The sequence below is a fragment of the Sphingomonas sp. Leaf30 genome, assembly GCF_001422525.1.
GTDB lineage: Bacteria > Pseudomonadota > Alphaproteobacteria > Sphingomonadales > Sphingomonadaceae > Sphingomonas > Sphingomonas aerolata.
The window spans coordinates 5299-99968 of record NZ_LMKZ01000001.1 but is presented as its reverse complement, the minus strand read 5'-3'; the positions used below and the strand labels follow the sequence as shown (position 1 = coordinate 99968).

Below are 94670 nucleotides of genomic sequence, written 5' to 3'. Positions count from 1 at the left end.
GGATCATGGGATGCATGACCGCGCTGATGGTGACGATGAAGGGGCTGCCGCTCGCCTATTCGAAGGACATGCAGGACGACAAGCCACCGGTGTTCGAGGCGCATGATCTGCTCGCGCTGTCGATCGCGGCGATGACCGGGATGGTCGAGAGCGCGACGTTCCGGACCGAGCGAATGCGCGCGGTGGCCGAGGCGGGCTTTGCGACCGCGACCGATCTGGCCGACTGGCTGGTGCGCGAGGCGGGGCTGCCGTTCCGTGAGGCGCATCATGTGACCGGGCGTGCGGTGAAACGCGCGGAGGATCTGGGCATCGCGCTCGACGCTTTGTCGATCGAGGATCTGCAGGCGATCGATGCGCGGATTGATGACCGGGTCTACGGCGTATTGTCGGTCGATGCGTCGGTCGCCAGCCGGACCAGCTTCGGTGGCACCGCACCCGGCAATGTACGCGCCGCGATCCGCGCCGCACGGGAGACGAGCGAATGACACGCCTGATCCTTCTTGCCGGGCTGACCCTGTCGGGCCTGTCGCTGACCGCCTGCGGGGCGGCCGACGGGCTCGAACCCGCGCCCGGCAAATCGCTGCCGGTCGCGCCTTACGGTGCGAAGACGACACCGACGCCGACCGCGCTGCTGACACCGACGCCGCAGCAGCGCCCCGAACGCAGTGATGAATTGCTCACCAGCTCGCGCGAGCGGCGGAGCGACGAATTCAACCTGCCGCCTTCCAACTGATCACAGGCCAGCATGGACCATTTCCACTATCGCGACGGCGTCCTCCATGTCGAGGACGTTGCGCTTCCCGCGATCGCCGAGGCGGTCGGGACGCCCGTCTATGTCTATTCGACCGCGACGTTCCGCCGTCACGCGCAGGTGTTCCGCGACGCGCTGAAAGGTGCGGGGCGCGTGCATCTGGCCTATGCGATCAAGGCCAATCCGAACGTCGCGGTGCTGCGCGTCCTGGCCGATGAGGGCTACGGTGCGGACGTGGTGTCGGCGGGCGAGATGGCGCGCGCGCTGGCGGCGGGCATCCCCGCGTCGGACATCGTGTTTTCGGGCGTCGGCAAGACCCGCGACGAACTGGCGCGCGCGCTCGATGCCGGGATCGGCCAGTTCAACCTCGAGCTCGAGGAAGAGGGCGAGGTGCTCGCTGCACTCGCGCGGGATCGCGGTATCCGCGCGCCGGCGGTGCTGCGCGTGAACCCCGATGTCGATGCCGGCACGCACGCGAAAATCTCGACCGGGCGCAAGGAGAACAAGTTCGGCGTGCCGATCGACCAGGCGCCGGCGATGTTCGACCGGTTGTCGAAGCATGAGGGGCTCAATCTGCGCGGGGTGGCGATCCATATCGGCAGCCAGCTCGCCGATCTCGCCCCGCTCGAGGCGGCCTATGCGCGGATCGGCGAGCTCGTCGCCGAACTGCGTGCGGCGGGGCACGTCATTAGCCGGGTCGATCTGGGCGGTGGCCTCGGCGTGCCCTACAAGCCCGACGACGTGCTGCCGAGCCCGGCCGACTATGGCGCGATGGTCGCGCGCGCGACCGCGGGCTGGGACGTCGAACTGATGTTCGAGCCCGGGCGCGTGATCGCAGGCAACGCCGGCGTGCTGTTGACCAAGGTCATCTGGGTGAAGCCGGGGGTCACCAACCCCTATGTGATCGTCGATGCGGCGATGAACGACCTCGCGCGCGTCGCGATGTACGATGCCTATCATGACTTCGTCGCGGTGGAGCCGGGCGGCGAGCGGATGACCGCGAACATCGCCGGGCCGGTGTGCGAGACCGGCGACACTTTCGCGATGGGGCGTGACATCGACGTCGTGAAGTCGGGCGATCTGGGCGTGTTCCGCACCGCGGGCGCGTATGGCGCGACGATGGCGTCGACCTATAACAGCCGCGCGCTGGTGCCCGAGGTGCTGGTCGACGGCGATCGGTTCGCGGTGGTCGCCGATCGGATCGAGCCCGAGACGATCCTGGCCGCCGAGCGCGTCCCCGAATGGCTCAAGCGGTGAGCCTGCACAGCCTGCCGCTATTCGTGCGGCTGGCGGGTCGCCCGGTCATCCTGCTGGGCGAGGGCGAGGCGGCAGACGCGAAACGCCGGCTGCTCGACCGCGCCGGCGCTCACGTCGTCACCGATGAGGCCGCCATGGCCGCGCTGGCGATCGTCGCGATCGACGACGAGGCGGAGGCGCTCGCGGCGGTCGCGCGGCTCAAGGCGCGCGGTGTGCTCGTCAACGCGGTCGACCGGTCCGAGCATTGCGACTTCACGCTGCCCGCGATCGTCGACCGCGAGCCCGTCCTGATCGCGATCGGCACGGGGGGCGCGTCGGCCGGGCTGGCGGCGGCATTGCGGCAGCGGCTCGAGGCGCTGGTGCCGGCGGATCTGGGCGGGCTGGCAAACGCCCTGCAGCGCGCACGCGGGGCGATGCGCACGCGCTTCCCCGATGGCGGTGCCAGACGGCGTGCGCTGGCCGATGCGCTCGCGCCGGGGGGCGTGCTCGATCCGCTCGGACCGTCGCGCGACGTGGCCGGCTGGCTCGACGGGGGATTGGTGCAGGACGGGGCGATCGTGCGGATGACGCTCGCATCGCGTGATCCCGATGATCTGACATTGCGACAGGCGCGGGCGCTCGCCAGCGCGGACCGGGTCTATCACCGCAGCGACGTGCCGCCGGCGATCCTCGATCGCGCGCGCGCGGATGCGGCGCGGATCCCGTGCGATGCGCCGCCCGATGCGCAGGGATCGGGGCTGGTCGTCGATGTGGCGATGCGCGCGTGAGCGGGTTCGGGTTCAAGGTCGCTGACGGAGTCGCGTCGCGGCTCGCGGTCGAGGCGGCGCCGGCCGCGAGCGGCGATCTGGTCTGGGTCCATCTGTCAACCACCGAGGACGAGGCGCAGGCCTGGCTTCGCGACGAGGCCGGGCTCGAATCCTATGTGATCGACGCACTGACCGCGACCGAGACGCGGCCGCGCTGCGAGGCGGTCGGCGAGGGGGCGTTCCTCAACCTGCGCGGGCGGACGAACGAGGAGATGGATTCGTCCGACCTGCTCGCGTCGCTGCGCATCTGGGTGGTCAAGGGACGCGTCTATTCGCTGACACGCAAGCCGCTGGTCGCGATCCCGCTGGTTGAAAAAGAGGTCGAGGCGGGGCGGGTGCGCGATCCCGGCGATCTGATCACCGCGTTCGCGACCGCCATCACCACCGATCTCGACCCCGAGGTGGCGGCGCTCGGCGACGAGCTCGACGATTGCGAGGAGCGGCTCGACGCCAAGCATATCTTCGCCCTGCGCCGCACCGTCAGCGAGGTCCGCGTGGCGGCGATCAGCTATCGCCGGTTTCTCAATCCGCAGCGTGCCGCGCTCGAGAAATTGGCTGCGTTGCCCGGGGACTGGCTGCGCGACGACGACCGGCTGCACCTGGCGGCGGCGGCGGACCGCGCGGCGCGGATGGCCGAGGAGCTCGAATCGATCCGCGAGCGATCCGCGCTGACGCACGAGGCGCTGACCGACCTGCGCGCAGAGCAGATCGACAATCGCTCGCTGATCATCTCGGTCGCGGCGATGGTGTTCCTGCCGCTGACGTTCCTGACCGGGCTGTACGGGATGAACGTGAAGGGGCTGCCCTTTGCCGAGGAGCCCTGGGCGTTCGATGCGATCGCGGGCGGTTGCCTGGTGATCGCGCTGGGTATCGTGATCTACTTCGTCCAGCGGCACTGGTTCGAACGGTAGCGGCTCAGGCCGCGCTGGCGGTGCGCCAGGCCTGCGCGATCTCGTCGAGCGTGTCCGCGGTGGTGCGGAAGACCGAGCCGTCCTGGCCGACCGAGGCGTCGACGATCGTCCGGCGCGCGCCTGCATAGAGCCGCGCGAGCGTTTCCGACACCGCGCCGCCGCGGTCGAAATCGAGCCCCGCCTCGAGCGCGAACAGGATCGCGGTCGCGCGTGTCACGCGGTCGCTCTTGGTCGCATATTGGCGGTTGTCGGAGGCCCAGGCGGCGGCACGCAGCGCCGCGACGAGTTCCTTGTAGAGCAGCTGGACGAGGCCCGGGCCATCGGTCGTGGTGCGGCCGACCGCGTCGATCTGGCGATAGGTGGCAAACGGGTCGCGCGTGAGGGTGGTTGCGTACATCACGAGTCGCTCTTGTTCCAGGCGGCGATCTGGTTGGTGAGGAAGCTCTGGATCGACTTGTACGACGACACGCGCGAATTCATGCTCGAGAATTGCTGCGTCAGGCGGGTGGTCATCGCCGCGGACTGATCCGCGATCTTGGCCTCGGCATCGGCGATCGCGGATTGCGCGGCGGTGTAGCGCGTCTGCGAGGCGCCGAGCCCGATCGTCGTGTTGGTCGCGCTGGTCGTGATCGCGTTCAGCACCGCGCCAAGCCCGGCCTTGCCGTCCGCCGAGCCGTTCAGCATCGTCTCGATCGCAGTCGAATTGGTCAACATCGCGTTCGACAGCGCGGCGGCATCGACGCGCAACGTGCCGTCACGATTGGTCGCGACGCCGATCTGCGCGAGCGTCGTCGGGCTGCCGCCACCGGTGTCGCCCGACAGCGGCGCCAGCGTCAGCGCCTTGAGCGACGACAACAGTGTCTTCGCCGCCGGGTCCGCGCGCAGCACGCCGGTCACCGGGTCGGTCTGCTCGGTGAGCGTCGCCATGACCTGGTTATAGGTCTCGACGACGTCGGATACCGCCTGCGACAGCGCGCTGGTCGGCGTCGTGCTGCCCAGCGTGACCGGGCCGGTCGACACGGCGTTGAGCTGCAGTTTGACGCCCGTTACCAGGTTATTGATCGTGTTGCTCGCGCGCTCGACCGCGATCCCGTCGACGGTCAGCTTGGCATTCTGTGCAGCCGCCGTGACGCTGGTGTTGGTGGCGCCGGGCCCGACATTATAGGCGGCCAGCTTGCCGCTCGTGTCCGTCGTCGCGTTCAGCGTGAACGCCTGCGACGCGCCGGTCGCGCCCTTCATCGACAGATAGGCGCTGCCGTTCGAATCGGTCACGACCGAGGCGGTGATGCCTGCGCCCTTCGCGTTGATCGCCGCGGCGATCCCGTCGAGGCTGGCGTCGGTAACGTCGATCGTCACCGCGGTGCCACCGCCTGCGGTGAAGCCGGTCATCGTCGTCCCCGCCGCGTCATAGGTGGCGGTGCCGAAGTTGAGCGTGAAGCTGCCCGAGCCGATCACCGCGGTGCGATCGGCGACCGCGGCGGTGGTGCGGATGGTCTGCGCGGCGGCGAGCTGGTTGACCGAGATGGTCGACGACAGCCCCGAGGCCTTCGCGCCCGCCAGCGCGCTGACGCCGAGCGCGGCGGTATTGGAGCTGGTCGGCTGGCTGGTCAGCGTGCCGCCCTTCACCAGCGCGGCATAGGCGGTCGAGAAGCCCGAGATCGCGCTCTTGAGCGTTGCCAGCCCCGAGATCTGCGTGGTGATCGTCTTCGACTTGGCGGTCAGCTGCGCGGTCTTGGCCGCAAACTGCGCCTCGACCAGCGAGGGCACCAGGCTTGCGGTGTCGATCCCCGAGCCGGCATTGAGCGAGGTCAGCAGCGACTGCGCCGCGTTCTTCGTCACGCTCGCCGCGGTCGGCGTCGGCGTTGCCGCCGGGGTCGGCGTCGCGGTGCTGCTCGTCGTTGAAATTGCCATGCCGGAATCCTTGCGCGCTCGAATGGAATAACGACCGCGGCCGCCGGATCTTTAGGGAAGTTTCACGCCGTTTTCGTCGAACCGCGCATCGACCGGCACGGTGATCGCGGGCTGCGGCATCGGCGTGCCGCCTGCGGTTGCATTCAGCCCGAACACGAAGGCGAGGACGGTCGCGATCGCCATGTACAGGTCATCGCGAACCTCCTGATTTTCCTTGCTGGTGTAATAGACGGCGCGCGCGAGCAGCGGATATTCGAGCACGGGTACGCGGGTCTCCGCGGCGAGTTCGCGGATCGCCAGCGCGGTCGCGCCACGGCCCTTGGCGACGACGACGGGCACCTGGTCTTTGCCGCGATCATAGCGCAGCGCGACCGCGAAATGCGTCGGGTTGGTCAGGATGACGTGCGCCTCGCCGACCGCCTTGCGCATGTTGCCGCTGGCCATCGCGCGCATCTTGGCACGCTGCTGACCCTTGGCCTCGGCATTGCCCTCATTGTCCTTGTGCTCGTCCTTCACCTCCTGTTTCGACATGCGCATCTTGCCGAGGCGGCGGATGATCTGGATCGGCACGTCGATCCCGGCGATCGCGACGAGCCCGAACGCCATCGCGATCAGGATCGACGAGAAGGTCCCGCCGAGCGTCGTCAGCGCTTGGTTGAGATCGGCGGACGAGGCGAGCCCCATCGTCGTATGCGATGCCTGCCACAGCATCCAGCCGCCGATGGTGCCGAGCAGCGCGACCTTCAGCAGCGACTTGCCGAGCTCGATCCAGCCGGTCGGGCCGAAGATCCGCTTGAGCCCCGAGGCGGGGTTGATGCGCGTGAACTTGGGCGCGAGCAGCTTGCCGTTGAAGCCGAGCGAGCCGAGCCCCGCCTGGCTGAGCACCGCAGCGACCAGGCTGACCACGAACAGCGTGACGAGCGAGGGCGCAAGCTTCCACCCCGCCTCCTGGAGCGGGCGCCAGGGCGAGAAATCCTCGACGTCCGCGCGGCCGAACTGGAAGCTCGACGCCATCACCGCCTTGCACGCGGCGATCAGCGAGGGGCCGGCATAGATCAGCCAGGCGACGCCCGCGAGCATGCTGAGCGCGGTCGCGAAGTCGCGCGAGCGGAGGATGTCGCCCTTCTCGACCGCATCCTTCTTGCGCTTGTCGGTCGGGGCTTCTGTCTTTTCGCCGAATTCGTCCGCCATCAGCCGAGCACCAGGCTCTGCGTGGCTTCGAGGCCTTCGCGGATAATCACGACCATATAGTCGCCCATCGCCGGGAAGCCGACCGCGAGCGCGACGACGCCGACCGCGAGGCTCGCGGGCAGGCCGACCGAGAACAGGTTGAGCGCGGGTGCTGCGCGGCTGATCATGCCGACGACGATGTTGAGGCACAGCAGCAGGAAGCCGACCGGTAGCGCGAGCAGCAGCCCGGCGAGAAACGCATAGCCGCCGAAGAACGCGATCCCCCGCAGCCGGTCGACGCCGAGCCATGCAGCGCCGGGCGGCATCACGTCATAGCTTTTGACGAGCATCTCGACGAGCACGAGGTGGCCGTCCATCGACAGGAACAGCAAGGTCAGCATGATCGAGAAGAACTGGCCGAGCGCGGGGCTCGACCGGCCGTTCTGCGGATCGACCGACGAAGCGAAACCGAGCCCCATTGACCCGCCGATGATCTCGGCGGCGATCACCGGCGCGGCGAACGCGATCTGCAGCACGAAGCCGAGCGCGAGCCCGACCAGCGCCTCGGCGGCGACCGCGAGTACGGTCGCCGTCGCGAAGATTTGCGCGGGTGGCTGGACCGGGTGCGCGGCGAGCACGAGGAAGCCGATCGCGCCCGACAGCGTGACGCGGACCGTGACGGGCACCGACACGTTGCCGAACACCGGCGCGGCGATGAACGTCGCGCCGATCCGCACCATAACGAAGATCAGCGCCCAGAGCTGCGGCTCGATCGAGAGGCCGAAGCCGAGCATCCGCCTATTTCACCAGATCGGGGATGCGTTCGAAGATGCTGACGGTGAAATCGCTCAGCAGCCCGAGGATCAGGCTGCCGAAAATCATGATCGATACCGCGACGACGAGCAGCTTCGGCACGAACGACAGCGTCTGTTCGTTGATCGACGTCGCCGCCTGGATCATGCCGAGGATCAGCCCGGCAAGCAGCGCCGGGATCAGGATCGGCGCGCTGGCGAGCGCGAGCACCCACATCGTCTGGTTGGCGATGGTCAGGAAATATTGCGCGTCCATGGCTTATAATGCTTCCGTTCGCCCTGAGCGAAGTCGAAGGGCCTGGGACTCATGTGCTTCGACTGCGCTCAGCACGAACGGGAGTGTGGGTGCATCCACCGGGTCAGGTCGCGAACGAGTTGGCGAGGCTGCCCATCGTCAGCGCCCAGCCGTCGACGAGCACGAACAGCAGCAGCTTGAACGGCATCGAGATGATCGTCGGCGACAGCATCGCCATGCCGAGCGACATCAGCACGGTCGCGACGACGAGATCAATGACGATGAACGGCAGGAAGATCAGGAAGCCGATCTGGAACGCGGTCTTGAGTTCCGAGGTGACGAACGCCGGCAGGAGCACTGAGAAGGGGATGTCGCGCGGCGACGCATAGGGGCCCGACTTCGCCATCTCGGCGAACATCGTGACGTCCTTGATCCGCGTCTGCTTGACCATGAACGCGTGGAGCGGGACGCCCGCGGTGGTGATCATCTGCGTCCCCGCGAGCTGGCCGGCGGCATAGGGCTGGATCGCGGTCGTGTTGATCTGGGTGATCGTCGGCGCCATGATGAAGAAGCTGAGGAACAGCGACAGGCCGAGCAGCACTTGGTTGGGCGGCGTCTGCTGCAGGCCGAGCGCCTGGCGCAGGATTGCCAGCACGATGATGATCCGCGTGAAGCTGGTCATCATCAGCAGGATGCCCGGCAGGACCGTGAGCAGCCCCATGATGATGAGGACCTGCAGCGACAGCGACAGCGAGCCGCTCTGCCCGGTATTGCCCGCCGCCTGGCCGCCGAGCTGGCCGAGCGCGCGGTCGACCGCGTCGCCGACCGCGGGGCTGGCAGGGGCGGGGACGGCCTGCGCGAAGGCCGGCATGGCGAGGAACAGGGCGACCAGCAGCGCGAGGCCGACCCACAGCCACAAAGCGCCACGCGACTGCGTCCTGGCCTGTACAGCGGTAATCAGCGCCGGGCCCGACCCCTTGCGCGTAACGATCAGGCTCATGCGTCGACCTTGTCGATCAGGTGCACGCCACCGCGACCGACCGAGACGAGCAGCCGCCGGCCCTCGAAATCGATCACCGCGAGGCGCAGGCCCGGCGAGATCATCATCGTTTCCTTGACGCCGATCAGCCGCGACGTGGGCTTGCCGGGCATGCGGCTCTCGAACTTGCGCCACAGCAGCAGACAGCCGACCATCAGCCCGCAGACGAGCGGCAGGAGGATGACGAGCTTCAGGATATAGGACCAGAGCATCGGATCAGCCGCGCGCCGCGAGCGACTTGTCGGGGCTGACCAGCTCGGTCATCCGCACCCCGAACCGCTCCCCGACGGTGACGACCTCGCCGCGGCCGATCAGCGTGCCGTTGACGAACACGTCGAGCAGCTCGTTGGCCTGGCGATCGAGCTCGATCACGCTGCTTTCGCTCAGCGCGAGCAGTTCGCGCAGCGTCAGGCTGGTCGAGCCGATCTCGACGGTCAGCTTGACGTCGACGTCCTGCAGCAGCCTGAAATTGGCGGCCACGGCGGCGTCGACCGGAAAAGTACCGGCCATGTCGGTCATGCTGCGAATCCTTCGTCGATACGGGTAATGGAGGTGAGCTGGATGGCGGCGAAGCCGTTGGACGTGCCGACCGTGCCGCAGCCGAGCCGGTCGTTGCCGACCATCACGGGGACGTCGCCCGAGATCGTGATCGGGATCACGTCGCCGGGTTTCAGGTCCATCAGCATCTGCAGCGACACGACGGGTTCGGCGAGCACCGAGCGGATCGGGAAGCGGATGTTCATCGCCGCGCGGGTCAGCTCGTTGCGCCAGGCCGGATCGGGCTCGGCGGTCTTGCCGAGCACCTTGGTGGTGAGCGACGGCGCGTGCGGCTTGAGCGCGGTGACCGGGTAGACGAGGTCGAGAAAGACCGGCTTGCCCGCCCCCGTCGCCAGCCCGAAGCGGGTGACGATCATCGCATCCTCGCCGTCGAGCTCGGCGATCATCGCCGGGTTCACCTCGACACGGGTCGGCTGGAACTCGAACCGCGCCATCGGCTCCCACGCGGTCTTGAGCGGGGTCGCGATCAGCTGGCCGATCCGCGCGATCATCGCCTCGCCCGCGGGCGAGAATTCGGCTGGCAGCACCGGTGGCACCGCGCCCGTCCCGCCGAAGAACAGGTCGAGCAGCTCGAGGATGAACCGCCCGTCCATCACGCACAGCGCCTGCGCGGCACCCGGCGTCATCACCATCGGCAGCCAGGCGATCAGCCCGTCGCCGCGCTCTGCCCGGTAATCGGCAAAGCGCTGGACGACGAGCGGCTCGGCCCAGCTGCGCACTTCCTGGCGCAGCATTGGTTCGAACACGCCGCGCAACGTCCGCGCGAACCGGGCGGACAGATGCTGCAGCGTGTGCAAATCACCGAAGGGATTGAGCTTGGCCGACCCCAGCATGCCCGAATGGGCCGCCTGGGGACGATCGCGCTCGCGCCGCTCGCGCATCGTCGTGTCTGGGGGGGCGTTAACCATGCCTCACTGAACGACGAAACTGGTAAAGTAAACGTTACCGATCCCCCCGAAACCTTCCTTCTGCTTGAGCGTGGCATTGATTGCCTTGGCCAGTTCACCCTGCAATTTGCGCTTGCCCTGCGCGGTGAAGACCTCGTCTTCGGTCGCCTCGCCGAGCGCCATCAGGATCGCGGAGCGGACCGCGATCTCGTTGGTCTTGAGATGGTCGATGACGCTGTTGTCATAGGGCGTCGAGACGGCGACGCCGACCTGGATGAAATGCGCGCTGTCCTGGAGGTTGGCGGTAAATTCCTTCTCCAGCGCATAATAGGTCGACGCATAGCGGTCGCCGCCCTCGCCCGCAGGCGGCGCCATGCCGTGATTCTCGGGTGCGGCATCCTCGCCGCCGCCATGCTCGCCGCCTTCGCCGTCCCCTTCGGCCCCGGCGGACTTCTGCTCGCTTTTCGGAATGAGCTTGGGCTTGCCGTCATCGGCCGCGGCATGGCCGCCGCCGATCAGCCCCGCGCTCGAGGCATAGACACCGGCCCCCACGCCGCCGCCCACCAGGACGAGCAGCGCGACGCCGCCGATGATCATCTTGCCCATCTTCCCCTTCTTCTTGGGCACGGGGGCTTCGCTCTTGTCGCTCATCTACGCAGTCCTTCGGGTCAGGCGAGTCGGGTGTCGGTGGAATCGGTATCGGCGGCGGTCGCGGTTCCGGCGCGGGCGCGCGCAGGCGCCGAAGGCTGGTGCGGCGTCGCAGCGCGCTGCTGCTGCTGCTGCTGCTGGCCGGCGCCGGTATCGACGTTGCTCTGCGTCAGCTTCATCCCGCGGGCATCCGCGAGTTCGGCGAGCCGCGGCTGCGCTTCCTGCAACAGGCTGCGCGTGGCGGCCTGTTCGGCGGCGAACTGCACATGGACGGTATCGCCGTCCCGACGGACCGAGACGTCGATCGTGCCGAGCGCGTCGGGAATCAGGCGGATCCGCGTGTCGGTCGCGTTTGCCGCGTCGCGCAGGATGTCGATCCGCTCGATCATTGCGCTCGGCCAGCGCTCCTGCCGCATGTCGAGCGGCGGCTGTGCCGAGACGCCCGAGGCGGCGGTCATGACCGGGGCAAACGCTCCGAGGGCCGGCGCGCCGCCGGGCTCGTCCGGCTCGTCCCGCCGCCGCGCCGCCGCCTGAATCGCCGCGCCGAATACCTGCGCCGCCGAGGCGATGGTGCCGGGCTGGAGCGGCGGCTGGGCCTGAGGCTGGCCCTGCGGTTGCTGCGGCACGTTGGCCGTTGTGGTCCCGCGCGCGTCCTCGACCGAACGGGCGAGCGCATCCGCGTCGATCATCGTCGGCACGGCGGTCGTGGGGGGCGCGACGGGTGCAGACGTACCGGGCGCAAGAATGGTGCCGATCGACACGGCTGGCGGGGCCGGAGCGGTGTCGGCTCGCAGCGGCGCGGCGTCGGTGATGCGCGGCAGCGCCGCCATCGGTGCGGGTGCGCGCGGGGCGATGGGGATTGCGGGGGGCGTGATCGCAGGATCGTGGGGCCGCGGGGTCTCGGTCAGGCCGGCGGATGGCGCGGGCAAGGGCGGGGGGGCAGCATCTGCGACGGCCGCGGGCACCGGTTCCGGAACAGGCTCCGGTACTGGCATCGCGAGCAGCGGTACAATGATGGCGGTTGGTGCGTTTGGCGTTGCGACGAGTGGCGCCTGCTCGGCGTCGGTGGAAGGCTGCTCGGTATCGGCGGGTTCGGACGCCGGATCCGCACCGTCACGCACGGCCGCACGAAGGCCGGCGCGAAGCGCGTGGTTCGGCAGCGGCGGCGTGCCCTGCTGGAGCGCAAATTCGGACGGCGGCGCCGGCGGCAGATCGGGTCCGAGCGCCGCGGGCGATGCGCCGTCCGGTTGCGGCGGCCATGATGGCGTCGCAACGATCGGGAGGCCGTCAGAGCCAGGCCGCAGGGACATGGCCGGCTCGCCAGCGACCGGCAAGGGATTGCCGTCGGCGGCGAGCGGCTGCCGCGCCCGGTTCGCCGTTACGGGTGCGGCAGGCAGGAGAGGCAGTGCGTCGCGGCGTCCCGCGGCGTCGATCACCCCGGCCAGCGCCGCGCCGAACGCCACCGTCGGCTCCGCACCACGCGTGGCCGGTGCGGCAGGCGCGGCAGGGGACGGGGTAAGCGCAAGCGCGGGCTGGATCATGCAATCTCTCGGATACGAGCGTGTCGCACCGTACTCAGCAAGGATCGTGCCGGATCGTCCTGACCGAGGGAGCCTCTTCGAGCGCGCGAAGTTCCTTCAGCGCGGCATCGGCCTGCGCGCGCGCGATGAGCTTTTCGACCGCGCTCTGGTCGCGCTGTGCGGCGCGGGTCGCGTCGGTGGCGCGCGCGACCTGATATTCCGCCGACCGGACGCGCTCGACCGCGGCGTCGGCGGACTGTTGCAGGCGTTCGCGGTAATGCGCCGACGCTCCCAGCGAGACCGCGACCGCGCTCTGCGGCACGGGGGCGACGGCGGCGGCAAGGCTTGAGATGCGCGTCGACAAGGCCTGTTCGCTCGCGGCCTTGTCGTGCGCGCGGGCTTCGTCGGCGCGGGTCAGGCCGAGCTGCAAGGTCCGGACGCGGTGGATCCGTGCCAGCGTCTTGGCGCGGGCGTCAGCCACCGAAGACACCGACCAGCTCGGCCACCGCATCCGCCAGCGACACCTTCTCGTCCGAATCCTGGCGGATATACTCCATGATCGCGCCGTGGCAGGCGATCGCATTGTCGATCGCCGGGTCGGCACCCGCACGATAGGCGCCCATCAGCACGAGGTCGCGATTCTCCTCATAGGTCGCCAGGTTGCGGCGCAGCATGCGCGCGGCCCGGACATGCGGCGCATCGGCGATGTCGGTCATGACGCGGCTGACCGACGGGCCGATGTCGATCGCCGGATAGACGCCGCGCTCGGCCAGCTGGCGGCTCAGCACGATATGCCCGTCGAGGATCGAGCGCGCCGAATCGACGACCGGGTCGTTGCCGTCATCGCCGTCCGCCAGCACGGTATAGATCGCGGTGATCGACCCGCCGGTATGGACGTCGACGCCCGCGCGCTCGATCAGGTTCGGCAGCATCGCGATGGCGGACGGCGGATAGCCCCGTGCGGAGGCGGGTTCGCCGAGCGCGAGGCCGATCTCGCGGCCGGCATGCGCGACGCGGGTCAGCGAATCCATGATCAGCAGGACCTTCTTGCCCTCGTCGCGAAACCCTTCGGCGATCGCGGTGGCGCGCAGCGCGCCGCGGATGCGGAGCACGGGCGAGTGGTTGGCGGGCACCGCGACCACGACCGAACGTGCGCGGGCGGCGCCGGCGACCTTGGTCTCGAGGAAATCGGCGACCTCGCGGCTGCGTTCGCCGATCAGCCCGATGACGATCACGTCGGCCTGTGCGGCGCGGACGATCATGCCGAGCAGCACCGACTTGCCGACGCCCGACCCCGCCATGATGCCGACGCGTTGACCCTGGCCGATCGTCAGCAGGCCGTTGATCGCGCGCACCCCGACGTCCATCGGCTGAAGCACGCGGCCACGGTCGAGTGGCGACTGGAGCTTGCCCGCGAGCGGCCAGCGGCCAGCCCCGCGGATCGGACCGAGGCCGTCGATCGGCTTGCCCGCGCCGTCGACGACGCGACCGAGCAGGGCGGCGCCGACCTCGGCCTCTCCCGGAGGACCGATCGGCTTGACGGGCGCGCGCGGCAGGAGCGCGGCGGGACCGCCGAGATTCATCATCAGCGTACGCCCGTTGCGGAAGCCGATCACCTCCGCCTCGACGCTCGCGCTGCCCTCACCGACCTTGCACACGGTGCCGACGGGCAGGGTCAGCCCGACCGCCTCCATCAGCAGCCCGTCGAACGAGGCGAGCCGGCCCGACACCCTGGGGGCCGCGACGAAATCAGCGTTGCCGAGCGTTTCGAGATAGTCGGCGGTGAAGCGGTTTAGCACTCAGGCGGCTTTCGCGGGCACCGCGACGCGGTCGATCGCGCTGGCGAGCTGGTCGAGCCACATGGCAGGGCCGTCCTCGACGATCGTCGACGCGCTTTCGAGCACGAAGCTGCCGCGGGCGACATTGGGGTCGCCGGCGGCAAAGATCGACTTGGGCAGCGTGCCCTCGATCAGCGCGACGTCGTCGGGATGCAGGCGCAGCAACGCGGCCTCGGCGGAATCGGCGAGCAGTTCGGTCGCGGATTCGATCCGCCCAGCGAGCAGATCGGGCGAGATGCCGATCTCGCCGACCAGCTTGCCGACCAGCAGCAGGACGGTCTGACGAAGCTGCGTCGCGACCCGGTCGCGGTCGAGCCGGTCGGTGGCGAGCGCGGCGGCGAGCGAGGCGAGCAGCGCCTGGTCGCGCGCGGCATTCCCCTGTGCCACCGCGGCTGCGGCGGCGAGGCCCTCGGCATAGCCCGCGGCATGCGCGGCGGCGAGCGGATCGAGAAAACTCTCGGTCTCGCTGGCGGGGTCGAGCGGATCCCAGCCCTCCGTCGGATTGCTGTCCTTGTCGGCGGGACTGAAATGCTTCGGCCCGGTGGGCGGCGCGGTCGGGGCCGACATGGGCGTGGGCGTGGCACCCTGCGGCGCGAACCCGGTCGCGCGGCGCGGCGCGGCGGCGACACGATCGCGGATATCGGCCGCCGCAAAGCCCATCGGCGGCGCGAAGGCGTGCGCGAGCAGCTGCGCCGCGGTGTCGTGGCGCGCGGCGAAACCCGCGACGAAACCGGATGCCCCGACAAACTTAGACATAATCGTCCTCGCCTCCGCCCATCATGATCGTGCCATCCTTGGCAAGCCCGCGTGCGGTCGCGATCATCGCCTTCTGCGCCTCGAGCACCTCGGCGAGCCGCATCGGTCCGCGCGACTCCATCTCGTCGCGAATGCCGTCGGCGGCGCGCGCCGACATGCAGCCGAGGAAGCGGTTGCGCACCGCCTCGTCGACGCCCTTAAGCGCCTTGGTGAGGATCTCGCCATCGACGTTGCGGATCAGCGTGCCCAGATTCTTGTCGTCGAGCTCAAGCAGGTTGTCGAACACGAACATCGCCTCCTCGATCGCCTTGGCGACGTCGCGGTCGATCTTGAACAATTTGGGCATGACGCGCTGTTCGGTCGCCTTGCGCGCGCCCGACAGGATCTTGGCCGCCTCGCGCGTGCCGCCCAGCGTCACGCCCTGGCCGCTCGACCCGGTGCCGGTGCGGTTGGCGAGCAATGTGCGCAGCGTGTCGACCGCCTCGGGCGTGATCGGCCCGAGCCGCGCAATGCGGTGGAGGATATCGGGCTGGACCGCATCGGGCATCAGTTCGAGCACCTGGCCGCCGACCGACGCGTCGAGATTGGCGATCAGCACCGCGGCGATCTGCGGATGCTCCTTCTCGATCATCGCGGCGATCTCGCTGGCGTCGAGCCAGTCGAGCAGTTCGAGTTCGCACGCCGCCTCAGCCGGGGTGATCCGCGCGAGCACGCTCTCGGCCTTTTCGCGGCCGAGCGCGCGGTTCATCACCGCCTCGATCTTGGGACGGGGGTCGAAGCCGATCGTGGTGCGCTCGCGTGCGCGGTCGACGAAATCGTCGAGCACCGTCTCGACCTCCTGCTCGGAGACATCGGCGACCTTGAACATCGCCGCGCCGAGCTGACGGACCTCTTCCGGGTCGAGCTTCTGAAGGATCGCGGCGGCTTCGTCCTCGCCCACCAGCATCATCAGCACGGCGGCACGCTCCACGCCGGTATAGGTGCGCAAGCCCTCCATCAGCGTGCGTCCGCCTTGATCATGTCGCGCACGGCGAGCGCGGCGCGGGTCGGATTGTCGCGGGTGAAGCCGCGGACCGCGCCGACCCGCTCGTCATAGCCGCGCGAGCTTTCGAGCTGGTCGAGGCTGACCGGGGGGACGACGACCGGACCGGTCAGGGCTTCGGCGCCCTCGCCCTCGGCACCCTCGATCGTCTGGCCGAAGGCGGGCCGCGGCGTCGCGTCCTCGCGCTTCTTCATCAGCGCCTTGGCGATGGGCCGCACGCCGAGCAGGAGGACGAGCAGCGCGATGACGATCGCGGTTCCGTTGCGCGCGAGTACCGGCAGCCACGCATTGTCGTACCAGGCGGGGCCGGTATCGGCGGCGGCATCGGCGCCGGCGAACTTGCGGCTGATCACCGTCACATTGTCGTTGCGCGTCTGGTCGAAGCCGACCGCGCTCTTCACCAGGTCGGTGATCTGGTTGATCTCCATCGCGGTGCGGCGCGTCTTGTCGGGATCGCGCAGCAGCACCGCGACCGACAGGCGCTTGACGCTGCCCGGGGTGGCGCGGGTCACCGACACTTCGCGGCCGAGGTCATAGGCGCGCTGATACTGGTCGGACTGCTTCATCGCGTCGGGGGCGGGGCCACCGGCGACGGGCTGCGGCATGCCGGGATTGCCGGTCGCGGGCTGCGGTGCCTGGAGCGTGCTGGCGGCGGGCGGCGTGTTGCTGAGCGCGCCGGGGATGCCCCCCGGGGTCGCGGCGCCGTCCTTCTGGTTGCCGGTCCAGTTGCCCGTCTCGGCGCGCAGCACGCCCTGCTTGTCATAGCTTTCGCGCGTCGCCTGGGTCTCGTCGAGATTGACGTCGGCCTGGACCTCGGCGGTGAAGTTGCCGGCCCCCACCAGCGGGGTCAGCAGCTGAATCAGCTGGGTGCGGTACTTGTCCTCGACGCGACGCTGGATCTCGATCCGCTTGTCGCCCGCCGCACCGACGCCGTCGACTCCGCCGGGCTTGGTCAGCAGCGCGCCCATCTGGTCGACGATCGTCACCGAATCGGGCTTCATGCCGGGTACCGACGACGCGACGAGATTGATGATCGAGGCGACCTGTGCGTCGCTCAAGGACCGGCCGCCCTGCAGCTTCAGGATCACCGAGGCCGAGGGCGCGGCATTGTCGCGGACGAACACCGAGGCTTCGGGCGTCGCGAGATGCACGCGCGCCTCGGCGACCGCGTCGATCTCCTCGATCGACCGGGCGAGTTCGGATTCGCGCGCCTGGCGCAGGCGTTCGCCTTCCACCGCGCGGCTGACGCCCATCGGCAGCTGGTCGAGGATCGCGTAACCACCGGGTGCCGCCTTGGGCAGGCCCTGGCCGGCGAGCAGCATCCGCGCGCGCGAATAATCCTCCTCGGCAACCGTCAGTGAGCCCGTCGAATCGTCGATCCGGCTCTTGATGTTCGCGGTCGTCAGCGCGGAGGTGACGGCTGCCTTGTCGGCATCGGGCAGGTTGGTGAACAGCGTCTTCTGCGTCGGCGAGGACAGCGTCATCCACGCGAGCGCGGCGGCGGCGATCAGGCCGATCATCAGCACCATCGGCAGCGAGCGGCGTACCGCGGGCTGCGCGAAGGCGGACTTTATCTGTTTGAGCGGGTTAGCGAATTTCTCGGGGAGGCCATTGGCCGACGAAGCGGGGATGAGGGCAGTGCTCATATCATTACACCGGCATGCTCATGATGTCCTTGTAGGCGGACAGAAGTTTGTTGCGGACCTGCAGCGTCGCCTCGAACCCGACCGACGCCTGCTGGCGCGCGAGCATCACTTTGGCGATGTCGACGGTCTCGCCGCGCTCATAGCTTTCGCTGAGCTTGGCGGCCTGGGTCTGGCCCTCGTTCACGCTCTTCAGCGCGGTTTCCATCGTGTCGCCGAAGCTGACGGGTTTCGTCTCGGTCGGCGCGATGGTCGGGGCGGTCTGGCTGGCACGCGCGAGTGCCTGGTTGCGCTCGAGGATCTGCGAGCGCAGCGCCATGACGCGGTCGACGCTCATCGCGCCACCGCCGATTCCGCTGACGCCGCTCATGCCGACATCACCCGGGCGAAGTCCTCACCCTGTTCGCGCGCCTTGGCGAGGCGATAGCGCAGCGTGCGCTCCGAAATGCCGAGCCGGCGCGCGGTCTCGATCCGGCTGCCGCCGCATGCCTTCAGCGTCTCGCGGATCGCGGCGAACTCGCTCATCTGGACGATGGTGCCCAGCGTGTCGGTCTGCGGTTCGGCGGGCGTCGCGGCAACGGGCACGAGCGGTTCGGCGATGGGCGCGACGACCGGCGCGGGGCGCGGGGCGAAGGTCATCGTCACCGGGCGATCGAACAGGATGTGACTCGCCTCGATCGTGTCGCCGCCGCAGAACAGCAGCGCGCGCTGGATCACGTTCTCGAGTTCGCGGACATTGCCCGGCCAGTCGTGCAGCATCAGCGCCTCGATCGCCGCGCGCGACGGCCAGGGAATGACGTTGCGGTTGCCGGCATGACGCAGGATCATCGTCGCGGCGAGCGCGGGGATATCCTGCGGCCGCTCGGCGAGCGACTTGGTGGTGAGCGGGAACACCGCGAGCCGGTAATAGAGATCGGCGCGGAACCGGCCGGCAGCGACCTCGCCCTGCAGGTCGCGGTTGGCGCAGGCGATGACGCGGACGTCGATCGGCTGCGGCACGGTCGCGCCGAGCGGCACGACCTCGCGCTCCTGCAGCACGCGGAGCAGTTTGGCCTGCAGCGTGAGGGGCATCTCGGCGATCTCGTCGAGCAGGATCGTGCCGTCGTTGGCGGCGCGGAAAAAGCCCTCACCGCCCGACGATGCGCCGGTGAACGCGCCCTTCTGGTGGCCGAACAGCATCGCCTCGAGCATCGATTCGGGAAGTGCTGCGCAGTTGATCGCGATGAACGGGCCGGCCTTGCGCGGCGAACCATTGTGGATCGCGCGGGCCAGCACTTCCTTGCCGGTGCCGGTCGGGCCGTTGATCAGCACGGTGATGTCGGCGGCGGCGACGCGCTCGGCCAGTGCAAGCAGCGCGAGCGATTCGGGGTCGGCGGCGGTCGGCATGTCGGGCCCGCCGATCAGCGCACGGGCAAAGCCGTTGCCGACCGCGGTATCCTCGGCGGCAAAGCCGATCCGGGCGGGCGCGCCGCTCCTCGACGGGGTGACGCTGCGGCCTTCGGAGCCGATCACGACGGTACGCGCGGGATAGGCGACGGGCTCGCCCTCGGCGACGAGGAACAGGTCGTTCGCGCCGGGCTGCGCGGTGTCGAGCGATCCTATCCCGAAACCCTGCGCACGCAGGGACGAGACGAGCGCATATTTGCGCGCCGTGACGGCAGCGGATGGAAAGATCGAGCGCATGAAGTCCCCCTGTGACGATTCGGGAATGCGGCCTCGAGGGTAAAGGCGCGGTTAAATCGTGCCGCGTCGCGGCAAACTATTTCCGGGCGCGTTCGCGCGCGCGTGTACGGGAGCGCGCCGCGCCGGTGCGCGAGGGGCGGATTTTTTCCCTAAAGCCCGGAGAAGCGCGGCCGTTACCCATCCTGACGGCTCGGTCCTTCGCCATGGGGGCGGCGGGGTAGCCGCCATGAAGGATTTTAATCATGAGCGTTATCGGGACCAATATCTCATCGCTGCGCGCCGCAAACGCGTCGTCAAATGCCAATTCTGCTCTCGCGACCGCCATGGAGCGCCTGTCGACTGGCAAGCGGATCAATTCGGCCAAGGACGACGCCGCCGGTCTCGCGATCGCAAGCCGCATGGGCAGCCAGGTTAAGTCGATGGCCGTCGCCGTGCGCAACGCCAGCGACGGTATCTCGATGGCGCAGACCGCAGAAGGCGCGCTAGGCGAAGTCACGTCGATGCTCCAGCGCATGAAGGAACTGGCGACCCAGTCGGCCAACGGCACGCTCGGCGCCTCGGAGCGCAAGGCGCTCCAGGCGGAAACCGATCAGCTCACTGCGCAGATCAACGACATTTCGAAGACGACAAACTTCAACGGGCTCAGCCTGCTCGATGGATCGGTCAAGGGGCTTAAGCTCCAGACGGGGGCGAACGCGGGGGATACGGTCTCCATCTCCATGGACGGCGTGTCATCGAAAACGCTCGGCCTGAGCAGCGCGGGTGCGCCAGGTTCTGTAACCGGTGGTCGCGTCAGTTCGACCCAAAATGCGATCGAAACGGGCGATGTGCAGGTTAACGGCAAGGCACTGCTAAGCGGCACGACCACAATTGCAGCGAATGCGACAAACGTCGCCACGACCTTGGCTGCGGACATTAACAAGAATTCGGCGAACAGCGGTGTGATCGCAACGGCCTCAAACTCAGTAACGAGCGTAAAAATGCCGGCCGGTGGTACTGCGACTGGCGACCTTCAAATCAATAATTTCAATATTGCCGGTGCCAAAGATGCTGCGGAACTGGTTGCCAATATCAACCGCGATGCTCCTGGCGTCACCGCATCGTTGAACGACGACGGGACGATCACGCTGGCTAACGATACTGGCGCCGATATCAACATCGCGGGCACTAATGCAGCGAAGGCAGGGTTCGCCGCTGGCTCGAACGGTGGCTACGTCGCGTTGCAGAGCAAGGACGGGTCGCCCGTTTCGGTGTCGCTCGGCAGCACCGGAACCGCCGCGGACCTGACCGCGCTCGGCCTCAATACCGGAAGCGGCGACAAGCTCACGGGCCTCGCCCAGATCGGTACGGCTGCGCTCGCCGCCGGGGACGTGAAGATCAACGGTGTTGCGGTCGGGAAGACGGAAACCGGCGGCATCCAGGCCAAGCTTGATGCCATCAACGCCGTCAGCGACAAGACAGGTGTTACCGCCACCGCCTCGACTACGGCTGTTTTGAAAGGCTTCACCAACACTGCCGGCGGCACGCTTTCAATTAACGGCAAAGACGTAGCTATCGCCGGAAATGCGGACCCCGCGGTAGCAATGCAGAGCGCAGCCGCAGCGATCAACACCGCAGGGATCGGCGTTACGGCGGAAGTGAAGGACGGTGCGATTGTCCTGACCTCGGCCGGTGGCGGTGATATCACCGTTAGCTCCGCCAACGTTACCGCGTCGCTAGCGGATGCTGGGGGTGGCTCTGGAACCCCGCTCAGCGCCACGGCTCAGTCCATCAAGGGATCGATCACGCTGACGTCGAACGATGGCTCCGCCATCCAGGTCGATGGCGGCGGTCTGGCCAAGCTCGGCCTCCAGGCATCGGGCGGCAGCGCCGGTGCGGCGGGCGGTGTGCTCGATATCTCGACCCAGTCGGCGGCATCGGCCGCCATGTCGAAGATCGACGCGGCGATCGACAAGATCTCGGCCACCCGCGGTGATCTTGGCGCAATCCAGAACCGCCTGCAGGTCACGGTCAACAATCTGACTACGACCTCGACCAATCTCTCCGAGGCCAAGAGCCGCATCGAGGACGCCGATTTCTCGGCCGAGACGACCGCGCTCGCCAAGGCGCAGATCCTGAGCCAGGCGTCGACCGCGATGCTCGCCCAGGCGAACCAGAGCCAGCAGGGCGTGCTGAAGCTGCTTCAGTAATCCGATCCCGGCGCCGGCACCGGCCCCCGATCGGGTGCCGGCGCCAGTCGGATCGCCCCCCGGTAAACGGGGCGCAACGAACCCCGGTGGCCTGAAGGCCGCCGGGGTTTTGTGCGTTGGGATGACAGTGGGTTGGCTGAGCGCGCGAGAGTCGACTTGCGCTATCGTCGCAGTGCGGTGGCGATATGACCCGCGGGGACGACGTGTCCGTTCGGTCGTCGGATCGGATTATCGTCCCCCTGGCGGGGGCGGCATGGATTGGCCTGGCTTGCGGTCAGACCTTGCGGGCGAGCGCGCGTTTCAGTTTCGCATGCGCGGACGCCTTGATCTGGCAGACGCGGGCGGCGCCGATGTCGAAGACCGCGCCGATCTCCTCGAGGTTCATTTCCTCGACATAATAGAGCTGGATCACCTGCGCCTCGCGTTCGGGCAGCGCGGTGATCGCGGCGATCAGCGCGTCGCGCAGGTCGCTGTCGGCGAGCTGTTCGAACGCGTCGGGGGTGTCGTCGGCGAACCACGGCATGTCGTCGGCATAGACCTCGTCGATCGAATCGAACCGGATCGCGTCCGCGGTCACATAGTCGCTGCGCAGCTTGTCGATGCTGACGCCGATATGCTGGGCGATCATGGCGTCTCCGGGGGCCTTGCCCGTCTGGGCGGTGAGCGTGGAAATGGCGTCGGCATATTGGCGGCGACGGCGCATCGCACCGCGCGTCGTCGTCGCCTGACGGCGCAGTTCGTCGATCATCGCGCCACGCAGGCGGGTCGCGACATAGGCCTTGAACGGCGTACCACGCTCCTCGAACCCGGCCGCGGCCTCGACCAGCGCGACGAGCCCGACCTGCACCAGATCCTCGACCTCGACGATGCTGCTCATGCTGCCGTGGACATGCCAAGCGATCCGGCGGACCATGGCGAGATGCTGTTTGACGAGCTGGTCGGGGTCGCCGGGGCGTTGCTGAGGACGATAGGTGAGGGGCCCCGTCGGGATTTCGCCGGCGCGCGCGGGGCGGGCCTTGTCGAACGCCGCGGCCATCGGTTCGGCGCTCATGCGGCCAGTGCCTGCTGCGGTGCGCCGATGACCGCGACGACCTCGACCGCCTTGTCCTCAGGCACTTCGAAGAACGACATGACCGGGGTATCAGGCAGGCAGGTCCGGACCAGCTTGCGGATCGCGAGGCGGATCGCGGGCTGGACGACGAGTGCGAACGGCTTGGCCTCGGCGATCAGCGGCTGCGCGGCATTTTGCAGCGCTTCGACGATGCGGCGGCCGAGATCGGGTTCGATGACGTGGCGGCGCGACTGGTCGGCGCGCATCGCCTGGCCGAGCAGCCCTTCGAGATGCCCCTCGAGCGTCATCACGCGGAGCGGCTCGCGCATCCCGCACAGCTTCTGGATGATCAGCGCGCCGAGACGCGGGCGGATCAGTTCGATGATCTCCTCGGCATCCTGGCTGCGCTGGGCTGCGACCGCGATCGCGGCGGCGATGCTGCGGAATTCCTTGAGTGGAATGTTCTCGGCGAGCAGGCCCTTGAGAACCTGGGTCAGCGTGGTGATCGGGATCGGCGCGAGCGCGGTGACGAGTTGCGCCGCGCGCTCCTTCAGCCCGTCGAGCAATGCCTGGACCTCGTCGGGGCCGAGCAGATCGGACGCGGTCTGGCCGAGCAGGTGGTTGAGATGAGTCGCGACCACGGTGCCGGGATCGACGACGAGATAGCCAGCCCCGGTCGCCGCATCGGCGTCCGCGGTCGAGATCCAGGTCGCGTCGAGCCCGAAAGTCGGATCCTTGGTGGTCTTGCCGATCAGCGAGCCGAACGCCTGGCCGGTGTCGAGCGCGAGCATGTCGTCGGGCGACACGGTGTCCTCACCGACGACGACGCCGTTGACGATGATGCGGTAGACATAGGGGGCGAGGTTGATGTCGTCGCGGACGCGGACCTGCGGCACGACGAACCCCAGTTCCTTCGACAGCTGGCGGCGGACGCCGGTGATGCGGCCCATCAGCGGCGACCCGCGGCGGTCGTCGACCAGCGGCACGAGGCCGTAGCCGATGTCGAGATTGACCTGCATGCCGTCGGTAACCTCGTCCCAGCCGATCTTCGACTGGTCGATCGCCTCGACGGGGGCGATGACGACGGGGGCGGGGCGACGCTCGATCTGGCGCAGCTTCCACGCGGCGAACCCGGCGATCGCGGCGGCGGGCAGGATCACCATGTGCGGCATGCCGGGCAGGACGCCGAGCAGCGCGAGGATGACCGCGACCGGCGTCCAGGTGCGCGGGGATCCGAACTGGCCGCCGATCTGGCCGGCGAGATCCTTGTCCGAGGTGACGCGCGTGACGATCGATGCAGCGGCGATCGACAGCATCAGCGAGGGCAGCTGCGCGACGAGCGCGTCGCCGATCGCGAGCAGGATGTAATTGTGCGCGGCATCCGCGATCGACATGCCGTGGCTGACCGGGCCGAGGATCAGGCCGCCGATGATGTTGGCGGCGAGGATCAGCATCGCCGCGACCGCGTCGCCCTTCACGAACTTCGACGAGCCATCCATCGAGCCGTAGAAATCGGCCTCGGTCGACACCTCGATACGGCGCGCCTTCGCCTCGTCGGGGGTGATGAGCCCCGCGTTGAGATCGGCGTCGATCGCCATCTGCTTGCCGGGCAGCGCGTCGAGCGTGAAGCGCGCGCTGACTTCGGAGACGCGGCCGGCGCCCTTGGTGACGACGATCATGTTGATGATCATCAGGATCGCGAAGACGAAGATGCCGACGACATAATCGCCGCCGATCAGGAACGTGCCGAACGCCTCGATGACGTGACCCGCCGCGCTCTCGCCCTCATGGCCGTGGACGAGCACGATGCGCGTCGAGGCGACGTTGAGGCCGAGGCGGAACAGCGTGGCGAACAGCAGCACGGTCGGGAAGGCGGAGAAGTCGAGCGGCTTCTGCGCGTTCAAGGCGACCATCAGCACGGCAAGGCTGATTGCGATGTTCGCGACGAAGAAGATGTCGAGCATGAATGCCGGGATCGGCACGACCATGACGAGCACGAGCATCAGGATCGCGAGCGGCAGGACCGAGGCACGGGCGTTGGAGAGCAGGCGGTTCATGGGTTCAGCCCCCCATCTTTGCGAGCATCAGATAAGCGAGCCGCGCGGTGTCGGGCGTCGGTCGCAGCAGGCTTGCCGAATTCTGGCCTGCATTGAACCCGGCGTTCCGGGTGCCGAACCGGCCCATCGTCGACGTCGCCCAGGCGAGCGCGTCCTCGGCGCTTTCATTGTTGCCGGTGACGACCGTGCTGCCGTCCATGTCGAGCGCCTGCGCGGCGAACTGGACCGAGCCGGTCGTGGCCGAACCGGTCGCGCCGGCAGCAGCGGCGGCGCCGAGCTTCGTCGAGAACCGCTCGTAAATTGCCGACAGCGAGCGCGGCGTACCGTTGGACTCGTAGAAGACGCCGCGATTGGCGCGCGCGGCGGAAGGAAACAGCGCGGCGCCGCTCGCGTCGGGATTGGCCTGCATCGTCGTCAGGAACTTCGACGCGCCGCCGAGCCCCAGGAAATGCGCCATGTACAGATCGGTGCCGGTCGCGGTGCGGCCAAGCTTGCCCTCGAGCGCGTCCTTGTTGTCCGACGCATGTTCGGCCGCCATCATCGAGGCGGCGGCGGGATCGTTGCGCAGCGCGAGAATCGCCTGACGCGTGCCCGCATCCGCAACGCCCAGATGCCCGCCCGACGACTGGCCGATGCTGTCGGCCGCCCAGCCCAGGCCGTGCTCCGCGCCATGCTTCTTGACGACCGCGAGCCAGCTCTGTTCGATGAACTGGTACAGACCCGACGCGCTCGACGTGCCCGCCTTGGCATTGGCGTTAAGCCCGCTTTCGAGCTTCGCCTGGCCGAGCAGATAGTCGAAATCCACGCCCGTCTTGCTGCTCGCAAGCGCGATCGCGGACTGGATCCGGCCGGTAGTGATAGGATTTACGGTCATCCCGCGAGTAATGTCCCTGTTTCAGGACACTACACAGCAAGGGGCGTGCCAGATCTTGCCCGGCCGCGCGGATCAGGCGTAGGCCGCACCCATGCGCGGCCGATAGCCGGCAATGCCGCCCTCGCCGGTCAAGGTTTGCAGGCGGCGGCGGACATTTGCCGCCATCAGGTTGGTATAGATGCGGCAGGTTTCGTTGAGGCGGTTCGCCTCGTCCGCCAGTTCGCGCAGTTCGGGACCGGCGGGACCGGTGCCGAGCGTTGCGACCGCATTGATGCCGTCGAGCTTCTGCGTCGTCGCGCGCTCCAGCCCGGCGACATCGTTGGATTTCAGCGCCGCAATCTCGGCATGCAGCGCGTCGATCACGCGCACCAGGGCGTCACGCCGGGTCATTCGGTGCCCATTCCAGTTTGAAGGCGAGGAGCCGGTCGGCGATCGTCGCGGGCAGGATCGGGAAGGTGCCGTTGGCGACCGCCTTCTTGACCGCGGCCACGCGCGCTTCGTTGATCGGGGCGGCGGCGGCCATCGTCCGCGCGAGCGCGATCGACGAGGTTGCCGAGGGTTCGGCCTCGACCGCACGGTCGGGCGCCTGCGCCAGAGGCTGGGCGGATGGCTGAACAGGCGTCGTCGCGGCGATGCGCGCGACGCTGCGCTCGCCTCCCGTCAACGGCTTCGAGCCGATCGATTCCACCATGTCTGCACCCTCTGGTTCTTGCTGACAGAGGGAGAAACGGCCGGCGCGCGAAAAGCTTTAACAAAATTAATTCGTCCAGCCGGGCAGGGTCGCGCGGCCGCTGGCGACCGCGATCGCCTGGACCGGCGTGCGGGTGTCGTCGACCTTGACCATGAAGCGTGCGCCGGGGGCGGCATCGGCCAGCGCGACGCCCTCGCGACTGATCGAAAAGCCCTCGGTGCCTGCCTCGATCACGATCGGATCGCCGCGGCGGATGACGGGGGCGGCCTTCACGACCGGGGCATAGGCCGCACGGGTCGTGGCGGGCGTCGCGCCGGGGGGCGAGGCCGGGCGGATGACGGGGACGAAGATGCGCCAGGCGGGGCCGGCACAGGCGACGACCACCGCGTCATGCGCCTCGGTCCGCCACGACATCGCGACGGTCGGGCACGTCGCGAGCCGCAACCGCGAATCGACCGTCGTGCGCGCGCCACCCTCGGCACCGATCGGCCGGCCGGTGAATGCCGAGATCGCGCGATCGAGCGCGGCGATATCCTGGAAGCCGGCGGACGGCGCACCGGCAGTGATCATCAACAGGGCGAGCATCATGAGGGGGTCCTTGGCGGTTCGCCGACAAAGGCTTGGGTGACGATGGCGGCGCGGCGGCCGGTGGTCGGCGAGGTCGCGAGCGTCACGCGGCCGGGGGCGACATGGGCGATCGCGGCCGCGACGGCGCGGGCACGGTCCGAGGCGAGGATCGCCGCGCTGCGCGTGACGGAGTCGACATCGCCGGGCGAGCCGTCGACCGATCCGGTGACGGTGATCTGGACGCGTGGGTCCCGCACCGCGTCACGCGCCCAGGCCGCCAGCGTATCGGGTGACGTCGGCAGCACAGCCGAACCGACCGCGAAGTCGAGCATCCCGGCAGAGGCGACGGGCAGGGCCGTGGGTTGGGCAGCAGCAAGTGGACCGCCGGGTAGAGGCAGTTTCGGCCGCGCTGTGTCGACGGTTGGCGTGACCGAGGCGCCGAAACCCTCGCGCAACCCGGCTGCCAGTGCTCGGGGCGCGAGCGGACGGTCGCTGGCGGTCTGCGTCGCCTGCAGGAGCACGAAGAAGCCGACCAGCAGCAGCGCGAGATCGGCGAGCGTGATCAGCCAGAGCGGACGCCCGGGCTGCGGCTCGGGATAATCACCGACCGTCATGCGACGCTCATCAACGGTGCGCGTGGGGCCTCGCGCGCAGCGAGCGCGACCAGTGGCGCCTCGATCCGGGCACGTTCGAAGGCCTCGTTGCGGCCTCGCGCGCGCAGGCGGTTGGCGACCGGCATGAAGACGAGGTTGGCGAGCAGCGCGCCATAGAGCGTCGCGAGCAGCGCGATCGCCATCGCGCCGCCGATCGCGGTCGGATCGCTCATCGTCGCGAACATCCGCGCGAGCCCGATCAGCGTGCCGACCATGCCCATCGCGGGCGCGAGTTCGGCGGCTCCTGCCCAGACGTCGGCGGCGGCGACGTGGCGTTCGATCCGGGCATGGCGGCGATGCCGGACCAGCAGTGCCACGTCGCTGGCGGTCGCGCCGTCGACGATCGCCGCGATACCGGCGGCGATGTCGGGATCGGCGATGACCGTGCGGTCGAGCGCCATCGCGCCGTGGCGCTGGGCGATACGACCGAGCGCGACGATCTGCTGGAGCAGCGCATCGCCGTCGAGCTGGGCGCGGCCGAGCGTCTTCAGCGCCGCGATCGCGCGGACCAGATCGCGCAGCGGTGTCCGCAGGGCGACGCCGAGGATCGTGCCGCCGCCGACGATGGCGAGGGCAGCAGGGTCGAGCAGATGGGCGAGCGTGATCATGTCCCGCAAGTCGTTGCAAGGGCCGGGCCAGTTCGCGATCCCCCGGTGAGCGGGACTCGCGCGGGCCGGTGGTGTGCAGGCTGCGCGACGGGTCGGCACCATGCCTGCCGGCGCGCTTGCCGCCACCTCTGCCGGAGCGGCAAGGCGTTGCCGGCCGGGTTGCCGCGCGCTTGCCGACGGGCGGCAAAGCGGCGTCATCCGGTCAGTGAGCGCCAACTGGCACGGCCATTGCTTTGGAAGGCTTGCGCAATTCGGCGCGGGAGTTCGGTCCAGTGTCAGGTGACTCGCTGTTCGGCGTTCATGGTGCGGCCCTCGAGGTGCGATCGCAGCGCATGGGGGTGCTCGCGTCGAACATCGCCAATGCCTCGACCCCCGGCTTCAAGGCGCGCGACATCGACTTCAAATCGGCGCTCGCGTCGCTCGAGACGGACGGCGCCGGCGGGATCGACGCGGCGACCAAATACCGCGTGCCGACGCAGACCTCGATGGACGGCAACACCGTCGAACTGAACCAGGAACAGACCGCGTTCGCCGAGAATGCGGTGCAGTACCAGACCACGCTGTCGTTCCTGAACGGGCGGATCAGCCAGGTCACCCGCGCGCTGAAGGGGGACTAAGCGATGGCCAATGCGCCGATGACGATTTTCCAGGTCGCGGGCCGCGCGATGTCCGCGCAGCTGTTGCGGATGAACACCACCGCGTCGAACCTCGCCAATGCGGGCGGCGTCGCCGGCTCCGCGGAGGCTGCGTACAAGACGATGAAGCCGGTGTTCCGCACCAGCTTCGACGCCGCCAGCGGCATGTCGACGGTCGATGTCGAGAAGGTCGTCACCGCCGGCGAGGCCCCCGCCAAGCGCTACGATCCGAACAATCCGATGGCCGACAAGGATGGCAACATCTTCGAGGCGGCGGTCGATGAAACGCGCGAGCTGGTCGACATGATGGAGACCGCGCGCAGCTACCAGAACAATGTCGAGGTGATGCAGACTGCGAAGTCGCTGATCATCGATACCCTCAAGCTAGGCCGCTGATCATGGCAAGTTCCTTCGACTCCACGCTTTCGAACCTCGGCATCACGCGCGCGACGACCGCCGCGACGACGACCACGGCATCCAATTCGACGACCCTCAACCAGTCGGATTTCCTGAAGCTGATGACCGCGCAGATGCAGAATCAGGACCCGTTCAACCCGGTCGACAACACCCAGATGGTCGCACAGATGGCGCAGTTCTCGAGCCTCGCCGGCATTTCCGAGATGAGCACGACGATGAAGTCGATCGCCGACAAGCTGAACGTGACCAGCGCGAGCGATGCGATGGCCTATGTCGGCAAGACCGTGCTGACCGCGGGCGACACGGCCTATGGTCGGACCAGCGGCGGGCTGGCCGGCGGGATCGAGCTCGGCGCCGCGGCGAGCAACGTCAACGTCACGATCACCGATGCCAATGGCGGCGTGCTGAAGACCATGTCGCTCGGCAGCGCCGACAAGGGCACCGTGAACTACGACTGGGACGGCAAGACGGCGACCGGCGAGGATGCCGGGACGGGGCCGTTCAAGGTCATCGTCAACGCCCAGAATAATGGCACGACCGTTGCATCACAGAACCTTGTCTGGGCGCCGGTCCAGTCGGTTTCGACGACGACCGGTGCCGCCATCCTCACGCTACCGGGCCTCGGTGAGGTCCCCGTCACCGCGGTTCGCCAGATCGGCTGATCGCCCGCTGCTTGCCAGAATTCCAGGAGTAACCCGATGTCCTTCTATACCTCGCTTTCCGGCCTCCAGGCCTCGCAGACCGAAATGTCGACGATCTCACACAACCTCGCGAACGTCTCGACCAACGGGTTCAAGAAGAGCCGTACCGAATTCGCCGACGTGATCGCGTCGAGCGTTTCGCTGAACCCGGCGCAGCAGATCGGGTCGGGCACCGTGGTGCAGGGCAATCGGCAGCAGTTCAGCCAGGGCAATCTCATCCAGTCGGCCAACGCGCTCGATCTCGCCGTGTCGGGCGACGGCTTCTTCGTGGTCAAGCCGAGCACGACGTCGCTCAACGTCAACTATACGCGCAATGGCGGCTTCCTGGTCGATGCCGATCGCTATGTGGTCGATTCGAACGGCAGCCATTTGCAGGTCTATCCGGTCGATGGTTCGGGCAAGGTCGTCGCATCGGGGCTCGATTCCGCGGTCAGCCTTCAGCTCCCCGCCACCAGCGGCAAGGCGGTTCCGACCGCGAACGTGTCGATGTCGCTGAACCTCAGCGCCAATGCGGCGATCCCGTCGACGACGACGTTCGACCGGTTCGACCCGACCAGCTACAACCAGTCGGCGCAGACGACGATCTATGATGCGAGCGGCAACGCGCAGACGCTGACCAATTATTTCAAGCGCACGACGACGCCCGATGCCGCCAACGGCAATACGAGCAGCTGGGAAGTGTTCAGCTATGTCGGCGACAAGCCGATGACCACCAACGGTGCGGCAAGCGTCAAGCTGGACTTCGACACCACCGGCAAGCTGACCGCGCCGACCACTGCGGTCGCGTTCGACCCGTTCACCACCGCAGGCAGCAGCACGACGCAGCAGTTCGGCTTCACCTTCGGGCTCGACACCACGCAATTGGCATCGGCGTTCAACGTCGCCGCGCGCGCGCAGGACGGCAAGGCGGTCGGCCAGATCCAGGGCGTGACGATCGACGAGTCCGGCATCGTCAAGGCGAGCTTCTCGAACGGCGACACGCAGGCGCTCGGCCAGGTGATGCTGGCCAACTTCTCGAACCCCGAGGGTCTGCGCCAGCTCGGCAGCAGCTACTGGTCGGCGACCGGCATCTCGGGCGAGGCGAAGCTCGGCATCGCCGACGTCAACGGCTTCGGCAAGCTGATGTCGGGGACGATCGAGCGGTCGAACGTCGACATCACCGAAGAGCTCGTCTCGCTGATCGCGGCACAGCGCAACTTCCAGGCGAACTCGAAGGCCTTGGATACCGCAAGCCAGATCTCGCAGACCATCTTCAACATCCGCAGCTGATCCAGGGCGCGGACGGAGAACCCTGAATGGACAAGCTGGTCTACACCGCGGCGACGGGACTGCGCGCGCACATGGCGGCGCAGTCGGCGATCGCCAACAACATGGCGAACGCGTCGACCACCGGATTCCGCGCCGACCGCGTGGTGTTCGACCGGATCGACCTGAAGGGTGGCGGCCAGCAGTTCGAGGCGCGCGCGCCGACGTCGGAAGAGGTGACCGACGCCGACCGTGCGCCGGGGGCGATCCAGACCACGGGCCGGCCACTCGACGTCGCCGTCACCGGCGCGACCGCATGGCTCGCGGTCCAGGCGTCGGACGGCTCCGAAGCCTATACGCGGCGCGGCGACCTGGAGATCGCGCCGTCGGGCGTGCTCCAGACCGGCGACGGTTTTCCAGTGATGGGATCGGGCGGGCCGATCACGATCCCGCCCTATGACACGCTTTCGATCGCCGGCGACGGGACGATCTCGATCGTGCCGCAGGGTGGCGATGCGAATGCGCCGCAGGTGATCGACAAGCTGAAGCTGGCCGACACCAAGGGGTCGGACACGGTCAAGGGGCTCGACAATCTGCTGCGCGTGCGCGGTGGCGGCGTGCTGCCCGAGGATCTCGATGCGAAGGTGCAGGGCGGGGCGATCGAGGGATCGAACGTCAACATGACGCAGGCGCTGGTCGACATGATCGAGAATCAGCGCAGCTACGAGGTCCAGGCCAACATGCTGAAGTCCGCCAAGGACATGGATGAAAGCGGTGCATCACTGATGCGCCTGCCGAGCTAAGGAAGGATTAGGCCATGAGCAGTTCCGCCATGCATATCGCGCGTACCGGGCTCGATGCCCAGGATACGCGCATGCGGGTCATTTCGAACAACCTCGCCAACGTCAACACGACGGGGTTCAAGAAGGATCGCGCCGCGTTCGAGACGCTGGCGTACCAGGTCGTCACCGCGCCGGGCGCGCAGTCGACGTCGGAGACCAAATACGCGACCGGGCTCAACCTCGGCACCGGCGTCCGGATCCAGGGCACGGCGCGGATCGATACGCAGGGGTCGATGCAGACGACGGGCAACAGCCTCGACCTCGCGCTCGACGGCGACGGCTATTTCCAGGTGCAGATGCCCGGCGGCACGCTCGGCTATACCCGCGCGGGCAATTTCTCGCGCAGCCCCGAAGGGCTGATGGTGACCAGCGAGGGTTATCAGGTGATGCCCGGCATCACCGTGCCCGAGGGGACGACCAACATCACGATCGGCCAGGATGGTACCGTCTCGGCGACAATCCCCGGCCAGTCGGAAGCGCAGCAGATCGGCCAGATCCAGGTGGCGAGCTTCGCCAATGGTGCCGGGCTCCAGGCGACGGGCGACAATTACCTGGTCGAGACCGCCGCGTCGGGTGCCGCCAATCTGGGTGTCGCCGGGCAGGATGGCCGCGGTCGCGTGCGGCAGGGGATGCTCGAGGCGTCGAACGTCAACGTCGTCGAGGAGCTGGTCGACATGATCGAGACGCAGCGTGCGTATGAGGTCAATTCGAAGATGATCTCGGCGACCGACGACATGCTGAAATACGTCAACCAGAACATCTGATCGCAGGGCGCATCATGGCATTTCCGATCCCCACGCGCGCGCCGATCGCGCTCCTCGCGATTGTCGCCGGCACGCTCGCGCCGCTGTCGGCGCAGGCCAGGCTGTTCGCCAAAAAGGCGCCGCCCGAGGACTTCACCGTCGCACGGCCGCTGCCCGTGCCGGTGGCGTCGCCCGCGACCGGATCGATCTTCCAGGCGCAGGACGGCTATGCCGCGCTGTACGAGGGCTGGCGGGCGCGGAAAGTCGGCGACCCGCTGACGATCGTGCTGGTCGAGCGCACCGCCGCGTCGAAATCCTCGGGCTCGAAGCTCGACAGCAGCGGCTCCGCGAGCATCACGCCGCCGACGACGGGCGCGCTGAACCTGTTCAACCGCGCCGATGCGACGATCAGCGGCGGGCGCAACTTCAACGGCGCGGGTGCCGCCGACCAGGCGAACTCGCTGTCGGGCGAGGTCAGCGTGACGGTCGCCGAAGTCTATCCCAACGGCACGATGCTCGTGCAGGGGCAGAAGCGCGTGACGCTCAACCGCGGCGACGAGTTCCTGAAGATCAAGGGGCTGGTCCGCACCGCCGATGTCGACCGCGACAACCGCGTGCTGTCGACGCGGGTCGCCGATGCGCAGATCTCGTACACCGGCAAGGGCGATGTCGCCCGCGCTGGCCGCCAGGGGTGGCTCAGCCGCTTCTTCTCCGTCGTCAGCCCTTTCTGAGGCCGTGACCATGCGCTTCCTGCTCGCCCTTCTCGCCGCGCTCCTGATCGCTGCACCCGCGTCTGCCGACCGGATCAAGGATCTGGGCGGGTTCCAGGGGATCCGGTCGAACCAGCTGACCGGCTACGGCATCGTCGTCGGGCTTCCCGGCACGGGCGACGACAATCTGGAATACACCGTCCAGTCGCTTAAAGCCGTCGCGTCGCGCTTCGGGCTGCAGCTGCCGCCCAACGCCAATCCGGGGATGAAGAACGCCGCGGTGGTGATGATCACTGCCGAACTGCCGCCCTTCGCCAAGCCCGGCCAGCGGCTCGACATCACCGTCGCGTCGATGGGCAAGGCCAAGAGCCTGCGCGGCGGCAGCCTGATCATGACGCCGCTGCTCGGCGCGGATAACCAGATCTATGCGATGGCGCAGGGCAATCTCGCGGTCGGCGGGCTCGGCGCGGAGGGCGCGGACGGGTCGAAGATCGTCGTCAACATCCCCTCGACCGGGCGCATCCCCGAGGGCGCAACGGTCGAGCGCGCGGTCGCGACCGGGTTCGACAGCGCGCCGATGCTGACCTTCAATCTCGCGCGCGCCGATTTCACCACCGCGCAGAACGTCGCGGGCGCGATCAATTCGAAGCTGGGCTTCGGCAGCGCACAGGCGATCGACGCGGTTTCGGTCGCGGTCCGCGCGCCGGTCGGTGCGGACGTTCGTGCGACCCTGATGTCGACGATCGAGAATCTCGACGTGGTCTCCGCCGAGCCCTCGGCAAAAGTAATCGTAAATGCGCGCACCGGTACGGTCGTTATAAACTCCGCGGTGCGCGTGGGGCCTGCCGCAGTGACGCATGGGAAGCTGACGGTGCGGATCGACGAGAAGCCACAGGTGAGCCAGCCCGCGCCGTTCAGTCAGGGCCAGACCGTCGTCACGCCGAACAGCGCGGTCGCGGTCGAGGAGGAGCGTCGCCCGATGTTCCTGCTGAACCCCGGCCCCAGGCTCGCCGACATCGTCAAGGCGGTGAACGCGATCGGCGCGTCGCCCGCCGACCTCGTCGCCATCCTCGAGGCGCTGAAGGAAGCCGGCGCGCTCAAGGCCGAGTTGATCGTCCTGTGAGCCCGATCGCAGTCCCCGGCCCGATCGATGCGGGCGGCATCTCGACCGATACGAGCCGGCTCAAGTCGAACGACAATCTCGACAAGGCGGGCAAGAAGTTCGAGGCGGTCTTCACCGGCATGATGCTCAAGAGCATGCGCCAGGCGAAATTGAGCGATTCGCTGTTCGAATCCAAGGCGCTCGACACCTTTACCGAGATGCAGGACGCCCGCGTCGCGCAGACCATGGCCGAGCACACGCCGCTCGGCATCGGCAAGGCGATGACCGATTTCCTCGCCAAATCGCAATCCGATCTTAACCCCGGCGCGGCAGAGCCGTCGCCATGAGCGACCTCCTGTCGATCGGCGCGTCGGGCGTGCGGGCGTACCAGACCGCGCTGAACACCGTGTCCGAGAACATCGCGAACACCGGGACCGCGGGTTATACCCGGCGGACGACGAATCTCGGCCAGGTGACCTCGATCGGCAGTGGCATCAATGCGAGCGTCGCGACGGGCAGCAACGGTGTCACCGTCACCGGCATTTCGCGATCGGCCGACACGTTCCGTTCGCTCGCGGTCCGCAACGCCGGGTCGGATCTTGCCAGGACGGAGACCGCGGCGGCCTGGCTCGGGCGGATCGAGACGTCGCTGACCGACAACAAGCTTGGCGATCGACTGACCAGCTTCTTTTCCGCCGCGCAGACCCTGTCGGCGGACCCGACCTCGGTGCCGGCCCGGTCGGTGATGCTCGAATCCGCGACCAGCGCGGCCGCGGCGTTTACCGCGACGGGCAAGGCGCTCGATACCGCGGCGGCCGATCTCGACACCGCGACGCGGCAGGCGACGCAGACGCTCAATTCGTTCGGCACCGCGCTCGCCAAGGTCAATGACGGCATCGCGCGCAGCCAGAAGGGGTCGACCAACGCCGCGCAGCTTGGCGACCAGCGCGACCAACTGCTCGAGCAGATGAGCACGATCACCGATATCAGTACGGAGTTCGACGATCTCGGCCGTGCGACGGTGCGGCTGGGCGGCGCGAGCGGCCCGGTATTCGTGGCGGGCCCCGATGCGGGCAATGTCAGCTATCTGAAGAATGACGAGGGCGCGGTCGGGTTCGTCGTGCAGCGGACGGGCACGACATCGGCGGTGACGCCGTCGGGTGGCGCGCTGGCCGGCTATGCCGAGGGCGCGCAGAAGATCGTCGCGGCGCGCGACACGCTGAACGGCATCGCGACCGATTTCACCACGCAGGTCAACGCCATCCAGGCGCAGGGGCGCGATCTCGACGGCAAGGCGGGCGCGGCGCTTTTCAAGACCGGCGACACGCCGACCAGCATCACCGTCGCGCTGACCGACCCGCGGGGCATTGCCGCGGCGGGCGCGACCGGCGGCGCGCGCGATGCGTCGAACCTGACCGCGCTGCTCGCGACGCGCGACCCGACGACGGGCAGCGAACAGCGGCTGACCAACATGATCACCAGCAATGCGGCGTCGCTCGAACAGCGCAGGCTGGTCGGCGATGCGCAGGGTGCGATCCGCGACGGCGCGGTGACCGCACGCGATTCGGGCAGCGGTGTCGACCTCGACAGCGAGGCGGTCGACCTGCTCCGCTTCCAGCAGGCCTATCAGGCGTCGAGCCGCGTCATCCAGACCGCGCGCGACATCCTTCAGACCATCCTCGAGATCCGGTAGGCCTTATGCAGATCGCGACCAGCCTGTTCTACGACCGCTCGGCCAAGGCGATGAATGCGCTGTCGAAGCAGGCGGACGCGTTGCAGACGCAGATCTCGACCACCAAGAAATTCACCGCGCCCTCGTCCGACAGCGCCGCCTATCAGCGGCTGGCGGGGCTCGCGCGCGATGCCGTCGACGACAAGGCCTATGCCGCGAACCTGACGACCGCCGCATCGGTGTTGAAACAGTCGGACACCACGCTCAGCGCGATCACCGCGCAGTTGCAGCGCGTGTCCGAACTCACGGTGCAGGCGCGCAATGGCACGCTGAGCGGCGATGCGCGCAAGGCGATCGGCGTCGAAATCGCGGGCATCGTCGATACGATCGCGAGTCTCGCGAACGTGAAGGACCTGCGCGGCCAGCCGATCTTCGGCGGCGCGGATGGCGGTCCCGCGGCGGTGAAGCAGGCCGATGGCAGCTATGCGCTGGCCGCGACCAGCGTCTCGCCGATCCCGGTCGGCGACGGCGCGAGCGTCCAGGCGAACGAATCGGCGTCGCGCGTGCTGCGCGCCGACGGCAAGGATACGCTGGACGTATTGAGCGCGATCGCGATCGCGCTCCAGGCCGAAAGCTATGATCCCGCCTCGCTCGATACCGCGCTCGACGATCTGTCGGCGGCGTCGGAACAGGTGTCGTCGATCCAGGCGTCGCTCGGTGCGCGCGCGTCGCGGGTCGATCTCGAAACCGCACGGCTGAAGGACGTCGCGGTCGACCGCGAGGACACCCGCCAGTCGATCGAGGGCACCGACATCACGACGGCGATCACCGAATTGCAGAAGACGATGACGATCCTGTCGGCGACTCAGGCGAGCTTCTCGAAGCTCAGCGCGCTGTCGCTGTTCGATTATCTTCGCTGAGCGCATTTATAGAGCGGATCGGGCGGGTCCGGTAACCGGATAGCTACGAAATCCGGTTAATCCTCCGGTGACAGGGCCGGCGTTCCGGGCTTTCGGGGAATTTCCAGCACCATGTTTCCGATTATCGGCATCGTCGTTTTGCTCGTCATGGTGTTCGGCGGCTTCGCGTTCACCGGTGGCGCGCTCGGCCCCGTGCTTGAGGCGATCCCGCACGAGATGCTCATCATCGGCGGTGCCGCCGCCGGCGCGCTGATCATCGGCAATTCGGGCAAGGAGCTCAAAGGTCTCGGCGGCGGGCTGATGAAGGTGTTCAAGGGCCCGAAATACAAGAAGCAGGATTATCTCGACGTCATCTTTCTCGTCAGCAAGCTGATGAAGATGTTGCGTGTCGACGGGCCGATCGCGCTCGAGCCGCATGTCGAGGATCCGAATTCCTCCGCGGTGTTCGCCGAATACCCCAAGCTGCTGAAGGACCACGCGCTGATCAACCTGATCGCCGACACGCTGCGCCTCGTCGTGGTGTCGAGCGGTACGCTCGACGTGCACGCGGTCGAGGAGGTGATGGACCAGTCGATCAAGACGCATCATCACGAGGAGGAAAGCGCGCACGGCACGCTGACCAGCCTCGCCGACGCGCTGCCCGCGCTCGGCATCGTCGCGGCGGTGCTTGGCGTGGTGAAGACGATGGGATCGATCGACAAGCCGCCGTCGGTGCTCGGCTCGATGATCGGGTCGGCGCTGGTCGGCACGTTCATGGGCGTGCTGCTGGCCTATGGCATGGTCGCGCCGCTCGCGAACCGGCTGAAGCAGGTGCTCGACGCCGATGCCTCGATCTACGGCGTGGTGAAGCAGATCATCATCGCTTCGCTGCACGGCCATCCGCAGCCGCTGGTGATCGAGGCGGCGCGCTCGGGGATCGCGCACCGCAACCAGCCGGGCTTCGCCGAAGTTTTTGACGGGCTGCGCGGGAAGTAGGATGGCACGCGCGCCGCACGGGGCGAACCAGCCGCCCAAGATCATCGTCAAGAAGGTCTATATCGAGGGCCATGGCGGCCATCATGGCGGTGCCTGGAAGGTCGCCTATGCCGATTTCGTGACCGCGATGATGGCGTTCTTCCTGCTGCTGTGGATCCTCGGCGCGACGACCGAGAAACAGCGCAAGGGTATTGCCGACTATTTCGCGCCGACGCTGATCGACACGCACACGCTGGGGATCGGCGGCGGTGCGCTGCTGGGTGGCGAATCGATCCTGTCGAAGAACAAGATCGGTCCGCAAGCGGGGCAGACCAGCCTGCCGCAGATCGCGATCCCGAATGCGGGCGCGGGCGGCGCGGACACCGGCACCGGGCCCAAGGGCAACAAGAAGGGGCTCGACGCGCTGAATGCGGAGGATCGCCGCAATTTCGACGCGATGCGCCGCAAGGTGCTCCGCCAGATCGAACAGTCGAAGAACCTGTCGCGTCTCGCGAGCCATATCCGCTTCGTGCCGACCCAGGACGGGATGCGCATCGACCTGATCGACGATGCCGATTATTCGATGTTCGCGCTGGGCACGACGGCGCTCGACACCAGGGCAGGGGATTTGATCGGGATGATCGCGGGATCGATCGCCGGGTCGGCCAACCCGATCATGATCCGCGGGCACACCGACAGCGTGCCCTATGGCGATCCGCGCGCGATGAACAACTGGATGCTCTCGTCGGGCCGAGCCGAGGCGACACGACGGCGGCTGCTCGCCGGCGGCACGCCCGAGGCGCGTTTCGAACGGATCGAGGGTGTCGCGGACCGCGAGCCGCTGATCGTCAAGAACCCGAGCGATCCGCGCAACCGGCGCGTCGCGATCACGCTGCTCTACCGTCGGGGTCGTTTCGGCAGCTAGCCCGGCGCGACAACCCGGCCGGTGTCCGCCGGGGCGGTGAGGGGCGGCAACGGGGCGTGCGACCTGCCTAATGCGAAAAGGGGCCGGTGGCGAACCACCGGCCCCTGCAGGCGCTCAGATCGGTCGCCTTGCGTCGTCTATTCGGCGACAGCCTCGACCTTGCGCTTGCGCTGCGGCGCGGCAGCCGGGGCTTCGGTCTTGCGGGCGCCGGGCTTGCGACCGAGACCGATCTTCTTGGCCATGGCACGGCGGCTTTCCGAATAGGTCTCGGCGACCATTGGATAGTCCGGCTTCAGCCCGTAGCGTTCGCGATATTCGATCGGCGTCATGCCGTGCGTCGCCAGGTGGCGGCGCAGTGTCTTGTATGGCTTGCCGTCGATCATCGAGATGATGTGATCTTTCGATGCCAGCGATTTCCGGACCGAGACTGCCGGGGTGTATTCGGCGACGGGCTCGACCACGGGCTCCTCCGTCGACGTGCCCAGCAATGCAGACACGGTGTCGTGCATCTTGCCGAGGAACGACGGAACCTCTTCGGCGGACGTGCGCGTATTGGGGTTTGTCAGCCACGCGATCGTCAGTTCGGTCGCCAATTCAACAGCGTTCAGCTCAATAATGTCTTCGGACATGATATGCTCCAGTCTTTGATCGACGCCTACGCCTATAGAGCTCTATAATCAACATCCGATTTGAACCTATTATGCCATTTGCTATGCATTTTCTTCCAAAAGCCGTGTGGCACGGTCTCAAGACGCAATTTCCCCGGCGTGGATGCAGTCTCTAGGAAGATCGGGAAGTGGTCCGGGCAGACACTTACTATAGGAGATAATGTCCGATATCTTCATTAACTATGATGCAGATCAGGCCTGATTGATCCGTGGAATGAATATGGGACCGATACCATGGACCTGAATGCTACTGCGGAGGAAGGACGGTTGACCCTAACACCTCACCGTCTTTGACGGTCCTTCCGAAGTCTGGGGCGGCGTGCGCCTGAGGTCAGTCGGCTCAAGCCGGAAGTGCATCGAACCCGGGCAGCAGGCCTAGCTGGAGCGCTGATCTGACGGGGGGCGGACCGGGCTTCGGTTGCCGAAGTGGTCGGTAATGTGTGAGCTAAGATCTGATTGTTTGGGGCATTGCCGATCGGCCGCCCGACGGATCGCCTAAGGCGCTGACCGTCGTCTCACCCACCTGGCGAGAATGGTGCCCGGAAGAGGACTCGAACCTCCACGACCTTGCGATCGCCAGCACCTGAAGCTGGTGCGTCTACCAATTCCGCCATCCGGGCACGGGGTAGGAGGGCGCCTCTAGTGGAGGGTTGCGATGCTTGTCAACAACCCTCTTGCTGGGGCAAAGGGCGGGCAGGCATAAAGAATTGGACGGACGGGCGATGAACGACAGACTGGTGACGCTGATCGGGGGCGGAGGTTTCGTCGGCCGCTATGTCGCGCAGGCGCTGCTGGCGTCGGGTGCGCGGGTCCGGATCGCACAGCGCGATCCGCGGCAGGCGTTTTTTCTCAAGCCGCTCGGCGGGCTCGGGCAGACGCAATTCGTTGGCGCCGACGTGACCAAGCCCGCGACGATCGCGCAGGCGGTGCAGAGTGCGGACATCGTCGTGAACCTGGTCGGGGTGCTGGCGGGTGATTTCCACGGCGTCCAGGCGCTCGGCGCGCGGACCGTGGCGGAGGCCGCCGCCAAGGCGGGGGTCGGCGCGCTGGTCCATGTCTCGGCGATCGGTGCGGACGCCGCATCGGACTCGGCCTATGGCAAGTCGAAGGGCGAGGGCGAGGCGGCGGTCCGCGCGGCCTTCCCCAACGCGACGATCCTGCGGCCGTCGATCATCTTCGGGCAGGAGGATCAGTTCGTGAACCGCTTCGCCGGAATGATCGCCAAGGCGCCGGTCGTGCCCGTGCTGCGCGCCGGTGCCAAGTTTCAGCCGGTGTTCGTCGGCAACGTCGCGGATGCGATCGTCGCCGCGGCCGCGGCTCCCGAGACGTTCGGCGGCAAGACGCTGGAGATCGGCGGGCCCGACGTCATCACCATGGGCAACCTGATCCGCTGGATCGCCGCCGCGATCGGCCGCGAACCGTCGATCGTCGAATTGCCCGATTTTGCCGGGGCACTGATCGCCAAGGCCGGGTTCCTCCCAGGCGCGCCGATCACCCAGGATCAGTGGCGGATGCTGCAGAGCGACAATATCGTCACCGGAGTCGACGGGTTGAAGGCGATGGGGATCGAGGCGACGCCGATGTCGACGGTCGCGCCGGGCTGGCTCGTCCGTTTCCGCAAGGCTGGGCGGTTCGGTCGCCGTGCCGCAACTCGGGCCGACACCCAGGTGGACATGCATTCGGCGACCCGCGTGGTCTGATCCCGATGCGGGTCCAGCCGCCATCGACACTGATCGACCAGTCCTGATTCACCGCGCTGCGGGAGCTTTTGCGTGTCCGAACTTCTTACCGTCATCCTTCTCGGCATCGTCGAGGGGATCACCGAATTCCTGCCGGTCTCGTCGACAGGCCATCTCATCCTCGCGACGCGGCTGCTCGGCTATGATGCGGGGCGCTGGGAGGTGTTCAACGTCGTCATCCAGCTCGGCGCGATCCTTGCGATCGTGGTCCTGTACTGGCGCACCTTCTGGGCGGTGGGCATGGGCCTCATTCGCCGCGAACCGAAATCCTGGCTGTTCCTCCGCAATCTGGTGGTCGCCTTCATCCCTGCCGCGGTGATCGGCCTGGCGCTGCACCATTATATCGAGGCGCTGCTCGGCAATGCCGAGGTGGTCGCGATCGCGCTGGTCGTTGGCGGCTTTGCCATTCTGGCGGTCGAGCGGTTCGCACCGCGCAGCGACATCAGCGGTGTCGCGGACATCCCGCTGCGCACCGTCGTCGGGATCGGCATGCTCCAGTGCCTCGCGATGATCCCTGGCGTCAGCCGCTCGGGTGCAACGATCCTCGGGGCGCTGGCACTCGGCGTCGAGCGGCGCACCGCCGCCGAGTTCAGCTTCTTCCTCGCCATCCCCACGATGCTGGGGGCGAGCGGGCTCGAACTGATGAAGAACCATGCGGCGCTGACCAGCGGCGAGGGTGTCGGCCTGCTGTCGATCGCGATCGGCGCGCTCGTTTCGTTCGTCGTCGCGTTGCTGGTGGTCAAATGGTTCGTCGGAATCGTCACCAAGCACGGGTTTGTGCCGTTTGCATGGTATCGCATCGCCGCGGGCTCCGCCGCGCTGGTATGGCTCCTATCGAAATAGGTCCGAGTCGGGATATATTCCGTGAGATTTGTGAATATATCCCCCGACCTGCGAGATTTGGCGTAATATATAGGTCAGTTTAGCTGACATAATAGGCGTTTTTGCCGTGACAAACCTTCGACGACGCAATAACGCGATTGTCGGAGGCATACATGGCGAACGATTCGATGCTCAAATTCGTCGGGCGGGAGCAATCCTATCCCGACAAGCGTAATGCGGTGGAACGCGCGGACGATTTCCGCGAGATCGCCGCGCGCTATGCAGTCGAACCCGCCGAGGAGCAGGCGGGGCGCTGTTCGCAATGCGGCGTGCCCTATTGCTCGGTCCATTGTCCGCTCCACAATCATATCCCCGACTGGCTGCGCCTGACCGCTGAGGGCCGGCTTCGCGAGGCGTATGAGCTCAGCAACGCGACCTCGACCATGCCCGAGATCTGCGGTCGCATCTGTCCGCAGGACCGGCTGTGCGAGGGTAATTGCGTCATCGAGTTCACGGGCCACGGCGCGGTTACGATCGGCTCGGTCGAGAAGTTCATCACCGACACCGCCTGGGAGAATGGCTGGGTCGAGCCGCTGGTCCCCGGCAAGTCTCGCGGCCAGTCGGTCGGCGTGATCGGGGCAGGGCCTGCCGGGCTGAGCGCCGCCGAATATCTGCGCGGCCACGGCTATGACGTGCACGTCTATGATCGTTACGACCGCGCGGGCGGCCTGCTCACTTATGGCATTCCCGGGTTCAAGCTCGAAAAGCCGATTGTCATGCGTCGGGTCGAGCGACTGAAGACCGCGGGCATCGTGTTCCACGAAGGCTTTGCGGTCGGTGACGACGCCAGCCTCGACGAGCTGAGGCAGCGCCACGACGCGATCCTGATCGCGACCGGCGTGTACAAGGCGCGCGCGATGGACCTGCCCGGTGGCGGTTCCAATGGCGTGGTGGCGGCGCTCGACTTCCTCGTCGCGTCGAACCGCAAGGGTTTCGGTGATGCGGTCCCCGCGTTTGACGACGGCAGCCTGAATGCCGAGGGCAAGGACGTCGTCGTGATCGGCGGCGGCGATACCGCGATGGACTGCGTCCGCACCGCGATCCGCCAGGGCGCCAAGTCGGTGAAGTGCCTCTATCGCCGCGACCGCGCGAACATGCCCGGGTCGCAGCGCGAAGTCGCCAATGCCGAGGAGGAGGGCGTCGAGTTCGTCTGGTTGTCGGGCCCGCAGAGCTTCGACGGTGACGAGAGCGTGTCGAGCGTCAGGGTGCGCAAGATGCGTCTGGGCGCGGCCGATGCGAGCGGTCGCCGCACGCCCGAACCCGATCCTGCCGGTGACTATTCGGTCGATGCCGACCTCGTCATCAAGGCGCTGGGCTTCGATGCCGAAGACCTGCCGACGCTATTCGCGACGCCCGAACTGGGGGTGAGCCGCTGGGGCACCGTGCTGGTCGACGGCAAGACGCTGATGACCAGCCTCGACGGCGTGTTCGCGGCGGGCGACATCGTTCGCGGCGCGAGCCTGGTCGTGTGGGCGATCCGCGACGGCCGCGACGTCGCGGCGACGATGCACAAGTATCTGAAGACCAAGGCGGCCAGCGTGAAGGTCGCGGCGTGAGACTGGAGACGCAGGAGGTTGCTGCGATCAAGGCGGCCGCTCGGCACGTGTTCGGCGCGGATGCGACCGTCCGGCTGTTCGGCAGCCGGGTCGATGACGCCCGACGCGGCGGCGACATCGATCTGCACATCGAAACCGCGCAGCCGGTCGATATCTGGCAGTTGAAGGACGATTTTCTCGAACGGCTTTTCGAACGGATCGATGAGCAACGCGTGGACGTGATCGTTACGACCCGCGGGACGGCACCACGGCCGATCGAGGCGATCGCCTATCGTGACGGGATCGTCCTGTGACCGAGGAGCAAGAACGCAATCTTCTGGCCGAGTATGTGGCTAGCTGCCGGCGTCTCCATATCGGCTTCGAGGACACCGCCTCGCTGGTCGCGGCGATCATGCCGATCGATGCGGTGCAGATCGATACGCTCGCGACTGGCGACGAAACGCTGGTCCTAGCCTATCTCAAGCGCTTCGAGCAGTTCGAGGACACGTTGCACCGGACGCTCAAGGCGATCTCGAAGATCATGGAATATGGCAAGATCGAGCGGCTGACCGCGCGCGACGTGACCAATCGTGCGCACGCGCTTGGCATATTGGCAAGCGACAAGGTCTGGGCGGATGCGGTGCGAACCCGCAACGCGCTTGCACACGAATATCCGCTCGATCCCGTCAAGCGTGCCAACCAGCTGGCACGGGCATGGGCGTCGCGCGAAACCCTGAACACGACATGGGCGGCGATCCAGAGATTCGTCGCGGAAGAAGGTTTGCTCGATGACTGACCCGATGACCGACCAACGCGCCTATCTCGCCGAACACGGCATGTACCGTCCCGAGTTCGAGGGTGATGCCTGCGGCGTCGGTCTCGTCGCCGCGACCGACGGCCGCGCGTCGCGGCGCGTCGTGCAGTCCGCGGTCGATGCGCTCAAGGCGGTGTGGCACCGCGGCGCGGTCGATGCGGACGGCAAGACCGGCGATGGCGCTGGGCTTCACATCGACCTTCCGCTCAAGTTCTTCGACGACGCGGTGGCCGCCTCGGGGCACAAGGTGCGGCCGAACCGGCTCGCGGTCGGCATGATCTTCCTGCCGCGCACCGATCTGGGGGCGCAGGAGGATTGCCGGACGATCGTCGAGAGCGCGATCATCGAGGCGGGCTATACCATCTATGGCTGGCGCCAGGTGCCCGTCGACGTGTCGGTGATCGGCCAGAAGGCGCAGGCGACGCGCCCCGAGATCGAGCAGATCATGATCGCCGGGCCGCTGCCCGACGAGCAGGACGCCGCCGAGTTCGAAAAGACGCTGTATCTGGTCCGCAGGCGTATCGAGAAGCGCGTGATCGCGGCGCAGATCCAGGGCTTCTACATCTGTTCGCTGTCGTGCCGCTCGATCATCTACAAGGGGCTCTTCCTCGCCGAATCGCTGTCGGTCTTCTATCCCGATTTGTGCGACCAGCGGTTCGAGAGCCGCGTCGCGATCTTCCACCAACGCTATTCGACCAACACCTTCCCGCAATGGTGGCTGGCGCAGCCGTTCCGGTGCCTTGCGCATAATGGCGAGATCAACACGATCCGCGGCAACAAGAACTGGATGCTGTCCCACGAGATCCGGATGGCGAGCCTCGCGTTCGGGGACAATTCGGAGGACATCAAGCCGGTGATCCCGGCGGGGGCGTCCGACACCGCCGCGCTCGATGCGGTGTTCGAGGCGATCTGCCGGTCGGGTCGCGATGCGCCGACCGCAAAGCTGATGCTGGTGCCCGAGGCCGCGAGCCCCGACATGCCGCCCGAGCACCGCGCGATGTACCAGTATCTGGCGTCGGTGATGGAGCCATGGGACGGCCCGGCCGCGCTGGCGATGACCGATGGCCGCTGGGCCGTCGCAGGCATGGACCGCAACGCGCTCAGGCCGCTGCGCTACACGTTGACCGTCGACGGGCTGCTGATCGTCGGATCGGAAAGCGGGATGGTCGTCGTCCCCGAATCGACGATCATCGCCAAGGGGCGGCTCGGGCCGGGCGAGATGATCGCGGTCGACCTTGACGAAGGGCGGCTGCTGCAGGACCGCGCGGTCAAGGATCGCATCTCCGGCGAGGCGGACTATGCCGCGATGATCGGCGAGTTCCACACGCTGGCAGACCTGCCGTCGGTCGAGGATGCCGTGGTCCGCTATGATCGCGCCGAGCTGGCACGACGCCAGGTCGCGGCCGGGCAGACGATCGAGGACATGGAGCTGATCCTGTCGCCGATGGTCGAATCGGCCAAGGAAGCGATCGGATCGATGGGCGACGACACGCCGCTCGCGGTCATTTCGGACAAGCCGCGGCTGATCAGCCAGTTCTTCCGCCAGAATTTCAGCCAGGTGACGAACCCGCCGATCGACCCGTTGCGCGAGCGGCACGTGATGTCGCTCAAGACGCGGTTCGGCAATCTCGCCAACATCCTCGACGTGCGCGACCAGCGCGAGCGCGTGCTGGTGCTCGATTCACCGGTGCTTACCGGTGAGCATTGGGCGCGGCTGAAGGCGCATTTCGGCGGCGCGGTCGCCGAGATCGACTGCACCTTCGACGCGGGCGGCGGCCCGGAGAAGCTGCGCGCGGCGATCCAGCGGATCCGCAACGAGGCCGAGCAGGCGGTCCGCCAGGGCAAGAGCGAACTGTTCCTGACCGACGAGGCGATCGGCGAGGACCGCGTCGGCATCGCCGGCGTGCTCGCGGTGGCGGCGGTGCACACGCATCTCGTCCGTCGCGGCCTGCGCTCCTATGCGTCGATCAACGTGCGCACCGCGGAATGCCTCGACACGCACTATTATGCCGTGCTGATCGGCGTCGGCGCGACCACCGTGAACGCGTATCTGGCCGAGGCCGCGATCGTCGATCGCCAGAGCCGCGGACTGTTCGGTGATCTCGATCTCGCCGAATGCCTCCGCCGCCACCGCGTCGCGGTCGAAGAGGGGCTGCTCAAGATCATGTCGAAGATGGGCATCGCGGTCATCTCGTCCTACCGTGGCGGGTATAATTTCGAGGCGGTCGGCCTCTCGCGCAGCCTGGTGAACGACCTGTTCCCCGGCATGCCCGCGAAGATCAGTGGCGAGGGCTATGCCTCGCTCCACGTCAACGCGACCGATCGCCACGAGGCGGCGTTCGATCCGGCGGTCGCGACGCTGCCGATCGGCGGCTTCTATCGCCAGCGCCACACCGGCGAGACGCATGCCTATTCGGCGCAGCTGATGCACCTGCTCCAGACCGCGGTCGCGACCGACAGCTATACGAGCTACCTGCAATTCTCGCGCGGGGTATCCGACCTGCCGCCGGTGTATCTGCGCGACCTTCTCCAGTTCAACTTCCCGGCCGAGGGCGTGCCCGTCGACCAGGTCGAGGCGATCACCGAGATCCGCAAGCGGTTCGTGACGCCGGGCATGTCGCTCGGCGCGCTCTCCCCCGAGGCGCACGAGACGCTGGCGATCGCGATGAACCGGATCGGCGCGAAGGCGGTGTCGGGCGAGGGTGGCGAGGACAAGTCGCGCTTCGTGCCGTACGCGAACGGCGACAATGCGAACTCGACGATCAAGCAGATCGCCTCCGGCCGGTTCGGCGTGACCGCGGAATATCTGAACGCGTGCGAGGAGATCGAGGTCAAGGTCGCGCAGGGCGCCAAGCCCGGCGAGGGCGGCCAGCTCCCCGGCTTCAAGGTGACCGAGTTCATCGCCAAGTTGCGTCATGCGACGCCCGGCGTGACGCTGATCTCGCCGCCGCCGCACCACGACATCTACTCGATCGAGGATCTGGCGCAGCTCATCTACGACCTGAAGCAGATCAATCCGCGCGCGCGGGTCTGTGTGAAGCTCGTCAGCTCGGCGGGCATCGGCACCGTGGCGGCGGGCGTCGCGAAGGCGCATGCCGACGTGATCCTGATCGCGGGGCATGTTGGCGGCACCGGCGCGTCCCCGCAGACGTCGATCAAATATGCGGGCACACCGTGGGAAATGGGGCTGTCCGAGGTCAACCAGGTGCTGACGCTCAACGGCCTGCGCGGACGCGTGCGGCTGCGCACCGATGGCGGACTCAAGACCGGACGCGACATCGTGATCGCCGCGATCCTCGGCGCGGAAGAGTTCGGGATCGGCACGCTGTCGCTGGTGGCGATGGGCTGCATCATGGTCCGCCAGTGTCATTCGAACACCTGTCCGGTCGGTATCTGCACGCAGAACGACGCGCTCAGGCAGAAGTTCGTCGGCACGCCCGAGAAGGTCATCAACCTGATGACGTTCATCGCCGAGGAAGTCCGCGACATCCTCGCGCGGCTGGGCGTGAAGAGCCTCGACGACGTGATCGGCCGTACCGAGCTGTTACGGCAGGTCAGCCGCGGTGCCGAGCATCTCGACGATCTCGATCTCAACCCGATCCTTGCCAAGGTCGATGCGTCGGATGCCGAGCGGCGCTTCTCGCTGTCGACGTTCCGCAACGAAGTGCCCGACAGCCTCGACGCGCAGATCATCAAGGATGCCGCGGCGGTGTTCTCGCGCGGCGAGAAGATGCAGCTGACCTATTCGGTGCGCAACACGCACCGTGCTGTGGGGACGCGGCTGTCGAGCGAGATCACGCGCAAGTTCGGCATGTCGACGCTCGCCGACGATCACGTCACGATCCGGTTGCGGGGCTCGGCGGGCCAGTCGCTCGGCGCGTTCCTCTGCAAGGGGATCACGCTCGAGGTGTTCGGCGATTCGAACGACTATGTCGGCAAGGGACTGTCGGGGGGGACGATCATCGTCCGGCCCGCGGTGAGCTCGCCGCTCGCCAGCCAGGACAACACGATCATCGGCAACACCGTGCTCTATGGCGCGACCAGCGGCCGGCTGTTCGCGGCGGGGCAGGCGGGCGAGCGGTTCGCAGTCCGCAACTCGGGTGCGACCGTGGTCGTCGAGGGCTGTGGCGCGAATGGCTGCGAGTACATGACCAACGGAATCGCGGTCGTGCTCGGCGCGGTGGGGGCGAACTTCGGCGCGGGGATGACCGGCGGGATGGCGTTCGTCTACGATCCCGAGGGCCTGTTCGCAAAGCGCGCCAACCCTGAGAACATCACCTGGGACCGGGTGAAATCGCTCCACTGGGCGGACGTCCTGCTCGACCTCGTCCGCGACCATGCGGATACGACCGACAGCAAATGGTCGAAGGGCCTGCTCGAGGACTGGGACCGGGTGGCACCGCATTTCTGGCAGATCGTGCCGAAGGAAATGCTGACGCGGCTGCCGCATCCGCTGGATGACAGCGCGGAGCTGGTCGCGGCTGAATAGCTCTGCCGCTTATTCCACCCCGGCGAAGGCCGGGGCCCAGTTGGAAAGGTTGCAGTAACGGAGCGCGGTGCCTCGTTACCTACGGCCCCCAATTGGGCCCCGGCCTTCGCCGGGGAGGGGGAAAGAAGGGGGTTCACGCGGAGACGCGGAGACGCGGAGCTTGAATCCCCTCTTCGCTTCTTGATCGCGAACGGTGATGAAGGAGCTTCGCTCACAGCGAGCGCGACACCTCCGCGCCTCCGCGCCTTCGCGCGAACCCAATCTTCTTACGCACCGGCAAACCCGCGCTAGTGACACACCCGCCCGATGCCGCCTAAACGGACGCTATGTGGCAGCTTTATCAATTCCCCTTATGTCCCTTCTCGCGAAAGGTGCGCTTGCTGCTGGGCGAGAAGGGCATCGGCTACGAGCTCGTCCGCGAATCGCCCTGGGAGCGGCGTGACGAGTTCATGGACATGAACCCCGCGGGTCAGACGCCGGTGATGGTCGATGCGTCGCGCGGCGTCGCGCCGCTGATCGATTCGATGGCGATCTGCGAATTTTTCGAGGAAACCGTCGAGAAGTCGGCGATGATCAACGGCACCGCGACCAACCGCGCGGAGATCCGCCGGCTGGTGACGTGGTTCGATACGCATTTCTATCGCGACGTGACCGGCCCGCTGCTCCACGAGCGGATGGTCAAGCGCCTCGCGCACCGCGCCGCACCCGATGCGAAAGGCTTGCGCGAGGCGATGAAGGCGGCGGTGGGACATCTGGATTACACCGACTACCTGCTCGATCACCGCAACTGGCTCGGCGGCGCGACGATGAGCCTCGTTGATCTGGCCGCCGCGGCGCAGATCTCGGTCACGGATTATCTCGGCGGGATCGACTGGAAGGGGCACGACCAGACGGCACGCTGGTATCGCGGGTTCAAGAGCCGGCCGAGCTTCCGTCCCTTGCTGAGCGAGCGCATGGAATTGATCGCGCCGCCCGCGCATTACGACAATGTGGACTTCTGACGATGGCCGAGCCCGGAATCGCGTTCGACGACTTTGCCAGGGTCGATATCCGGGTCGGGACGATCATCGCGGTCGAGCCCTTTCCCGAGGCCCGCAAGCCTGCGTTCAAGCTGACGATCGATTTCGGTGACACGATCGGGACCAAGCGATCCTCGGCCCAGATCACCGACCATTATTCGCTTGAGACGCTCGTCGGCCGCCAGGTCGCCGCGGTGGTCAATTTCCCGCCGCGGCAGATCGGGCCGATGATGTCCGAGGTGCTGACGCTGGGCTTTCCCGATGCCGACGGCAAGGTCGTGCTGATCGCACCGTCCGAGCCAGTCCCGAACGGCGGCCGCCTCTTCTGACGCGCCGCCGCCCGGGCCGAATACGGCCCGGAGCCTAGCCCTCGAGGCTTTTCGAGCTCTGCTCGACCATGTCGCGCGACAGCCCGGGCGTGTTCAGGATCCGCTCGAGTTCCGCGCGCATCAGCCCGGCGCGTTTGGCGTCGAACCGGCGCCAGCGACCGAGCGGCGGCAGGAGCTTTGCCGCGGTCTGCGGATTGATCCGGTCGAGCGCGATCAGATGATCCGCAAGGAAGCGATAGCCGCTGCCGTTGATCGCATGGAAGGCGCGCTGGTTCGCCGCGAACGCGCCGATGAGCGCGCGCGCGCGGTTCGGATTGGTCAGCGTGAAGTCGGGATGGCGCGCGAGCGCCGCGACGACCGTGCCGGTATCGTCGCGTGACGACTGGGCCTGGGTCTGGAACCACTTGTCGAGCACCAGCGGATTGCTGCTGTAGCGCGCGTAGAAGCGGTCGAGCGCCGTGTCGCGCTGTGCCGCGGTCGAACTGACGAGCGCGGTCAGCGCGCCCTGGCGGTCGGTCATGTTGTCCGCCCCCTCGAACTGCGCGAGTGCCAGTTCGGCGGCGTCGGGGGCGTCGCTCGCCATGATATAGGCGAGCGCGACCGAGCGCAGCCGACGCAGGCCCTTGCCCTCGGGCGTATAGGCAAAGGGTGCCGAACCGGCGCGCGCATGCGCCTGGCGCCACTGGCGTTCGAGCTGCGTGCCGAGATCGAGACGCAGGCCGTCACGCGCGCGGAAGATGGCGTCGGGATCGACGATCCGCATCTGGTCGCCGATAAAGCTCTCGGACGGCAGCATCACCGCTTCGGCGATGAAGGCGGGGTCGAGATCGGGATCCTCCAGCGTCCGGGCGACCGCGGCGATCACACCGTCATGCTCCGCGCGACCCGTGCTCGCGCTGGCCACGAGCGTCTCGAGCATCAGCTGCTGCATCGCCTCGTACCGCGCGAAGGGATCGTCGTCATGCGCGCTGAGAAAGGCGAGATCCGCCGCGCTGCGATCGCTTTCGACCACGACCGGCGCGGAAAAGCCGCGATTGATCGACAGGACCGGGCGTTCGTCGATCCCCTCGAACCGGATCGTCTCGCCCGGCCCGTCGAGCAGGACGAGCCGTTCGTCGATCAGCGCGGTGCCCGTGTCGGCGCCGAACAGCTTGATCGCGAGCGGCAGGACCATCGGCGCCTTGTCCGGCTGGCCCGGCGTGGCGGGCACATGCTGCGCCAGTGTCAGCGTCGCGCTCCGCGCCACGGGATCATGCGACAGGCTCGCCGAGAGGCGCGGTGTCCCCGCCTGCGAATACCAGAGGCGGAACTGCGTCAGATCGATCCCGCTCGCCTCTTCCATGCTGGCGACGAAATCCTCGCAGGTCGCGGCGGTGCCGTCGAAGCGGTCGAAATACAGATCGGTCCCCGCCCGGAAGTTCTTCGGCCCGAGGATCGCCGCCATCATGCGGATCAGCTCGGCGCCCTTGTTGTAGATGGTCGCGGTGTAGAAGTTCGAGATCTCCTGGTAGGATTCGGGGCGGACGGGATGCGCGAGCGGCCCTGAATCCTCGGGAAACTGCGACGCGCGCAGGCCGCGGACGTCCTCGATCCGCTTGACCGCGCGGCTGCCCTGGTCGGCGGAGAAGCCCTGATCGCGATAGACCGTGAAGCCCTCCTTCAGCGACAGCTGGAACCAGTCGCGGCAGGTGATCCGGTTGCCCGACCAGTTGTGGAAATATTCGTGCGCGACGACCGCGGCGATCGCGTCATAGTCATAATCGGTCGCGGTATCGGGGTCGGCCAGGATGTAGCGCGAGTTGAAGATGTTGAGCCCCTTGTTCTCCATCGCGCCGAAATTGAAGTCGTCGACCGCGACGATGTTGAACACGTCGAGATCATATTCGCGGCCATAGGTCGCCTCGTCCCAGGCCATGGAGAGCGCCAGCGCCTCGAGCGCATGATCGGTCTTGGCGAGGTCCGCCTTGCGCACCCAGATGCCGAGCGACACCTCGCGCCCCGACATCGTCGTGAAACGGCCCGAATTAACCGCGAGATCCCCGGCGACGATCGCGAAGAGATAGGAGGGCTTGGGGAAGGGGTCGTTCCATTCCGCCCAGTGGCGGCCATCGGCGAGATCGCCCTGTGCGACGGGGTCGCCGTTCGCCAGCAGCACGGGGAAGCGCGCCTTGTCCGCGGTCATCCGCACCGAATAGCGGCTGAGCACGTCGGGGCGGTCGGGGAAATAGGTGATGCGGCGAAACCCCTCCGCCTCGCACTGCGTGCACAGATTGCCGCCCGAGGCATAGAGCCCCATCAGCTGGGTGTTGCGGTCGGGGGCGATCTCGACCTCGGTTTCGACGACATGCGCGTCGCCCGACAGGGGGATCACCAGCTGCTCGCCCTCGAAATGCCAGTCGTTGACCGCGACGCCGTCGACCATGATCGACAGCGGTCGCTGGCCTGCCCCATCGAGCTTCAGCGGATCGCGGTGGTCACCGTTGCGGGTTACGGAGAGCGTCGCGATGACGCGTGTCGCGGACGGATCGAGCGTGAAATCCAGCCGTGTCGTCGGCACCAGCCAGGCCGGCGCCGTATAATCGACCCGGCGAATGGCGACCGGGGCAGCGATGTCGGGCTGGGCGAGGCTGTGTTGGATGTCGAGCATAGACGTCGAATATAGGGGCCGTCGCGGGCTCCGCCAGCCAAAGCTTGCCGGGCTGTGCTTGCGTGTCGCGGCCGGCGTGCTACCCGGCTGCAACACGTTCGTCTTGCGAGGATTTCGGCATGTATCGGTTCATCGGCGCGCTCTCGGTGCTCGCCCTCTCCACGGCGACGCTGGCGCAGACGTCGGCCCCGCAACCGAAAGCCGCCGCGCCGACACCGGCAGCCGCATCGGGGGCCACCCCGGCGGCCACCCCCGCGGCAAAGCCCGATCCGGCGATCCTCAATGCACGGCTCGCAGCGCCGCTGCCGGCGGATCAGGCGGCGATGAAGGCGCACGTCCTGTTCCTCGCCTCCGATGCGATGAAGGGGCGCGAGGCGGGCAGCCCCGAGTTCGACATCGCCGCGCAATATGTCGCGGCGCAATTCTATGCCGCCGGTCTGCGGCCGGGCGGTGACGATGCCGGCTATCTGCAGCGCGTGCCGCTGGTCAGCTACAAGGCCGCGGACAAGGGCAGCTTCATCTGGACGCCGCAGTCGGGCGCCGCGCAGCCGCTGGTGTTCGCGGCAGATTATGTCCCCGCTGCAAACGGTGCAAAGGCGGATACCGCGTTGTCGGCGCCGATCGTGTTCGTCGGCTATGGCATCGACGCCCCGCAATACGGCCAGAACGACTATGCCGGCGTCGACGTGCGCGGCAAGATCGTCGCCTATTTCGGCGGTGCGCCGGCGCGCTTCAGCGGCGAGGAGCGTGCCTTTTTCGGATCCGGCGGCACCAAGGCCCGGACCGCCGAAAGCAAGGGGGCGGTCGGCGTGATCACGCTCGAAAGCCCTCGCACCGCCAAGGCCCGCCCGTTCGCGCGATCGGCGCAATTCTACGACGCCGCCCGGATGACCTGGGCCAACCCAGACGGCACCGGTAAGGTCGACGCACCCGGCGCGCCGTCGCTCGGCACGCTGAGCGTCGCAGGTGCGACCAAGCTGTTCGGCGCGTCGTGGAAGGCGATTGCCAAGCAGGCGCGGTCGGACAATGCGAAGTTCAAGTCGGCGCCGCTTGCGGGCATGCTGACAGTCGCGACCAAGACGAGCTTCGCGCCGGCGGCAAGCAGCAACGTCGTCGGCGTCATCCCCGGCACCGATCCGGTGCTCGGCAAGGAGGTCGTCGTGCTGTCCGCGCATCTCGATCATATCGGCATCACCCGGCCCGCGAACGGCGCGAAGGACGGCGATGCGCTCAACAACGGCGCGCTCGACAATGCGATCGGCATCGCCAGCCTGATCGAGGAAGCCAAGCGTTTCACGACCAGCGGCAAGGGCTCGAAGCGCACGCTGATCTTCCTCGCGGTCACGGGCGAGGAAAAGGGTTTGGTCGGCAGCGATTATTTCACCAACCACCCGACCGTGCCGCTCGCCAATATCGTCGCGGACGTGAACCTCGACATGCCGATCCTGACCTACAAGTTCGAGGACATGGTGGTGTTCGGCGCGGAGCGCTCGACGCTCGGCCCGATCGTCCAGAAGGCGGTCGCGGCGATCGGTGTCGGCCTGTCGCCCGATCCGATGCCCGAAGAGGGAATCTTCGTCCGCTCGGATCATTTCCGCTTCGTGCAAAAGGGGATCCCGGCGGTGTTCCTGTGGCCGGGGCAGAAGGGGCCGGGCAAGGCCGCGGTCGCCTATTTCATGGCGAACAATTATCACAAGCCGTCTGACGATCTGTCGCAGCCGATCCTGTGGGATCAGGGCGTGCGGTTCGTCGATGCAAACTACCGGATCGCGCGCGAGATCGCCGATGGCGCGGAGCGGCCGGTCTGGAATGCGGGCGACTATTTCGGCACGCTCTATAAGGGGCCGATGGGCCGGGCGGCGGCCGCGAAATGAGCCGGCTGCTCGTTTTCGGCCTCGGCTATACCGCGTCGCGGATCGCACGCCAGCTGGCCGGGGACGGGTGGCATGTCGTCGGCACGTCGCGCGACGGTCGCGGCGACACGATCCGGTTCGACGACGCCGCTGCGGTCATGACGGAGATCGCCGCTGCGACGCATATCCTGTCCTCGGTCCCGCCAGAGCATGACGCCGACCCCGTGCTGGCGCGCTACGGATCGGCGCTGCTGCGGACGCGGGTGTGGCTCGGCTATCTGTCGTCGACCGGCGTGTACGGTGATGCCGGCGGTGCCTGGGTCGACGAGACCGCGCCGATCGGCGGCGGACGCCGGAGTGCGCGGGCGGCGGCGGATGCCGACTGGCTCGCGATCGGCGCGCGGACCTTTCGCCTGCCCGGCATCTACGGCCCCGGGCGGTCGCCGCTCGACCGCGTGCGCGAGGGCAAGGCGCACCGGATCGACCAGCCGGGACAGGTGTTCAGTCGCGCGCATGTCGACGATATCGGCGCGGGCGTGATCGCCGCGTTCGATGCGCCGGCGGGCGCCTATAATCTGGCGGACGACGTCCCCGCGTCGCAGAACGACGTCGTCGCCTTCGCCGCGGCGCTGCTCGGTCTGCCCGCGCCGCCGTTCGTGACGATCGAGCAGCTGTCAGCGATGGGCCGCGGTTTCTATGCCGAGAACCGGCGGGTCGCGAACGGCAAGGCGAAGCGCGTCCTGCGCTGGACCCCGACCTGGCCGGATTACCGGGCAGGTCTGCGGGCGCTGAGCGCGATGACGAGCCCGGCACCGGCGAGCACCGCACCGGCCGCCGCCAGCGTCGACCAGTGATAATGCTCGAAGATCGTCGATAAGATCATCGCGATGACCGGCACGATCACCCCCGAATAGGCCGCCTTGGCAGGGCCGATCGCGCGGATGACGTTGAAATAGAGCGGGAAGGCGAGCGCCGAGGCGAAGATGCCGAGATAGAGGATCCCGGCGATATAGCCCAGCCGCAGCTCGAACACCGGTGGCCCGGTGGTGATCCAGGCGAAGGTCGCGTCGAGCGTCGCGCCGATCAGCATCGCGATCGCCAGCATCGGGGCCATCGGATAGCGTTTGGCAAACGCGCTGCCCTGCATGACATTGGCGATCGACGCGGCCAGGACGCCGCCCAGCGTCAGGGCGATGCCGATGGTCGCGGACTGCGGACCATGCGGATCGACCCGCGCCTCGTTGACGAACAGCAATGCGACGCCCGCCATCGCGACGGCGCATCCGAGCATCAATTGGCGCCCGAGCTTCTGCCCCAGGAAGATGCGGCCGAACACCGCGTTGGGGACGAGCAGCAACGCGAAGACCACCGCGACCAGCCCCGACGTCACATAATGCTCGGCGCGGTAGACGAAGTTGAAGTTGAATGTGAACAGCGCGGTTCCGATGACCGCGGCAAAGGCGTAGCCGCGGGCGTCGAGCACGAGGCTTTCACGCTTCACCCGCGCATAGATCGCCATCGCGATGCCGGCGATGAGGAAGCGGTAGCTGATCGACCAGCTCGGCGGCACCACCGCGATCTGGTCGCGGATGACGAGCCAGGTCGACCCCCAGATCAGCGTGACGATCCCGAACGGGACCAGCACCGCCGCACGCGTCGACTGGATCGGGGGTTGCGGCGAACCGGACGGCCCGGTCATAACGCCCGGATCGCGTCCGCGAGCTGGTCGACCGGACCGACCGGCGTGTCCCACGCGGTCACCAGCCGGATCTCGCCTGCCGCCCAGTCATAGAAATCGAACCCCTGCGCGCGGAGCGCGGCGGCCTCGTCGGGGGTCGCGCGGAGAAAGACCTCGTTGGCCTCGACCGGATGGACGAGGCGGTCGCCCGCGGCCGCGGCCAGTCGCGTGGCAGCCTGGTTCGCGGCCTCGCCATTGGCGAGCCAGAGGTCGTCCTCGAGCATCGCGAGGATCTGTGCGGCGAGGTACCGCCCCTTTGACAGGAGCAGGCCCGCGCGCTTGCGGCGATACTGGGTGACGGCGGCGAGCTGGGGTTTGAAGAACACCAGCGCCTCCGCGCTCATCGCGCCGTTCTTGACGAACCCGAAACTCAGCGCGTCGACGCCTGCGCGCCACGTCATGTCGGCGGGCGAGCATCCCGCATGGACCATCGCGTTCGCAAAACGCGCGCCGTCCATGTGGAAGCCGAGCCCGCGCTCCTTTGCGAGCGCGCCGATCTCGGCGACTTCCTGGGGGCGGTAAACCTGGCCATATTCGGTGGCGTTGGTGATCGAGATCGCATGCGGCTGGACGCGGTGGACGTCGTCGGGAATCGCGTCGAGCACGGTGCGGATCGTCGCGGGCGTCAGCTTCGCGCCGTCTCCATCGGCGAGGAACAGCTTGGCGCCGTGGGTGTAGAATTCGGGCGCGCCGCCCTCGTCGTTCTGGATATGCGCGTCGCGGTGGCAGACGATGCCGCCATGCGGCGGGCACAGCGCGGCGAGCGCGAGGCAGTTGGCGGCCGTGCCGGTGGGCACCCACAGCACCGCGACCTCGGTCTCGAACAGCGCCGACAGCCGACCGTCGAGCTGCTGGCTCCATTGATCGCCCGCATAGGCGGTGTCGAGCGTGTCGGCGGCGGCGATCGCGGCCATGACCTGTGGGTGGATCCTGGCGGCGTTGTCGGAGAAAAAGCGCATCGTCAGGACATGCTGCGATGCGGTGATGGCGTCAACGGGCGCTTCGCCTTGGTCGCCCCCTTCTACGTCGTCATCCCGGGTCCTGCCTTTCGTCAGGATGATGACGGGGGATCGAACTACTGCCCCTCGTCAAATCCCGGTTCCTCCTCGGGCGGCCGGCGATCGTCGCGTGGTGGCCCATCCTCCGGTCGATCGCGGCGTGCGGGGCCGACCGAGATCGTCCCGTCCTCGCCCATCTTCAGGTTGAAGCCGAGCCCCTCGATCTCGCCGCCGAGTGGCAGGACGCTGTTGTCCCCGTCTTCGGGGGGCAGCGCATCGGGGTCGATCTCCTCGACCGGCGGCGCGGGGGCGGCGACGGGGGCGATGCCCAGCGCGGACTGCATGAAGTCGCGCCAGATCCGCGCGGGGATGCCGCCGCCCGACAGGCCGGGGTTCGAGCTGTTGTCGTCGTTGCCGACCCATACGCCGACCACCAGGTCGCGTGCGAAGCCGACGAACAGCGCATCCTTGTTGTCCGATGTCGTCCCGGTCTTGCCGAACGCATCGACCGTCAGGTTGGCGCTCCGCCCGGTTCCGTTGCGGATCGAGGCGGCGAGCAGGTCGAGCATCTCGTCATGGATCTTCGGCGGCAGTGCGGTCGAACCGCCGGTCAGCGACTGGTACCAGCCCTTTTCCCGAACATCGGCAAGCCCGCGCGGCTGTACCGGATAGGTCTCGCGCGCGATCGCGGCATAGGCGGCGGTCAGTTCGAGCAGCGACACGGTCGAGGTGCCGAGGCCGATCGTCGCCTCGTTCGGAATGGGCGTGGAAATCCCCAGGTCGCGCGCCGCCTTGATCACTGCCCGGACGCCGACCTCTTGCGTCAGCCTGGCGGCGGCAACGTTGGACGAGCGGGCAAATGCCTGGCGCAGCGTGATCGTCCCCTGATAGCGCCCGTCGCTGTTCTTGGGCGTCCAGTCGCCGATCGTCACCGGGCGGTCCTCGATCGTCGAATCGGGCGTCATCCCCGCGCGCATCGCGGCGAGATAGACGAACAGCTTGAACGTCGATCCGGGCTGGCGGCGCGCCTGCGTCGCGCGGTTGAACGGGCTCTTGCGGTAATCCTTGCCGCCGACCATCGCGACGACGCGCCCGTCGGGACGCATCGCCACCAGCGCGACCTGCGCCTCGCGCAGCCCGGCGCGCGCGACGGTGCGTTCGGCGGCGCGTTGCAGCCGCGGATCGAGCGTGGTCCGGACGGTGGTTTCCGTCTTCACCTCGCCCGCCTGATCGCGCGCCTCGGGCAGGATCCAGTCGGCGAAATAGGTGCCGTTGGGGAGTTGCGTCGGGCGGTTCGCCAGCACGCGTTGCGGGCGGACCGCATCGCCCTCCGCTTCGGTGAGAAAGCCTGCGGCGACCATCGCGCCGACGACGACGGCTTCACGCTTGCGCGCACCCTCGAGGTTGGAGGTCGGGGCGAGCCGCGACGGCGCCTTGACCAGCCCGGCGAGCATCGCCGCCTGGCCGACGTTCAGCGCGGCGGGCGTCCGGCCGAAATAATGCTTGGCGGCGGCGCTGATCCCATAGGTGTTGTCGCCGAAATACACGTTCGACAGATAGCGCGAGAGGATCTCGTCCTTCGACAGCCATGCCTCGAGCCAGACGGCGATCATCGCCTCCCGGATCTTGCGCGTCGCGGTGCGGTCCGAATCGAGGAACGCGTTCTTCGCGAGCTGTTGCGTGATCGTGCTGCCGCCCTGGCGCACGCCGCCCGACCCGAGATTCGCCCAGGCCGCGCGCGCGATCCCGCGCGGGTCGATACCCCAGTGCGAATAGAAGCGGCGGTCCTCGATCGCGAGGAACGCCTCGCGCACGTGCGGTGGCAGCGTCGCCGCGTCGACCGGTTTGCCGATGATCGCGCCACGCCGGGCGATCGGCGTACCGTCATCGGCGGTCAGCGTGATCGAGGGCGGGGTCGGCGGCTGCAGCGATTTCGACAAAGGCGCCGTGATCGCCAGCCAGATGATCGCGATCACCAGCAGGATGATGCCGATACCGGTGCCGCGCACGATCCACCGGCCGATCCCGCCCCGCCTGCGCCGCGGTGTCGCGGGCTGGGGGTAGCCATCGTCCTGGCGGGGATCGTAATCGCCGCCAGGATCCTCGCCCAGTCGCTCGCGCTCATATTTCTCGCGCAGGCGTTCGCGCTCGGTGATCAACCGCTCGCGTTCATAGGCATAGGGCTCGCGTTCGCCGGACATGCCGGAGCCGGATCGGGCGGGGTCGAAGGGATCGGGGCGCATCGGATCGTTCCAGCGGTCGGGCATCTGGTGTGTTATCGTTCTATGACAGTTCGGACAAGCCTATGCGCACGCTTAACGTGTACATGCGCTGAGCGACAGCATTGGCCTGTTGTCATCACCGGGCGAAACGGGGAAGAGCGTATCGATGACGTTCGAACAGGGTGACACCGTGGCAGCTACCGACTCTCTATCGCCCTCCCTGCCGCTTGTCGTCGGCATTGGCGGGACGATCGGCGGCGTGTCGTCGACCGAGCGCGCATTGCGGATCGCGCTCGATTCGGTCGAACGACACGGATACCGGACGCAGATGTTCGGTGGCGCGGACATGGCCCGGCTGCCGCTTTACGATCCGAAGGCGACCGAGCGGACCGAGGACGAGCGTGCCTTTGTCGCGGCGGTGCGCGCGGCCTCGGCGGTGATCATCGCCAGCCCGGGCTATCATGGCAGCATCTCGGGCGTGGTGAAGAACGCGCTCGACCTGCTCGAGGAAACCGCGCGCGATCCCGACCGGCCCTATCTGGCGGACATGCCGGTCGGGCTGATCGCGACCGCCTATGGGTGGCAGGCGACGGGCAGCACGATCGCGGCGCTGCGCTCGATCGTCCATGCCTTGCGCGGCTGGCCGACGCCGTTCGCCGCGGCGATCAATACGCAGGTGACGAAATTCGACGCCGAGGGCGGCGCGAGCGATCCAGCGGTGCTTGAACAGCTTCGCCTGGTCGGCCGGCAGGTCGCGCGGTTCGCGCCGCTGTCCGAACCGGCAAACTGATCGCGCGTCGCACCGCCCCATCACCCGGGGCTGGCCCGGAATGACGCGGCGGGCGTGACGGGCCAGTCTTACCGCAGCCCGCCGCCGAGCGCGCGATAGAGCTCGACCGCGTTGGTGTCGCGGACCAGCCGCGTCGCGAGCAGGCTCTGCTGCGCGGTGTAGAGCGACCGCTGTGAATCGAGCGTGTTGAGGAATGGATCGATCCCCGCGCGGAAGCGCAGTTGCGACAGGTTGAACGCGCCCGCCGCATTATCGCGCAGCGACGTTTGCGCTTCGAGCTGGCCGTTGATCGTGCCGCGCCGCGCGAGCGCATCGGCAACCTCGCGGAAGCCGGTCTGGACGCTCTTCTCATAGGTCGCGAGCATCGCGTCGCGCGAGGCCTTGGCGTAGTCCAGATTACCCTTGTTGCGACCGAAGTCGAAGATCGGCTGCGTGATCGACGGCGCGACCGACCAGGATTCGCTGCCCTTGCCGAACAGGTTCGACAGGCCGAGGCTCAGCGTGCCGAGCGACGCGGTCAGCGAGATATTGGGGAAGAACGCCGCGCGGGCCGCACCGATATTGGCGTTCGCTGCAATCAGCTGATGCTCGGCGGCCGCGACATCGGGGCGGCGCAGCAGGACTTCGGAGGACAGGTTGGCGGGCAGATTTTCCAGCGTCGGCGTCTTCTCCGGCATCCGGGCCGGCAGCAGGTCGGCGCTCAGCGTGGTGCCTGCGAGCAGGTTGAGTGCGTTCTGGTCCTGCGCGATGAGCGTCGTCGCGTCGGCGATGTCGGAGCGCGCCTGGTCATAGGTCGTCCGCGCCTGGCGCACTTCGAGTTCGGAGGCGATGCCGATGCGGAACCGATCCTGCGTCAGCTTGAGCGTTTCCCCAAAGGCCCGTTCGGTGTCCTGCGCGATCTTCAGCCGATCCTGGTCCGCCGCCATCGTCAGCCAGGCGGTCGCGGTTTCCGCGATCAGCGACACCTGCGCGGCGTTGCGGTTTTCCTCCGCGGCGAAATAGGCCTGTTGCTGCGCCTGGGTCAGATTGCGGACCCGGCCGAACAGATCGATCTCCCAGGCCGAGACGCCGAGATTGGCCGAATAGATATCGAACCGGCCGCCGCCGGCGACCGCCCCGGCACCGGTGCCGCCGCCGGTGCCGCCGCCCGTGCCGCCACCGGTGGTGCCGCCCGTACCGCCACCGACGGCGCCGAACGGGGACTTCTGATAGGTCGCACTGCCCGTCGCACCCAGCGTCGGGAACAGGTCGGCGCGCTGGACGCGATATTGCGCCCGCGCCTGCGCGACATTGGCGACTGCGATGCGGACGTCGCGGTTGTTGTCGAGCGCGGTGCGAATGACGCGGCGCAGGCGGTCGTCGGTGAAGAACGCCTCCCATGCGGTGTCTGCGGGCACGATCGCACCCGCCGCATCGGTCGCCGCATAAGCCGGTCCGGTCGGCGTGGACGGGGCCACCGGAAGCTCGGGCCGGACATATTTCGGGGCCAGGTTGCAGCCGGCGAGCGTGAGCCCGGCGGCGAACGTCAGAGCGATTTTGCGCGAGAACATCGGATCAGGCCTCCTGCGGCCGCTGGTCGTGGGGCGTGGTGTCGCCGTCACGGGTGTCGTCACGGTTACGGTCGCCGTCCTGCTGGCCCGGCTTGTCCTGCTTGAAGACGCGCTTCACGAGCAGGAAGAACAGCGGCACGAAGAAGATCGCGAGCACGGTCGCGGACAGCATGCCGCCGACCACTGCCCAGCCGATTGCGTTCTGGCCGCCGGCACCCGCACCGCTCGACAGCGCGAGCGGCAGCACGCCGAAGATGAACGCGAACGAGGTCATCAGGATCGGGCGAAGACGCAGCTTGGCGGCCTCGACCGCGGCATCCGCCGCATTCATCCCGTCACCCATCTTCTCCTCGGCGAACTCGACAATCAGGATCGCGTTCTTCGCCGCCACGCCGATCGTCGTGATCAGCCCGACCTGGAGATAGATGTCGTTGTTCAGCCCCGCGACCATCGCCGCGAGCACCGCACCGAGCACGCCGAGCGGCACGACGAGGAGCACGGCGATCGGGATCGACCAGCTCTCGTACAGTGCGGCAAGGCAGAGGAACACGATCAGCAGCGACAGCGCATAGACATAGGTCGACTGCCCGCCCGAAAGCTGTTCCTCATAGCTGAGGCCGGTCCACTCATAGCCGATGCCGGGGGGCAGCTTGGCCGCCATTTCCTCCATCGCCTTGATCGCGGTGCCGCTGCTGACGCCGGGTGCGGGCGACCCCATGATCTCGAACGAGGCGACGCCGTTATAGCGTTCGAGACGCGCGGGGCCGTAGGTCCAGTCGGTCGTCGAGAAGGATGACATCGGCGTCATCGCGTTGGTCGCGCCGCGGACATAGAAGTTGCCGAGATCGGCAGGCGACTTGCGGAACGGCGCATCGGCCTGGACGAACACCTTCTTCACGCGACCGCGGTCGATGAAGTCGTTGATGTAGGATCCGCCGAACGCGGTGCTGACGGTGGTATTGATATCCGCCTGGCTCAGCCCGAGCGCGCCTGCCTGGGCCTGGTCGACGTTCAGTTTGAGCTGTGGCGCATCCTCCAGGCCGTTCGGACGGACCTGCATCAGGCGCTTGTCCTGGCTCGCCATGCCGAGCAGCATGTTGCGGGCCTCGAGCAGCTTGTCGTGGCCGACGCCGGCATTGTCCTTCAGCATGAAGTCGAAGCCATTGGCGTTGCCCAGTTCCTGCACGGCGGGGGGTACGAAGCCGATCACCATGCCCGCGCGGATCCCGGCAAGTGCCTGGTTCGCGCGCTGCGCGACCGCGGCGACGGTATTCGCGTCGCCTTCGCGATCCTCCCACGGCTTGAGCTGGATGAAGGCGAGGCCGACATTCTGGCCCTGGCCGACAAAGCCGAAGCCGCTGATCGTGAAGATGCCCGCAATGTTGGCCTTTTCGTCGACCAGGAAGTGATCGCGCAGCTTGTCCATGGTCCGCGCGGTCTCTTCCATCGTCGTGCCCGTGGGCATCGACACCTGCGCGAACATCAGGCCCTGATCCTCTTCGGGCAGGAAGCCCGAGGGCAGTCGCAGGAAGACGAACAGCATCGCGCCGACGATGACCGCATAGACGATCATCGTCCGTACCCAGCCCTTTTCGACGCGGCGCAGGCCCTTGCCATATCTGTCGACGCCGCGATCGAAGGTCCGGTTGAACCAGCCGAAAAAGCCCTTCTTGTCGCCGTGATCCTGCTTGGACGGCTTTAGGATGGTGGCGCAGAGTGCGGGCGTCAGGATCAGCGCGACGAGCACCGAAAGCACCATCGACGAGACGATCGTGATCGAGAACTGGCGGAAGATCACGCCGGTCGAGCCGCTGAAGAACGCCATCGGCAGGAACACCGCAGACAGCACCAGGCCGATGCCGACCAGCGCGCCGCTGATCTCGTCCATCGATTTCTTGGCGGCTTCCTTGGGGCTCAGCCCCTCTTCCTGAATCAGGCGTTCGACATTCTCGACGACGACGATCGCGTCATCGACGAGCAGGCCGATCGCCAGCACCATGCCGAACAGCGTCAGCGTGTTGATCGTGAAGCCCGCGACCTGAAGCACGGCGAGCGAGCCGAGCAGCACGACCGGCACCGCGATCGTCGGGATGAGCGTGGCGCGGAAGTTCTGGAGGAAAAGGAACATCACGAGGAAGACGAGGATGATCGCCTCGATCAGCGTGTGGACCACCTGTTCGACCGACAGCCGGACGAACGTCGAATTGTCGACCGGATAGGCGATCTTGACGTCGGCCGGGAACTGCTTGGCGATCTTCTCCACCTCGGCCTTCACCAGCGTGACGGTGTCGAGCGCGTTGGCGCCCGGCGCCAGCTTCACGCCGAAGCCTGCAGCCTGCTTGCCGTTGTAGCGCGCCTGGAAGCTGTAGTTTTCCGAGCCCATTTCGACCCGGGCGACATCGGCAAGGCGCACGGTGGCGCCGCCGGTGGCCGAGCGGATGATGATCTGGCGGAACTGTTCCGGGGTCTGCAGCCGCGACTGCGCAGTCACGGTCGCGTTCAGGGCCTGGCCCTTGACCGCGGGAAGGCTGCCGACCTGACCGGCGGAAACCTGTGCGTTCTGCGCGGTGATTGCCGAGGTGATGTCGGTGACGGTGACGCCGAGGTTCGACATCTTGAACGGATCGACCCAGATCCGCATCGAATATTGCGCGCCGAACACCTGCGTGTCGCCGACGCCCTTGATCCGGCTGAGCGGATCCTGGAGCTTGGATGCGATCAGATCGCCAAGATCGACCTGATCATGGCTGCCGTCCTGCGAATAGGCGGCAATCACGAGCAGGAAGTTGGCGGTCGCCTTGGTCACGCGAAGCCCGGCCTGCTGCACTTCCTGCGGCAGGAGCGGGGTCGCCTGTTGCAGCTTGTTCTGCACCTGGACCTGCGCGATGTCCGCGTCGGTGCCCTGTTCGAAGGTCAGCGTGATCGCGAGATTGCCCGCGCCGTCGCTGGTCGAGGCGAAGTAGCGAAGGTTGTCGATCCCCTTCATCTGCTGCTCGATGATCTGCGTCGTCGTGTTCTCGAGCGTCTGCGCGTCGGCGCCTGGATAGGACGTCGCGACCGTCACCTTGGGCGCGGCGATCTCGGGGAACTGCGCGATCGGCAGCGACCGGATCGCCAGGACGCCGGCCAGCATCAGGATGATCGCGATGACCCATGCGAAGATGGGTCGATCGATGAAATAGCGTGACATGAGGCGTTACTTCCCGGCCTGCGTGGAGGCGGCACCACCAGCCGTGGCATTCCCGGCGGCGTCCTTGCCACCGGCCTTGCCGACCTGTTGCGGAGCGGCGGGCTTGACGGTCGTACCGGGGCGCAGGTTGAGCAGCCCCTCGACGATCAGCTTGTCGCCGGGCTTCAGCCCGCTGGTGACGATCCACTTGTCGCCGATCACGCGGTCGGTGACGACATTGCGCTGTTCGACCTTGTTCTGTGCGGTGACGACCATCGCGGTCGCCTTGCCGCGCGGATCGCGCGTGATGCCTTCCTGCGGGGCCATGATCGCCTGGCTGCGGATACCCTCGACCAGCTTGGCGCGGACATACATGCCCGGCAGCAGCAGCCCGTTGGGATTGGGGAAGCTGGCGCGCAGCGTGACCGCGCCCGTCGCGGGGTCGACGGTGACTTCGGCGAACTGCAGACGACCCTCGATCGGATAGGTCTGGCCGTTGGGCAGGATCAGCTGGACGCGTGCGGTGCCGTCGCCACGCGTCACGCCGCCCGACGCCATCGCCGCCTTCAGGTCGAGCAGCTGCGCCGCCGACTGGGTGACGTCGACATAGACGGTGTCGGTCCGCTGGATCGTCGCGAGCGCGTCGGTCTGCCCGGTCTGGACGAGCGCGCCGGCGGTGAAGATCGAACGGCCGATACGACCCGAGATCGGCGCCTTGATGCGGGTGAAATTGAGGTTCACGCGCGCGGCTTCGACTGCTGCACGCTGCGCTGCAACATTGGCACGCGCCTGTTGCGCGGACGCGGTGGCGTTGTCCGCCTCCTGCTTGCTGACCGCGTTCAGCGCGACGAGCTGGCCGTAACGCTGCGCCTGGAGTCGGGTCGCATTGATCTGCGACTGGGCGGCGCCGAGCTGACCCTGCGCGGTACCGAGCGCGGCGCGATAGGGGGCGTCCTCGATCTCGTAGAGGACCTGGCCCGAACGGACCATCGCGCCTTCGGTGAACAGGCGACGGCGGATGACGCCCGATACCTGCGGCCGCACTTCCGACGTCTCCACCGCGGCAATCCGCCCCGGCAGCTCGGTGGTCAGCGTCACCGCCTCCTGCGCGACCGTCACGACGCCGACCGTGGGCGTCGGCGGGGGCGGGGGGGCCTCTTCCTTGCTGCACGCCGCCATCAGCGCCAGCGCGGCCAGGGCCACCGATCCCTTGAGATTCAATCGCTGCATGTTGAGCATCCCGACGTCCGTGCAGAAGAGTTCACCGGAATGAACGTTCATTCCGCTTGCGCCGCCGCTATGGACGTGCAAACGCCGGGTCAAGTTAAAACGTCGTCCGGAGTGGAATTTTGAGTGCAGTGCAACATGAGAAGTCGGCGCGTTCGCACATCGTTGATGCGGCCCGGCATCTTTATGCGACGCAGGGATTCCATCAGACGTCGATGGCCGAACTGGCTGCCGCTGCTGACGTCAGCGTCGGCCAGATCTATCGCCTCTTCACCGGCAAGAACGCGCTGATCCAGGCGCTGATCCTCGAGGATGCCGAGGCCAAACTCTCCGACTTGCGCAAGCTGACCGACGACGTGTCGACGGGGCGGCTGTCGATCGAGCGCGGATTTGTCGAGCTCGCGCGGCGGTCGCTCGCCAAGGGGGACGAGGCACTGTCGTTTGATATCATGGCGGAAGCGCATCGCAACGGCGAGGTCGCGGACACGATCGGCTCGCTCTGCGCCGGGTTTCGCACGGTGGTGCGCGATCTCGCCTGCGTCGCCAATCCCGCGCTGTCGGCAAATGCGCTCGACGGCGCGGAGGAGCTGGTGCTGGCGTGCATGTTCGGGCTGGGGCATCGGACACTGTCCTGTCCGCGGCTGTCCGAGACCGAGACCGCAGAAGTCACCGGGCGGATGATCCTCGCGGCGCTCCACGCGCTCTGAGACACGACACGGTGTCCTGACGACGGGGCAGGCGGCCCCGTTTGGCGGGCGGGCGGCGGCGCGGGGCATTACCGATTGTTGCACTGCGGCGCACGAAGTCGGATAAGCGGTGCATGACCGAAACGACACGACGCGACATCATGATGGCCCTTGCGGCCACCGGCCTGTGGCCGGCGGCGGCACTGGCACAGACGGGGGCGGGCACCCCCCGCCAGCGCGGCGCCGCGGCGTCGTCCGCCCCCGCGCTGGGCAAGCCCGAGTCGTTTTCCTGGGAGGCGCTGCAACAGCGCGCCGCCGCGCTGGCGCGCGCGCCTTATCGCGCGCCGGCCAAGGTCGCGGCGGCCGAGGCGATCGATTATGATGCGGTTGGCTCGATCAGCTATCGACCCGAGCGTACGCTGGCAGGCGGCATCCGCCTGTTCCCGCTCGGCCGTTATGCGCCGACCCCGGTCGCGATCCACGTCGTCGAACGCGGGCAGGCGCGCGCGGTCGACTTCGCCGCGGATCTCTTCAAGACCGAATCCGGGCATCACGCCGCCCTCGGCATCGCCGGCTTCCGCGCGGTGTCGAGCGACGGCAAGAGCGACTGGATGGCGTTCATCGGCGCCTCCTATTTCCGCACCGCCGGCTCTCAGGATCAATATGGCCTGTCCGCGCGCGGTATCGCGATCGACACCGGGATCGACGGCAAGGAGGAGTTTCCCGCCTTCACCGCCTTCTGGATCGAGGCGACGGGCGCGCAGAGCTATACCGTCTATGCCCTTCTCGACGGGCCCAGCGTGACCGGTGCGTACCGGTTCGTGTGCCGGTACACCGACGGGACCGATGGCGGCGTCGTCCAGGATGTCTCGTCGACGATCACGCTGCGCAAGGACGTCGCGCGGCTCGGCATCGCGCCGGCGACGAGCATGTTCTGGTATGGCGAGGGCAACCGCGCCGCGGCGATCGACTGGCGCCCCGAAATCCATGATTCGGACGGGCTGGCGATGGCGACCGGTGCCGGCGAGCGGATCTGGCGTCCGCTCGCCAATCCCGCGACCCCCACGCTCGACAGTTTCCAGGACGACAATCCGCGCGGCTTCGGCCTGATCCAGCGTGACCGGGCGTTCGATCATTACCAGGACGACGGCGCCTTCTACGATCGCCGCGCGAATCTGTGGATCGAGCCGAAGGGCGACTGGGGCAAGGGCGCGGTGACGCTGTACGCCTTCCCGACCGCGAGCGAGACGGTCGACAATGTCGCCGCCTTCTGGGTGCCCGCCACGCCGGCGACCGCGGGCAAGACGATGCAGTTCGACTATCGGCTGACCTGGTCGTCGCGCGATCCGTCGGTCGCGCAGCCCGCGCATGCGGTCGAGAACTGGCGTGGCTCGGCCGGCCGGCCGGGGGCCGAGCCAACGCCGGGCGCGCGGAAGGTCGTCGTCGATTTCGTCGGGGCGGCTCTCGCCGGTCTCGACCGGTCGAGCGGCGTGACGGTGCAGGCCGATGTCAGCCGTGGCCGGGTCCTCGCCAGCGCCGCCTATCCGGTCGTCGGCCAGCCGAACCGCTGGCGCGTGACGCTCGATGTCGCGCCCGAACGCGGGGCGCTGGCCGATGTCCGGCTGTTCCTGAAGCGCGGCGGGCAGTCGCTCAGCGAAACCGTGCTGACGCAGGTGGGTTGAGCCATGACCGTGGACAGCCCGGGCCGCCCCGGTCATCCCGCACTTCCGGCACGATTGCCCGCCGACGTCCCGATCGACATGCCGCTGCAGAATTTCCGGGCGCGCGGCACCGGGGGCGGACCGACACCCGACCCGCTGGCCGGACCGTCGAACGGCTCGGACACGCTGACCTCGCCCGAGGGCATGTCGTCGCGGCGACTGCTCCTGTTCCTGCTGACGATGCTGCTAGCCACCACCGCCTCGGCGGCAGTCCAGGATTCGCTGCTCGGCGACGGCATCGACCTGTGGGACGTCGCGCTGCTCGTGTTGTTCTTCCCGCTCTTCGCGTGGATCGCGTTCGGGTTTCTCAACGCGCTGATCGGGTTCGTCCTGCTGATGACGCGGATGCATCCGGGCTTCGTGCCGGTCCCGCAGCATCGCCAGCCGCTGACCGGGCAGACCGCGGTGCTGATCCCGGTCCATAACGAGGATGTCGACGCGGTGTTCGGCCGGATCGCGCGGATGATGCACGCGATCGAGGCTGCGGGCGAGGCGGGCAGTTTCGCCTTCTTCGTGCTGAGCGATTCGGGCGAAGAGTCGGGCGCACAGGAGGTCGCGGCCTGGGAGGTGCTCGCCCCCGGATCGCGCGTACCGCTCTATTATCGCCGCCGGACCGACAATGTCGCGCGCAAGCCGGGCAATGTCGCCGACTGGGTCCGGCGCTTCGGCGGCGGCTATGATCACATGCTGGTGCTCGACGCGGACAGCCTGATGAGCGGCGACGCGATGATCGGCATGGCGCAGGTGATGGAGCGCCGCCCCTCGGTCGGCCTGTTGCAGACGGTGCCGACGATCCGCGGCGCGACCACGCTGTTCCAGCGCTGGATGCAGTTCAACAGCCGGTTGTACGGTCCGATCTCGACCGCCGGTCTGGTCTGGTGGTCGGGGTCGGAGGCGAGCTTCTGGGGGCATAATGCGATCATCCGCACCCGGGCCTTTGCCGAAAGCTGCGGCCTGCCCGTGCTGCCCGGCGGCCCGCCGTTCGGCGGCGCGATCATGAGCCACGACATGGTCGAGGCCGCCTTGCTGCGGCGGCGCGGCTGGGCGGTGCACCTGATCATGATCGACGACAGCTATGAGGAGTTTCCCCCGACGCTGATCGATATGGCGGTGCGCGACCGGCGCTGGGCGCAGGGCAATATCCAGCATCTGAAGCTGCTGGGGTCGGACGGGTTCCATCCGGTCAACCGGCTGCAGCTGGCGATCGGGGCGTCGGCATACATGACGTCGCCCGCCTGGCTGGTCCTGATCCTGACGACCATCGCGCAGGCCTTTGCCGGCGAAAGCAAGCTGGTCGAGGCGACCACTTCGGCGCGCGTGCTGGCGCTGACGGTCATCCTGCTGTTCGGCCCCAAGCTGCTCGGTATCATCTGGGCGGTGTCCGACCGGAGCCGGCGCGCGGCGTTCGGAGGCGCGCGGGCGATCATCGTGTCGGCCATTGCCGAGATTCCGCTATCGATGCTGTCCGCGCCGGTCATCATGCTTACGCAGACGATGGACCTGATCAGCATCTTCCGCGGCCAGCCCTCGGGCTGGAGCCCGCAGAACCGGGATCGCGACGGGCTGTCGATCGCGGATGTCGTGCCGCGCTATCGCTGGCATCTGGCGGCGGGGGTCGCCCTGCTCCTGATCTCGCCCGCCGTTCCGATCACCGCGCTGTGGCTGGCGCCGGTGACGCTCGGGCTGTTGCTGTCGCCGTGGCTCGCCAAATGGAGCGCGAGCAACGCGGCGGGGAGCCGCGCTGACGCGCGCGGCCTGTTCCAGGTGCCCGCCAGCGGCATCGACCAGCTGTCCGCGACCGAGGCGTCGGCGCTCCGCGCGATCGCGCACTGAGGCGCCACGCGCGGCGCCGCCGACGCTACCGCACGGCTTCGGCGGAAGCAGACACGGCTGGGGCGGATGCGGCGGCGATCAGCGTCGGGGCGTCCGCGACGAACCGGTCGAGCACGCCGTCGGCAACCCGGATCGCACCGTCGAACCGCGTCGCACCGGGGATGGTCTGGACGGCCGCGGCCTGTGCGGCGAGACGCCGCGCTTCGGCGAAATAACCGGCGGCGGCCGCGCCGTCGCGGTTCGCGGCGTCGAGTCCGGCGGCGGTCATCTGGAGCGCGCGGCCCCAAAGCTGCATCGCATCGAGCCAGGGGCGTGCCTGGTCCGCAAAGCCCGGATCGATCGTGCCCGAGCGGATCGTGTCAGGCGCCGCCGCCAGCGTGTCCGCCGCCCTGGCCAGATCCACGAGCGCGAGGCCGCGGGCCGCCGCGTCGCCCTCCGCCAGCGCGAGGCGCACGGCGTCGAGCTGCGCCTTGAGCCTGGGCGCCTGGGGCTGCCAGGGTTGGCTGCCGAAGGTCGGGGCGAGATGCTGCGTATCGAAGAAGCTCAGCAGCGCCGCGGTCGCGCGCGCATCGCCGCCCGCCAGCTCGCGGGCGGCGAACTGCCACGTCCGGTCCGCGTCATAGTCCTTGTCGTTCCAGCCGAACGCGGCAACGCCGGTCACCGCGACGCGGCTTGGCGCCTCCTGGTTCATCGGGTTCGACAGGATCCCCGTCAGTTCGCCCGCCAGCCCCGCCTCGCGCCGCGCATAAGGCGCGAGCAGCAGCCGCCCGGTGGTCTGGGCATAATCGTTGACCGGATAATTGTCCCACAGCAGCGTCTTGCGCCCAAAGGCCTTGGTCGCGGTCTTCGCATCGGCGATCGAGATCGCGGGGGGGACGACATCGGTGCCGGTCCATTGCACCACGACGCGGGGATCGAGATATTTGCGCAGCGCCGCCTTGTACGGGGTTTCCTTCGCGTCGTAATATTCGGTCGGCACCATGATCAGCGGGCGCGACGACGGATCCTTTGCGAGCAGATCCGCCTGGACCGCGTTCAGCAGGCGCGATTGCGCGATGCCCGCAGCCTCGGCGCCCGATGGTCCGAAACTGGCATTGTCCCGCTCGCAATTCCATTTGGTATATTCGATGTCGTCGAGCGCGACATAGAAGCTGTGGACGCCGATCGATCGCAGCGCGGCGAACTTGCGTTCGAGCGCCTGAGCATCGGCGGGGTCTGAGAAGCACACCGATGGGCCCGGCGACACCGCATAGACGAAATCGACATGGTTGCGCCGTGCGGTCGCAACCAGCGTGCCGAGCGCGGACAAAGTCGCCGCGGGATAGGCCTCGCGCCAGCGATCGCGCGCATAGGGATCGTCCTTGGGGCTGTAGACATACGTGTTCGCCTTGACGGTGGCGAGGAAGTCGAGATGCTTCGTCCGGTCCGCCATCGTCCAAGGCTTGCCGTAAAAGCCCTCGATCGTGCCGCGCATCGGCATCGCGGGATGATCCTGGATCACCAGCGCGGGGAGGACCGGGCGTGCCGCGAGCTGGCGGAACGTCTGGACGGCATGGAACAGTCCGTCCGCGTCCTGGCCCGCCAGCGTGATGATGCCGCTGTTGCCCGCCGCGAGCGTGGCGATCGTATAGCCTTCGGGATGTGTATCGCGGACGGTACCGGCGCGGGCCAGCGCGTCGCGGACGATCGCGGTGTCGCCGGTGCCGAGCAGGATGTGCGGGCGATCGGGTGCGGCGGGCAGCCGTCGCGCGGTCGTGATCGTCGTGACTCCGGCGGCGCGCAGGATCTCGCGGACCAGCGCGACGCTGTCACCGTCGGTGCCGGCTGGGGCGACGAGCACCACCGATCGGCCGAGCGTTATCGTGCCGGTCCGCAGCGCGACCGACGTCGGCGCGGGGAAGATGGCGGGCATCGTCACCGGCTGCGCGGCACCCTGCGCGGAGACCGTGGCCGCCAAGCCCGTCGCGATCAGGGCCGCGTACGTCCCCGTCATGGCCATGCGTCGCGTCATAACAGCTCTCCGGTATTTCATTGGTATTATGAGAGCGGTTTAGGCACAGGACGGCGTCACGGCAAGGCGTCGCTGCCACGGCGGCCATTGCCGACAGACTTTGGTCAGGTTGGGTTGGCCGACCTTGGGCCCCTATCGCAGGGCCGGCGGGACGTCGGGTCCACGCGGCGGTCGGATGAAAAAAAGCTGGTGCTGCCGGTGAGGATTGAACTCACGACCTCAGCCTTACCAAGGATGCGCTCTACCACTGAGCTACGGCAGCACTCGTCGACATCGCTGTCGGCGGAGTGGGGCTAAGAGACGAGGGCGGGACGATTGTCAAGGCGTCGCGCGACGATGTAGGGCGTTATTATGCAATCGAACGATGAAAAAGCGGCGGAAAAAGCGGCCCGCATGGCCGCCGCGCTGCGCGAGAATCTGCGCCGTCGCAAGGCACAGGCGCGTGCCGCGGCGGCCGAGCCCGCCGCGGCTCCCCCTACGGATGAGCCGCCTGTGGACTGAGGCGGTCAGCCGATCGGCGCGCATTTTGCCCGGAGCCAGGCGAGGTCGTCGCCGGTCATTTCGGGCGAGAGCGTGTCCAGCACCTCCGCGTGATAGGCGTTCAACCACGCGAGTTCGGGCTGAGTGAGCAGCGACGGTTCAATCAGCGTGCGCTCGATCGGGCAGAAGGTCAGCGTCTCGAAGCCGAGCATCGCGCGGTCCGCGCCGGGAATCGTGCGCGGTTCGATCAGCAGCAGATTCTCGATCCGGATGCCGTATTCGCCCGCCTTGTAATAGCCGGGCTCGTTCGACAGCATCATGCCCGCACGCAGCGGCTCCATCGCCGCGCCGCCGGGGTAGTTGGGCGAGGCGATCCGCTGCGGCCCTTCATGAACCGCCAGGTACGCGCCGATGCCGTGGCCGGTGCCGTGCGCGAAATCGAGACCGGCCTCCCAGAGCGGGCGCCTTGCAAACGCGTCGATCTGGCCGCCGAGCGTGCCGTCGGGGAAGACCGCGGTCGCGATCGCGATATGGCCCTTGAGCACGCGGGTGAAGCGGTCGCGGATCTCCTTGCCCTGTTCGGGTGACAGTGCGCCGATCGGCATGACGCGCGTCACGTCGGTGGTGCCATCGGCATATTGCCCGCCCGAATCGACCAGATAGAGCTGGCCGGGCTCGAGCGGGACGTTCGACTCTTCGGTGCAGTGGTAGTGCGGGCTGGCGCCATGCGCGCCGGTCGCCGAGATCGTGTCGAACGAGGTGTCCTTCAGCAGCCCGGTCGCGTCGCGGAAGGCGAGCAGCTTCGCGGTGGCGGACAATTCGGTCTGGCTGCCGTCGGCGCAGTCGGTCTCGACCCAGCGCAGGAAGCGCGCGAGCGCGGCGCCGTCGCGGACCGAGGCGGCGCGGTGGCCGGCGATCTCGACCGGGTTCTTGAGCGCCTTGGCGAGCACGACGGGATCGCGCATCGCGAGGACCTTGGCCCCGCCGGCGATAAGCGCGTCGGAAATCGCGGCGACGGCGCGTTCGGGGTCGGCGGCGACGCGCTTGCCCGCATAGTCGCGCAGCGCGGGCTGGAACGCGGTGCGATCATGGACGCGGACCGCGTTGCCGAGATGCTGGCGGACGGTGTCGTCGAGCTTTTCGGGTGCGACGAACAGGTCGGTGGTGCCGTCGGCGCCGACGATCGCATAGCTGAGCGCGACGGGGGTGTGGCTGACGTCGTCGCCGCGGATGTTGAGCGTCCAGGCGATCGAGTCGAGCGCGGACAGCACGACCGCGTCGGCGCGCTGTTCGGCGAGCCAGTCGGCGATCCGCGCGCGCTTCTCGGCGGACGAGGCGCCGGCGAACGCGTCGGGCTGAATGGTGATCCTGGCGGGCGATGGCGCGGGGCGGTCGGTCCAGATCGCGTCGATCGGGTTGGCGTCGACCGCGACGAGCTCAGCGCCGCGATCGGCGAGCACTGCGCTCGCTTCGGCGACCCAGGCGCTGGTGTGCAGCCACGCGTCATAGCCGATCCGCGCGCCCTCGGCGACGTGCGTGCCGAGCCAGGCGGCGACACTGGTCTGCGGCACGGGGGCGTATTCCCAGTGATCGCCATCGACCTGTTCGCGGACCTGGAGCGTGTAGCGGCCATCGGTGAAGATCGCTGCGCGGTCGGCGAGCACCGCGGCGCTGCCCGCCGAGCCCTGGAAGCCGGTCAGCCAGCCGAGCCGCTGCGCATAGCCGCCGACATATTCGCTCATATGCTCGTCGGTCAGCGGCACGACGAAGCCGTCGAGGCCGGCGGCGGCGAGATGGGCGCGCAGGGCGGTGAGTCGGGTCGGGCTGGATCGGGTCATCGGGGCTTTCGTCGATCTGAATGTTGTGAATGTTGAGACGCTGGCAGCAAAAAATGCGGCTTTGTCAGGTCCAGCGTGCCGGTCGGGTGCCGCGCGGGCGAGGCGTGTGCGGGCGATTGGGGCCGGGACAGGGCCTTGGGAGGGGCATGGCGCGTGTTGTGACAGAAACGCGGCGTGTAGGACAGCGGGGTTTGCTTGCGGGGAGGGGGCGTGGTGCGTTGGCTTCCGGTCGTGGGGGCGGTAACAGGGGGGATGACCATGAATTCCCCTGCCATCTCTTCGCCCGAGACCCCATCCGTACCGCCGCGTGCCGAGCAGCGGCCGCACAGCTTCACCGCGCATGGCGTGACGATCGAGGATCCCTATGCGTGGCTGAAGGATCCCAACTATCCCGAGGTCGATGACGCGGACGTGCTGGCGTATCTCGCCGCCGAGAACGCCTATTTCGAGGCGCAGATGGCGCCGCACAAGGCGCTGACCGACACGTTGTACGAAGAGATGAAGGCGCGGATCAAGGAGGACGAATCCTCGGTCCCGCAAAAGGACGGCGACTGGCTCTACTGGACCGCCTACGAGACCGGCGGCCAGTACAAGAAATGGTGGCGCAAGCCCGTCGCGGGCGGTGACGACGAGCTGCTGCTAGACGAGCCGGCGCTGGCCGAGGGGCATGAATATTTCCGGCTCGGCGCGTTCTCGGTCAGCAATGACGGGCGCTATCTCGCCTATGCGATCGACGACAATGGCAGCGAGCGGTTCGAGGTCCGGGTCAAGGACCTGAACACCGGCGAGCATCTGCCCGACGTCATCCCGGGGATGCTGAGCGAGATCGTGTGGACCGCGGACGATGCGGGCTTCCTCTACGGCCTGGCGAACGAGCAGTGGCGGACCGACAATGCGCGGTTCCACCGGCTGGGGACGCCGATCAGCGACGACGTCGTGCTGTTCCACGAGGAGGACGAGGGCTTCCGCGTCGGCGTCGGCGAGACGAGTTCGCGCAAGTGGATCGTGATCGCGACGAGCGACCATGTGACGAGCGAGATCTACCTGCTGCCCGCGCACGAGCCGCTGGCGGTGCCGATCCTGGTGTCCGCGCGGAAAGTTGGCCGCGAATATGACGTCGACGAGCATGACGGGACGCTGTTCATCCACACCAACGACGTCGATCCGAACTTCCGCCTGTGCACCGCGCTGGTCGAGGAGCCGGGCGCGTGGACCGAGCTGATTCCGGCCAGCCCGACCTTCTACATGACCGGGGTGGAGTGCTATCAGGACTTCTTCGTGGTCGACGGGCGCGAGGACGGGCTCGATCAGATCGCGATCCACCGGTACGAGACGCCGACTGAGGGGAAGCGGATCGAGTTTCCCGAGGCGAGCTATGTCGCCGGGCTCGGCGATAATCCCGAATATGACATGACCGTGCTGCGGCTCGGTTATGAGTCGATGGTCACGCCGGGGACGGTGTACGACTATGACGTCGATACCGGTGAGCGGACGATGCTCAAGGTGCAGGAGATCCCGAGCGGTTACGACGCGGCGAAATACGCGACCGAGCGGCTGAAGATCACCGCACGCGACGGCACCGAGATTCCGGTGTCGATCGTCTATCCGGCCGGGTTCGTGCGCGACGGGTCGGCGCCGTTGTTCCTCTATGCCTATGGCGCTTACGGCTATGCGATCCCGCCGGGCTTCTCGACCGGGCGGATGAGTCTGCTCGATCGCGGCTTCGCCTATGCGATCGCGCATATCCGCGGCGGCGATGACCTCGGCCAGCAATGGTATCTCGACGGCAAGCTGGAGAAGCGCGAGAACACGTTCAACGATTTCGTCGATGTGGCCAAGGCACTGGTCGACGCGAAGTGGACGTCTGCGGGGCGGATCGCGATCGCGGGGCGGTCGGCGGGTGGCGAGCTGATGGGGGCGGTGGTCAATTCCGACCCCGCGCTCTGGGGCCCGGTGATCGCCGACGTGCCGTTCGTCGACGTGCTCAACACGATGCTCGACGCCGAATTGCCGCTGACGCCGGGGGAATGGCCCGAATGGGGCAATCCGATCGAGGATCCGGCGGCGTTCGCGCTGATCCGCTCCTATTCGCCGTACGACAATGTCAAGGCGCAGGCCTATCCGCCGATGTTCATCAGCGGCGGGCTCAACGACCCGCGCGTGACCTATTGGGAGCCGGCGAAATGGGCGGCCAAGCTGCGGCTGATGAAGACCGACGACAATGTCCTGCTGCTCAAGACGAACATGGGCGCGGGGCATGGCGGCAAATCGGGCCGGTTCGAGTCGCTGCGCGAGGCGGCGGAGGAGCATGCGTTCGTGCTGTGGCAATTGGGCGTCGCGGGGTGAGACCTGGGTCGCGCGAAGGCGCGAAGGCGCGAAGATTTAGAGTTTTCGCGCGGAGACGCGGAGGACGCAGAGAGAAGATGCACACCATTCTCAGCGTCCTCTGCGCCTCTGCGCGAACCACCCTTCTTTGCGCCTTCGCGCCTTCGCGTGACCAAGGACTGCTTGCCGCGTGACGATCGAGGCGTTGGTGGCGCGGTACGGCGTCGTGGCGATCTTTCTGGGGGCAGGGGTCGAGGGGGAGGCGGCGGTCGTGACGGGCGGGGTGCTCGCGCATCAGGGGCTGGTGTCGCTGGCGGGTGCGATGGCGGCGGCGGTGATCGGGTCGTTCGTCGCGGACCAACTGTTCTTTGCGGGCGGTCGGTATTTCCGCGAGTCGCGCCCCGTTGCGGCGATCCGGCGGCGCTCGGCCTATGCGCGCGCGATCGACCTGCTCGAACGCTATCCGCGGCGGTTCATCTTCGCCTATCGCTTCGTCTACGGGATCCGCACGGTCAGCCCGATCGCGATCGGGACGAGCCGGATTTCGCAGCGCCTGTTCCTGGCGGTGAACCTCGCCGCGGCGATCGTGTGGGGCTGTGTGTTCAGCGCGATCGGCTATGCGTTCGGCAACGTCATCGAGGAGATGCTCGGGCGGATCGGCACCGGGCGGCTGATCCTGTTCGGCGCGGCGGCGCTGCTGGCGGTCGGCGGCGGCTGGTTCGCGTGGCGGAAATGGCGGGAGCGCAGCGCATGACCTTCACGATGACGATCACCGCGGCCGAGGCGGATATCGACGAGCTGGGGCACGTCAACAATGCGGTCTGGGTCCAGTGGATCCAGCGGATCGCGACCGCGCATTGGGAGGCGGTCGCGCCCGCCGAGCACAAGGCCGCCTATGTCTGGGTCGTGACGCGGCACGAGATCGACTATCGCGGCAACGTGGTCGCGGGCGAGACGGTGACCGGCGAGACCTGGGTCGAGGGCGGGCCGAAGGGCGCGCGGTTCGACCGGCATGTGCGGTTCGTCGGCGACGACGGGCGCGTGAAGCTGGACGCGGTGACGACCTGGGCGTTGCTCGACCGGGCGAGCGGGCGGTTGCTGCGCGTGCGGCCGGAGATTGCGGCGCCGTTTTTTGGTGCGGCGGGCTGAGGGTTTTGGGTGGGGGGTTTGGGGTGAGGGTCTTGGCCTCACTTGCCCTCACCCTTCCCGCGGCACGGGCCGCGGGCCCCTTCCCTCTCCCCCGAGGGGAGAGGGCGTTAGCCTGAGTTTCTCAGGCCGGTGGCGATCGCGTTGATCGAGAGGAGGATGCCTTCGCCGATGCGGGCATCCTCTTCGCCGGCGCGGCGGCGTTTGATCAGTTCGATCTGGAGCAGGTTGAGCGGTTCGATATAGGGCAGGCGGAGGCGGATCGACGCCTCGAGCGCGGGGTGTTTTTCGAGCAGGCGCGACTGGCCGGTCGCGTCGAGCAGCCCGTCATGCGTCTGCTGCCAGCCGTCGCGGATCCGGCCGAAGACGGTGTCGCGCAGCGCCGGATCCTCGACCAGCCCGGCATAGCGTGCGGCGATCGCCATGTCCGACTTGGCCAGCACCATCTCGAGATTGGCGAGCGCGGAGGCGAAGAGCGGCCAGCCCTGCGCCATGTCGCGCAGCAGCGCCTTGTCCTCGAACCCGGCGAGCGCCTGGCCGACGCCGTACCAGCCGGGGAGCATGACGCGCGCCTGCGCCCAGCTGAACACCCAGGGGATGGCGCGCAGATCCTCGATCCGGTCGGACTTGGTGCGGCTGGCGGGACGGCTGCCGATCTTGAGACCGGCGATCTCGGCGATCGGCGTCATCTGGCGGAAGAAGGTGCGGAAGCCGCGCTCGTCGCCGCCGACCGTGCCGTAGACGAGGTCGCGATAGCTGTGGAACGCGGTGTCGCTGAGCCAGTCCATCGCGGCGCAGAAGCGCGTGGTGTCGGCGTTCGACAAGCGTTCGGGTTCGAGGCTGGCGAGCAGGGTCGCCGAGGCGATCGCCTCGAGATTGGTCATCGCCGCGTCGCGCGTGCCGTATTTGGCGGCGATCACCTCGCCCTGTTCGGTGATGCGGATGCGGCCCTGCACGGTGCCGCCGGGTTGCGCGCGGATCGCCGCGAAGGCCGAGCCGCCGCCGCGCCCGACCGCGCCGCCGCGGCCGTGGAACAGCTGCATGCCGACGCCCGCCTGCTCGAACACGGGCCTGAGCGCGGTCGAAGCCTTGGACAATTGCCAGGTGGAGGTGAGGTAGCCGCCATCCTTGTTGCTGTCCGAATAGCCGATCATCACCTCCTGATGACCGCGCGCCTTGGCGATCGTCGCGATCTCGGGCAGCGCGAACCAGGCGGTCATGACCGCGGGCGCGGCCTCGAGATCGCCGATCGTCTCGAACAGCGGCACCGCCATGATCGCGGCGGTCGGTGTGTCGCCGGGGCGGTAGAGCCCGACCTCCTTGAGCAGCAGGTTCACCTCGAGCAGGTCGCTGACCGACTGCGCCATCGAGACGATGTAGTTGGTGATGCAGGCGGGGCCATAGGCGGCATGCGCGTCGGCGGCGGCCTGGAGGATCGCGAGCTCGCCCGCGGTCTCGTCGCTATACGCGGCAAAGCGGGTGGTGAGCGGGCGCGCATTGGCAAGTTCGCGGCGGAGCAGCGCGACGCGCGCGTCCTCGTCGAGCGTGAGATAGTCCGGCTCGACGCCCGACACCTTGAGCAGTTCGGCGACGACGCGTTCGTGGACCGCGCTGTTCTGGCGCAGGTCGAGCGTGGCGAGGTGGAAGCCGAACGTCTCGACCGCGCGGATCAGCCGGCCGAGCGCGCCGCCGGTCTTGAGCGCGGTGCCGAGCCCGTGCGCGAGCGTGACGAGATCGGCGCGCAGATCGGCGGGGCTGGCATAGGGGGCGCCGGTGAGGCGGCCGGGACGCGGCGCGGCCTTGCCGGTCAGTTTCTGCTGCGTCGCGGCGAGGCGCGCATAGATCCCCGACAAGGCGCGGCGATAGGGTTCGTCGGCGCGGCTGGTAGCGTCGTCGCCGCTTGCCGCAGCGAGCGCCTCGACCGCGGGGTCGGCGACGGCATGCTCGGTCGAGATCGAGAGCTCCGCGCCGAGCGCGTGGACCGCCTGGCAATAATAGCCGAGCACCGCCTCGCTGGCGCGGGCGAGCGCGGTCTTGAGCGAATCGGCGGTGACATAGGGGTTGCCGTCGCGGTCGCCACCGATCCAGCTGCCGGGCTTGAGGAAGCTCGGCGTGCGTTCGCCGAGCGCGCGGTCCCAGCGCTGATAGAGCGCGGGCAAGGCGGGGAGGAAGACGTCGCGCAGATAGCTGAGCGCGGTATCGACCTCGTCGGTGACGTAGAGCCGGTCGCGGCGCAGCACGCGCGTCTGCCACAGCAGCGCGATCTGGCGCAGGATCGCGTCGTCGACCCGGTCGCCATCGGGGGTGGTGTCGCGACCCGCATCGCGCAGCGCGAGCAGCTCGGCGATGCGGTTGCGGTGGTCGATCATGCTCTTTCGCCGCACCTCGGTCGGGTGCGCGGTGAGCACGGGGACGATCAGCGCATGGTCGAGCAGCGCGCGGACCTGCGTCCGGTCGATCCCCTCGGCTTCGAGCTGCGCAATCGCGGAGGCGAGGTCGGCGCCGTGCTCCGCCGCGATTCCCTGCCGGTCCTCGGCCAGATTGGCGAGCATCGAGAACAGCATGAAGCCGCGGACGAAATCGAGCGTCTCGTCGAGGCTGAGCTTTTCGAGGCTGAGATCGACCGCGGCGTGATCGTCGGTCCGGCCCTCGGCGAGGCCGCGGTGACGCTCGACCGAGGCCTTGCGGATCGTCTCGGTCGCCTCGAACAGACGCGGTCCGCCATAGCTGCGGATGACGTCGCCGAGCAGTGTGCCGAGGAAACGGATGTCGGAATTGTTCGCGATTGCGGGAAGACTGGCCATGCGCCTTGCTGCGCTGCGACAGGGATCAGGTCAACCGCCGAACCCGCAATCGGCGATGAAATCCGCGTCTGAAGCCGTGCGGTCAGGACATAAAGTTACAGGCGATCACCGCCCCTCGCGCTTGCGGGCTTCGGCGCGCTCTTCGGAGGTGACGGTGCCGTCGTGGTTCAGGTCCATCCGGTCGAACCATCGCAGCGTGCCTTCGCTCCACTCGACCTCGGTGATCACGCCGTCCTTGTTGCGGTCGAACGCCTTGATCCGGGCATTGGGGGAGGGCAGCTCGTCCTTGGTGATGCGATCATCGGCGTTGCGGTCGAGTGTGCGGAAGCGGCGTTCCATGCTGGCGCCGAAATCGAGCCGCGAGGTGACCGAGGGGGGGACGAAGCCGACCGCGCCGGCATCCGCCTCGGCGCGCTGCGCATCCTTGTCGCCGCACCCTGCGACGATCAGTCCCGCCGCGATCACACCCATCATCACCCGCATCGACCCGTCTCCCGCACAGTGCTGCGCGGCCGGACGGTCACGCTTCGAGTTCAATGTCCCAGTAGAGCCAATCATGCCAGGTTTCGTGCAAATAATTCGGCGGGAAGCTGCGGCCATGTTCGTGCAGATGCCAGTTGGTCGGGCGGATCGGCTCGAGATGGAGCGGCATCGCCGCCTGACGCGGGGTACGCCCGCCCTTTTTGAGGTTGCACGGCGCACAGGCGGTGACGACATTTTCCCAGGTGGTCCGCCCGCCTTGCGCGCGGGGAATGACATGGTCGAAGGTGAGATCGCGCAGCTTGCCGCAATATTGGCAGGTGAACTTGTCGCGCAGGAACAGGTTGAAACGGGTGAAGGCGGGAAATTGCGACGGTTTGACGAATTGCTTGAGCGCGATCACCGACGGGAGCTTGAGCGCGAAGCTGGCGCTGCGCACCTCGCGTTCGTAATTGGCGACGATATCGACGCGATCGAGGAAGACGGCCTTCACGGCGGTCTGCCAGGGCCAGACGCTGAGCGGATAATAGGAGAGCGGCGTGTAATCGGCGTTGAGCACGAGCGCCGGACATCCATCCGGGTGGCGTATCAGGTCGGGGTGAAACACGGCTCCTCCCACAAAAGTCCCGGACGCGCTTTCGCGCACCGGCATGACAGGGTCATGACAGCACGGCGCGGGACATGGGGTCAAGTCCAGTGAACAGCGCGGAATTCGTCACGACGCGGTTCGCACCCAGTCCGACCGGGCGGCTGCACCTCGGCCATGCGCTGTCGGCGATCCGCGCGCACGACTTTGCGCGGGCGCGGGGCGGGCGGTTCCTGCTGCGGATCGAGGATATCGACATGGGCCGCAGCCGGCCCGAGCATGTCGCGGGAATCGTGGAGGATCTGCGCTGGCTGGGGCTGGACTGGGACGATCTGTCCCACCAGTCGGCGCGGCTCGCATCCTATCAGGCGGCGCTCGATGGCTTGAACGCGCGCGGGCTGCTCTATCCGTGTTTCTGTACGCGCGCGGAGATCGCGGCGAGCCTGTCGGCGCCGCATGCCGGAGACGCCGCGGTCTATCCGGGGACGTGCCGGCGGCTGGCGCCCGCCGAGGTCGCGGCGCGGATGGGCGAGGCGCATTGCTGGCGGCTCGACATGGCGGCGGCGCTCAACGTGACGGGACCGCTTGACTGGGTGGATGCGCGCGCGGGGACGGTGCGGGCCGATCCGGCGGCGCAGGGCGATGTGGTGCTCGCGCGCAAGGATGCACCCGCCAGCTATCATCTCGCGGTGACGCTCGACGATGCGGTGCAGGGCGTCACCGACGTGGTGCGCGGCGACGACCTGTTCGCGGCGACCGACGTGCACCGACTGTTGCAGGCGCTGCTGGGGTTGCCGACGCCGCGTTATCATCATCATCCGCTGATGCTGGGGGCGGATGGCGCGCGGCTCGCCAAGCGCACCGGCGCGCCCTCGCTCGTGGCGATGCGCGAACGGGGGGAGGACGGGCTCGCGGTTGCGGCGGGGGTGCGGGCGATGCTGGCGGGGGATGCGCCCTATTCGCCGTCATCCTGACGGAAGTCAGGATCCAGGGTTACGACGTGCGGCGTGTTTGGCTCTGGATCCTGACTTTCGTCAGGATGACGGGTGGGGGTGGTGGGGCGCTGGCATGGCCCTCGTCATCCTGACGAACGTCAGGATCCAGGGTTACGGAGCGCGGCGTGTTTGGCTCTGGGCCCTGACTTTCGTCAGGGTGACGGGTGGGTGGGTGAGCGCGGAGGACGGGGTCAGCGGGATTGACGGGGTGGGTGGGGTGACCCGGCCCCGTCGCGCCGGACGGATCAATAGAGGCCGGGGACTTCGCGTTGCGGGGTGGTGGGGTGGTCGGGGATGAGCAGCGCGCGCGTGGGGAGGTCGGTCGTCGGCGCGGGCGTGCTGGTACGGGCCGACGCGGTGGCCGCGGTCGCGGTGACCGGCAGGCAGCTGCGGCCGGCGAGGAAGTCGATCGCCTGGCGCGTCGAGGCTTCGCGCGGGTCGCCGAGCGGATAGCGGATATCGTCCTCGGCGCGGCAGCTCGCCTCGACCGTGCCGGCGAGCCCGTCATAATAGGCGCCCTGGCGTGCGGCGTTCTGCGTCGACAGCGCGACCACGCGGAGACGGTCGTCGCAGGCGGCGCGGTCGAGCCCGATCTGGCCGACCGGCTTGCCATAGGTGTTGGTGCCGATCAGCCCGGCAGCGCTGTGCAGATAGGGGATCATCGCGTTGATGACGAGTTCGCTCGCCGAGGCGGTCCCGCCCGTGCCGATGAACGCGACGCGCGTCGGCGCGATCGATTCGGGCTGCGGCGCGAAGAAGCGCGTCGTGTTGTTCGCGGCCTTTTCGGTGCGGAAGGTGGTGTAGCTCGACACTTCGGAGGTCGCGCGGTTGCGGCCGAGCAGGTCGGTCATCAGTTCGGCGATCGAGATCAGCCCGCCGCCATTATAGCGCAGGTCGATGACGATATCGGTGACGTTCTGTGCGCGGAAGCTGGCAAAGGCGGCGCGCAGCGCGGGGTCGGCGGTCGAGATGAACGTCCGGAGGTTGAGATAGCCATAGTTGCGGCCGCCATCGGCGATGACCTTCGCGCCGTAGCGGCTCGAGACCGGGAGCAGCGCGAAATCGGTCTTGGTCAGCGTGATGTCGCGCGTGCCCTGCGCGTCGCGGATCTGCAGCACGCGGCTGGTGCCGACCGTGTCCGGGCCGAGCGCGGTCGAGACGCCCGCGCTGCCCTCTGCGGCGAAGATCGCGCTGACGGTCCGCAGCGTGTTGGCGTTGGTCCCGATCGCGACGATTTCGGCACCGCGATCGACCTGCGCCGCCAGCGCGGCGCCGCCTTCGAAGGATTCGATGACATAGGCGCGCCGCCCGCTGCCATCGATGCCGAGACGGAAGCCGAAGCCGGCATTGGAGCCGGCCTCATAATAGGCGTCCTCTTCCTTGATCGACGTCAGATAGGTGAAATAGCGGTCGCGGCGCTCGCCGCGCGCGGTCGCGGTCAGCGCGTCGATATAGGCGTCGACGGTCGTATAGGGTGTCGGGTCGAGGCTGGCGGGCAGCGTCTCGGGGAACAGATACCATTCGCGCAGCTGCGCCGCGGCCCAGTCCTGCCGCTCGCGCAGGCTGCATCCCGCGACGGTCGTCGGGGTGGTCGTGCCGGTGGTCGGGGTTGACACCCCGGGCGTACCGCCGGTCGATCCCGACACCGCGCCGGAGTCTCCGCCGCACGCACTCAACATAGCCAGCATCGCCAGGCTGGCGCCGATCCGTCCGTTACGCATACTCATTCCCCCATTTGTCACGATGCTAGCCGGGAAGATCGGGGCTGTCAGCGTAGAATTCCGCCCGTTTCGAGGCTTGTCCGGCGACCGGCGGAACGGCCATTGCGGGGCGGGGCGCGCATGCCTAGATTGTCGTCATGAACACCTTCCTCGTCATCCTCCTGATCGCGGCGATGATCGCGACGCTCGTTGCTCTGGTGCGCGGGGTGGTGACGTTCCTGCAGGACCAGTCGGCGCAGGTGAAGGACGGGGGGCCGAGCGCCGCATCGCTGAAATCGAACCGGATGATGCAGCAGCGCATCTTCTTCCAGGCGATCGCGATCCTGATCGTCGTGCTGATCCTGTTCGCCGCGGGCCGGACCTGAGCCCGAAGGGCGTACCGTCATGGTAAAGCTGAACAAGATCTACACGCGGACCGGCGACGCGGGGACCACCGGGCTGGTCGACGGGTCGCGCGTGTCCAAGGCGTGCCCGCGGATGCAGGCGATCGGCGATGTCGACGAGGCGAACAGCGCGATCGGCGTCGCCGCGGTGGCGCTGGGCGATCATCCGCTTGGCCGAGCGCTCGAGCGGATCCAGAACGACCTGTTCGATCTCGGTGCGGACATCGCGACGCCGGGCGAGGATTTCGCGCCGTCGGAGATGACGCTGCGGATCGTCGGTTCGCAGGTCGAGCGGCTCGAAGGCGAGATCGACGCGATGACCGCACAGATGGCGCCGCTGACCAGCTTCATCCTGCCGGGCGGATCGCCGGGCGCCGCGGCGCTGCATCTAGCGCGCGCGATCACGCGGCGCGCCGAACGCGCGGTGGTCGCGGTCGACGACCCGATCAATCCATTGGCATTAGCGTATGTTAACCGCTTGTCGGATTTCCTGTTCGTCGCCGCGCGTGCGGTGAACCAAAACGGGGCGAGCGACGTTCTTTGGCGACCGGGGGCAACGCGCGGATAGCGCTCCGTATCGCTGCATCCTTTTATAAGGGGCCATGCCGCGTGCATCGCCCGCACGAGGACAGTCGATGCCGAACCCCGTCCCCACCCATAATCCTGCGACCCTGCCTGACATAGATGCGCTCGGTGCGCGCTTCGCTGCCGTGCGCGACCTGTCGATCGCGCTGGCCGCGCCGCTGTCGGATGCGGATGCGACGGTGCAGTCGATGCCCGACGCGTCGCCGACCAAATGGCATCTGGCGCATACCAGCTGGTTCTTCGAGACGTTCGTGCTGCGCGATCATGTCGCGGGGTACCGGCTGCACGACGAACGCTTCCCGTTCCTGTTCAACAGCTATTACGAGGCGGAAGGCCGGCGGCATGCGCGCGACCGGCGCGGGATGATCACGCGGCCGACGCTCGACGAGGTCCGCGCGTACCGCGCGCATGTCGATGCGGCGCTGATCGCGGCGCTGCCCGATCTGCCCGAGCCGGCACGCGAACTGGTGGCGCTGGGCTGCCATCACGAGGAGCAGCACCAGGAATTGCTGGTGACCGACATCCTCCATTTGTTTTCGGAAAATCCCCTCGAACCCGCGGTCTGGGCCGCGCCGCGCAAGGTGCCGGTCGAGATGCCGGGCGCGATCGGCTGGATCGAACGCGACGCCGGGATCGCGCGGATGGGGCATGACGGTGACGGCTTCGCGTTCGATTGCGAGACGCCGCGGCACGACACGCTGCTCGCGCGCCACGCGATCGCCGACCGGACGGTGACCAATGGCGAATGGGCGGCGTTCATCGCCGATGGCGGATACCGCGAGCCGCGCCACTGGCTGGCCGATGGCTGGGCCTGGGTGAAGGCGGAGGGCATCGTCGCGCCGATGTACTGGGAAGAACGCGACGGCGGCTGGACGCGGTTCGGGCTCGACGGGCGGCGCGCGATCGATCCCGCCGCACCGGTCACGCATGTCAGCTTCTACGAGGCGGACGCCTATGCCAGCTGGGCGGGCGCGCGGCTGCCGACCGAGGCCGAGTGGGAGGCCGTCGCGGCCGACTATGCCGGCGACGGCGGCAATCAGATGGATGCCGCGGGCCCGGTCGAGCCGCGGCCGGCACGCGCCGGCGACCCGGCCTTTTTCGGTGACGTCTGGGAATGGACGGGCAGCGCCTATCGCCCCTATCCAGGCTTCCGCGCGGTCGAGGGTGCGGTCGGCGAGTATAACGGCAAGTTCATGAGCGGGCAGTTCGTGCTGCGTGGCGGGAGCTGCGCGACGCCGCGTGGCCATGCGCGCGCGAGCTACCGCAATTTCTTCTACCCGCACCAGCGCTGGCAGTTCACCGGCGTCCGGCTCGCCAAGGATATCTGATGTTGAAGCGTGAAATCGAAGACGGCGAGCAGAGCCTGGCCGACCCCGCCTTCCGGGCGGACGTGCTCGCCGGGCTGGAACGGCGGCCGCGCGCGATCCCGGCGCGCTGGTTCTATGACCGGCGCGGGTCCGAACTGTTCGAGGCGATCACCGACCTGCCCGAATATTATCCGACGCGGACCGAGCGCTCGATCCTCGAGACCGCCTGCCCCGAGGTCGCCGAGATTGCCGGCGCGGGACGTGCGGTGGTCGAATTCGGGTCGGGGTCGTCTACCAAGACGCCGATCCTGCTGAGCGCGGTGGCGCCGTCGGTCTATGTGCCGATCGATATCTCGGGCGATTTCCTGCGCGAATCGTCGCGCGTGCTTGCGGCGCAGTTCCCCGAGCTGCTGGTCCTGCCGTTCGAGGCGGATTTCATGCGGCCGCTGGCATTGCCCAAGACGATCGCCGACACCCCCAAGCTCGGTTTCTTTCCGGGGTCGACGATCGGCAACATGATCCCGCTGATGGCGGTCGACCTGTTGAAGGCGATGCGCGCGTCGCTCGGGATCGGCGCGATGCTGCTGATCGGGATGGACCGGATCAAGGATCCCGCGGTGCTGGTCCCCGCCTATGACGATGCGCAGGGCGTGACCGCGGCGTTCAACATGAACCTGCTCGAGCGGATCAACCGCGAGCTCGACGCCGACGTGCCGGTCGAGGCGTTCCGACACAAGGCGGTGTGGAACGACGATCGTGCGCGGATCGAGATGCATCTCGAGGCGCAGCGCGACGCCGCGTTCACGATCGAAGGGCGGCCGTTCGATATCGCCGCGGGCGAGACGATCCACACCGAGAACAGCCACAAATACGGGTCGCGCGATGCGCGGATCCTGTTGCGGTCGGGCGGGTGGACGCCGATCCGCGAATGGACCGATCCGGCGGGGTTGTTCTCGCTGTACCTGGCGGAAGCGCAGGCGGAGCGGCCGGCGCCGTAAGGGCGGGGCAGCTGGGTGAGGGCGGGGCAGGTGCTTCGACTTCGCTCAGCACGAACGGGGGGGCGTAGTTCGCGGCCCCGTTCGCCCTGAGCGCAGTCGAAGGGCGCGCCCCGTGCGCGCCGCTTCGACTTCGGTCGCTTGTAATCAGCGGCCTGCGGCGTCGTCCGCGTTCATCGGCTCGTCGCCCTGCTTCTTGGCCTCTTCGTAGCGCTCGATCGCCTCGATCGTGATGCGCTTGGCTTCCTCGGCATCGCCCCACTTGCCGACGCGGACCCACTTCTTCTTCTCAAGGTCCTTATAGTGGGTGAAGAAATGCTCGATCTGCTCGAACACGATCTCGGGCACGTCGGCACGGCCGCCGACGTTCGAATAATAGGGGAACACGTCGTTGACGGGGACGCAGACGAGCTTCTCGTCGCCGCCGGCCTCGTCCTCGAGGTTGAGCACCGCGATCGGGCGCGCGCGGACGACGCAGCCGGGGATGAAGGGCGAGCGCGCGATCACGAGCGCGTCGAGCGGATCGCCATCGGGGCTGAGCGTGTGCGGCACGAAGCCGTAATTGGCGGGGTAGCGCATCGGCGTGTGCAGGATGCGGTCGACGAACAGCGCGCCCGATGCCTTGTCGAACTCGTACTTCACGGGCTCGCCGCCGGTCGGGACTTCGATGATGACGTTCAGGTCTTCGGGCGGATTCTTGCCCGTCGGGATGAGGTCGATACGCATGGCGGTCCTTTCAGAAATGGCGGTGCCGGCCGCTTCCCCTTGGGGAGGCGGCCGGCACCGGAAAAATATCGGAACTGTCAGCGCGGCATCAGCAACTTGTCCAGTCCGCCGTCACCTGTACCGACCTTCTCGAGCCGCGGATAGCGCGGGCCGTCATGGTAATCGAGCGAGACGTCGCGGAATCGCTCGTTGTTTTTTACAGTCAGACGGATCGGCAGCTTGGTGCCTTGGGCCGCCAGAATTGCCGCTTTCATGCGGTCCGACGAGTAGGATTCGCCGTTGACCGCCTCGATTTCGGTGCCGACGTCGATCCCGGCGCGGAACGCGGGGCTGTCCCAGATCGAGGCAGTCACGACGCCGTCCTTGTTCATCACCAAGCCCAGCGAATAGCTGACATCGGTGCCGCGGCTCTTCTCCGCCTGCTTCAGATACGGGCTCTGCACGGGGCCATAGACCAGCTTGTAGCCGTTCATCGCAAAGCCGTTGATCGGCGCGGGCTTGCCCGTCTCGGTCAGGCGCGTGGTGAGGAAGCCCGCCCAGTCATAGGGCAGGATGCCGTTCAGCGTCTTGGCCACGTCGTCGAACGTATAGGTGACCTCGCCATAATCGCCGTTGCGGATGCCGAAGAACGCCTTGGCAAAATCGTCGATCGACTTGGTGCCGCCCGACTTCTGGCGGAGCATCGCGTCGACCTCCATCCAGACCATCAGCCCTTCATTGTAGTAATCCTCCGAGCGCTGCCAGCTGGTCCAGCCCTTGGGACGGCGCGACGAGATGACCGGATCGTTGGTGGTGTCGATCAGCGGGCGCCACTGGCGACCCTGCGCGGTGTCGTAGGTGCCCAGAATCGAGGCATAGCCGTCGAGCGTGTCCTGCTTGCTGACCAGACCCGAGCGCGCCTGGAGCACATAGCCCCAGAACTGCGTCTGGCCCTCATAGACCCAGAGCAGCGAGTTGCGCATCGGCGTGCGGAAATCGGGCGTCCACAGGTCGGCGCCGCGGCGGAACTTGCCGTCCCAGCTGTGCGTGAATTCGTGCGGCAGCAGGTTGCGGGCCGACGCGCCCGTCTCCCATTCGGTGAAATAGCCGGGGCGGACGCCGTTTTCCGAGCTGCGATGATGTTCGAGGCCAATCCCGCCGAGCTGATCGGTGATCGAGAGCAGGAACTCGTAATGATCATAATGCTCGGCGCCGAAGGTGCGCGCGGCCTGATCGACGAGACGCTTGTGTGCATCGATCTGTTCGGGCTTGGCGGCGAGCTGGTCGGGGGTGTCGGCGAAGACGTTGAGGTCGACCTTCGGGCTCAAAGGCCAGACCTTGCCGTACTTGCCCGCGAGGATCGGCGAATCGACGAGGATCTCGTAATTGGTCCGGTCATAGGCATAGGTCGCGCCTGAGACCTTGGCGGGGACCGCACCCGCGGCGGTCCAGCCGGTCGGATAGGTGACGGTCATCTTCACCGGGATCTGACGCGTATAATAACCGGCGGGGTAGAGGCTGACCGAGTTCGGCTGGAGGCTGATCATCGTCGGGGTCATGACGACACGGCCCTGGTCCGCCTTGGTCGCGGAGATGAACTGGAAGGTCGCGTCGAGCTGTTTGGTGCCCGCGGGGACGTCGATGTGGAAGGCGTAGACGTCGACCGGATCGCGCGTCCAGGGGAGGATCCGGCCGTTCGCGCGGATCACCAGCCCGGCGAGCTTCTCGATCTCGCCGCGTGGCGCATGGTTGCCGGGCAGCCATTTCGGGAAGAGCAGCGCCATCCTGCCCGATTTGGCGACGGGGATCGTCTCCTTCACGCGGAAGATGCCGCGCTCGGTATCGGTCGCGTCGATGTCGAGCAGGATCGTGCCGGGATAGGGCGTGTCCTGTGCGGCGGGGATCGTGTCGACGAACGGCACCGGCTGCGGGGCGGTGTTGCCGGCGGGGACTTGCGCGACCGCGGGAAGTGCAGACGCGAGCAGGGATGCGACGAGAAGCTTGCGGATCAAGGAAAAGGCCTTCCGGCAGAGAGACGATGGTCAAGGTGTAAGCGGCAGAAAGGGCAGTCGTCCAGCCCTTTGCCGGGGGGTATAGTCTCGCGTCACAGGCGTTTGGTGCGTCGCGCTTTGCCACATACGCCGTCATCCTGACGAACGTCAGGATCCAGGGTTACGGGCGGTGGTGTTTATGGCTCTGGATCCTGACCTTCGTCAGGATGACGAAAGAGGGATGACGGGAGGGGCGGCCTCAGCTGCTGCCGAGCACGTTGATGGTGAAGGCGAGCACGCCGATGTTGAAGACGAACGCGGCCATGCACTGGCCGAGCGCGACCTTGCGCACGCGCCGCGACGTGATCTCGACGTCGGAGGTCTGGAAGGTCATGCCGAGCGTGAAGGCGAAATAGGCGAAGTCCCAGTAATCGGGCTCGGCGCAGGACGGGAAGTCCAGCCCGCCCGCATCCTTGCCGTCGTCGCCCCCGTCGATGCCGGCGTCGCTGTAGAACAGATGCGCATAATGCAGCGTGTAGACCATGTTGGAGAACAGCCAGGCGAGCACCAGGGTCGCGACCGAGATCAGGACCGCGACGAGATCGGTCTTGCCCTGCAATTCGTTCGCCACCGCGACGAGCACGACGATCAGGATCGTCCCGCTGAACGCGAGCAGCACCGCGCGGTTGGCGTCGTTCTCGTCCGCATAGCGCCGCATCCGCTCCGCGGTGGCGTTGCCGAACAAGGTCGCGACGGTGGCGAGGAACAGGACTGCGGCGATATCGAACGCCGCCATCGTGCCGCGGCCCAGCCCCAGTCGGGGGATCAGCGCGACGAGGCCGATCGCGAAGACGCATGCGAACAGCACGAAGCGCGGCGGGGCGATGCGCCGGCCGAGCCCCCAATAGCGGACGTCGTTGCTCATGTGACGGCGCTAGCGCTTCGCGGGCACGTCGCCTAGATACGCGCGCATCATGGCCAGAACAGAAACCCCGCGTCGCATCCGCGGCACTCAGGACATCTTCGGCGACGAGCAGCGCCGTTTCGCGCATGTTCTCAGCACCTTCGAACGCGTGCGTGCGTTGTATTGCTTTCAGCGGATCGACATCCCGGTGTTCGAATCCACCGCGGTGTTCGCGCGCTCGCTCGGCGAGACGACCGATGTCGTGTCGAAGGAGATGTACACATTCGAGGATCGCGGCGGGGATTCGCTGACGCTGCGGCCCGAATTCACCGCGGGGATCGCGCGCGCCTATCTGACAGAGGGCTGGCAGCAGTTCGCGCCGCTCAAGATCACGACCAGCGGCCCGGTGTTCCGCTACGAGCGCCCGCAAAAGGGGCGGTTCCGGCAGTTCCACCAGATCGACGCCGAGGTGATCGGCGCGGCGGAGCCCGCGGCGGATGTCGAGCTGCTGGTACTGGCGGACCAGCTGCTGCGTGAGCTTGGCATTGCCGACGGCGTGACGTTGCAGCTCAACACTTTGGGCGATGCCGAGACGCGTGAAGCGTGGCGCGCGGCGCTGGTCGCGCATTTCGAGGCGCATCGCGGCGAGCTGTCCGAAGACAGCCTGACCCGGCTCGAGAAGAACCCGATGCGGATCCTCGATTCGAAGGACCCGAAGGACCGCCCGATCGCGGACAGCGCGCCCGATATCGACGCGTATCTGACGCCGGAGGCGCGCGCGTTTTTCGACGCGGTGACCGCCGGGCTCGATGCCGCGGGCGTCGCGTGGGAGCGCAATGCGCGGCTGGTGCGCGGGCTCGATTATTACCGGCACACCGCGTTCGAGTTCGTGACCGATCGGTTGGGGTCGCAGGGGACGGTGCTGGCCGGCGGGCGCTATGACGGGCTGATCGGGTCGTTGGGCGGGCCCGAGACGGCGGGTGTCGGCTGGGCCGCGGGGGTCGAGCGGCTGGCGATGTTGCTGGAGGAGCCGGCGGCGGCCGGGATCGACGCGGTGGTCGTGCCGATGGGTGCCGCGGCCGAAGCGCGCGCGACCGGCATCGTCGCGGACCTGCGCCGTGCAGGCGTGGCGGTCGAGATGGCGTACAAGGGCAAGATGAAGGCGCGGATGGCGAAGGCGGATGCGCTCGGCGCGCGCTTCGCGATCATCCTTGGCGATGACGAGCTCGCCAAGGGCGTTGGCGCGGTGAAAGCGCTCGCGACCGGCACGCAGACCGAGGTCGCGTTCGCCGATCTGGCGGAGGCGCTGCGTTGAGCCTCCCCGTCATCCCGGCGAAGGCCGGGATCCAGCGCCATGAAGGCTGCGCCCGGTCACCCTGGATCCCAGCGTTCGCTGGGATGACGCAAGAGGGAGCGTCCGCATGACCCAGATCTCCCCGGACCGGATTCGCGCGATCGAGGCGCGGCGGGACGAGTTGCAGGCGCTGATGTCGACCGGCGACCTGCCGTCGGACCGCTTCGTCGCGGTGTCGAAGGAATATGCCGAGCTCGAACCGGTCGCGCAGGCCGCGACCGAGGTGCGGCGGTTGCGGCAGGAAGCCGAGAGCCTCGCCTTCATGGCGGAGGATGCCGATGACGAACTGCGCGCGATGGCGTCGGAGGAGCTGCACGAGAACCGCACCTTGCTCGAAACCGCGGACCGCAAGCTCGCGCTCGCCTTGTTGCCGCGCGATTCTGCGGACGAGCGCTCGGCGATGCTCGAGGTGCGCGCGGGGACGGGCGGGGACGAGGCGGCGCTGTTCGCGGGCGATCTGTTCCGGATGTACCAGCGTTATGCCGAATCGCAGGGCTGGCGGGTCGAGCTGATCTCCGGCTCGTCGTCCGACGCAGGCGGCTTCAAGGAAGTCGTCGCCAGCGTCACGGGGCAAGGCGTGTTCGCGAAGCTGAAGTTCGAAAGCGGCGTCCACCGCGTCCAGCGCGTGCCCGCGACCGAGGCGGGCGGGCGGATCCACACCTCGGCGGCGACCGTCGCGGTGCTGCCCGAGGCGGAGGAGGTCGACGTCAAGATCGACGACAAGGATCTGCGCATCGACGTCTATCGCTCGTCGGGGCCGGGCGGCCAGTCGGTCAACACGACCGACAGCGCAGTGCGGATCGTCCACATCCCGACCGGGCTGACCGTGATCCAGCAGGACGAGAAGTCGCAGCACAAGAACAAGGCGAAGGCTTTGCGCGTGCTGCGGACGCGGCTCTACGAGGCGGAGCGCGACCGGTTGCATGCCGAGCGGGCGGGTGCGCGCAAGTCGATGGTCGGGTCGGGGGATCGATCGGAGCGGATCCGGACGTATAATTTCCCGCAAGGCCGCGTGACCGATCACCGGATCAACCTGACGCTGCACCGGCTGCCGGAAATCGTCGCGGGCGATATGGGCGAGCTGATCGGCGCACTGGTGTCGCAGGACGAGGCGGACCGGCTGGCGCA

The 94670-nt window shown here is 67.7% G+C and carries 86 protein-coding genes, 2 tRNA genes and 2 pseudogenes; 45 read left to right on the top strand and 45 right to left on the bottom strand.

Going from position 1 to position 94670, the window contains the following annotated elements; genetic code table 11:
* The 5 genes and pseudogenes from ASE89_RS21040 to ASE89_RS00450 all read left to right on the top strand — a co-directional run.
* Positions 1 to 485: pseudogene (locus ASE89_RS21040) on the top strand (argininosuccinate lyase); the annotation flags it as partial.
* Positions 482 to 733, top strand: coding sequence for a hypothetical protein (locus ASE89_RS00465; RefSeq protein WP_031394336.1), 252 nt, complete (start codon positions 482 to 484; stop codon positions 731 to 733). The pseudogene ASE89_RS21040 and the gene ASE89_RS00465, both read left to right, overlap by 4 nt.
* A 12-nt stretch (positions 734 to 745) precedes the next feature.
* Positions 746 to 2008 carry a diaminopimelate decarboxylase gene (lysA, locus tag ASE89_RS00460; RefSeq protein ID WP_056673035.1) on the top strand — a complete coding sequence of 421 codons (1263 nt, stop codon included), beginning with the start codon at positions 746 to 748 and terminating at the stop codon, positions 2006 to 2008.
* Positions 2005 to 2775, top strand: coding sequence for a precorrin-2 dehydrogenase/sirohydrochlorin ferrochelatase family protein (locus tag ASE89_RS00455; RefSeq protein ID WP_056675053.1), 771 nt, complete (start codon positions 2005 to 2007; stop codon positions 2773 to 2775). The genes lysA and ASE89_RS00455 overlap by 4 nt, the downstream gene beginning before the upstream one ends.
* Positions 2772 to 3725 (top strand): zinc transporter ZntB, encoded by a 954-nt coding sequence (locus ASE89_RS00450; RefSeq protein WP_056673032.1) that lies wholly within the window; start codon positions 2772 to 2774, stop codon positions 3723 to 3725. The genes ASE89_RS00455 and ASE89_RS00450 overlap by 4 nt, the downstream gene beginning before the upstream one ends.
* A gap of 4 nt (positions 3726 to 3729) precedes the next feature.
* On the opposite strand, the gene ASE89_RS00445 is transcribed toward ASE89_RS00450, so the two are convergent.
* From ASE89_RS00445 to ASE89_RS00360, 18 genes are all read right to left on the bottom strand, one after another.
* A complete protein-coding gene (locus ASE89_RS00445) occupies positions 3730 to 4122 on the bottom strand; it encodes a flagellar export chaperone FliS (RefSeq protein ID WP_037528697.1) in 393 nt (130 codons plus the stop codon).
* On the bottom strand, positions 4122 to 5636 hold the full coding sequence (gene fliD, locus ASE89_RS00440) for a flagellar filament capping protein FliD (RefSeq protein WP_056673030.1): 1515 nt from the start codon (positions 5634 to 5636) through the stop codon (positions 4122 to 4124). The genes ASE89_RS00445 and fliD overlap by 1 nt, the downstream gene beginning before the upstream one ends.
* Before the next feature lie 51 nt (positions 5637 to 5687).
* Positions 5688 to 6827: a flagellar type III secretion system protein FlhB gene (flhB, locus tag ASE89_RS00435; protein WP_056673027.1), complete on the bottom strand. Its 1140-nt coding sequence runs from the start codon at positions 6825 to 6827 to the stop codon at positions 5688 to 5690.
* On the bottom strand, positions 6827 to 7600 hold the full coding sequence (fliR, locus tag ASE89_RS00430) for a flagellar biosynthetic protein FliR (protein WP_037528690.1): 774 nt from the start codon (positions 7598 to 7600) through the stop codon (positions 6827 to 6829). The genes flhB and fliR overlap by 1 nt, the downstream gene beginning before the upstream one ends.
* A 4-nt stretch (positions 7601 to 7604) precedes the next feature.
* The gene (gene fliQ / locus ASE89_RS00425; RefSeq protein ID WP_031395965.1) at positions 7605 to 7874 is read right to left on the bottom strand and encodes a flagellar biosynthesis protein FliQ; all 270 of its coding nucleotides are present in this window, start codon (positions 7872 to 7874) and stop codon (positions 7605 to 7607) included.
* Between the two features lie 103 nt (positions 7875 to 7977).
* Positions 7978 to 8853, bottom strand: coding sequence for a flagellar type III secretion system pore protein FliP (gene fliP, locus ASE89_RS00420; RefSeq protein ID WP_056673024.1), 876 nt, complete (start codon positions 8851 to 8853; stop codon positions 7978 to 7980).
* The gene (locus ASE89_RS00415; protein WP_031394023.1) at positions 8850 to 9104 is read right to left on the bottom strand and encodes a flagellar biosynthetic protein FliO; all 255 of its coding nucleotides are present in this window, start codon (positions 9102 to 9104) and stop codon (positions 8850 to 8852) included. The genes fliP and ASE89_RS00415 overlap by 4 nt, the downstream gene beginning before the upstream one ends.
* Positions 9105 to 9108: 4 nt before the next feature.
* Positions 9109 to 9411 (bottom strand): flagellar motor switch protein FliN, encoded by a 303-nt coding sequence (fliN, locus tag ASE89_RS00410; protein WP_031394024.1) that lies wholly within the window; start codon positions 9409 to 9411, stop codon positions 9109 to 9111.
* Positions 9408 to 10358 carry a flagellar motor switch protein FliM gene (locus ASE89_RS00405; protein ID WP_031441299.1) on the bottom strand — a complete coding sequence of 317 codons (951 nt, stop codon included), beginning with the start codon at positions 10356 to 10358 and terminating at the stop codon, positions 9408 to 9410. Before ASE89_RS00405 ends, fliN begins: the two co-directional genes overlap by 4 nt.
* A gap of 3 nt (positions 10359 to 10361) precedes the next feature.
* Complete coding sequence (locus ASE89_RS00400) at positions 10362 to 10988, bottom strand: flagellar basal body-associated FliL family protein (RefSeq protein ID WP_056673021.1); 627 nt, start codon at positions 10986 to 10988, stop codon at positions 10362 to 10364.
* A 17-nt stretch (positions 10989 to 11005) separates the two neighbouring features.
* Positions 11006 to 12526: a flagellar hook-length control protein FliK gene (locus ASE89_RS00395; protein ID WP_056673017.1), complete on the bottom strand. Its 1521-nt coding sequence runs from the start codon at positions 12524 to 12526 to the stop codon at positions 11006 to 11008.
* Between the two features lie 34 nt (positions 12527 to 12560).
* Complete coding sequence (locus tag ASE89_RS00390) at positions 12561 to 12986, bottom strand: hypothetical protein (RefSeq protein WP_166746665.1); 426 nt, start codon at positions 12984 to 12986, stop codon at positions 12561 to 12563.
* Positions 12979 to 14304: a FliI/YscN family ATPase gene (locus ASE89_RS00385; protein WP_056673012.1), complete on the bottom strand. Its 1326-nt coding sequence runs from the start codon at positions 14302 to 14304 to the stop codon at positions 12979 to 12981. Before ASE89_RS00385 ends, ASE89_RS00390 begins: the two co-directional genes overlap by 8 nt.
* Entirely contained in the window at positions 14305 to 15099 is a 795-nt protein-coding gene (locus tag ASE89_RS00380) for a FliH/SctL family protein (RefSeq protein ID WP_056673009.1), read from the bottom strand.
* Positions 15092 to 16096, bottom strand: a complete 1005-nt coding sequence (fliG, locus tag ASE89_RS00375; RefSeq protein WP_031394705.1) for a flagellar motor switch protein FliG — start codon at positions 16094 to 16096, stop codon at positions 15092 to 15094. The genes ASE89_RS00380 and fliG overlap by 8 nt, the downstream gene beginning before the upstream one ends.
* A complete protein-coding gene (gene fliF / locus ASE89_RS00370; protein ID WP_056673006.1) occupies positions 16096 to 17787 on the bottom strand; it encodes a flagellar basal-body MS-ring/collar protein FliF in 1692 nt (563 codons plus the stop codon). Before fliF ends, fliG begins: the two co-directional genes overlap by 1 nt.
* Positions 17788 to 17791: 4 nt before the next feature.
* Entirely contained in the window at positions 17792 to 18154 is a 363-nt protein-coding gene (gene fliE / locus ASE89_RS00365) for a flagellar hook-basal body complex protein FliE (protein WP_037530804.1), read from the bottom strand.
* On the bottom strand, positions 18151 to 19467 hold the full coding sequence (locus tag ASE89_RS00360) for a sigma-54 interaction domain-containing protein (RefSeq protein WP_056673003.1): 1317 nt from the start codon (positions 19465 to 19467) through the stop codon (positions 18151 to 18153). The genes fliE and ASE89_RS00360 overlap by 4 nt, the downstream gene beginning before the upstream one ends.
* A gap of 242 nt (positions 19468 to 19709) precedes the next feature.
* On the opposite strand from ASE89_RS00360, the pseudogene ASE89_RS21035 reads away from it, so the two are divergent.
* Positions 19710 to 20597: pseudogene (locus ASE89_RS21035) on the top strand (flagellin N-terminal helical domain-containing protein); the annotation flags it as partial.
* A 795-nt stretch (positions 20598 to 21392) separates the two neighbouring features.
* Positions 21393 to 21656, top strand: a complete 264-nt coding sequence (locus tag ASE89_RS21030; RefSeq protein ID WP_443024335.1) for a flagellin — start codon at positions 21393 to 21395, stop codon at positions 21654 to 21656.
* Positions 21657 to 21930: 274 nt separating this feature from the next.
* On the opposite strand, the gene ASE89_RS00350 is transcribed toward ASE89_RS21030, so the two are convergent.
* The 8 genes from ASE89_RS00350 to ASE89_RS00315 all read right to left on the bottom strand — a co-directional run bounded on the left by ASE89_RS00350 (position 21931) and on the right by ASE89_RS00315 (position 28157).
* Complete coding sequence (locus ASE89_RS00350) at positions 21931 to 22707, bottom strand: FliA/WhiG family RNA polymerase sigma factor (RefSeq protein ID WP_056672997.1); 777 nt, start codon at positions 22705 to 22707, stop codon at positions 21931 to 21933.
* Positions 22704 to 24764, bottom strand: a complete 2061-nt coding sequence (gene flhA / locus ASE89_RS00345; protein ID WP_056672994.1) for a flagellar biosynthesis protein FlhA — start codon at positions 24762 to 24764, stop codon at positions 22704 to 22706. Before flhA ends, ASE89_RS00350 begins: the two co-directional genes overlap by 4 nt.
* Before the next feature lie 4 nt (positions 24765 to 24768).
* On the bottom strand, positions 24769 to 25638 hold the full coding sequence (locus ASE89_RS00340; protein WP_056672993.1) for a hypothetical protein: 870 nt from the start codon (positions 25636 to 25638) through the stop codon (positions 24769 to 24771).
* A gap of 72 nt (positions 25639 to 25710) precedes the next feature.
* The gene (locus ASE89_RS00335; protein ID WP_031394268.1) at positions 25711 to 26028 is read right to left on the bottom strand and encodes a hypothetical protein; all 318 of its coding nucleotides are present in this window, start codon (positions 26026 to 26028) and stop codon (positions 25711 to 25713) included.
* Positions 26015 to 26329 carry a flagellar biosynthesis anti-sigma factor FlgM gene (gene flgM, locus ASE89_RS00330; RefSeq protein WP_031394267.1) on the bottom strand — a complete coding sequence of 105 codons (315 nt, stop codon included), beginning with the start codon at positions 26327 to 26329 and terminating at the stop codon, positions 26015 to 26017. Before flgM ends, ASE89_RS00335 begins: the two co-directional genes overlap by 14 nt.
* A 66-nt stretch (positions 26330 to 26395) precedes the next feature.
* The gene (locus tag ASE89_RS00325; protein ID WP_236701569.1) at positions 26396 to 26917 is read right to left on the bottom strand and encodes a flagella basal body P-ring formation protein FlgA; all 522 of its coding nucleotides are present in this window, start codon (positions 26915 to 26917) and stop codon (positions 26396 to 26398) included.
* The gene (locus ASE89_RS00320) at positions 26914 to 27510 is read right to left on the bottom strand and encodes a flagellar motor protein MotB (protein ID WP_056672990.1); all 597 of its coding nucleotides are present in this window, start codon (positions 27508 to 27510) and stop codon (positions 26914 to 26916) included. The genes ASE89_RS00325 and ASE89_RS00320 overlap by 4 nt, the downstream gene beginning before the upstream one ends.
* Positions 27507 to 28157: a motility protein A gene (locus tag ASE89_RS00315; RefSeq protein ID WP_082451262.1), complete on the bottom strand. Its 651-nt coding sequence runs from the start codon at positions 28155 to 28157 to the stop codon at positions 27507 to 27509. The genes ASE89_RS00320 and ASE89_RS00315 overlap by 4 nt, the downstream gene beginning before the upstream one ends.
* 272 nt (positions 28158 to 28429) lie before the next feature.
* On the opposite strand from ASE89_RS00315, the gene ASE89_RS00310 reads away from it, so the two are divergent.
* From ASE89_RS00310 to ASE89_RS00250, 13 genes are all read left to right on the top strand, one after another.
* Positions 28430 to 28774: a flagellar basal body rod protein FlgB gene (locus tag ASE89_RS00310; protein WP_031440256.1), complete on the top strand. Its 345-nt coding sequence runs from the start codon at positions 28430 to 28432 to the stop codon at positions 28772 to 28774.
* A gap of 3 nt (positions 28775 to 28777) precedes the next feature.
* Positions 28778 to 29188 (top strand): flagellar basal body rod protein FlgC, encoded by a 411-nt coding sequence (gene flgC, locus ASE89_RS00305; RefSeq protein ID WP_031394680.1) that lies wholly within the window; start codon positions 28778 to 28780, stop codon positions 29186 to 29188.
* A 2-nt stretch (positions 29189 to 29190) separates the two neighbouring features.
* Positions 29191 to 29871 (top strand): flagellar hook assembly protein FlgD, encoded by a 681-nt coding sequence (locus ASE89_RS00300; RefSeq protein ID WP_031394681.1) that lies wholly within the window; start codon positions 29191 to 29193, stop codon positions 29869 to 29871.
* Positions 29872 to 29907: 36 nt separating this feature from the next.
* Complete coding sequence (locus tag ASE89_RS00295) at positions 29908 to 31179, top strand: flagellar hook protein FlgE (protein ID WP_056672988.1); 1272 nt, start codon at positions 29908 to 29910, stop codon at positions 31177 to 31179.
* 26 nt (positions 31180 to 31205) lie between these two features.
* Positions 31206 to 31958 (top strand): flagellar basal body rod protein FlgF, encoded by a 753-nt coding sequence (locus tag ASE89_RS00290; protein WP_031394683.1) that lies wholly within the window; start codon positions 31206 to 31208, stop codon positions 31956 to 31958.
* A 14-nt stretch (positions 31959 to 31972) separates the two neighbouring features.
* The gene (gene flgG, locus ASE89_RS00285) at positions 31973 to 32761 is read left to right on the top strand and encodes a flagellar basal-body rod protein FlgG (protein ID WP_031394684.1); all 789 of its coding nucleotides are present in this window, start codon (positions 31973 to 31975) and stop codon (positions 32759 to 32761) included.
* A 14-nt stretch (positions 32762 to 32775) separates the two neighbouring features.
* The gene (locus tag ASE89_RS00280) at positions 32776 to 33471 is read left to right on the top strand and encodes a flagellar basal body L-ring protein FlgH (protein WP_082451159.1); all 696 of its coding nucleotides are present in this window, start codon (positions 32776 to 32778) and stop codon (positions 33469 to 33471) included.
* A 10-nt stretch (positions 33472 to 33481) separates the two neighbouring features.
* Positions 33482 to 34573 (top strand): flagellar basal body P-ring protein FlgI, encoded by a 1092-nt coding sequence (locus tag ASE89_RS00275; protein ID WP_056672985.1) that lies wholly within the window; start codon positions 33482 to 33484, stop codon positions 34571 to 34573.
* A complete protein-coding gene (locus tag ASE89_RS00270; protein ID WP_056672983.1) occupies positions 34570 to 34899 on the top strand; it encodes a rod-binding protein in 330 nt (109 codons plus the stop codon). Before ASE89_RS00275 ends, ASE89_RS00270 begins: the two co-directional genes overlap by 4 nt.
* Positions 34896 to 36245, top strand: coding sequence for a flagellar hook-associated protein FlgK (gene flgK, locus ASE89_RS00265; RefSeq protein WP_056672980.1), 1350 nt, complete (start codon positions 34896 to 34898; stop codon positions 36243 to 36245). The genes ASE89_RS00270 and flgK overlap by 4 nt, the downstream gene beginning before the upstream one ends.
* 5 nt (positions 36246 to 36250) lie before the next feature.
* Positions 36251 to 37144, top strand: coding sequence for a flagellin N-terminal helical domain-containing protein (locus tag ASE89_RS00260; RefSeq protein ID WP_056672977.1), 894 nt, complete (start codon positions 36251 to 36253; stop codon positions 37142 to 37144).
* A 111-nt stretch (positions 37145 to 37255) separates the two neighbouring features.
* Positions 37256 to 38119, top strand: coding sequence for a flagellar motor stator protein MotA (gene motA, locus ASE89_RS00255; protein ID WP_031394196.1), 864 nt, complete (start codon positions 37256 to 37258; stop codon positions 38117 to 38119).
* A 1-nt stretch (position 38120) separates the two neighbouring features.
* Complete coding sequence (locus ASE89_RS00250; RefSeq protein ID WP_056672975.1) at positions 38121 to 39023, top strand: flagellar motor protein MotB; 903 nt, start codon at positions 38121 to 38123, stop codon at positions 39021 to 39023.
* A gap of 137 nt (positions 39024 to 39160) precedes the next feature.
* Here the strand turns inward: ASE89_RS00250 and ASE89_RS00245 are convergent, their stop codons facing one another.
* Positions 39161 to 39652 (bottom strand): MucR family transcriptional regulator, encoded by a 492-nt coding sequence (locus ASE89_RS00245; protein ID WP_031394198.1) that lies wholly within the window; start codon positions 39650 to 39652, stop codon positions 39161 to 39163.
* 572 nt (positions 39653 to 40224) lie between these two features.
* Positions 40225 to 40311: transfer RNA gene (locus ASE89_RS00240), tRNA-Leu, on the bottom strand.
* Between the two features lie 102 nt (positions 40312 to 40413).
* Here ASE89_RS00240 and ASE89_RS00235 point away from each other — a divergent pair.
* The 8 genes from ASE89_RS00235 to ASE89_RS00200 all read left to right on the top strand — a co-directional run bounded on the left by ASE89_RS00235 (position 40414) and on the right by ASE89_RS00200 (position 50498).
* Positions 40414 to 41391 (top strand): complex I NDUFA9 subunit family protein, encoded by a 978-nt coding sequence (locus ASE89_RS00235; RefSeq protein ID WP_056672970.1) that lies wholly within the window; start codon positions 40414 to 40416, stop codon positions 41389 to 41391.
* A gap of 72 nt (positions 41392 to 41463) precedes the next feature.
* Positions 41464 to 42273: an undecaprenyl-diphosphate phosphatase gene (locus ASE89_RS00230; protein ID WP_056672967.1), complete on the top strand. Its 810-nt coding sequence runs from the start codon at positions 41464 to 41466 to the stop codon at positions 42271 to 42273.
* Between the two features lie 152 nt (positions 42274 to 42425).
* On the top strand, positions 42426 to 43868 hold the full coding sequence (locus tag ASE89_RS00225; RefSeq protein ID WP_056672964.1) for an NAD(P)-dependent oxidoreductase: 1443 nt from the start codon (positions 42426 to 42428) through the stop codon (positions 43866 to 43868).
* Positions 43865 to 44161, top strand: coding sequence for a nucleotidyltransferase domain-containing protein (locus ASE89_RS00220; protein ID WP_056672961.1), 297 nt, complete (start codon positions 43865 to 43867; stop codon positions 44159 to 44161). Before ASE89_RS00225 ends, ASE89_RS00220 begins: the two co-directional genes overlap by 4 nt.
* Entirely contained in the window at positions 44158 to 44643 is a 486-nt protein-coding gene (locus ASE89_RS00215; protein WP_056672958.1) for a hypothetical protein, read from the top strand. The genes ASE89_RS00220 and ASE89_RS00215 overlap by 4 nt, the downstream gene beginning before the upstream one ends.
* Before the next feature lie 4 nt (positions 44644 to 44647).
* Positions 44648 to 49150 (top strand): glutamate synthase large subunit, encoded by a 4503-nt coding sequence (gltB, locus tag ASE89_RS00210; RefSeq protein ID WP_236701568.1) that lies wholly within the window; start codon positions 44648 to 44650, stop codon positions 49148 to 49150.
* A gap of 326 nt (positions 49151 to 49476) precedes the next feature.
* Positions 49477 to 50151 (top strand): glutathione S-transferase family protein, encoded by a 675-nt coding sequence (locus ASE89_RS00205; RefSeq protein ID WP_031396481.1) that lies wholly within the window; start codon positions 49477 to 49479, stop codon positions 50149 to 50151.
* Between the two features lie 2 nt (positions 50152 to 50153).
* On the top strand, positions 50154 to 50498 hold the full coding sequence (locus ASE89_RS00200; protein WP_056672953.1) for a tRNA-binding protein: 345 nt from the start codon (positions 50154 to 50156) through the stop codon (positions 50496 to 50498).
* Positions 50499 to 50532: 34 nt separating this feature from the next.
* Here ASE89_RS00200 and pepN read toward each other — a convergent pair whose 3' ends face one another.
* Positions 50533 to 53145 (bottom strand): aminopeptidase N, encoded by a 2613-nt coding sequence (pepN, locus tag ASE89_RS00195; protein ID WP_056672950.1) that lies wholly within the window; start codon positions 53143 to 53145, stop codon positions 50533 to 50535.
* A 119-nt stretch (positions 53146 to 53264) separates the two neighbouring features.
* Between pepN and ASE89_RS00190 the strand changes: the two genes are divergently transcribed.
* Positions 53265 to 55019 (top strand): M28 family metallopeptidase, encoded by a 1755-nt coding sequence (locus ASE89_RS00190; protein ID WP_056672947.1) that lies wholly within the window; start codon positions 53265 to 53267, stop codon positions 55017 to 55019.
* On the top strand, positions 55016 to 55852 hold the full coding sequence (locus tag ASE89_RS00185) for an NAD(P)-dependent oxidoreductase (protein ID WP_056672944.1): 837 nt from the start codon (positions 55016 to 55018) through the stop codon (positions 55850 to 55852). The genes ASE89_RS00190 and ASE89_RS00185 overlap by 4 nt, the downstream gene beginning before the upstream one ends.
* Here the strand turns inward: ASE89_RS00185 and ASE89_RS00180 are convergent.
* The 3 genes from ASE89_RS00180 to ASE89_RS00170 form a co-directional block, all read right to left on the bottom strand.
* Complete coding sequence (locus ASE89_RS00180) at positions 55765 to 56697, bottom strand: DMT family transporter (protein WP_056672941.1); 933 nt, start codon at positions 56695 to 56697, stop codon at positions 55765 to 55767. The two genes, ASE89_RS00185 and ASE89_RS00180, sit on opposite strands and share 88 nt — an antisense overlap.
* Positions 56694 to 57695, bottom strand: a complete 1002-nt coding sequence (locus ASE89_RS00175) for a threonine aldolase family protein (RefSeq protein ID WP_056672938.1) — start codon at positions 57693 to 57695, stop codon at positions 56694 to 56696. The genes ASE89_RS00180 and ASE89_RS00175 overlap by 4 nt, the downstream gene beginning before the upstream one ends.
* Before the next feature lie 116 nt (positions 57696 to 57811).
* Complete coding sequence (locus ASE89_RS00170; protein ID WP_056672935.1) at positions 57812 to 60001, bottom strand: transglycosylase domain-containing protein; 2190 nt, start codon at positions 59999 to 60001, stop codon at positions 57812 to 57814.
* A gap of 121 nt (positions 60002 to 60122) precedes the next feature.
* On the opposite strand from ASE89_RS00170, the gene ASE89_RS00165 reads away from it, so the two are divergent.
* Entirely contained in the window at positions 60123 to 60746 is a 624-nt protein-coding gene (locus ASE89_RS00165; protein WP_056672933.1) for an NADPH-dependent FMN reductase, read from the top strand.
* Between the two features lie 68 nt (positions 60747 to 60814).
* On the opposite strand, the gene ASE89_RS00160 is transcribed toward ASE89_RS00165, so the two are convergent.
* Genes ASE89_RS00160 through ASE89_RS00150 form a run of 3 tightly spaced genes read right to left on the bottom strand, consistent with a single transcriptional unit; the run spans position 60815 to position 66695 of the window.
* A complete protein-coding gene (locus tag ASE89_RS00160) occupies positions 60815 to 62296 on the bottom strand; it encodes an efflux transporter outer membrane subunit (protein WP_056672929.1) in 1482 nt (493 codons plus the stop codon).
* 4 nt (positions 62297 to 62300) lie between these two features.
* A complete protein-coding gene (locus tag ASE89_RS00155) occupies positions 62301 to 65486 on the bottom strand; it encodes an efflux RND transporter permease subunit (protein WP_056672926.1) in 3186 nt (1061 codons plus the stop codon).
* Between the two features lie 6 nt (positions 65487 to 65492).
* Positions 65493 to 66695, bottom strand: coding sequence for an efflux RND transporter periplasmic adaptor subunit (locus ASE89_RS00150; RefSeq protein ID WP_031395481.1), 1203 nt, complete (start codon positions 66693 to 66695; stop codon positions 65493 to 65495).
* A 128-nt stretch (positions 66696 to 66823) separates the two neighbouring features.
* Between ASE89_RS00150 and ASE89_RS00145 the strand changes: the two genes are divergently transcribed.
* From ASE89_RS00145 to mdoH, 3 genes are all read left to right on the top strand, one after another.
* Positions 66824 to 67399, top strand: a complete 576-nt coding sequence (locus ASE89_RS00145; protein ID WP_330219045.1) for a TetR/AcrR family transcriptional regulator — start codon at positions 66824 to 66826, stop codon at positions 67397 to 67399.
* Between the two features lie 113 nt (positions 67400 to 67512).
* On the top strand, positions 67513 to 69060 hold the full coding sequence (locus tag ASE89_RS00140; protein WP_056672912.1) for a glucan biosynthesis protein: 1548 nt from the start codon (positions 67513 to 67515) through the stop codon (positions 69058 to 69060).
* A 3-nt stretch (positions 69061 to 69063) separates the two neighbouring features.
* Complete coding sequence (mdoH, locus tag ASE89_RS00135; protein ID WP_056672910.1) at positions 69064 to 70932, top strand: glucans biosynthesis glucosyltransferase MdoH; 1869 nt, start codon at positions 69064 to 69066, stop codon at positions 70930 to 70932.
* A gap of 25 nt (positions 70933 to 70957) precedes the next feature.
* Here mdoH and ASE89_RS00130 read toward each other — a convergent pair whose 3' ends face one another.
* Positions 70958 to 72943, bottom strand: a complete 1986-nt coding sequence (locus ASE89_RS00130; protein WP_056672906.1) for a beta-N-acetylhexosaminidase family protein — start codon at positions 72941 to 72943, stop codon at positions 70958 to 70960.
* 187 nt (positions 72944 to 73130) lie between these two features.
* A tRNA-Thr gene (locus tag ASE89_RS00125) sits at positions 73131 to 73205 on the bottom strand.
* An 89-nt stretch (positions 73206 to 73294) separates the two neighbouring features.
* Here ASE89_RS00125 and ASE89_RS20675 point away from each other — a divergent pair.
* Positions 73295 to 73444 carry a hypothetical protein gene (locus ASE89_RS20675; protein ID WP_168427513.1) on the top strand — a complete coding sequence of 50 codons (150 nt, stop codon included), beginning with the start codon at positions 73295 to 73297 and terminating at the stop codon, positions 73442 to 73444.
* A gap of 5 nt (positions 73445 to 73449) precedes the next feature.
* Here the strand turns inward: ASE89_RS20675 and ASE89_RS00120 are convergent, their stop codons facing one another.
* Positions 73450 to 75261, bottom strand: a complete 1812-nt coding sequence (locus ASE89_RS00120; protein ID WP_056672905.1) for an aminopeptidase P family protein — start codon at positions 75259 to 75261, stop codon at positions 73450 to 73452.
* Between the two features lie 258 nt (positions 75262 to 75519).
* Between ASE89_RS00120 and ASE89_RS00115 the strand changes: the two genes are divergently transcribed.
* The 3 genes from ASE89_RS00115 to ASE89_RS00105 all read left to right on the top strand — a co-directional run bounded on the left by ASE89_RS00115 (position 75520) and on the right by ASE89_RS00105 (position 78735).
* Complete coding sequence (locus tag ASE89_RS00115) at positions 75520 to 77607, top strand: S9 family peptidase (protein ID WP_236701567.1); 2088 nt, start codon at positions 75520 to 75522, stop codon at positions 77605 to 77607.
* 169 nt (positions 77608 to 77776) lie between these two features.
* On the top strand, positions 77777 to 78340 hold the full coding sequence (locus ASE89_RS00110) for a DedA family protein (RefSeq protein WP_056672898.1): 564 nt from the start codon (positions 77777 to 77779) through the stop codon (positions 78338 to 78340).
* Entirely contained in the window at positions 78337 to 78735 is a 399-nt protein-coding gene (locus tag ASE89_RS00105) for an acyl-CoA thioesterase (RefSeq protein ID WP_192003543.1), read from the top strand. Before ASE89_RS00110 ends, ASE89_RS00105 begins: the two co-directional genes overlap by 4 nt.
* A gap of 107 nt (positions 78736 to 78842) precedes the next feature.
* Here ASE89_RS00105 and ppc read toward each other — a convergent pair whose 3' ends face one another.
* The 3 genes from ppc to ASE89_RS00090 form a co-directional block, all read right to left on the bottom strand.
* Entirely contained in the window at positions 78843 to 81536 is a 2694-nt protein-coding gene (gene ppc, locus ASE89_RS00100) for a phosphoenolpyruvate carboxylase (RefSeq protein ID WP_056672892.1), read from the bottom strand.
* Between the two features lie 105 nt (positions 81537 to 81641).
* Positions 81642 to 82019 carry an EF-hand domain-containing protein gene (locus tag ASE89_RS00095; protein WP_056409745.1) on the bottom strand — a complete coding sequence of 126 codons (378 nt, stop codon included), beginning with the start codon at positions 82017 to 82019 and terminating at the stop codon, positions 81642 to 81644.
* Positions 82020 to 82056: 37 nt separating this feature from the next.
* Entirely contained in the window at positions 82057 to 82623 is a 567-nt protein-coding gene (locus ASE89_RS00090; RefSeq protein WP_031440448.1) for an HNH endonuclease, read from the bottom strand.
* Positions 82624 to 82697: 74 nt separating this feature from the next.
* Here ASE89_RS00090 and gluQRS point away from each other — a divergent pair, with 74 nt between their 5' ends.
* Positions 82698 to 83576: a tRNA glutamyl-Q(34) synthetase GluQRS gene (gluQRS, locus tag ASE89_RS00085; protein ID WP_056672888.1), complete on the top strand. Its 879-nt coding sequence runs from the start codon at positions 82698 to 82700 to the stop codon at positions 83574 to 83576.
* A gap of 266 nt (positions 83577 to 83842) precedes the next feature.
* Here gluQRS and ASE89_RS00080 read toward each other — a convergent pair whose 3' ends face one another.
* Positions 83843 to 85318: a S41 family peptidase gene (locus ASE89_RS00080; RefSeq protein WP_236701566.1), complete on the bottom strand. Its 1476-nt coding sequence runs from the start codon at positions 85316 to 85318 to the stop codon at positions 83843 to 83845.
* Between the two features lie 137 nt (positions 85319 to 85455).
* Between ASE89_RS00080 and ASE89_RS00075 the strand changes: the two genes are divergently transcribed.
* The 4 genes from ASE89_RS00075 to egtD all read left to right on the top strand — a co-directional run bounded on the left by ASE89_RS00075 (position 85456) and on the right by egtD (position 88591).
* Complete coding sequence (locus ASE89_RS00075; protein ID WP_031395690.1) at positions 85456 to 85683, top strand: twin transmembrane helix small protein; 228 nt, start codon at positions 85456 to 85458, stop codon at positions 85681 to 85683.
* Between the two features lie 19 nt (positions 85684 to 85702).
* Positions 85703 to 86269: a cob(I)yrinic acid a,c-diamide adenosyltransferase gene (locus ASE89_RS00070; protein ID WP_031440452.1), complete on the top strand. Its 567-nt coding sequence runs from the start codon at positions 85703 to 85705 to the stop codon at positions 86267 to 86269.
* A gap of 67 nt (positions 86270 to 86336) precedes the next feature.
* Complete coding sequence (gene egtB, locus ASE89_RS00065; protein ID WP_056672886.1) at positions 86337 to 87614, top strand: ergothioneine biosynthesis protein EgtB; 1278 nt, start codon at positions 86337 to 86339, stop codon at positions 87612 to 87614.
* Positions 87614 to 88591 (top strand): L-histidine N(alpha)-methyltransferase, encoded by a 978-nt coding sequence (gene egtD, locus ASE89_RS00060; RefSeq protein ID WP_037531658.1) that lies wholly within the window; start codon positions 87614 to 87616, stop codon positions 88589 to 88591. Before egtB ends, egtD begins: the two co-directional genes overlap by 1 nt.
* A 144-nt stretch (positions 88592 to 88735) precedes the next feature.
* Here egtD and ppa read toward each other — a convergent pair whose 3' ends face one another.
* From ppa to ASE89_RS00045, 3 genes are all read right to left on the bottom strand, one after another.
* On the bottom strand, positions 88736 to 89314 hold the full coding sequence (gene ppa / locus ASE89_RS00055) for an inorganic diphosphatase (protein ID WP_031393175.1): 579 nt from the start codon (positions 89312 to 89314) through the stop codon (positions 88736 to 88738).
* A gap of 77 nt (positions 89315 to 89391) precedes the next feature.
* Entirely contained in the window at positions 89392 to 91305 is a 1914-nt protein-coding gene (locus ASE89_RS00050; protein WP_056672883.1) for a M61 family metallopeptidase, read from the bottom strand.
* 238 nt (positions 91306 to 91543) lie between these two features.
* Positions 91544 to 92209, bottom strand: a complete 666-nt coding sequence (locus ASE89_RS00045; RefSeq protein WP_056672881.1) for a DUF1345 domain-containing protein — start codon at positions 92207 to 92209, stop codon at positions 91544 to 91546.
* Positions 92210 to 92258: 49 nt separating this feature from the next.
* Between ASE89_RS00045 and hisS the strand changes: the two genes are divergently transcribed.
* Together hisS and prfA are read left to right on the top strand one after the other, a co-directional pair.
* Positions 92259 to 93503 (top strand): histidine--tRNA ligase, encoded by a 1245-nt coding sequence (gene hisS / locus ASE89_RS00040; protein WP_056672879.1) that lies wholly within the window; start codon positions 92259 to 92261, stop codon positions 93501 to 93503.
* 106 nt (positions 93504 to 93609) lie between these two features.
* On the top strand, positions 93610 to 94670 hold a 1061-nt coding region (prfA, locus tag ASE89_RS20670; protein ID WP_056672877.1), incomplete at its 3' end, for a peptide chain release factor 1.

Coding starts and splice junctions, on each gene's coding strand:
- ASE89_RS00465 (WP_031394336.1), top strand. CDS start 482: ATGACACGCCTGATCCTTCTTGCCGGGCTGACCCTGTCGGGCCTGTCG.
- lysA (WP_056673035.1), top strand. CDS start 746: ATGGACCATTTCCACTATCGCGACGGCGTCCTCCATGTCGAGGACGTT.
- ASE89_RS00445 (WP_037528697.1), bottom strand. CDS start 4,122: ATGTACGCAACCACCCTCACGCGCGACCCGTTTGCCACCTATCGCCAG.
- fliD (WP_056673030.1), bottom strand. CDS start 5,636: ATGGCAATTTCAACGACGAGCAGCACCGCGACGCCGACCCCGGCGGCA.
- flhB (WP_056673027.1), bottom strand. CDS start 6,827: ATGGCGGACGAATTCGGCGAAAAGACAGAAGCCCCGACCGACAAGCGC.
- fliR (WP_037528690.1), bottom strand. CDS start 7,600: ATGCTCGGCTTCGGCCTCTCGATCGAGCCGCAGCTCTGGGCGCTGATC.
- fliQ (WP_031395965.1), bottom strand. CDS start 7,874: ATGGACGCGCAATATTTCCTGACCATCGCCAACCAGACGATGTGGGTG.
- fliP (WP_056673024.1), bottom strand. CDS start 8,853: ATGAGCCTGATCGTTACGCGCAAGGGGTCGGGCCCGGCGCTGATTACC.
- ASE89_RS00415 (WP_031394023.1), bottom strand. CDS start 9,104: ATGCTCTGGTCCTATATCCTGAAGCTCGTCATCCTCCTGCCGCTCGTC.
- fliN (WP_031394024.1), bottom strand. CDS start 9,411: ATGACCGACATGGCCGGTACTTTTCCGGTCGACGCCGCCGTGGCCGCC.
- ASE89_RS00405 (WP_031441299.1), bottom strand. CDS start 10,358: ATGGTTAACGCCCCCCCAGACACGACGATGCGCGAGCGGCGCGAGCGC.
- ASE89_RS00400 (WP_056673021.1), bottom strand. CDS start 10,988: ATGAGCGACAAGAGCGAAGCCCCCGTGCCCAAGAAGAAGGGGAAGATG.
- ASE89_RS00395 (WP_056673017.1), bottom strand. CDS start 12,526: ATGATCCAGCCCGCGCTTGCGCTTACCCCGTCCCCTGCCGCGCCTGCC.
- ASE89_RS00380 (WP_056673009.1), bottom strand. CDS start 15,099: ATGTCTAAGTTTGTCGGGGCATCCGGTTTCGTCGCGGGTTTCGCCGCG.
- fliG (WP_031394705.1), bottom strand. CDS start 16,096: ATGGAGGGCTTGCGCACCTATACCGGCGTGGAGCGTGCCGCCGTGCTG.
- fliF (WP_056673006.1), bottom strand. CDS start 17,787: ATGAGCACTGCCCTCATCCCCGCTTCGTCGGCCAATGGCCTCCCCGAG.
- fliE (WP_037530804.1), bottom strand. CDS start 18,154: ATGAGCGGCGTCAGCGGAATCGGCGGTGGCGCGATGAGCGTCGACCGC.
- ASE89_RS00360 (WP_056673003.1), bottom strand. CDS start 19,467: ATGCGCTCGATCTTTCCATCCGCTGCCGTCACGGCGCGCAAATATGCG.
- ASE89_RS21030 (WP_443024335.1), top strand. CDS start 21,393: ATGTCGAAGATCGACGCGGCGATCGACAAGATCTCGGCCACCCGCGGT.
- ASE89_RS00350 (WP_056672997.1), bottom strand. CDS start 22,707: ATGAGCGCCGAACCGATGGCCGCGGCGTTCGACAAGGCCCGCCCCGCG.
- flhA (WP_056672994.1), bottom strand. CDS start 24,764: ATGAACCGCCTGCTCTCCAACGCCCGTGCCTCGGTCCTGCCGCTCGCG.
- ASE89_RS00340 (WP_056672993.1), bottom strand. CDS start 25,638: ATGACCGTAAATCCTATCACTACCGGCCGGATCCAGTCCGCGATCGCG.
- ASE89_RS00335 (WP_031394268.1), bottom strand. CDS start 26,028: ATGACCCGGCGTGACGCCCTGGTGCGCGTGATCGACGCGCTGCATGCC.
- flgM (WP_031394267.1), bottom strand. CDS start 26,329: ATGGTGGAATCGATCGGCTCGAAGCCGTTGACGGGAGGCGAGCGCAGC.
- ASE89_RS00325 (WP_236701569.1), bottom strand. CDS start 26,917: ATGATGCTCGCCCTGTTGATGATCACTGCCGGTGCGCCGTCCGCCGGC.
- ASE89_RS00320 (WP_056672990.1), bottom strand. CDS start 27,510: ATGACGGTCGGTGATTATCCCGAGCCGCAGCCCGGGCGTCCGCTCTGG.
- ASE89_RS00315 (WP_082451262.1), bottom strand. CDS start 28,157: ATGATCACGCTCGCCCATCTGCTCGACCCTGCTGCCCTCGCCATCGTC.
- flgC (WP_031394680.1), top strand. CDS start 28,778: ATGGCCAATGCGCCGATGACGATTTTCCAGGTCGCGGGCCGCGCGATG.
- ASE89_RS00300 (WP_031394681.1), top strand. CDS start 29,191: ATGGCAAGTTCCTTCGACTCCACGCTTTCGAACCTCGGCATCACGCGC.
- ASE89_RS00295 (WP_056672988.1), top strand. CDS start 29,908: ATGTCCTTCTATACCTCGCTTTCCGGCCTCCAGGCCTCGCAGACCGAA.
- ASE89_RS00290 (WP_031394683.1), top strand. CDS start 31,206: ATGGACAAGCTGGTCTACACCGCGGCGACGGGACTGCGCGCGCACATG.
- flgG (WP_031394684.1), top strand. CDS start 31,973: ATGAGCAGTTCCGCCATGCATATCGCGCGTACCGGGCTCGATGCCCAG.
- ASE89_RS00280 (WP_082451159.1), top strand. CDS start 32,776: ATGGCATTTCCGATCCCCACGCGCGCGCCGATCGCGCTCCTCGCGATT.
- ASE89_RS00275 (WP_056672985.1), top strand. CDS start 33,482: ATGCGCTTCCTGCTCGCCCTTCTCGCCGCGCTCCTGATCGCTGCACCC.
- flgK (WP_056672980.1), top strand. CDS start 34,896: ATGAGCGACCTCCTGTCGATCGGCGCGTCGGGCGTGCGGGCGTACCAG.
- ASE89_RS00260 (WP_056672977.1), top strand. CDS start 36,251: ATGCAGATCGCGACCAGCCTGTTCTACGACCGCTCGGCCAAGGCGATG.
- motA (WP_031394196.1), top strand. CDS start 37,256: ATGTTTCCGATTATCGGCATCGTCGTTTTGCTCGTCATGGTGTTCGGC.
- ASE89_RS00250 (WP_056672975.1), top strand. CDS start 38,121: ATGGCACGCGCGCCGCACGGGGCGAACCAGCCGCCCAAGATCATCGTC.
- ASE89_RS00245 (WP_031394198.1), bottom strand. CDS start 39,652: ATGTCCGAAGACATTATTGAGCTGAACGCTGTTGAATTGGCGACCGAA.
- ASE89_RS00235 (WP_056672970.1), top strand. CDS start 40,414: ATGAACGACAGACTGGTGACGCTGATCGGGGGCGGAGGTTTCGTCGGC.
- ASE89_RS00225 (WP_056672964.1), top strand. CDS start 42,426: ATGGCGAACGATTCGATGCTCAAATTCGTCGGGCGGGAGCAATCCTAT.
- gltB (WP_236701568.1), top strand. CDS start 44,648: ATGACCGACCAACGCGCCTATCTCGCCGAACACGGCATGTACCGTCCC.
- ASE89_RS00205 (WP_031396481.1), top strand. CDS start 49,477: ATGTGGCAGCTTTATCAATTCCCCTTATGTCCCTTCTCGCGAAAGGTG.
- ASE89_RS00200 (WP_056672953.1), top strand. CDS start 50,154: ATGGCCGAGCCCGGAATCGCGTTCGACGACTTTGCCAGGGTCGATATC.
- pepN (WP_056672950.1), bottom strand. CDS start 53,145: ATGCTCGACATCCAACACAGCCTCGCCCAGCCCGACATCGCTGCCCCG.
- ASE89_RS00190 (WP_056672947.1), top strand. CDS start 53,265: ATGTATCGGTTCATCGGCGCGCTCTCGGTGCTCGCCCTCTCCACGGCG.
- ASE89_RS00185 (WP_056672944.1), top strand. CDS start 55,016: ATGAGCCGGCTGCTCGTTTTCGGCCTCGGCTATACCGCGTCGCGGATC.
- ASE89_RS00180 (WP_056672941.1), bottom strand. CDS start 56,697: ATGACCGGGCCGTCCGGTTCGCCGCAACCCCCGATCCAGTCGACGCGT.
- ASE89_RS00175 (WP_056672938.1), bottom strand. CDS start 57,695: ATGCGCTTTTTCTCCGACAACGCCGCCAGGATCCACCCACAGGTCATG.
- ASE89_RS00170 (WP_056672935.1), bottom strand. CDS start 60,001: ATGCCCGACCGCTGGAACGATCCGATGCGCCCCGATCCCTTCGACCCC.
- ASE89_RS00165 (WP_056672933.1), top strand. CDS start 60,123: ATGACGTTCGAACAGGGTGACACCGTGGCAGCTACCGACTCTCTATCG.
- ASE89_RS00160 (WP_056672929.1), bottom strand. CDS start 62,296: ATGTTCTCGCGCAAAATCGCTCTGACGTTCGCCGCCGGGCTCACGCTC.
- ASE89_RS00155 (WP_056672926.1), bottom strand. CDS start 65,486: ATGTCACGCTATTTCATCGATCGACCCATCTTCGCATGGGTCATCGCG.
- ASE89_RS00150 (WP_031395481.1), bottom strand. CDS start 66,695: ATGCAGCGATTGAATCTCAAGGGATCGGTGGCCCTGGCCGCGCTGGCG.
- ASE89_RS00140 (WP_056672912.1), top strand. CDS start 67,513: ATGACCGAAACGACACGACGCGACATCATGATGGCCCTTGCGGCCACC.
- mdoH (WP_056672910.1), top strand. CDS start 69,064: ATGACCGTGGACAGCCCGGGCCGCCCCGGTCATCCCGCACTTCCGGCA.
- ASE89_RS00130 (WP_056672906.1), bottom strand. CDS start 72,943: ATGACGCGACGCATGGCCATGACGGGGACGTACGCGGCCCTGATCGCG.
- ASE89_RS20675 (WP_168427513.1), top strand. CDS start 73,295: ATGCAATCGAACGATGAAAAAGCGGCGGAAAAAGCGGCCCGCATGGCC.
- ASE89_RS00120 (WP_056672905.1), bottom strand. CDS start 75,261: ATGACCCGATCCAGCCCGACCCGACTCACCGCCCTGCGCGCCCATCTC.
- ASE89_RS00115 (WP_236701567.1), top strand. CDS start 75,520: ATGAATTCCCCTGCCATCTCTTCGCCCGAGACCCCATCCGTACCGCCG.
- ASE89_RS00105 (WP_192003543.1), top strand. CDS start 78,337: ATGACCTTCACGATGACGATCACCGCGGCCGAGGCGGATATCGACGAG.
- ppc (WP_056672892.1), bottom strand. CDS start 81,536: ATGGCCAGTCTTCCCGCAATCGCGAACAATTCCGACATCCGTTTCCTC.
- ASE89_RS00095 (WP_056409745.1), bottom strand. CDS start 82,019: ATGCGGGTGATGATGGGTGTGATCGCGGCGGGACTGATCGTCGCAGGG.
- gluQRS (WP_056672888.1), top strand. CDS start 82,698: ATGGGGTCAAGTCCAGTGAACAGCGCGGAATTCGTCACGACGCGGTTC.
- ASE89_RS00080 (WP_236701566.1), bottom strand. CDS start 85,318: ATGCGTAACGGACGGATCGGCGCCAGCCTGGCGATGCTGGCTATGTTG.
- ASE89_RS00075 (WP_031395690.1), top strand. CDS start 85,456: ATGAACACCTTCCTCGTCATCCTCCTGATCGCGGCGATGATCGCGACG.
- ASE89_RS00070 (WP_031440452.1), top strand. CDS start 85,703: ATGGTAAAGCTGAACAAGATCTACACGCGGACCGGCGACGCGGGGACC.
- egtB (WP_056672886.1), top strand. CDS start 86,337: ATGCCGAACCCCGTCCCCACCCATAATCCTGCGACCCTGCCTGACATA.
- egtD (WP_037531658.1), top strand. CDS start 87,614: ATGTTGAAGCGTGAAATCGAAGACGGCGAGCAGAGCCTGGCCGACCCC.
- ppa (WP_031393175.1), bottom strand. CDS start 89,314: ATGCGTATCGACCTCATCCCGACGGGCAAGAATCCGCCCGAAGACCTG.
- ASE89_RS00045 (WP_056672881.1), bottom strand. CDS start 92,209: ATGAGCAACGACGTCCGCTATTGGGGGCTCGGCCGGCGCATCGCCCCG.
- hisS (WP_056672879.1), top strand. CDS start 92,259: ATGGCCAGAACAGAAACCCCGCGTCGCATCCGCGGCACTCAGGACATC.